The sequence below is a fragment of the Ruegeria sp. BHSA118 genome (assembly GCF_059613405.1).
The window spans coordinates 1-82,722 of sequence record NZ_JBXWSM010000012.1; the positions used below are offsets into that span (position 1 = coordinate 1).

At 58.2% G+C, this 82,722-nt stretch carries 71 protein-coding genes and 1 pseudogene; 45 read left to right on the top strand and 27 right to left on the bottom strand.

Features of this window, described 5'->3' with window-relative positions:
• The 8 genes from AC2FNN_RS05445 to pyrH all read right to left on the bottom strand — a co-directional run.
• The coding region (locus AC2FNN_RS05445; protein WP_496757134.1) for a DUF3772 domain-containing protein at positions 1-997 on the bottom strand (997 nt) is incomplete at its 3' end.
• Positions 997-2,031, bottom strand: a complete 1,035-nt coding sequence (locus AC2FNN_RS05450; protein WP_480619234.1) for a cysteine synthase A — start codon at positions 2,029-2,031, stop codon at positions 997-999. The genes AC2FNN_RS05450 and AC2FNN_RS05445, both read right to left, overlap by 1 nt.
• A 68-nt stretch (positions 2,032-2,099) precedes the next feature.
• On the bottom strand, positions 2,100-3,215 hold the full coding sequence (locus tag AC2FNN_RS05455; RefSeq protein WP_496757136.1) for an NUDIX domain-containing protein: 1,116 nt from the start codon (positions 3,213-3,215) through the stop codon (positions 2,100-2,102).
• A gap of 27 nt (positions 3,216-3,242) precedes the next feature.
• Positions 3,243-3,683, bottom strand: coding sequence for a TrgA family protein (locus AC2FNN_RS05460; RefSeq protein ID WP_496757137.1), 441 nt, complete (start codon positions 3,681-3,683; stop codon positions 3,243-3,245).
• A 15-nt stretch (positions 3,684-3,698) separates the two neighbouring features.
• Positions 3,699-4,907, bottom strand: a complete 1,209-nt coding sequence (locus AC2FNN_RS05465) for a class I SAM-dependent methyltransferase (RefSeq protein WP_496757138.1) — start codon at positions 4,905-4,907, stop codon at positions 3,699-3,701.
• Between the two features lie 69 nt (positions 4,908-4,976).
• Positions 4,977-6,401 carry a cryptochrome/photolyase family protein gene (locus AC2FNN_RS05470; protein WP_496757140.1) on the bottom strand — a complete coding sequence of 475 codons (1,425 nt, stop codon included), beginning with the start codon at positions 6,399-6,401 and terminating at the stop codon, positions 4,977-4,979.
• A 49-nt stretch (positions 6,402-6,450) separates the two neighbouring features.
• Positions 6,451-7,677 carry an aminotransferase class V-fold PLP-dependent enzyme gene (locus AC2FNN_RS05475; RefSeq protein WP_496757141.1) on the bottom strand — a complete coding sequence of 409 codons (1,227 nt, stop codon included), beginning with the start codon at positions 7,675-7,677 and terminating at the stop codon, positions 6,451-6,453.
• A 264-nt stretch (positions 7,678-7,941) separates the two neighbouring features.
• Positions 7,942-8,694, bottom strand: a complete 753-nt coding sequence (gene pyrH, locus AC2FNN_RS05480) for a UMP kinase (RefSeq protein ID WP_496757142.1) — start codon at positions 8,692-8,694, stop codon at positions 7,942-7,944.
• Positions 8,695-8,791: 97 nt separating this feature from the next.
• On the opposite strand from pyrH, the gene miaA reads away from it, so the two are divergent.
• The 5 genes from miaA to AC2FNN_RS05505 all read left to right on the top strand — a co-directional run bounded on the left by miaA (position 8,792) and on the right by AC2FNN_RS05505 (position 16,546).
• Complete coding sequence (miaA, locus tag AC2FNN_RS05485) at positions 8,792-9,685, top strand: tRNA (adenosine(37)-N6)-dimethylallyltransferase MiaA (protein WP_496757144.1); 894 nt, start codon at positions 8,792-8,794, stop codon at positions 9,683-9,685.
• A gap of 355 nt (positions 9,686-10,040) precedes the next feature.
• Entirely contained in the window at positions 10,041-11,705 is a 1,665-nt protein-coding gene (locus AC2FNN_RS05490) for an ABC transporter substrate-binding protein (protein WP_496757145.1), read from the top strand.
• A gap of 136 nt (positions 11,706-11,841) precedes the next feature.
• A complete protein-coding gene (locus AC2FNN_RS05495) occupies positions 11,842-12,888 on the top strand; it encodes an ABC transporter permease (RefSeq protein ID WP_171632927.1) in 1,047 nt (348 codons plus the stop codon).
• Positions 12,889-12,901: 13 nt separating this feature from the next.
• Entirely contained in the window at positions 12,902-14,365 is a 1,464-nt protein-coding gene (locus tag AC2FNN_RS05500) for an ABC transporter permease (RefSeq protein WP_496757148.1), read from the top strand.
• A 93-nt stretch (positions 14,366-14,458) separates the two neighbouring features.
• Positions 14,459-16,546 carry a dipeptide ABC transporter ATP-binding protein gene (locus AC2FNN_RS05505; protein ID WP_496757149.1) on the top strand — a complete coding sequence of 696 codons (2,088 nt, stop codon included), beginning with the start codon at positions 14,459-14,461 and terminating at the stop codon, positions 16,544-16,546.
• A 117-nt stretch (positions 16,547-16,663) separates the two neighbouring features.
• On the opposite strand, the gene AC2FNN_RS05510 is transcribed toward AC2FNN_RS05505, so the two are convergent.
• From AC2FNN_RS05510 to AC2FNN_RS05520, 3 genes are all read right to left on the bottom strand, one after another.
• On the bottom strand, positions 16,664-17,650 hold the full coding sequence (locus AC2FNN_RS05510; protein ID WP_496757150.1) for an MBL fold metallo-hydrolase: 987 nt from the start codon (positions 17,648-17,650) through the stop codon (positions 16,664-16,666).
• Between the two features lie 130 nt (positions 17,651-17,780).
• Positions 17,781-18,743 (bottom strand): LuxR C-terminal-related transcriptional regulator, encoded by a 963-nt coding sequence (locus AC2FNN_RS05515; protein ID WP_496757152.1) that lies wholly within the window; start codon positions 18,741-18,743, stop codon positions 17,781-17,783.
• 97 nt (positions 18,744-18,840) lie between these two features.
• Complete coding sequence (locus AC2FNN_RS05520) at positions 18,841-19,419, bottom strand: lytic transglycosylase domain-containing protein (protein WP_496757154.1); 579 nt, start codon at positions 19,417-19,419, stop codon at positions 18,841-18,843.
• Positions 19,420-19,622: 203 nt separating this feature from the next.
• On the opposite strand from AC2FNN_RS05520, the gene ssb reads away from it, so the two are divergent.
• Entirely contained in the window at positions 19,623-20,111 is a 489-nt protein-coding gene (ssb, locus tag AC2FNN_RS05525) for a single-stranded DNA-binding protein (RefSeq protein WP_496757155.1), read from the top strand.
• A gap of 18 nt (positions 20,112-20,129) precedes the next feature.
• The gene (locus AC2FNN_RS05530; RefSeq protein WP_496757156.1) at positions 20,130-21,200 is read left to right on the top strand and encodes a site-2 protease family protein; all 1,071 of its coding nucleotides are present in this window, start codon (positions 20,130-20,132) and stop codon (positions 21,198-21,200) included.
• Between the two features lie 9 nt (positions 21,201-21,209).
• Here AC2FNN_RS05530 and aroB read toward each other — a convergent pair whose 3' ends face one another.
• Positions 21,210-22,322 (bottom strand): 3-dehydroquinate synthase, encoded by a 1,113-nt coding sequence (aroB, locus tag AC2FNN_RS05535; RefSeq protein ID WP_496757158.1) that lies wholly within the window; start codon positions 22,320-22,322, stop codon positions 21,210-21,212.
• Positions 22,323-22,910 (bottom strand): shikimate kinase, encoded by a 588-nt coding sequence (locus AC2FNN_RS05540; protein ID WP_171116289.1) that lies wholly within the window; start codon positions 22,908-22,910, stop codon positions 22,323-22,325.
• A gap of 218 nt (positions 22,911-23,128) precedes the next feature.
• Between AC2FNN_RS05540 and AC2FNN_RS05545 the strand changes: the two genes are divergently transcribed.
• The 8 genes from AC2FNN_RS05545 (at position 23,129) to AC2FNN_RS05580 (ending at position 34,853) form a co-directional block, all read left to right on the top strand.
• Complete coding sequence (locus tag AC2FNN_RS05545) at positions 23,129-24,649, top strand: hypothetical protein (RefSeq protein WP_496757159.1); 1,521 nt, start codon at positions 23,129-23,131, stop codon at positions 24,647-24,649.
• A 2-nt stretch (positions 24,650-24,651) separates the two neighbouring features.
• Positions 24,652-25,608 carry a site-specific tyrosine recombinase XerD gene (locus AC2FNN_RS05550; RefSeq protein WP_496757160.1) on the top strand — a complete coding sequence of 319 codons (957 nt, stop codon included), beginning with the start codon at positions 24,652-24,654 and terminating at the stop codon, positions 25,606-25,608.
• Positions 25,609-25,671: 63 nt separating this feature from the next.
• On the top strand, positions 25,672-26,979 hold the full coding sequence (locus AC2FNN_RS05555) for an HlyC/CorC family transporter (RefSeq protein ID WP_496757162.1): 1,308 nt from the start codon (positions 25,672-25,674) through the stop codon (positions 26,977-26,979).
• A gap of 414 nt (positions 26,980-27,393) precedes the next feature.
• Positions 27,394-29,811 (top strand): GcvT family protein, encoded by a 2,418-nt coding sequence (locus tag AC2FNN_RS05560; protein ID WP_496757163.1) that lies wholly within the window; start codon positions 27,394-27,396, stop codon positions 29,809-29,811.
• Positions 29,812-29,842: 31 nt separating this feature from the next.
• Positions 29,843-30,442, top strand: coding sequence for a nucleotidyltransferase family protein (locus tag AC2FNN_RS05565; protein ID WP_496757165.1), 600 nt, complete (start codon positions 29,843-29,845; stop codon positions 30,440-30,442).
• Between the two features lie 750 nt (positions 30,443-31,192).
• Positions 31,193-32,629, top strand: a complete 1,437-nt coding sequence (locus tag AC2FNN_RS05570) for a DegQ family serine endoprotease (protein WP_496757167.1) — start codon at positions 31,193-31,195, stop codon at positions 32,627-32,629.
• A 180-nt stretch (positions 32,630-32,809) separates the two neighbouring features.
• Positions 32,810-33,490: a response regulator transcription factor gene (locus AC2FNN_RS05575; protein ID WP_152457754.1), complete on the top strand. Its 681-nt coding sequence runs from the start codon at positions 32,810-32,812 to the stop codon at positions 33,488-33,490.
• The gene (locus AC2FNN_RS05580; protein ID WP_496757168.1) at positions 33,483-34,853 is read left to right on the top strand and encodes an ATP-binding protein; all 1,371 of its coding nucleotides are present in this window, start codon (positions 33,483-33,485) and stop codon (positions 34,851-34,853) included. Before AC2FNN_RS05575 ends, AC2FNN_RS05580 begins: the two co-directional genes overlap by 8 nt.
• Here the strand turns inward: AC2FNN_RS05580 and AC2FNN_RS05585 are convergent.
• The 3 genes from AC2FNN_RS05585 to AC2FNN_RS05595 are packed head-to-tail and all read right to left on the bottom strand — an operon-like array spanning position 34,850 to position 37,593.
• Entirely contained in the window at positions 34,850-35,317 is a 468-nt protein-coding gene (locus tag AC2FNN_RS05585) for a CYTH domain-containing protein (RefSeq protein ID WP_496757169.1), read from the bottom strand. The two genes, AC2FNN_RS05580 and AC2FNN_RS05585, sit on opposite strands and share 4 nt — an antisense overlap.
• Positions 35,314-36,069 carry a ParA family protein gene (locus AC2FNN_RS05590; protein WP_496757170.1) on the bottom strand — a complete coding sequence of 252 codons (756 nt, stop codon included), beginning with the start codon at positions 36,067-36,069 and terminating at the stop codon, positions 35,314-35,316. The genes AC2FNN_RS05585 and AC2FNN_RS05590 overlap by 4 nt, the downstream gene beginning before the upstream one ends.
• A gap of 3 nt (positions 36,070-36,072) precedes the next feature.
• Positions 36,073-37,593, bottom strand: coding sequence for a CHAD domain-containing protein (locus tag AC2FNN_RS05595; protein WP_496757172.1), 1,521 nt, complete (start codon positions 37,591-37,593; stop codon positions 36,073-36,075).
• 305 nt (positions 37,594-37,898) lie between these two features.
• On the opposite strand from AC2FNN_RS05595, the gene AC2FNN_RS05600 reads away from it, so the two are divergent.
• The gene (locus AC2FNN_RS05600) at positions 37,899-38,246 is read left to right on the top strand and encodes a TfoX/Sxy family protein (RefSeq protein WP_496757173.1); all 348 of its coding nucleotides are present in this window, start codon (positions 37,899-37,901) and stop codon (positions 38,244-38,246) included.
• Positions 38,247-38,299: 53 nt separating this feature from the next.
• Here AC2FNN_RS05600 and ndk read toward each other — a convergent pair whose 3' ends face one another.
• A complete protein-coding gene (ndk, locus tag AC2FNN_RS05605) occupies positions 38,300-38,722 on the bottom strand; it encodes a nucleoside-diphosphate kinase (RefSeq protein WP_068334875.1) in 423 nt (140 codons plus the stop codon).
• A gap of 114 nt (positions 38,723-38,836) precedes the next feature.
• On the bottom strand, positions 38,837-40,039 hold the full coding sequence (locus AC2FNN_RS05610; RefSeq protein ID WP_496757227.1) for a multidrug effflux MFS transporter: 1,203 nt from the start codon (positions 40,037-40,039) through the stop codon (positions 38,837-38,839).
• Between the two features lie 106 nt (positions 40,040-40,145).
• Between AC2FNN_RS05610 and AC2FNN_RS05615 the strand changes: the two genes are divergently transcribed.
• From AC2FNN_RS05615 to AC2FNN_RS05665, 11 genes are all read left to right on the top strand, one after another.
• Positions 40,146-41,996 (top strand): ABC-F family ATP-binding cassette domain-containing protein, encoded by a 1,851-nt coding sequence (locus AC2FNN_RS05615; RefSeq protein ID WP_496757174.1) that lies wholly within the window; start codon positions 40,146-40,148, stop codon positions 41,994-41,996.
• Positions 41,993-42,382 (top strand): ACT domain-containing protein, encoded by a 390-nt coding sequence (locus AC2FNN_RS05620; protein ID WP_496757176.1) that lies wholly within the window; start codon positions 41,993-41,995, stop codon positions 42,380-42,382. Before AC2FNN_RS05615 ends, AC2FNN_RS05620 begins: the two co-directional genes overlap by 4 nt.
• Positions 42,383-42,384: 2 nt before the next feature.
• Positions 42,385-43,002, top strand: coding sequence for a MarC family protein (locus tag AC2FNN_RS05625; RefSeq protein WP_496757178.1), 618 nt, complete (start codon positions 42,385-42,387; stop codon positions 43,000-43,002).
• Between the two features lie 41 nt (positions 43,003-43,043).
• Positions 43,044-43,625 (top strand): retropepsin-like aspartic protease family protein, encoded by a 582-nt coding sequence (locus AC2FNN_RS05630; RefSeq protein ID WP_496757179.1) that lies wholly within the window; start codon positions 43,044-43,046, stop codon positions 43,623-43,625.
• A 48-nt stretch (positions 43,626-43,673) separates the two neighbouring features.
• Positions 43,674-44,294 (top strand): ImuA family protein, encoded by a 621-nt coding sequence (locus tag AC2FNN_RS05635; protein WP_496757181.1) that lies wholly within the window; start codon positions 43,674-43,676, stop codon positions 44,292-44,294.
• 62 nt (positions 44,295-44,356) lie between these two features.
• Positions 44,357-45,571 carry an MFS transporter gene (locus AC2FNN_RS05640; protein ID WP_496757182.1) on the top strand — a complete coding sequence of 405 codons (1,215 nt, stop codon included), beginning with the start codon at positions 44,357-44,359 and terminating at the stop codon, positions 45,569-45,571.
• A complete protein-coding gene (locus tag AC2FNN_RS05645; protein WP_496757184.1) occupies positions 45,568-46,164 on the top strand; it encodes a YceI family protein in 597 nt (198 codons plus the stop codon). Before AC2FNN_RS05640 ends, AC2FNN_RS05645 begins: the two co-directional genes overlap by 4 nt.
• Before the next feature lie 80 nt (positions 46,165-46,244).
• Positions 46,245-47,465 carry an MFS transporter gene (locus tag AC2FNN_RS05650; RefSeq protein ID WP_224855425.1) on the top strand — a complete coding sequence of 407 codons (1,221 nt, stop codon included), beginning with the start codon at positions 46,245-46,247 and terminating at the stop codon, positions 47,463-47,465.
• 288 nt (positions 47,466-47,753) lie between these two features.
• Positions 47,754-49,586: a methionine--tRNA ligase gene (locus AC2FNN_RS05655; protein ID WP_496757186.1), complete on the top strand. Its 1,833-nt coding sequence runs from the start codon at positions 47,754-47,756 to the stop codon at positions 49,584-49,586.
• Positions 49,587-49,888: 302 nt separating this feature from the next.
• Positions 49,889-50,989, top strand: a complete 1,101-nt coding sequence (locus AC2FNN_RS05660) for an efflux RND transporter periplasmic adaptor subunit (RefSeq protein ID WP_496757228.1) — start codon at positions 49,889-49,891, stop codon at positions 50,987-50,989.
• Positions 50,990-50,992: 3 nt separating this feature from the next.
• Positions 50,993-54,130, top strand: coding sequence for an efflux RND transporter permease subunit (locus tag AC2FNN_RS05665; protein ID WP_496757188.1), 3,138 nt, complete (start codon positions 50,993-50,995; stop codon positions 54,128-54,130).
• Between the two features lie 71 nt (positions 54,131-54,201).
• Here AC2FNN_RS05665 and glpD read toward each other — a convergent pair whose 3' ends face one another.
• Positions 54,202-55,791, bottom strand: coding sequence for a glycerol-3-phosphate dehydrogenase (glpD, locus tag AC2FNN_RS05670; RefSeq protein ID WP_496757190.1), 1,590 nt, complete (start codon positions 55,789-55,791; stop codon positions 54,202-54,204).
• 174 nt (positions 55,792-55,965) lie between these two features.
• Between glpD and AC2FNN_RS05675 the strand changes: the two genes are divergently transcribed.
• The 6 genes from AC2FNN_RS05675 to AC2FNN_RS05700 all read left to right on the top strand — a co-directional run bounded on the left by AC2FNN_RS05675 (position 55,966) and on the right by AC2FNN_RS05700 (position 60,699).
• The gene (locus AC2FNN_RS05675) at positions 55,966-56,727 is read left to right on the top strand and encodes a DeoR/GlpR family DNA-binding transcription regulator (protein ID WP_496757192.1); all 762 of its coding nucleotides are present in this window, start codon (positions 55,966-55,968) and stop codon (positions 56,725-56,727) included.
• Between the two features lie 109 nt (positions 56,728-56,836).
• A complete protein-coding gene (locus AC2FNN_RS05680; RefSeq protein ID WP_496757194.1) occupies positions 56,837-56,992 on the top strand; it encodes a DUF5993 family protein in 156 nt (51 codons plus the stop codon).
• Between the two features lie 10 nt (positions 56,993-57,002).
• Positions 57,003-57,572 (top strand): disulfide bond formation protein B, encoded by a 570-nt coding sequence (locus AC2FNN_RS05685; RefSeq protein ID WP_496757196.1) that lies wholly within the window; start codon positions 57,003-57,005, stop codon positions 57,570-57,572.
• Between the two features lie 35 nt (positions 57,573-57,607).
• Positions 57,608-57,970, top strand: coding sequence for a DUF3302 domain-containing protein (locus AC2FNN_RS05690; RefSeq protein ID WP_496757198.1), 363 nt, complete (start codon positions 57,608-57,610; stop codon positions 57,968-57,970).
• 21 nt (positions 57,971-57,991) lie between these two features.
• A complete protein-coding gene (locus AC2FNN_RS05695; protein ID WP_496757200.1) occupies positions 57,992-59,137 on the top strand; it encodes an HlyD family secretion protein in 1,146 nt (381 codons plus the stop codon).
• A gap of 11 nt (positions 59,138-59,148) precedes the next feature.
• A complete protein-coding gene (locus tag AC2FNN_RS05700) occupies positions 59,149-60,699 on the top strand; it encodes an efflux transporter outer membrane subunit (protein WP_496757202.1) in 1,551 nt (516 codons plus the stop codon).
• Between the two features lie 3 nt (positions 60,700-60,702).
• Here the strand turns inward: AC2FNN_RS05700 and mprF are convergent, their stop codons facing one another.
• Both mprF and AC2FNN_RS05710 read right to left on the bottom strand, forming a co-directional pair.
• On the bottom strand, positions 60,703-63,312 hold the full coding sequence (mprF, locus tag AC2FNN_RS05705) for a bifunctional lysylphosphatidylglycerol flippase/synthetase MprF (RefSeq protein ID WP_496757204.1): 2,610 nt from the start codon (positions 63,310-63,312) through the stop codon (positions 60,703-60,705).
• Between the two features lie 117 nt (positions 63,313-63,429).
• On the bottom strand, positions 63,430-63,858 hold the full coding sequence (locus tag AC2FNN_RS05710) for an Lrp/AsnC family transcriptional regulator (protein ID WP_170344639.1): 429 nt from the start codon (positions 63,856-63,858) through the stop codon (positions 63,430-63,432).
• Positions 63,859-63,944: 86 nt separating this feature from the next.
• On the opposite strand from AC2FNN_RS05710, the gene rocF reads away from it, so the two are divergent.
• Genes rocF through ocd form a run of 3 tightly spaced genes read left to right on the top strand, consistent with a single transcriptional unit; the run spans position 63,945 to position 66,835 of the window.
• Positions 63,945-64,865, top strand: coding sequence for an arginase (gene rocF, locus AC2FNN_RS05715; RefSeq protein WP_496757206.1), 921 nt, complete (start codon positions 63,945-63,947; stop codon positions 64,863-64,865).
• Entirely contained in the window at positions 64,865-65,785 is a 921-nt protein-coding gene (gene ctlX, locus AC2FNN_RS05720; protein WP_496757208.1) for a citrulline utilization hydrolase CtlX, read from the top strand. Before rocF ends, ctlX begins: the two co-directional genes overlap by 1 nt.
• 9 nt (positions 65,786-65,794) lie before the next feature.
• Entirely contained in the window at positions 65,795-66,835 is a 1,041-nt protein-coding gene (gene ocd, locus AC2FNN_RS05725; RefSeq protein WP_496757210.1) for an ornithine cyclodeaminase, read from the top strand.
• A 137-nt stretch (positions 66,836-66,972) separates the two neighbouring features.
• On the opposite strand, the gene AC2FNN_RS05730 is transcribed toward ocd, so the two are convergent.
• The 3 genes from AC2FNN_RS05730 to AC2FNN_RS05740 are packed head-to-tail and all read right to left on the bottom strand — an operon-like array spanning position 66,973 to position 70,083.
• Entirely contained in the window at positions 66,973-68,376 is a 1,404-nt protein-coding gene (locus AC2FNN_RS05730; RefSeq protein WP_171723428.1) for a TRAP transporter large permease, read from the bottom strand.
• Between the two features lie 3 nt (positions 68,377-68,379).
• Positions 68,380-69,009, bottom strand: a complete 630-nt coding sequence (locus AC2FNN_RS05735) for a TRAP transporter small permease (RefSeq protein ID WP_496757212.1) — start codon at positions 69,007-69,009, stop codon at positions 68,380-68,382.
• Positions 69,010-69,066: 57 nt separating this feature from the next.
• Positions 69,067-70,083, bottom strand: coding sequence for a C4-dicarboxylate TRAP transporter substrate-binding protein (locus AC2FNN_RS05740; protein WP_171168515.1), 1,017 nt, complete (start codon positions 70,081-70,083; stop codon positions 69,067-69,069).
• A 429-nt stretch (positions 70,084-70,512) separates the two neighbouring features.
• Between AC2FNN_RS05740 and acs the strand changes: the two genes are divergently transcribed.
• The 8 genes from acs to AC2FNN_RS05780 all read left to right on the top strand — a co-directional run bounded on the left by acs (position 70,513) and on the right by AC2FNN_RS05780 (position 79,903).
• A complete protein-coding gene (gene acs / locus AC2FNN_RS05745; protein ID WP_496757213.1) occupies positions 70,513-72,477 on the top strand; it encodes an acetate--CoA ligase in 1,965 nt (654 codons plus the stop codon).
• 7 nt (positions 72,478-72,484) lie between these two features.
• A complete protein-coding gene (locus AC2FNN_RS05750; protein WP_496757215.1) occupies positions 72,485-73,168 on the top strand; it encodes an adenylate kinase in 684 nt (227 codons plus the stop codon).
• Positions 73,169-73,349: 181 nt separating this feature from the next.
• Positions 73,350-73,631 carry a DUF4212 domain-containing protein gene (locus AC2FNN_RS05755; protein ID WP_496757216.1) on the top strand — a complete coding sequence of 94 codons (282 nt, stop codon included), beginning with the start codon at positions 73,350-73,352 and terminating at the stop codon, positions 73,629-73,631.
• 5 nt (positions 73,632-73,636) lie between these two features.
• Complete coding sequence (locus AC2FNN_RS05760; RefSeq protein WP_496757218.1) at positions 73,637-75,421, top strand: sodium:solute symporter family protein; 1,785 nt, start codon at positions 73,637-73,639, stop codon at positions 75,419-75,421.
• A gap of 108 nt (positions 75,422-75,529) precedes the next feature.
• Complete coding sequence (locus AC2FNN_RS05765; RefSeq protein ID WP_496757219.1) at positions 75,530-77,353, top strand: DUF294 nucleotidyltransferase-like domain-containing protein; 1,824 nt, start codon at positions 75,530-75,532, stop codon at positions 77,351-77,353.
• 27 nt (positions 77,354-77,380) lie between these two features.
• A complete protein-coding gene (locus AC2FNN_RS05770; RefSeq protein WP_496757221.1) occupies positions 77,381-77,899 on the top strand; it encodes a hypothetical protein in 519 nt (172 codons plus the stop codon).
• A 2-nt stretch (positions 77,900-77,901) separates the two neighbouring features.
• Entirely contained in the window at positions 77,902-79,314 is a 1,413-nt protein-coding gene (locus AC2FNN_RS05775; RefSeq protein WP_496757222.1) for a 3'-5' exonuclease, read from the top strand.
• Positions 79,315-79,402: 88 nt separating this feature from the next.
• Positions 79,403-79,903, top strand: a complete 501-nt coding sequence (locus tag AC2FNN_RS05780; RefSeq protein ID WP_496757223.1) for a flavin reductase family protein — start codon at positions 79,403-79,405, stop codon at positions 79,901-79,903.
• Here the strand turns inward: AC2FNN_RS05780 and AC2FNN_RS05785 are convergent.
• From AC2FNN_RS05785 to AC2FNN_RS05795, 3 genes are read right to left on the bottom strand one after another with little or no spacing between them, the layout of a single operon-like run.
• A complete protein-coding gene (locus tag AC2FNN_RS05785; protein ID WP_171231798.1) occupies positions 79,900-80,379 on the bottom strand; it encodes a DUF6505 family protein in 480 nt (159 codons plus the stop codon). The genes AC2FNN_RS05780 and AC2FNN_RS05785 overlap by 4 nt on opposite strands.
• Positions 80,376-81,074 (bottom strand): biotin/lipoate--protein ligase family protein, encoded by a 699-nt coding sequence (locus tag AC2FNN_RS05790; RefSeq protein ID WP_496757225.1) that lies wholly within the window; start codon positions 81,072-81,074, stop codon positions 80,376-80,378. Before AC2FNN_RS05790 ends, AC2FNN_RS05785 begins: the two co-directional genes overlap by 4 nt.
• Positions 81,071-82,132 carry an Mrp/NBP35 family ATP-binding protein gene (locus AC2FNN_RS05795; RefSeq protein WP_152457717.1) on the bottom strand — a complete coding sequence of 354 codons (1,062 nt, stop codon included), beginning with the start codon at positions 82,130-82,132 and terminating at the stop codon, positions 81,071-81,073. Before AC2FNN_RS05795 ends, AC2FNN_RS05790 begins: the two co-directional genes overlap by 4 nt.
• A 122-nt stretch (positions 82,133-82,254) precedes the next feature.
• Between AC2FNN_RS05795 and AC2FNN_RS05800 the strand changes: the two are divergent.
• Positions 82,255-82,722 (top strand): annotated as a pseudogene (locus AC2FNN_RS05800) (hypothetical protein); the annotation flags it as partial.

Genomic DNA, 82,722 nt, shown 5'->3' on the forward strand with positions numbered 1-82,722 from the left:
GCAGAACCAGCACCAGGGCGAGCAGGTCAATATACACGCGCAGTTCAGTGATGCGCGCAGCGGACAGACGTTTGAACCCTTGCGACGCGCCGATCACGTACACCTGGCGACCAATCCAGTCATAGAAAAACACGATCGCTGCCCAATACGGAACATTCTGAAGCAAAAGGCTGCCCCGCAGACCCGGAACGCCGGTGAGGCTGATCGCCGTGACCACGGCCACCACACCGATCCATGGCAACAGAATTCGCAGCAGTGAGATTACGAACGACCAGACCCCCGTCCCGGCCCCGCCGAGCAACCTCAGGTAGTCGCCTCCAAGTTCGGACCACCGTTTTCCAAAAATCAGCAGCACGGCTGAAATGATCAGAAGTATGAAGATTGCGAGACCACGAGCGCGAATTTGTTCGCGCACGACATCTGAACGCAAGTTCGTGATCGTTTCATTTGCCAGGCTTTGAACGGCCTCTTTGACATCCACCCATGCCGGTCCCCAATGCGCCGGGTTGATCGGCGACGGGCCCTGTTCGAAGAACTCTTTTTTCTGCCGCGCGCGAATGATCTGATCAATTTCGCTGATCAACCCGTTCGCACGGCTATACGCCTCTTCGGATATGATGCGCGGCACACGCAGACTGTTGAGCTGATCCTCAAGATGCGTGCGAAGTTTGGCTATGTCTTCAGGCTCGGTCGTGTCCCCTTCGGGTTTGGGACCCAACGCTTTTAACTGGCTTTCCAGCGTCGTAATGCGGTCGGTATTTGCCCCACGAGCCCGATTGAAGTCTTCCCTGTAACCACTTATTTCCGAGCGCAAATTCTCTAGCGCAGCGTCAGAGGCGCGGTTCGCCTCGATAACGGCTTCGGCCCGGTTAGCGGTTTTGACCCAACCTTGGTAATATTCACTTTGCCGATCCGTCAGCTGCGCGACAGCGCTATTCGAAAAGCCGACAAAGCACAGGAATAGCAGGGTCAGAAACAGGCGGACCCGTCCAAGCATCACACGTCCTCGAAAACGCCGGGAATGCTACGCGGTGCCTCGGTCATCCAATCCGGAACCGGAAGCTCTTTTTCACGCAGGAACTCGGGGTTGAACAGCTTGGATTGATACCGTGTGCCATAATCGCACAGGATGGTCACAATGGTATGACCCGGCCCCATTTCCTTGGCCAGGCGCACCGCCCCTGCCATGTTGATTGCGGTCGAGCCGCCCATGACCAGGCCTTCTTCACGCAGAAGATCAAAGATGTAGGGCAGCGCTTCGTTATCGGTGATCTGATAAGAAAAATCCGGCGTGAACCCTTCCAGGTTTTTGGTGATACGCACCTGCCCGATACCTTCGGCGATCGACCCACCTTCCATCGCGATCTCGCCTGTCGTGTAATACGAATACAGGCCAGCCCCCATGGGATCGGCAAGACCGATCTTGACGCCCTTGGGCTGCAAAACCTGGGCCACGCCTGCCAATGTCCCACCCGAACCGACCGCGCTGACGAACCCGTCAACCTTGCCGTCTGTCTGCTCCCAGATCTCGGGCCCCGTGGTTTCCACATGTGCCTGACGATTCGCCACATTGTCGAACTGGTTGGCCCAGATTGCACCATTGGGTTCTGTCTGCGCCAGTTCCTCGGCCAGACGGCGGGAATAGTGCACGAAATTATTGGGGTTGCGATACGGGGCTGCGGGCACCTGAACCAGCTGTGCGCCCGCCAGACGCAGCATATCCTTCTTTTCTTCCGACTGGGTCTCGGGGATAACGATAACCGTTTTGAACCCCATCGACGCACCGACCAGAGCCAGACCAATACCGGTGTTGCCGGCGGTGCCTTCCACGATGGTTCCGCCCGGCTTCAGATCCCCGCGCGCGATGGCATCTTTGATGATAAAAAGAGCAGCACGATCCTTTACCGACTGCCCCGGGTTCATGAACTCGGCTTTGCCAAGAATCTCGCATCCGGTCTCTTCGCTGATGCGGCGCAGCCGGATCAACGGTGTTTTTCCTACTGCGTCAGCAAGATCTCGTGCAATGCGCATGGTCGCCCCTTGTCATTTGGTATCTTCGAAGATTTACAGGCGCACTGCCGGGACCACAAGCGCGATAGTCATGCGCGCAAACGATCCCGATGGCGGGCCAGCCAGTAAGCCAGAGACACCAGCTGCAAATCCTTGAAAAGATGACGGTCTGTCATATCAATGAATTCGTCGAATGGCAGAATCCGACTGCGGATATCTTCACCTTCTATATCAAGGCCACCGGTGATGGTTGTCTGGGTCAAGTTGCCAAGCCCCACATAGAGATAGCTGAAACCCGTGGACGACCCGCTGGAGGAATAGGCCCCGCCGGCGTATTCCAACCTGTCAAATTGAACTCCGGCTTCCTCCATGGCTTCGCGATGTGCCGTCTGTTCCGGCGTTTCGCCGGGGTCGATCATCCCGGCAACCGCTTCCCAAAGCCAGGGCTCTGGATCGTCGATCAAAAACACCGGCGGTCTGAACTGCTCAATCAAAAGCACGGTGTCGCGGATCGGGTCATAGGGCAGAACGGACACGGCGCTGCCCTGCATCAAACCGCCCCGGTGCAGCACGGGGCCCATGCTGCCATCATGTTGCCGGTGCTGAAGGTCTATTTCCTCCATCCCGAAATAGTCGACGTAAACGCGTTCGTGTTGGTGGACAATTACGTCTTCGGCTATGTTCCGCGGATCGCCGGTTCGCCGCTGCCTGGCCATGATCTTTGCCCAGGCACGGGTTTGAATGGCACGGACGCTGCGCGCCATGGTGTTGGGATCGACTTTGCCAAAATAGGCCATTTCTTCTTCGGCAGCGAGCGCCGTAACCTCGCCCAATTTGTCAGCCCAGACCTGCAACGACCACAATTCACCGGGTTGCCACGCGCCCGGGGTCGGGAAAAAGACCTGCGCCTGTGCTTCGCCCCCGTCCTCCAGAACAACCTTCAACGATTTCAGGTCATAGTCGAAGGATCCTTCGTAATAGGCCAGTCTGGCCAGATCATCGGATGACAGGCCCTGCACCAGCAGGCCTTCGGCAGCGGCACCCTTGGCGGGCAGGATCATCGGGAAATCCTGCCGCTGGACCGCGTGAACCGCGTGATCGCACAGCTTGGCAGCGTGAAACGTTATTTCACTCAGCGGACGGCCCAGGACACGCTGCAACAGCGGCAGATACCGCAGCGTTCCATAGAAGAACAAATCAGACAAATTCAATCTCTCTTGTGACGAAACGGTTCAGCGCCATTTGCGGCTGGCCTGTTCGGTGGCCAGACCGGCGACAACGGCGCCAATAGCAAGCGTAACCAGAATTTCGGGATAGATCAGCTGCTTGCCGTAATCGATACCGATCGAAAAAATGGCCATCACAGCTTCAAACGGGCCGCCATATCGATTGCGCATCGCAAGGTCGAACATGCGGTAGCACCCCTGCACGAACAGTGCCCAGAAAATCAGCGAGGCAACGCCGGTCAGGCCATTGTTTATGCCCGCGGTCCAACCACGCCCAGCGCGCTTGCCCATGATTTTCCAGCCGCAGATCGCACCAAGAGCCATGTTCACATAGGTGAAGTAACCATAGTCCTTACCCTCTTCGCCGTTTTCGATAACCATGCCTGAAACAAGAAAGGCCAGCACGACGAGACAAACAGCGGCGATGAGACGCGAGGCAGTGGGCATGTGACGGTCCGTGAGTTAACTTGGTTTTGCTATTGTGATCTGTGTCACATCGCAATTGCCCGTGTCAAAGGCCGCACCGCATGCAGTCAAATAATAATTCCACATGCGGCGGAAACGCTCATCAAACCCCATGTCCGAGATCTGATCCCATTTGTCGTTGAACGTTTCATACCAGCGGCGCAGAGTCAGATCATAGCTTTTCCCGAATTCCTTCGAATGCACGACTTTCAACCCGGCCTGATCGATCTGCTGACGCAGGATGGTCGGCGACGGAAGCATCCCGCCCGGAAAGATATACTTCTGGATGAAATCAACGCCGTTCCTGTAAAAATCCCAGCGGTGATCACCCACCGTGATGATTTGCAAGGTTGCCTGAGCACCGGGCTTCAACCGCTCACGAACGGTTTCGAAATAGACCGGCCAGTATTTCTGACCCACGGCCTCGAACATTTCGATGGAAGCTATGCCGTCATAGACCCCGCGTTCATCCCGATAGTCTTGAAGCTTGAATTCAACCCGATCTGATAAACCTGCTTTTTCAATACGTTCCTTGGCGTACTTGAATTGCTCCTCACTGATGGTCAGGCCGGTGACACGCAAACCTCGTTCCTTTGCGGCATATTCCGCGAAGCCGCCCCAGCCACATCCGATCTCCAGCACATGGTCACCCGGTTTGGCGCCCATCTCATCCACAAGACTTGCGTATTTGGCGATCTGGGCCTTCTCGAGGCTTTCCTGCCCGGTCTCAAAAATCGCGCTGGAATAGGTCATCGTGTCATCCAGCCACGAACTGTAAAATTCGTTACCCAGATCGTAGTGATACGAGATATTCTTCTTGGCTTGCGCCCTGTTGTTTCTGTGCAGCCAGAACCGCAGCCGTTCGTAGGCCTGAACAAGAAACTGGCCTGTGAACCCGTCGTAAACAGTCTCGGTTCCAAGATGCACAAGATCCATGAAAGATCGCAGATCGGGCGTACTCCAATGTCCGTCCAGATACGCATCGGAGAAACCCAGCTCACCTTCGCGGATCAGGCGCGCAAAGACATCGTCGTCGTGAATATCGACCTGCGCCACCGGCCCGGCCTTTGCGCCTTCTGCGCGAAACGTGCGACCGTCGGGTAGTCTGATATCAAGACGCCCGGTTTCCATCCGGTTCAACATTTTAAAGACCTGGGTGAAATATCTGGGCAGGTCTTTTTGCCCTTCGGTCGTCGTCAGGATCATCCGCTCTCCCCTCTGCGGTACGCCTACAAAGCTAGGCGGCGAAATTGTTTCTGGCAAGTTTTCAGTTCCTTAGTGGGGTTTTCGGCTTTCATATGCGCGCAAGGCGCGGGTCCGCCCTTCGGGCAATCCGACTATGGGTTTGGGGTAATCCGCATCCGGACGCAGCCCCCATGAACGCGGGACGGCATCAAAATACGACAAAGCGGTTTGACTGGGTTCGGAGTAACCTTCCGCGATCCAGCGGCGCGTATAATTTCCGTCAGGATCGAATTTCTCGGCTTGCGTCTGGGGATTGAAAATCCGGAAAAACGGGGATGCATCGGGCCCAGATCCAGCAACCCACTGCCAGCCCATGGCATTGCAGGCCGGATCCCAGTCGATCAGACAATCCTCGAACCACTTCATCCCTATTTTCCAATGAGCCATCAGATGCTTGGTCAAATAGCTTGCGACAATCATCCGCGCCCGGTTGTGCATTCGACCTGTCACATACATTTGCCGCAGCCCGGCATCGACAACAGGTATCCCAGTTCTGGCCCGCCGCCACGCAGTGACTTCGGGATGGTCCGGATCGGTATTCCAGGGAAAACTGTCCCATTCCGGCCTCCAGTTGGAAGCCACCAGTTGGGGCGTGTGATACATCAGGTGATACGCAAACTCGCGCCAGACGAGTTGACGTAGAAAGGCATCGGCACCGGGTGTTCCAGTCAACGCGGCCCTTTGGACCATATGCCAGACTGTACGTGGCCCGATTTCACCCAAAGACAGGTATTCCGACAGGTTGGACGTCCCGTCCTGATCCAACCTGTCCCGGTGGCTGGAATAGTGGGAAAGTCGCCCAAGAAACGCCTCGAGGTGATCCAGAGCGGCCTGTTCGCCGGGTTTCACATAAGGGCACAGGACGGCCGCGCCCTTGTACATAGCACGCCCCATCTGCCAAGCGCTCAATTCCTCGGATGCGGGCCAGGAAACAGGGGCCTGCAAGGCGGTAACTGATGTGCAGGGATCAGGCACGTCCCGTCCCTGAACTGCGCGCCACATGGGTGTGAAAACCCTGAACGGATGCCCCGACTTGGTGGCGACAGTCCAGGGTTCGAAAAGAAGATGCCCGGCAAATGACTTTGCGGTCACTCCTTCTTTTGCAAGTTCAGACTTGATTTTCCTGTCACGTTCGATTGAGGCCGGATCGTAAGCGTGGGACCAGAAGACGGAGGTTGCGCCGGTCTCGGCCATGACCTGCTGCACCTGTTCAAGCGCATCGCCGCGTCGGAAAATCAATCGGCTGCCCATATTGACCAGTGACGCTTTGAAAGCCTCCAACCCCAAGCCCAACCGCCACTTCGGCGCGGCCCCCATCTGTTCGACCAGATGGTCATGAATGAATAAAGGTATGACCGGACGGCCGCTTTCGGCCGCCGCAGTCAACGCGGGGTGGTCCGACAGACGTAAATCCCGTCGAAACCACAAAATGATCGGAGCCTGCTGTTGCTTCACAATACGCCCTTGAGGTTTTCAGCTTATACGCACCCTCAAAGGTAGCGGATCACAAAACGCGCTCAAGAGCCTCTAAAAGCTGATCAATTTCCTGCTGCGTGGTGTAATGGGTGAAGCTGACCCTCAATACACCCTGCGCCGGGTCGACGCCCATCGCCCGCAAAGGGCGCACCGCATAGAAATCTCCGCCACCCGCCATGATGCCATATTGCGCCAGTTCCGCCGCAACCGGTTCAGCCGGACGGTTTAACGAAAGCGCGACGGTGGGCGCGCGCCGGTTGGCGTCGGAAGGACCGATCAGGCGCACCGCGTTTCGATCCTTTACCGCATCCAGAACCGGTTGCAGCAACGACACTTCGTGTGATCGCATCAGATCGTGGACAAATACGCCCTGCTCCGCCGCGCCCGTCTCAGGCCCGCCATGGTGGGCGCAAAGCAGCTCAACATAATCCGCCATACCTGCACTGGCCGCAATCTGCGCGTGATCGGGGCCAGCCGGGGTGAATCGCTTGTAAAGGACGTCACAGTTGAAATAATGCGCCTGGTTGGGCAACAGCTCACCCAATGTGCGGCGGATGACCATGCACCCCTGATGCGGGCCATAGGTCTTGTAGGCAGAAAACAAATAGATATCCGGCCCCAGATCGCCAACATTCGGAAATCCGTGCGGGGCATATGATACGCCATCAACGCAGACAAACGCACCCGCTGCATGCGCAATAGCAGTGATCTCGGTGACCGGATTGATCTCGCCCACGACATTAGAACAATGCGGGAAACAGACCAGACGCACTTTTTCGTCCAACATGTTTTCCAGATCCTGAGGGTTCAGCAATCCGGTTTCGGGGTCGATCTGCCATTCCCTCACTTCTATCCCGGCCTCGACCAGACGACGCCATGGGCCAGAATTGGCTTCGTGATCCTGATTGGTCACGACGATTGCCTCGCCGGGCTTCATCCATTGCCGGAACGCCTGCGCCAGAACATAGGTGTTCTGGGTGGTTGAAGGGCCAAAACTCAGCTCATCCGTGTCAACGCCCAGAATGGCAGCCATACGCGCACGCGCCTCGTCCATTTCGGCGCCCGCAAGGTGGCTGGCCTCATATGGGGCGTAAGGCTGAACCTTGCGCTGCGTATAGAACCGCGTCAGCCGGTCGATCACTGGTTTGCAGGTGTAAGACCCACCCGCATTTTCGAAGAACGCCTGCCCTTGCAGGCTGGGTTCTGAAAAGGCCGGGAATTGCGCCCGAACGAAATCGATATCCAGAGAGCTCATGCCTCATTGCTCCTTAGTTGTGCAGTCAGATCAATGAGATGCCCGCGCATGTTTCCGGACATCTCAGAAATCATGGCAGGTCTTCCAGCCCAGCCTGTGCTTGGGCCTTGGGCCAACGAAACACGGGGCAGCCCTTCGCCTTGAAAGGACACCGATACTTAGACAGGGCCGCCCACAACCGTCAAGCGAAAGCAAAACACAAAAGCCCCGGCTCGATGCCGGGGCTTGGAAAGCTTGCGGAATTGTCAGGCGACTCCTCTGGCCTCAACCCTGAACCTTGGTATAGGTCCCCTCGCCCGCGAGAATTCCGCGGAAGCCGCCGGGCTCATCAAGCCCGAATACGATCAGGGGCAGATTGTTGTCGCGTGCCAGTGCGATGGCCGAAGCATCCATGACCCGCAACCGTTTGGCCAGCACGTCATCATAAGTCACGGTATCATAGCGTACGGCATCAGCATGTTCCGCTGGATCTTTGTCATACACGCCATCCACTCCGTTCTTGCCCATGAAGATCGCCTCGCACGCCATTTCGTTGGCGCGCAAGGTGGCTGCGGTGTCTGTCGTGAAATACGGGTTGCCAGTACCGGCGGCGAAGATACAGACCCGCTTTTTCTCGAGGTGCCGAACAGCCCGGCGGCGGATATAGGGTTCGCACACCTCGTCCATGCGAATGGCCGAGATCACACGGGTGAACACTCCGATCTCTTCCAGTGCAGATTGCATCCCCAGCGCGTTCATCACCGTGGCCAACATGCCCATGTAATCCGCCGTGGTCCGTTCCATGCCCTGGGCTGAACCGCTCAGGCCGCGAAAAATGTTTCCGCCGCCGATGACCATGCAAATCTCAACGCCCAGATCGTGAACCGATTTCACTTCTTGCGCGATGCGTTGAACGGTTGGCGGGTGCAAACCGAATCCCTGATCCCCCATCAACGCCTCGCCTGAGATTTTCAACATGACCCGATTGTACTTTGTTTTCGGGGTCTCGGCTGTTTCAGTAGAAGGGGAAAGGCTCATGTTGCGCTCCGGGCTGGCACGGGGTTAATTTCCGGCGCAAAATGAAGCAAAAGCTCCGCAGGTTCAATGCGGTTGGTGAGGATAGAGGCAACCGCACATGACCCGGCGATCAACAGACCTGCTTTTTCGGCAACTGCCGCCTGTTCCCGACGACAGGCCGGTTCTGATTGCGGGGCCTACGGCATCCGGGAAATCAGCGCTGGCGCTGGAGATCGCCGAACGGCATGGCGGAGTTATCGTCAATGCGGATGCAAGCCAGGTTTATGACTGCTGGCGCGTCATCTCGGCCCGGCCAACCGCCCAGGAAGAAGCCCGCGCGCCGCATCTGTTGTACGGGCACGTTGCCTATGATCAGGATTATTCCACCGGCCATTGGCTGCGCGAGGTCCTGCCCCTTCTGAAAGGGCACCAGCGCCCGATCATTGTCGGTGGGACGGGATTGTATTTCTCGGCCCTGACCGAAGGCATGGCCCAAATTCCTGCGACGCCACCCGAAGTTCGGGCCGAGGCGGATCAGATGCCCATGGCAGACCTTCTGGACGGGGTCGATGCAGACACGCTTGCAAAGCTGGACATACACAACCGTGCCCGCGTGCAACGCGCATGGGAGGTGCAGCGCGCCACAGGTCGCAGCCTGTTGTCCTGGCAGGCCGAAACGCCCCCACCGGCACTTCGGCTGAACGAGACCCTGCCGATCGTTTTTGACGTTGATAAAGCGTGGCTGCTGAACAGGATAGAACGCCGTTTTGACCAGATGCTGGAACAGGGTGCAATCGAGGAAGTGCGCGCCATGCAGGGCCGGTTCGACCCCACCCTTCCGGCCTGCAAGGCCATAGGCGTGCCGGAACTCAGGGCATATCTTGACGGCGCGATGACTTTGGATCAGGCGCGCGCGCGCGCAACCATTGCGACGCGGCAATTCGCCAAGCGTCAGCGCACCTGGTTTCGCGCCCGAATGAAGGCCTGGAATCACGTCGATCCCGCTGGGTGACACCCGGCACGTCTGACATTGCACAAGCAAGGTGCCCCACCAGGTCTCGAAGCTTACGAGAACTTAATGATTTACTGCGGTTTCCCTTAACAAACCGGGAAAACAATGGGGAAGTCGGCATCGTTTTGGGCTGCTGGAAGAAATGCGTCTCAACGACTTCAACGGATCGCGAATGTCGTTTTTGTACTTCTTATGACGATTTCGAACATTGACCTTGTCGGAAATCTGGTGCCGAATAACGACATGGGGATGAACAGAGTTCAAAAAACAAAATCCTTCACTCTGGCGACCGCAAGAAACCGGTTCGCGTAGAGCTATAATCAATCAACAAAATCAGTGTCACAGGGAGACATCCATGACGAATACCGTATCCACCGAAGACAAGGTGCACTGGGCGGCAGCGATGCACGCTCAGGAATACCGTGACGGCAAGCTGAGTCGAAGGGAATTCATGACGCGCGCAACCAGTCTTGGGGTTACTGCCGCGGCGGCCTACGGCATGATCGGATTGCCGGCGCCTGCTATGGCCGAAACCGCAAAACAAGATGGCGGCACGCTGCGTGTGCAGATGGAAGTCCGCGCCCTCAAAGACCCACGTACCTATGACTGGTCGCAGATCGCGAACGTGACGCGCGGCACGCTGGAATATCTGGTCGAGTACAACTCGGACGGCTCGTTCCGCGGCATGCTTCTTGAAGGTTGGGAAGTCAACGATGACGCAACCGAATACACTCTGAATGTCCGCCCCGGCGTCAAGTGGAACAACGGTGACGATTTCACGGCTGACGACGTTGCCCGCAACATCGCGCGCTGGTGCGACAAGAGCTCGGAAACCAACTCGATGGCCGGCCGCTTTGCAACCCTGATCGACGCGGATACCGGTCAGGCCGGTGAGGGTGTCATCGAAGTTGTCGACGCAACCACGGTCAAACTGAACCTGCCCAAGCCGGATATCACCCTTATTCCGGGCATGGCCGACTATCCCGGCGCGATTGTACACAGCTCGTTCAGCGAGACTGACCTGCTGAACAATGTGGGAACCGGCCCCTATCTGATGGACGAACTTGAGGTTGGCGTAAAAGCCGTTCTGGTTCGCAACCCGGATCACACCTGGTGGGGTGAAGAAGTGTACGGCCGCCCTGCCCTGGACCGTATCGAGTACATCGACTACGGAACCGACCCATCTGCCTGGCTGGCAGCACTGGAATCCGACGAAGTCGACATGCTGTATGAATCGGTGGGTGAATTCATCGACGTGATGGACGGGCTTGGCTATGTGAAGTCAGAAGTGGTGACTGCCGCGACCATCGTTATTCGCCCCAACCAGCTGGCCGAGATCGACGGACAGAAGCCATATGCGGACAAACGTGTCCGGCAGGCCCTTCAGATGGCCGTAGACAATTCCGTTTGTCTGGAACTGGGCTATGGCGGTCGCGGAGCGCCGGCGGAAAACCATCACGTGGCGCCGCTGCATCCGGAATATGCCGAGCTTCCGCCGCAAAAGGTTGATCCAGCGGCAGCCAAGGCGCTGATGGACGAAGCCGGTTTTGGAGATTTCGAGCACGAGATCATCTCGATCGACGATGACTGGCGTCGCAACACCACAGATGCCGTTGCCGCGCAGTTGCGCGATGCCGGAATCAATGTCAAACGGACCGTTCTGCCGGGCAATACCTTCTGGAACGACTGGGCCAAGTACCCGTTCAGCTCGACCAACTGGAACCCGCGGCCGTTGGGTGTTCAGATTTGGGCGCTTGCTTATCGTACGGGCGAAGCCTGGAACGAGTTCGGCTATGCCAGCCCCGAGTTTGACGCCATTCTGGAAGAGGCGCTGGCCATTGCCGACGCGGACAAGCGTCGGGAAGTCATGGCGCGTGGCGAAGCCCTGTTGCAGGAAGACGGGGTTACCATTCAGCCCTATTGGCGCTCGCTTTATCGCCACATGAAAGAGGGTCTTGTTGGAACCGACATGCATGTGACCTTCGAACACCATCACTACAAGTGGGGCTGGGCTGCCTAAGCACTGCAATCCACACACAAGGGGCGCCTGACACGGGCGCCCCTTTCCAGCCGCAGACTTGCCGACACGGGGTCGGACGTCCGAGGCCAGAAAATGGTCCAATGATCTGCGGAATACCTGAACAACAGGGGCCACCATGGGACTATTCATCCTACGACGGTTCGGAGTGATGCTGCTTACGGCATTATGTCTGACATTCGTCGTCTTTTTCCTGACCAACCTATACCCGAACCTTGAAAAGCTGGCGAAAACGCAGGGCAACCAGCGTATGTCGGATGAGCAGGTCGAAGCCTGGTTGGAAAACCGCGGCTACTTGCAGCCGACGCTCGTGAAATACGGCCAATGGCTGGGCGTGATGCCCGGGTTCCAGAATACCCTGGAAGACGGCCAGTTCGTGGGAACCTGCACAAGGCCCGGTTCGACGGCAGAGGACACGGCAAGATATTGCGGTGTTCTTCAGGGCGATTGGGGATACTCGACCGTTTTCAAGGAAGAGGTCGGAACCATCGTTGGCAAGCGTTTGGGCAATACAGGATACCTGATGTTCTGGGTTCTGGTCCTGATGGTGCCTTCCGCCCTGATCGTTGGTGTTCTGGCCGGGATGCGAGAGGGATCGGCCCTGGATCGATCATTGTCGACCTTCTCGATCGTCACGACAGCGACACCGGAATACGTATCGGGCGTTATCTTCATCGCGATCTTTACCTCGTCCACCGTGGGGCTGAAATGGTTCAAAGGAACCGCGACTCAAGCGATGGAGAACCCGACATTCGAGAACTTCTTTCTGCCGGTTCTCACCATTGCGCTGTACGGTATGGGTTACATCGCCCGGATGACTCGCGCTTCGATGACCGAGGTGATGACGGCGCAATACATCCGAACCGCACGACTGAAGGGTGTTTCATTCCCGAACATCGTCATGAAACACGCCTTGCGCAACGCGTTGATCGCGCCGTTCACGGTTATCATGTTGCAGTTCCCATGGCTGCTGAACGGCGTGGTGATTGTTGAAACCCTGTTCAACTACAAGGGTTTCGGCTGGGCGCTGGTTCAGGCCGCTGGCAACAACGACATCCAGCTTCTGCTGGCGATTTCCGTCGTGTCGGTCTTCGTGGTTCTGATAACGCAGCTGATCTCGGATATCGGCTACGTTTACCTCAACCCGCGCATTCGCATTTCATAAGGAGGGTGAGATTGTGGAACCACTAACCTGGACCGGCTCTATCGCCTTCCTGAACCCGCTGCTGATGATTGCAATGGCGGCACTTTTCCTGTCGATCCTGGTCTGGATCATCGCCAGTATCTTTTTGCCTGAACAGCAGATTGTCGTGAATTCGGATGGATCCGTCAGTTCCGGCGGAGGTGTCCGTGGATTGATCCAGCTTGCGCTGCATTACAGTTTCCTTGCCAGCGTGGGATTGGCCGTGGCTTATCTGGTGCTGGGCATCCTGATGGGCACTGGTGCAGGGATCATCGGCGCCATTTCCCAGCAATTCCTGCCCGTATGGGTCGCGCTGATCATCATGTTCGCCATGTCCATCGCCTTCAAACGACGGTTGGGGTTGTACGGCAAACTGTATGACAGCCCCATCGGAATGATCGGCTTTGGCCTTGTGATGTTCTGGGTCTTTACCGGCATCTTCGGCGCGCTTGATCTGATCGTGACCCATGACCCGCTGACACAGATCTCTGGCATGAAGAACAAAGTGCCGGGAACGCCTCTGCCGAATCTGGAGGACGGCGAGTATGCCTGGTATCTTCTGGGCGGTGACAATCTGGCGCGTGACGTATTCAGCCGGATGGTCAAGGGGGCCTGGGTCGTGGTGCAGATTGCACCGCTGGCAACGATGTTCGCCTTCATGGTCGGCATTACGCTGGGGCTTCCCGCCGGCTACTATGGGGGACGTTTTGATACGTTCCTGTCCTTCCTCGCCAACCTGATCCTCGCCTTCCCGGTGATCCTGCTGTTCTACCTGCTGGTGACGCCAGAGATTGTGGCGACCGGGGTGCCGAACTACATGGCGGCCGTGCTGTTCGTGTTCCCGATCCTGTTCATCGGCGTATTGCTGAATTCACGCTATTACACGCGCCCGAATTTCCGTACACCGTTGCTGATCGGTGTTCTGGGTGTTGCGATCTGGCTGTATCTGTCGCTGATTTCGACCGGTGGCTACATCATCAATACCGACGCCTACCGGATCTGGGGCCTGCCGACCTATCTGGACCTGTTCGATATCCCCGGCGGTATCCTGGTGGTGTTCGTCTCGGTGGTCTTCGTCAACTCGCCCACGGTCTTCCGTATCGTGCGCGGCCTGGCGCTGGACATCAAAACCCGCGATTACGTGGCTGCGGCCCAGACACGCGGCGAAGGGCCGTGGTACATCATGCTTTGGGAAATCCTGCCCAACGCCCGTGGCCCCCTGATCGTCGATTTCTGTCTGCGCATCGGGTACACCACCATTCTTCTGGGGACTTTGGGCTTTTTCGGACTGGGCCTTCCGCCGGAAAGCCCGGACTGGGGATCCACGATCAACGAGGGGCGCAAGCTGCTGTCGATCTACCTGCACCCTGCCCTTCCTCCTGCCTTTGCCCTGCTGTCGCTGGTTCTTGGTCTGAACCTGCTGGCGGACGGTCTTCGCGAGGAAAGCCTGAAGGACTGATGTGATCGAGGCCGGGGGGCCAGCCCCCCGGACCCCCCGGGATTTTTTTGGCCAGATGAAGGGGACCCCCGCATTTGGTGAGGAGTAAGAAAAATGAGCAAAATGGCGGATTGTGACGGCCCGATCCTGGAGATCGACAAGCTGTCCATCTCATTCTTTACCCGCCTGCGGGAAATCCCAGCCGTGATGGATTTCTCGGTCAGCGTAGAGCCCGGCGAAGCCGTGGGGCTGGTTGGTGAATCCGGTTGTGGTAAATCGACCGTGGCGCTGGGCGTGATGCAGGATCTTGGCAAGAATGGTCGCATCGTCGGAGGCACGATCAAGTTCAAGGGCCGCGATCTGGCAGAGATGTCGACCGAAGAGTTGCGCGACATTCGCGGCAATGAAATCGCGATGATCTATCAGGAGCCGATGGCATCGCTGAATCCGGCGATGAAGATCGGCAAACAATTGATGGAAGTGCCGATGATCCACGAGGGTGTAAGTCAGGAAGAGGCTTATTCCCGCGCGCTGGAAGTGGTGACGGACGTTCGCCTGCCAGACCCCGAGCGGATGTTGAATTCGTTTCCGCACCAGCTGTCGGGTGGTCAGCAGCAGCGGATCGTGATTGCGATGGCGCTGATGTCCAAACCGGCGCTGTTGATCCTGGACGAGCCGACAACGGCTTTGGACGTGACCGTCGAGGCCGCTGTGGTCGAACTGGTCAAGGATCTGGGCAAGAAATACGGCACCTCGATGTTGTTCATCTCGCATAATCTCGGGCTGGTTCTGGAAACCTGTGACCGTCTGTGCGTGATGTACTCGGGTGAAGCGGTCGAGCGTGGCTCGATCAAGGATGTGTTCGACGAGATGCAGCACCCTTATACACAGGCGCTGTTCCGTTCGATCCCGCTGCCGGGGGCTGACAAGAACACGCGTCCGCTGGTGGCTATTCCGGGGAACTTCCCATTGCCCCACGAGCGGCCTCCGGGTTGCAACTTCGGACCGCGCTGCGACTATTTCGAAGAGGGTCGCTGTGACGCAAAAGAAATCCTGATGGAGGCCGTTCCGGGAAATGACCGGCACCACACCCGCTGCCTTAAATTCCAGGAAATCGACTGGAACGCCCCACTTGCGCTGGCCGATCAGAAAGAAAAAGGCGAGATCGGCCGAACGGTTCTGAAAATGGACAACCTCAAGAAATATTACGAGGTTGCGGCAAATGCCTTGTTTGGCGGCGGTGAGAAGAAGGTTGTGAAGGCCAACGAAACACTCAGCTTCGAGGCGCACGAATCCGAGACACTGGCCATCGTGGGGGAATCCGGCTGCGGCAAGTCCACCTTCGCCAAGGTCCTTATGGGGTTGGAGACGGCCACAGACGGGCAGATCCTGCTGGACAACCGCAACATCGAACAGGTGCCCATCGAAGAACGCGATGCCAAGACGATCGGCGAAGTACAGATGGTTTTCCAGAACCCGTTCGACACGCTGAATCCGTCGATGACCGTTGGCCGCCAGATCATCCGGGCGCTTGAAATCTTCGGTGTCGGAAACTCTGAGGCCGAACGCAAGAAGCGGATGCTGGAACTGCTTGATCTGGTGAAGCTGCCGCGCGCCTTTGCAGACAGGATGCCGCGACAGCTGTCCGGTGGGCAGAAACAGCGCGTGGGTATCGCGCGCGCCTTTGCCGGCGATGCGCGTATCGTTGTGGCGGACGAACCCGTCTCGGCGCTGGATGTGTCGGTTCAGGCTGCCGTGACGGATCTGTTGATGGAGATACAGCGACAGCACAAGACCACGCTGCTGTTCATCAGCCACGATCTGTCCATTGTGCGTTACCTCAGCGACCGGGTCATGGTGATGTATCTGGGCCATGTCGTGGAATTGGGCACCACGGATCAGGTCTTTGCCCCGCCCTATCACCCCTATACCGAGGCGCTGCTGAGCGCGGTTCCGATCGCGGATACCTCGATCGAAAAGCAGCATATCGTTCTGGAAGGCGATATTCCCTCGGCCATGAACCCGCCACCAGGCTGCCCGTTCCAGACGCGTTGCCGATGGAAATCCGAAGTGCCTGACGGTCGGTGTGAATCCCACGTGCCGCCGGTGCAGACGCTGGCGGATGGGCACCAGATCAAATGCCACCTGGCCGAAGATATACTGGCCCGGATGGAGCCGGTGATCAAAGTCGCTGCGGAGTAAACCCGTTTCTGAACCATGGAAAGGGCCGGTCAGGACCGGCCCTTTCTGTTGGCGCCGCGGTTCGTGGGGAGACAGGCGGCGCTTGGGAGTGGCGTGAGTGGCGACCCCGGTAATTTGTCAGCCGGTCATGACGTTGTTGCCAAAATGCATGAATTCCTGGTTCATTCCGGCAATGCCACCGGCTTCAAGCTGAAGGCTGGCACTGTCGAGCATCGTGTAACTCTGCTGCCCCTTCACCCAGTCGTCGGCAGATTGCAGAGTGGTCAGCGTGTAGGAAGTGACCTCATTCAGGTAATGTGTGGGGATGATCACCTTGGGCTGGAGCTTGGACACGATATCGTTGCCCTGATCGAAGCTGAGGATATGTTCCGAGCCATCAACCGGCAGTGTCAGAACATCCACCTGTCCGATTGCGTCCCAGAACTCCTGTGGCGGGTTGTGGCGGTTGTCGCCCCAGATCAGCGTTCGAATGCCGCCGGTCTCGACCAGATAGACGACCATATCCATGTGGCCCACGTTGTTCGGCGGGCAGGCTTCCACGCCGAACTCAGCCAGCGCATTGGTCCAGTCATACCATCCCGGCGCGACACAGGCGTGTTTGTCAGCAAAGCCGGTGATCTTGATGTCAGCAAACTCGAAATTGCCCACCATGCGATCCAGCACCATGGTCGAACTTGGGCGTTCAATCGCATCGTGATCAAAATGGGCATGGGTCGACAGGGTGATATCCACCGGGATTTGCGGGAATTCGTTGCGGAACCAAAGCCCCCACGCGCCCGACGGGTCATCGCGCCAGGGATCAAACAGCACTGTTGCCCCATTGGGCGAGGTGATCTTGATCGCACAATGACCATAATAGTCGATGCCAACCGTCCCGGTGCTGGCCTGACCCGTTGTGCCTTGCAGATCAATCACATGGTTGTTGTTGCCCGGCTGTAGCCACGCCTGAGATTGCGCCTGGGCCGGTTTTGCGCCCAGTACGGAAGCTGTCGCGCCGACACCGGCAGCCCCCGCCGCCATAAAGAACGACCGGCGAGACAACCCCGGCGCCAGATGATCCTTGTCCCCGTTCAGGATGGTTGGTTTCAGATCTTTGCGATCCATTTTCGTGTACCTCTCTGTTGGACATGTGCAGGTTTTCCGCACGTCCCAGCCAAAGGTAACAAGCCAAGGCATATTGGCTCAGACCGAAAAAATGGGGGCGGAATGTGGGGGGAAACCCCATATTCCGCGTTCACGAAATCGAGAGCAAATGACTGCGCAGGTTCTGGCTGCGCCCTTCAAGGCCCAGCTTGCGACGGATGTTGTTGCGGTGAAAGTCGATTGTCGATGTTTCTCGCGACAGGGCCTTGGCGATGTCCTTGGTTGTTTTTCCAAACATGACCATCTGCGCAATCTCGATCTCGGTCGGGGTCATCATTGCAAACGCATCCGTCAGTTTGTCCGACAATGAAGACGTGATCTCGTTCAGGTTCTTCTCGGCCAATTCAAGATAGACATACTGCGCTTCGTCCCCGGAAAGCTGGGTTCGAACTTTTTCCAGATAGGGCAGAACCCGGCCGCGCACCTGTTCGACAATTTCGTGATCGCGGCCTTTGCGTTCGTCATCCAGACTGGACAGCAGGACGCGCAGTGCCGTGTTGGTTTCCTGCAACTCACGGGTGCGATCCGCGACACGTGTTTCAAGCTGCGCCAGTGTTTCGTTGAGTTTCTCTTCCAGCGCGCGGCGCAGGTAAACCTCTTGCAACAAAGCCAAATCCGACTCGACCATGCGTGCGAACTGCGCCAACCCTTCGCGGAACAACAAGGCACGCCGGTTCTGCTTGCGATCCAGAACACAAATCGTTCCGAACACCGATCCATCGGGCCATTTCAGCGGCAGGCCGATGTAAAATGTCATCCCATGTTCCAGATCGTCATTGTCCGCCCAATCTGGGTCGCAGGCTGCATCCTCAACCACCAGTTCTCCGTCCCGCTGCAAGACGCCCTGACAATAAAGTTTGGGATTCAACTGGAAACTCAAACCAACCGGATACGGGTTTTCGGGATGATCCGAGGTAATCAGCACCGCGTGATCCGGTGCGTCGGTTTTCATGATCAGGCTTGCGGGCACATCCGCCAATTCCGCGACCAGATCAACCAACTGCTGCCAGTTGGCCAGCGTTTCTTGCGGGATCTCAGGGTGGTCAACAGGCATGAGGCGGCCTCACCAGTTACTGGACGATACCTTTTCAGGTTAGTTGGACTGGTTGCGCCTGATCAAGAACCGGACGTTCTGCGCCGCGGCATCGGGTTTATCCCCCCCAGATGACCTTCACGTAGTTCTGGGTTTCCTTGTATGGCGGTATGCCGCCATGCTTTTCCACCGCTTTTGGGCCGGCATTGTAGGCGGCCAAAGCCAGTGGCCAGGATTTAAACTTGCGATACTGCCAGGACAGGTATCTGGCCCCGCCTTCAAGGTTCTGTTTGGGATCATGCGGGTTAACCCCCAACAGTTCGGCTGTTTGAGGCATCAGTTGCGCCAAACCCAGCGCGCCTTTGTGAGATTTCGCCTGCGGGTTCCAGCCGCTTTCCTGCTGCACAAGACGCAAAAACAAATCTTCGGGAATGTTGTGAAGGCGGGCAGCCTGTTTCGCCAGATCCAGATACTGGCCGCGATACTTCCCGGTATAGCGTTTGCCGGTGTGCGCACGGGATGTCTTGGGTTTCAACCGCGCGGAGTCGCGATACTGCGTCGCCGCACGGGAATCCAGTATCTTGGACTGCTTGAGGAAGATATCCTTGCGGCTTTTGGTAGACAGAGTTTGCGCCTGCACAGGCAAAACGGCCAGCACAAGGCAGACAACAGAAAACCCAGCAACCCAAGAACGCATCAATGCCTATCCTGCTCGATAAGAAACCAGACGGATTATAGGTATTCCCACAAAAAATGAAAGCTTGGTAAAGACCAAAGTAAGACTCTTGCCCAACACTGTTGTATCTACTGTTTTCATCCATGATGCAGGCCGTATAGGGTCTCACGAAACAAGTCGCGCCAGATTCGGCGCACATACGCGAAAACAGAACGAGGAATTACATGGCGGGTTCAGTCAACAAGGTCATTCTGGTCGGAAATCTGGGTCGTGATCCCGAAGTACGGACATTCCAGAACGGCGGAAAGGTATGCAATCTGCGCATTGCCACGTCAGAGAACTGGAAAGACCGAAACACGGGCGAGCGCCGCGAACGCACGGAATGGCACTCGGTCGCCATATTCAACGAAGGTCTGGTCCGTGTGGCCGAGCAATACCTGCGCAAGGGCTCAAAAGTCTATATCGAAGGGCAGCTTCAGACCCGCAAGTGGCAGGACCAGTCTGGCCAGGACCGGTATTCTACCGAGGTTGTCCTTCAGGGCTTTGGCTCAACCCTCGTGATGCTGGATGCGCGCGGCGAAGGCGGAGGCAGCGGCGGTGGTTACGGCGGCGGCCAGGCCGGTGGCAGCGGGTACGGCGACCCTTACGGTGGCCCGTCCAGTTCACCAGCGCCTGCATCGGGTGGAATCGACGACGACGAGATTCCGTTCTAAACGAAACGGAGATACAACATGACATGGTCCTTCTCTCTCGGCCGATTGCTCGGGTCCGAACTGAGGGTCCATGTCACGTTTTTCCTGCTTCTGGCCTGGGTGGGCTTTGCGGCCTATTCTGCTGGTGGCCTGCCGGCCGCCATAGACAACCTTTTGTTTGTTCTGGCCTTGTTTGCCTGTGTGGTCGCGCATGAATTCGGTCATGCCCTCATGGCGCGGCGCTTTGGAATCAAGACCCCAGACATAACATTGTTGCCGATCGGTGGGTTGGCCCGGCTTGAAAGGATGCCGGAAAAACCGATGCAAGAAGTGCTTGTGGCACTTGCAGGTCCGGCGGTGAACATCGTGATCTGGGTCATACTGGTCGCCTTCGGAGCGGGAGTGCCAATCGAGACGCTTTCCCAGATCGATTCACCGGGTATCGGGTTTCTGAACAGGCTGGCCTACATCAACCTGCTGCTGGCCGTATTCAACATGATCCCGGCCTTCCCCATGGACGGAGGGCGCGTGTTCCGCGCCCTTCTGTGCCTGCGTATGGATCGCGTCAAAGCAACACGCGTGGCTGCGGTCGGAGGTCAGATCGTTGCGGTGGGTCTGGGTTTTTTGGGGCTGAGTTCAGGCAACCCGTTTCTGGTGCTCATCGCTGTGTTCGTGTTCATCGCCGCCAACGCGGAAAGCCAGGACGTCGCCCTGCGATCCGCAGCACGCCGGGTTCTGGCCCGGGACGCGATGATCACGGAATTTCACGCGCTTTCCCCCAACGATACGCTGAGCACGGCGGCGCAAGCCGTGATCCACACCACTCAGCACGAGTTCCCTGTATTGGACTCAAGCAAGGCCCTGCTGGGATTCGTCACGCGTGAGCGGCTGTTTGCGGCGCTGGCAAGTGACCAACCCAGATCAGCGCCCGCCACGTCGATCATGGACGCGGCTGTCCCCTCGGTTTCACTCACCACCGGGCTCGAGACCGTTCTGGAGCACTTGCACAACGGCGCTCCGGCCATCGCTGTGGTCACTCGGGGTGGTCGCATGATGGGTTACATCACACGTGAGAACATCGGTGAACTGATGGTCATTCAGGGGCGCTAGGCCTTCAGGTCAAGCCGTGGCAAGCGCATCTGACAGGACCGAAAGAACCGCATCTTTCGGCACATCTGAGGTCACGAACGCCTCTCCGATCTCACGCGCCAGAATAAACCGAAGCTGGCCATCCACGACTTTCTTGTCCTGTCCCATAAGATCCACCAGCGCCTCGGCGCTTGGCAATTCGCCGGGAATATCGGCCAGATCCGTCTTCATCCCCATCGCACGCAAATGCGCGCGCACCCGACTTGGGTCCTCTTGCGAACACAGACCCAGCCGAGACGACAATTCAAACGCCAGCGCGCAGCCAATTGCCACACCTTCGCCATGCAGAAGGCGGTCGGAATAGCCTGTTGCAGCTTCCAGCGCGTGGCAGAACGTATGCCCCAGATTGAGAAGAGCCCGGTCACCTTGTTCGGTTTCATCCCGCGCGACGATGTCGGCCTTCATTTGCACCGAGCGCGTCACCGCGTGTACGCGGGCCGCCATGTCACCCGAGGAAACGCTTGGCCCGTGCGCCTCAAGCCAATCAAAGAATTTCGCATCGCCAAGCAATCCGTATTTCACGACCTCGCCATAGCCCGACAAGAAGTCCCTTTGGGTCATGGTCCCCAGGACAGAGGTGTCAGCCAGAACCAGCGAGGGTTGATGAAACGCGCCGATCAGATTTTTGCCCTGTGGTGCGTTGATCCCGGTCTTTCCACCGACCGAGCTGTCCACTTGCGCCAGCAATGACGTTGGAATCTGTACAAAGCGAACACCGCGCCGCAAAACCGCCGCTGCAAAGCCTGCCAGATCTCCGATGACCCCTCCCCCCAAGGCCACGACGACATCCCGGCGTTCGACTTTTTCTGCAAGCAGCCACTCGACGGCGCGCTCGAAATGCGGCCAACTTTTGGTTGCCTCTCCGGCGGGCAGTGCCAGCGCGGTCATCTCGATCCCTGCTGCATTCAGCCCGGCGCGCAACGCCTCAAGATGCAGAGCGGCCACGTTTTCATCGGTCAGAACCGCGACTTTTGGCCGGGCCAGAAGTGGTGATATCCAGCCCCCTGCCCGCGCCAAAAGATCCGGACCGATTTCAACGTCATAGGATCGGTCGCCCAGGTCCACATGTACTGTTTGGTGCATTTATTTGAGTTCCAAAACATCAGGGCGCGCCAACAGAGCGTCGACAACGCGGCCTACCATATTTTCGATCGAGGTCTCGCCATCCGAATCCACCGTCAGATCGGCCTGAGCATAAACCGGCACGCGGGCCTCGTAGAGGGATTTCAACGTCGCATAGGGATCGGCGGTGCGCAGCAGAGGACGGGTGTCTTTGTGGCGCACACGGTTCCACAGAACATTCAGGTCCGCACGCAGCCAAACAGCAGCGCCCTTTTCGGCGATGATGCGACGGTTTTCCGGCTGGAGAAACGCCCCCCCACCCGTTGAAAGAATGCCTTTTTGTTCATCAAGCAAGCGCCCGATGACCTGCGATTCCTTGGTGCGAAAGAAAGGTTCGCCGTCACGCTCAAAGATTTCAGGAATGGTCATGTTGGCGGCTGATTCGATCTCGGCATCGCTGTCCAGAAACGGAACACCCAGACGTGCGGCCAACGCGCGGCCCACCGCAGTCTTGCCAGCCCCCATCATACCCACCAGAACCACGGTTTTATGCAGATCAAAACCACCCTGTGTGTCTGTCGAATGTGTGTTATGCTTAATTTCGCTCATTTAAACGTGAATGACGTGATCTTGGGAAAAATGCCAGTTATAACTTGGCCAAAATCTAAAATTGAGGCAGCGTGGGGCCATGGGCCGACTGATCAAATTCCTGATATATGTTCTTTGCCTGGTATTCATTGGGCTGGTCGCCTACGCCTATGTTGGCCCATACTTTGGCGCGGATTTTTCTGCGCCTCAAAGTGAAATCCGCGAACCGGTCGTATTGGATGTCAACTAAACAGGCGCTGTTGGCGGTCTTTCTGGCGGGATCGGCACATGCGCAGACCCCGTTATCCGCGATCGAGTGGCTTGCGGATCCGCCGGAAAACCTGCCCGGAACCGTATTGCTTGAACCGCCTGTGGCACAGAATGGTGGATTGCCCGAAATTGAGGTCACGCCGCTTGAAGCGTTGTCGCAACCATTGGGCCTGGTCGCGTCATCCGTCACCGGGTTGCCCGTGGATTTGTGGCAAGGCAGCGATGCGAACCGATTGGCGGAGCTGATTGCAAAGACGCCCGTTCGCGACAACCCGGCCATGCAACGCCTGTTGTTTACATTGCTTCTGTCGGAAACCCGGGCACCGGCGGGCCCTGATGCGCAAGAGATTATGCTGCTGGCGCGGCTGGACCGTCTGATGCAACTGGGCGCGGCTGACCCCGTGCAATCGCTGATTCAACTGGCCGGGCCGACCGATACACAGGATCGGTTTCAGCGCTGGTTTGACGCAACGCTGCTGACCGGTGATGAGGATCGCAGTTGCACCGCCCTTATCGCCGATCCGCACCTGTCAAAGAACTACGCCGCGCAAGTGTTCTGCAAAGCCCGACGCGGAGATTGGGCATCGGCCGCGTTGACGCTTGAGGCCGCGCATGCCCTGAACATCCTGCCGCCGGCAGAGCTGGCGGTTCTGGATCGTTTTCTAAGCCCTGAACTCTATGAAGGCGCGGCTTACCTGCCCCAACCTGAAAACCCTGATCCGCTGAGTTTCCGACTGTTCGAAGCGATCGGAGAACGGCTTCCTTCCGCCTCGTTGCCACGAGCTTTCGCCAATGCGGATCTTCGGGATGTGGCCGGATGGAAAGCACAGATCGAAGCCGCCGAACGGCTTACACGCATTGGCGCTTTGACGCCTAATCAATTGCTTGGACTTTATACCGAGAGGTCTCCGGCTGCGTCTGGCGCAGTTTGGGACAGGGTCGCAGCCATCCAACGATTTGAAAGCGCTTTGGATACGCGAAACGCTGAAGCCATTGGAAAAACATTGCCGCCGGTCTGGCAGCAGATGCGCAGCGTCGGGCTTGAAGTGCCCTTTGCCGAATTGTTCGCCGAGCGTCTGTCGAAGGTTTCGCTGTCGGTGCCGGCGACTGAAAACCTGCGCTGGCGCATTCTGATGCTGTCTGGCCTGTACGAACAGGCTGCACAATCAGCACCGGACAACGCGATCGATACCCTGTTTCTTGCGGCGCTGGCACAGGGTGATCCGGGGCGGGCGGTTTCTCCTTCTCCGTTGGCGGACGCGGTTTCTCAGGGGTTTGCATGGGCGGCGCCCGTACCCAACGACATTGACGCCTTGCTGGACAACGGTCAGCTTGGTGAAGCCATACTGGAAGCCATGCAGCTTTTTGCGCATGGTGCACGGGGCAATCTTGTGGATCTGACCGCAGCAATCGCAACCTTCCGACGCGTGGGCCTGGAAGACACTGCGCGGCGCGCGGCGCTGAGCCTTTTGATCCTGCAAGAGCGTTAAAGATGGCTATCCCGGCGACAAATGAGCTATGGATTTCGACCTTTCTACAGGCCCAAGCAGCGGAACTTGGGGCGGCGACAAACACCTTGCTGGCCTATGGGCGCGATCTGAAAGACTTTGCATCCTGGTTGCAGCACAGGGGATCCGGATTCGATCAGGCAGATCGTGATCAGATCGAGGCCTATCTGATCGACTGCCAGGCACAGGGCTTGTCACGTTCCACCCGCGCGCGGCGACTGTCAGCGATAAAACAGCTGTACCGCTTTGCGTTCGAGGAAGGCTGGAGCGAGACGAACCCCGCCATCCAGATCAAAGGTCCGGGGCGGCAGAAGCGACTGCCCAAAACGCTGGACGTGCCCGAAGTCGACCGTCTTCTTGAAGCCGCCCGACAAACCGGTCGCAGCAAGGCCGACCGCATACGCAATACCTGTTTGATGGAAGTTCTCTACGCCACCGGGATGCGCGTGACCGAACTTGTGTCCCTGCCCGTTTCCTCGGCCCGTGGCGATCCGCGTATGTTGCTGGTGATGGGTAAAGGCGGCAAGGAACGCATGGTGCCCCTGTCCCCACCGGCGCGGGATGCGTTGGCTGCCTGGTTGATCGTGCGGGACGAAGCCGAAGACCAGACCGTTGAGAAAGGCGGTCAAAGGTCCCGTTTTCTGTTTCCGTCGCGCGGCAAATCCGGCCACCTGACGCGGCACAGGTTCTTTCTGCTGGTCAAGGAACTGGCCGTTCAGGGTGGCGTTTCGCCCGAGAAAGTCACTCCGCATACCCTGCGCCACGCCTTTGCCACACATCTGCTGGCCAACGGCGCTGATCTGCGTTCGATCCAGACCTTGCTGGGTCACGCCGACGTTGCAACGACCGAGATTTATACTCATGTTCTGGATGAACGGCTGTCGGAACTGGTGTTGCAACACCACCCGCTGAGCAAAGACCCTGACGAAGACCGGGGCTAAGCCCTTGATCCAGCAGCGCGGCATCCCCATAACGGATGCGTCACCCTAACCCACCAAGGACCAATGGAACCCTCATCTTCTCTGATCGACAGCGCATTCTGGTTTACGTCAGGCGCAATCCTCCTGTTGCTCGTTTTGTCCGCGTTTTTCTCAGGTTCGGAAACAGCGCTTACAGCCTCTTCTCGCGGAAAGCTGAGGGCACAGGCCGACAAAGGATCACGCGGGGCAAAAAAGGCGCTGGAAATCACCGATGACAATGAACGTCTGATCGGTTCGGTTCTTCTGGGCAACAACCTTGTCAACATTCTGGCGGCCTCGCTGGCGACGGCCTTGTTCACCCGTTTGTTCGGCGAAAGCGGCGTGGCGTTGGCGACCCTGGTCATGACTTTGCTGGTGCTGATCTTTGCCGAAGTGCTGCCCAAGACTTATGCCATCACCAATTCCGAAAAGGCCGCGGCGGCTGTCGCGCCGATCATCAGCGTTGTCGTGACGGTGTTTTCACCCATTGTGGCCGCGGTGCGGCTGCTGGTGCGCAGTGTGTTGCGCCTGTTCGGCGTGCAGATCGATCCCGACAGCAACATTCTGGCTGTACGCGAAGAGATTGCCGGCGCCTTGCAACTTGGTCATTCCGAAGGCGTGGTCGAAAAGGAAGACCGCGACCGCATCTTGGGTGCGCTGGATCTGGGCGACCGAACGGTGGAAGAGATCATGCTGCACCGATCGAATATTGAGATGATCGACGCCAATGCCGCCCCCGAGGCAATCCTGAAACAATGTCTGCAAAGCCCCCACACCCGCCTGCCTGTGTTCCGGGACGAGCCGGAAAACATCGTGGGCGTTGTCCACGCCAAGGACCTCTTTCGCGCCATGTATGCGCAGGCAGGCAGCAGCGACGGCGGGACCGACCGTTTGGCAAGCTTTGACATCGGAAAGGTGGCAAACGACCCTTACTTTGTGCCCGAAACCACGACGCTGGACGACCAGATGCGGGAATTCCTGCGGATGCACAGCCATTTTGCATTGGTTGTGGATGAATATGGGTCACTGCGGGGCCTGATCACGCTTGAAGATATTCTTGAAGAAATCGTGGGCGAGATTGCCGATGAGTTCGACATAAACGAAGAGGTGCCGGTAACACGCACCGAAGATGGCCAGTATCTGGTCGAAGGTTCCATGACGATCCGGGATGCCAACAGGGCACTGGACTGGTCTCTGCCGGATGACGAGGCGAACACGCTTGCCGGCCTGGTGATTCACGAAGCCCGGATGATCCCTGACGTCGGTCAGGTGTTTTCGTTCCACGGCTTCCGGTTCGAGGTCACGGCGCGTGAAGGCAACCGCATCACCGGACTGAAAGTGCGCCCTCTGTAACGCCTGCGATTTTTCTGAAATGTTCCGAGCGCTGCCAGAGTGCCTGCCGTCAACTGAACGACCCAACTGCGCTGAACCGGGCGCGGATATTCCGATCATCGCACAGTTTGACCCAAGCGCCGAGATGGGCGTGACGGGCCAGTTTGATCACCCCGACTTAGTTTTAACCATAGAGTAAAGTGGAAAAGCGGCCTTCAAGGCCGAAAAACCACTGGGCAATGTCGCACTGTACAAGGCGCATGCCGCCGAATTGTTTCCCCTCGGGTACAAGTTTCGACGCTCTTTGGCTGCGCGAGAAGGCTCTGCAAATCCAAAGCTGGTGCAATAGGTGCCATGCGACACCTGTTGTCGTTAACAGACGAGTAATATCCATATCGGCTCGACAGTTTTTCCAAAACTATTGGGAGGAACACTGTGAAAACCACCTGTCAGGTTGCCGTCATCGGGGGCGGCGTCGTCGGATGCTCGGTTCTATATCACCTGACCAAGCTGGGTTGGTCCGACGTGATGCTGCTGGAGCGGTCCGAACTGACCAGCGGATCGACCTGGCATGCGGCGGGCGGGTTTCATACGCTCAACGGCGACACCAACATGGCCGCACTGCAAGGCTATACCATCCGGCTGTACAAAGAGCTGGAAGAGATCACCGGTATGTCCTGCGGGTTGCACCATGTGGGCGGCATCACGCTGGCCGACAATCAGGACCGGTTTGACATGATGCTGGCCGAACGTGCCAAGCACCGCTTCATGGGGCTGGAAACCGAGATCGTCGGCCCCGACGAGATCAAGAAGATCGCGCCCATCACCAACACAGACGGCATCATCGGCGCGCTTTATGACCCTCTGGACGGGCACCTCGACCCCTCGGGCACGACACACGCCTATGCCAAGGCCGCGCGCATGGGCGGGGCCACGATCGAGACCCACTGCATGGTGCGCGAGACCAACCAGCGCCCGGACGGCACATGGGACGTGGTCACCGACAAGGGCACCATCCATGCCGAGCATATCGTCAACGCCGGCGGCCTCTGGGCGCGCGAAGTGGGCGCGATGGCGGGCATCTACTTCCCGCTGCACCCGATGGAGCATCAATACCTCGTCACCGACACCATCCCTCAGATCGAGGCGATCATCGACGCAGGCGGCGAACATCCGCATGTCATGGACCCGGCCGGCGAAAGCTACTTGCGGCAAGAGGGGCGCGGCCTGTGCATCGGCTTCTACGAACAGCCCTGCAAGCCTTGGGCGGTGGACGGCACGCCGTGGGAGTTCGGACATGAGCTGCTGCCCGATGATTTCGACAAGATCACCGACAGTATCGAATTCGCCTATCGTCGCTTCCCGGTTCTGGCCGAGGCCGGAGTAAAATCGGTGATCCACGGCCCCTTCACCTTTGCCCCCGACGGCAACCCGCTGGTCGGGCCGGTGCCGGGCGTGCGCAACTACTGGTCGGCCTGCGGCGTGATGGCCGGATTCAGCCAGGGCGGCGGCGTCGGCCTGACGCTGGCGCAATGGATGATCGAAGGCGAGCCCGAGCGCGACGTCTTTGCCATGGACGTGGCCCGCTTCGGCGACTGGATCACTCCCGGCTATACCCGCCCCAAGGTGATTGAGAACTATCAGAAACGCTTCTCCGTCGCCTACCCGAACGAGGAACTGCCCGCCGCCCGCCCCAACCGCACCACGCCGATGTATGACATCTTCAGCGATCTGGGCGCGGTCTGGGGCCAGCAATACGGGCTCGAGGTGCCGAACTATTTCGCGCAAGAGGACGAGCCGACCTATGAAACCCCCTCGTTCCGCCGCTCGGACGCCTTCGCGGCAACGGGCCGCGAGGTTCGCGCGGTGCGCGGTGGCGTCGGCATCAACGAGGTGCACAATTTCGGAAAATACCTTATCACCGGCCCCCGCGCCCGCGACTGGCTGGACCGGATCATGGCGGGTCGCATCCCCGCCCCGGGCCGCCTGTCGCTGACCCCGATGCTGTCGCCCAAGGGCAAGCTGATCGGGGATTTCACCGTGTCGTGCCTGGGCGAAGAGGAATTCCAGCTCACCGCCTCATACGGGGCGCAGAACTTTCACATGCGCTGGTTCCGGCAACATCAGCAAGACGGCGTAACCGTCAAGAATATCAGCGACAATCGCAACGGATTTCAGATTGCAGGCCCCAAGGCCCGCGAGGTTCTGGCCACCTGCACCCGCGCCGATATCAGCGGCATGCGTTTCATGGACGTGCGCCGGATGGTCGTCGGCATGACCGACTGCATCGTGCAGCGTGTCAGCTATACCGGCGATCTGGGGTTCGAGATCTACTGCGATCCGATGGCGCAACGCCAACTGTGGTGGACGCTTTGGCAGGCCGGAAAACCGCACGGCATGGTGCCTTTCGGCATGCGCGCGATGATGAGCCTGCGGCTGGACAAGTTCTTCGGCTCGTGGATGCGCGAGTTCTCACCCGATTATACCCCCGCCGAAACCGGGCTGGACCGCTTCATCGCCTTTGGCAAGGACGCCGATTTCATCGGCCGGGCCGCCGCCGAGGCGGAACGTGCGACAGGCCCCGCGCGCAGGCTGGTGGCCTTCGAGGTCGATGCAGACGACGCTGACGTGAACGCCTATGAACCGATCTGGCTGGACGGCAAGGTTGTGGGCTTTTGCACCTCAGGCGGTTATTCGCATTATGCGCGCAAGTCCGTCGCCATCGGTTTTCTGCCATCCGAACGCGCAGCAGATGGGCTTGAAACAAAGATCGAAATACTGGGTCAGATGCGCAAGGCAATGGTCATCTCGACACCCTTGTTTGACGCAGATGGCGCCCGAATGAGGGGATGACTCAGGCTCGGGCTGACGTCATTGTGCTGAAATGACTGAAATACCCATCATCCTTCTGGCGGCTGGCCAATCCAGCCGCATGGGCGGCATCGACAAGTTGATGCAGCCGATCAACGGCATCCCGTTGGTCGCCCGCTCTGCAAGCGTGGCCTGCGCCGTGGGTCCTGTGATCGTCGCCCTGCCCCCTGAACCAAATCCAAGATATGGCGCGCTTGATGGCATGGATGTACAGATCGTTCCGGTCCAGGATGCGGCAGAAGGCATGAACGCCAGTTTGCGCGCCGCGATCCAAAAGCTGCCACCTGATGCACCCGCCGCGATGGTTTTGCTGGCCGATCTGCCCGATCTGACAGAAGCTGACCTGGCAGCAATCCTGAAAGCGCGAGAAACCCATCCCGACAACCTGATCTGGCGTGGTACGACCGAGGATGGAAAGCCCGGTCATCCGGTGGTGTTTGACAGATCCCTTTTTGATCAACTGTCACAGTTGCAGGGGGACGACGGTGCCCAGAAGATCGCGCGAAAGCATCAAGACAGTGTTCATCTGCATCCCCTGCCCGGCCGAAACGCACTGTTGGATCTGGATACCCCGGATGACTGGAAGGACTGGCACAGAAAACACGCCCCCTGAACAAACACGGCCCGGTCTTATCGACCGGGCCGGTGCCCAAAACAGGACTACCACTTTGCTCAATCTCCAAAGCGCGGCCAGTGTGCTTTCAGAAACACCCCGGCTCTCAAACAGCCAAACCTAAACAAGACCCCCTCGTTAACACGCCGTTATCACTTTTGGTGATCGAGTTAGCCGCCAGCGCCCCCTAGCGCTTTTGGCTCCCCTCACTTGGGCACCTTCATCCTCACTTATCCGATCGTTCGAAACAACGTAAAATTGGAAGGAAGGGTTAATTTGGGTCTTGTTCAAATGGCTTTTGCGCAACATCGCGCCAAACCAAAATCAACTTAAAGGCGATTGGCTGTTTTCACAAGCGGTAGCGATTCGTGATTAAGCGCAAACTTATTGGCCAATACTCGCAATCAAAAACAATTTAATTGTGTCAAGCCACGTCTCGACCAGACCCACCCACAACCATTGGAAGAGCAGCTCTTTTCCCCATCATTTGGAAGGATGATTGTCAACAAAACAAAACAAATTCAATGTTTTTGAAAGTTTGACGCCATTTTTAGCAACAATCCTCCGATTCGCTCCGGTCCTGGTCGGTGAAATTCCGCGAATCCCGATCGACGTCGACCGCAAGCCAACACCGACTTTGTGGCAAAATTAAGATTTATTAATTGATCAGTCAGGAAACGCCAATTCTGAGCAGGCAACTGTTGTCTCAACGCGCAGCCGCAACTGCGTGATGATAATCAGGAGACACAAATGAGCATCCGCAAATCCTCGCTTCTACTTCCCCGCACGTCCAACTGGGTGGGTGTCAGTGCGCTCGGCGCAGCCCTACTGGCAACGACGGCCATGCCGTCCATGGCGGACGAGGCATTGGCTGACCTGGTTGAGACCGTTTCACCGTCGGTCGTGACCATCATCGCCGAACACGACGCAGCGCCGACCTCGACCCAGGGGCAGAACTTTGACTTCGAAGGACACCCGTTTGGTGAATTCTTTAAACGCTTTGGCGGCCCCGAAGGGTTCAACATGCCGCAACGTGGCCCGTCCCAGGGTCTGGGTTCGGGATTTGTTCTGGACGAAGCGGGATACATTGTCACCAATCACCATGTCGTCGACAATGCCTCGACCGTGACCGTAAGGCTCAGCGATGATCGTACCTTCGACGCCGAAGTGGTTGGAACGGACCCGCTGACGGATATCGCTGTTCTGAAAATCGACGCGGGAACTGACCTGCAAGCCGTAGAGCTTGGCGACAGTGACGAGATCCGCGTGGGCGAAGACGTGGTCGCCATCGGCAACCCCTTCGGCCTCAGCTCGACCGTGACCACAGGCATCGTTTCGGCAAAAGGCCGCAACATCTCGGAAGGTCCCTATGCCGAGTTCATCCAGACGGATGCGGCGATCAACAAGGGCAACTCGGGCGGTCCCCTGTTCAACATGGATGGCGAAGTGGTCGGTGTGAACTCGGCCATCTATTCGCCCAGCGGTGGTTCTGTGGGGCTTGGATTTGCCGTCACGTCGAACATCGTTGAACACATCGCGGCCGATCTGCGGGATGACGGACAGGTGAGCCGGGGTTGGCTGGGCGTGTCGATCCAGAACGTAAGCCCACAACTTGCGGCGGCGATGGGAATCGAGGCTTCCTCGGGTGCGCTAGTGTCTGACGTGGTTGCCGGCAGCCCCGCAGATGGTGCCCTGAAGCAGGGAGACGTTATCCTGTCATTCAACGACGATGCCGTGGAATCCAGCGGTGACCTGCCCATCCTTGTGGGCACGACCAAGGTCGGCACCGACAGTACTCTGACCGTTTTGCGTGATGGCAAGATGGAAACGGTGACCTTGACGGTTGGCCAGCATCAGGCCGCATCGGCCCAGGCCGACAAGCCGGTCGAGGCGGAAGTTGCGGGCACAACACTGGGTGTGACCGTGGCCCCCCTGACCGAAGCGGTTCGGGCAGAAACCGGTGTTGCTGAAACCGTCGAGGGCGTCGTCGTCACCGACCTGAAGCCCGACAGCCCCGCGGCAAAGGCCGGCCTGCAACGCGGCGACGTGATCGTCAAGCTCGGCAATCAGGACACAGTTACTCCGGACGCGCTGAAATCTGCGCTGGACAGTGAGAAAACCGATCCTGCCCTGGTGCTGATCAATCGTGGCGGCAACCAGATATTCGTTGCGGTCGAACTGGCCTGACCATGAACATGCGTGCGCCGCTTGATGGGGATTTTCGGCGTACGCCTCAGCCGGCGGATCAGAGTTGTCCACTATCCGCCGGGCTTGCCGGGTGCCGGCCCAGCACCCGGCAAGAACTTCTTCTAACCATATGCTTTAGCTAAAATTTGTGTTTAAATATCAAAAGAAAGGAGCCCGAGCATGAGCCGCCGTCTGTTGATCGTCGAAGATGATGCTGACACCAGGGACTTCATCGCCAAAGGTTTTGGCGAAGAGGGGTATGTGGTCGAAACCGCGGCTGACGGTCGTGAGGGGTTGTACCATGCCACTGACGGCGGGTTTGACGCCATTGTTCTTGACAGGATGCTGCCCGGTCTGGACGGGCTGTCGCTGATCAAGTCCATGCGGGCCGCTGGCTTGAAAACCCCGGTTTTGATGCTGACGGCGATGAGCGCCGTGGACGAAAGGGTCAAGGGGCTGCGCTCGGGCGCTGACGATTATTTGGTCAAGCCTTTCTCGTTTCAAGAGTTGCACGCCAGAATCGAAGCCCTGTTGCGTCGCCCTCAGGAATCCGAAGAGACGCCGACATTGACTTGCAAAGACCTTCAGATGGATTTGTTGACCCGCAAGGTCACACGCGACGGGCACGAGATCACCCTGACACCGCGTGAGTTTCAGATTCTCGAATTTTTCCTGCGCCGCAAAAACCGCGTGGTGTCGCGCACCATGTTGCTTGAAGGGGTTTGGGATTATCATTTTGACCCGAACACCAACGTCGTGGACGTGCATATCTCGAAGTTGCGACGCCAGTTGGACGAAGGCGGTGACGCGCCGTTGATTGAAACCGTCCGCGGAGCGGGTTACATGATGTCCGATGGATAACCTTCGGCTTTCCCTGAACAATTCCCGAACAAGGCTGGTCGCGACCAGCATGTTTCTGAGCACGATTCTGACAGCGTCGGTACTTGCCGTCGTCTATGTGACCGCCAATCGAAGCATCGAGGCCGAAACCCGCTCGGTCGTATCAGCCGAGTTGACGGGGCTTGCAGATGAATACGAAAGACGTGGGCTGATAGGTTTGATCACCGCAATTGAGCGCCGTTTGCCAAGTGCCGCCGAGCGGGACGCGCTTTACCTTTTGACAGATCGGTTGGGCCTCAAACTTGTCGGCAATCTCAAGACCTGGCCGGTGAACATTGCTGCCGGAAGCGGTTGGGTAGACTTGGAACTGCGCCGGGCCGACAACGATCAGCTCGTGCCGGTTTCAGCCGCATCCATCCGCCTGCCGGGCGGCGAGCGCCTGCTGGTCGGGCGGGATGCGGCGTCGCGCCAGCAATTCGACAGGGTTCTGTTTCGCTCGGTTGCGCTGGCGCTTGGGATTGCTTTGGTTCTGAGCGTCATCACCGGCTGGTTGTTCACGCGTTTGGTGTTTTCGCGCCTTTCGGATATTGCCAGTACGGCCGAGAATATCGTTTCCGGTGACCTGACAAAACGAATGCCGCTGCGCGGAACCGGGGATGAATTCGATCAGGTTTCAGGTACATTGAACAACATGCTTGACCGGATCGAGGAGTTGATCAGCAACCTTCGAACCACCTCGAATTCGATTGCACATGATCTTCGCTCACCTTTGTCTCGTCTGCGGCAGAGGGTCGAGGCCCTCTCTGAACCCGGCAAAAGCGAGTTGGATCGCGAGATCGACATTGCGCGGGCGACGGGTGAAATTGATCACGTTCTGCGGGTGCTGGGGCAGCTCACCGAAATCTCACGGGCCGAGGCCGGCCTGGGGCGTGAGCAATTTGAAACCATCGATTTGCAGCAACTGGTTGGTGATGTTGTCGAGCTTTATGACCCGGTGGCCGCCGATCAAGGCGTGCAGCTTGAAGTCAAGGGTTCCGCCCCTGCCATTCAGGGGCACCGGCCCCTTCTGTCGCAAGCTCTTTCCAATCTGTTGGAAAACGCAATGCGTTACGCGCCGGAAGATACTGCGATCACGATCTCGATCGGTTCTCGCGACGGTTTTACCCAACTGAGCGTCAGGGATCGTGGCCCCGGAGTACCGCCCGAAGAACTGGATCGCCTTCAGCTTCCCTTCGTGACACTTGACCCCGCGCGGACGGAACGGAATGCGGGTTTGGGCCTGGCTCTGGTTGCGGCAATTTCACATATGCACGGCGGGAAATTCGCCGCCCGGAACTGCGACCCCGGGCTGGAAACCACGATCAATCTGGCGCAACAGCGTTAGTCCGGAACACCGTAGATCGCCATGGTCTTGTTCTTGTATCGTGTGTCAGCGGTGACATCCGCGCCAAACCAATCCGGCGGCACGTATCCTTTGGCCTGCTCCTCCGAGGTGAACTCTACCTCGACCAGGCGCAACGGCGCCAGATCGCCTGAAAAGACGTCCAGCTCGAACACCAACCCATCCGACAAATGTCCGGTGTAGCGTTCTTTTTCAACCCTGCGCCCTTCTGTTTCCGGCCAGAAGGTTTCAAACTGATCAGCAGTGATTTCTGCCTCTCGCTCTACCCGGACCAGGCCACCGCCCCCTTTCAAGGTCAGGAAAAACGCATCGTTTTTTTGTCTCAGCCGCAGCTCGGTGGAATCGTCGGGGGCCGTCAGATAACCCTGCCTTACAACGGCTTTTTTCGCTTTGCTCAGATCCGGCAGGCTTGAAACCAGAAACTTGCGCTCGATTTCCTTGTTCATTGGTTCGAAACCACTCCGTTTTCCAACTCTTCAAGCAGCGCCCCATAAGACGCACAAGCCGCACTGCGCCCGGCATAGGTACTGACCGGGGCACGATACTGACCCATCTTTTCAATATCCGCAGCGAAAGGAACCACCGTCTGCAAAAAGCGTTTTGGATACAGCTTGCGCATCGTCTTCATGGTTTCCTGATGCAAAACCTTCCGATGTTGCACCATCGAAAAGAAGGCCCGCAGCTTTTTCTTGCGCAGCTTGTGTTGTTCAAAAAAGCTCACCAGCTGATCGAAACTCCGCTCGGACAAGGTAGTCGGAATGACCGGCACGACGATTTCATCGGCAGCTTTGAAGACGTTCTCGGACAAGGTCGAAAAGTTGGGCGGGCAATCCAGAATGATCACGTCATAGTCGCTGCCCGCGGCCATCAAAGCTTTTTTCAACCGCGAGCGTTTGTTTCGCATCCGCGACAGGAACACGTCGAAGTCGCGGAAGGTCAGGTTCGCCGGCAGAACGTCGAGCCCTTCGAAATCGCTGGCCCGGATGGCCTTGATAAACCGTTCCAGATCCTCGAAAAACCGCGCATCCTTCAGTCTTTTTGATGGCTTCACCCGAAAGTAGAACCCTGATGCGCCCTGGGGGTCGAGATCACACAACAGCACCTGTTGCCCCGCCTGCGCATAGGAATAAGCCAGGTTCACCGAAGTTGCGGTTTTGCCGACACCGCCCTTGTTGCTGTAACAGGCAATGATCTTCATTCCTCACTCCTCTTTTCGGTGAAACAAGATCCGAAACAGGCGCCGGGTATCCGGCCCGTCAAACTTCCGAAAGCTGGCAGTCACGCGGCTCCGCTCGGCCTTTTGGCGCTGATCCAGAACCGCAATTAATCCCCCCACGGCCAGGCCCATCCGCGCATCCACATGACCCCGCGTGTCGCTGTGCTGCGCGACAAAAGCCAACAAGGACTTTTGCTGAACAGCGCAGTCGTTGAACAAGCCCAGATTGTCCTGTAGCTTTTTCAATGGCTTGATGATGTTCTTGAAGCTCTTTTCATCGAACAGAGGCCCAAATATCTCCATCAGATAGCGCAGTTTCTTGCAATCAATACGAAGGTCATGCACGGTTTCGTCCGGAGTTTCGTCGGTGATACCACGTGCGATTTTGCAGACCTTGCGATACCGTTTCCAGATCAATGCGCACGCATATTCATGTGCTGCCCGTTTCGCGTTTGATCCGGGCGTAAGGTGATCCGTTCCGTTAAACTTCGCCGTCAGATCGGACATACGGGCGTTGTATTCGTCACTGCGCAACCGGCGGGACAAGCGTGACAGCTCTTTGGCGCGCTCCTTCTCGAAAAGGTCGAACATCTCTTGCAAGCCCGTGTGAAGACCGGGCGGTATCAGCCTGAAGTATTTATCTTTTTCCAGAAGATAGACATCCAGATCACGCATACGCCCGGTGGCGGCCATGAGATCGGAAAAGACACGCTTCAATTGCGCGGTCTGCGCGTCTGAAAAAACGCCTTTGAACAGGCTGATCACGGATCGGACCTTTCGCAACGACACCCGGTAATCATGCAGAAACTCTGTGTCGATATCGGCCATCACCCCATTTTCGTTTTGCCGGGCAACTTGCAGATATGTTTGAATGATGTCTGCCGCGACCTGAATAGATGGCTCAGATTTTCCCAACTTGATCTCTGGCTTGGCGCGATAGGCGGCCATGCCCGGGAAAAGTCCGGCGCAAAGCGCTTCGACACCCGGCCTGCCCCCGGACAAGGCGGAAATCGCGGTGTTCACCTTTTGAAATTCTGTCTCATACCCCCGCAGCCGCTGAAGCTGAACGATTGCTGCCTGACCCGTCTGCGAAAACAGGCACCAAGCCGTTCCCCTGACCAGCGTTTTCTCAAGCTCATCCAATACGGAGAGAGGTTTCGTCTGAATCCCTCCGGTTCCGATCTGCATCAGCGCACGCAGTTTGGGGAAACCCTTCAAAGCCGCTTTCACGGGGCCCTCGGGCAGGTCTTGAACAAACCGTCCCTGCCCCTTGCCGCATTGAGACAGTGGCGCACGGCCATTCTGGAAAAGCCACAATGTTTCTTGAACCTCAACCAGAACACGACCTGAAGTCCGCAACGATTGATCGTGGCAATCCAAAAGCATGAAAGATCTCGATTCCGTTGGTGGGTCGATCCTGATCGTGAACCCGGGAATGAGCTTTTCAACATGCGCTTGGCCAATGGATTGGGACAGAATGCACTGAACATCTGAAGGTTCGGTCATGATCCACCAATCCGGCGCGTTTTCAGGTATTGATTGACGCTGGTCTCAACGATCTTCGGCACGCGGGTTCCTTCTTCGACGGTTCTGATCCTTCGTCACGTTCAGTGTAGTCGGCTTCAACCTTGGTCAGCAGTTTGTCTGGCCCTGGACCGACCCGCTTTTGGTATCTGTTGGCTTTTGAAACCCGCACCGCCGAGGCAGCATGACCTCATGAGAGCGGAAACACCAGAAGACAGCAAGACATTATGTTTCGCCAACGCGCAAACATGGGTGACAGACCCTGGAGGTGCAATTAAGACAGGCACATGAGTGATCCAGTTTCTTCGATCCGCAACCTTGGCCCGGCTTTTGAACAGGCCTGCGCGCGCGCCGGCATCCACTCGGCTGAAGAACTGCGAGAGCTGGGACCGGATGAAGCCTATGCCCGGCTTTTGCGGGCTGGTACCAAAGCACATTTCATCGGCTACTATGTTTTGGTGATGGGGCTTCAGGGACGCCCCTGGAATGATTGCAAGGGTGAAGAGAAAAAGAAACTGCGACAGCGTTTCGACGCGATCAAGGCCGGCAACAGCGCCGCGCCGGAAAACCGGATGGTTGCCGATCTGGATGCCATCGGCGTCCGCGTTGCCCCCAAAGATCTTAAGCAGGTCTGAATAAAAAAGGCCGCCCCTGGCGGAGCGGCCCGATCTTTCGGCAAAAAACCGGCTTAGCCGACCAGTTCGATGCCCGAGAAGAAATATGCGATCTCAACAGCCGCGGTTTCCGGAGCATCCGAACCATGGACCGAGTTTTCGCCAACCGATTCAGCAAATTCCGCGCGGATGGTGCCCGGTGCTGCGTCTGCCGGGTTGGTTGCACCCATGACTTCACGGTTCTTCGCAATGGCACCTTCGCCTTCCAGAACCTGAACAACGACCGGAGCCGAAGACATGAACTCGCACAGTTCGTCATAGAACGGGCGCTCGGCGTGCACTTCATAGAACTTGCCGGCTTGCTCTTTGGTCATGTGGATGCGCTTCTGCGCAACGATACGCAGCCCGGCTTCTTCGAACTTGGCGTTGATCTTGCCAGTCAGATTGCGGCGGGTTGCGTCGGGTTTGATGATCGAGAATGTACGTTCCAGTGCCATGTCGGCCTCTCCTTACAATGTGGCGCGGGTCCGCGCCGAAATCCATCGCGCGCCGCGTATCACGGTCTTTCGCTCATGAAAAGTGTTATGATGGTTTGCCTGCCGCTTTGGCGCTCAGAATGTATCCGGCAAAGGGTCTGTCCGGTCCAGACGCCGAACGTAGAGCACTGCAAGTAGACCTGCAAAGCTGCTGGCCCACATCATGCCCAGAACCAGAAACGGCCCGTTTTCAGGGCTGACAAACGCACCCGTCATCGAGGTCAGGATCGCGCCAAGCCCGACCACCATCGCCCCGGACAACCCTGCCGCGCTGCCTGCCAGCTTGGGGCGCACGGACATGACCCCTGCCGAAGCGTTTGCATTGGTCAGGCCATTGCCGAACCCGACGCAGATGGCCGAACCGAAGAATACCCAGACTGACCCCAGCCCAGCGATGAACAGAAGCAATCCGCAGAATGGCCCGGTCGAAGCCACAACGCGGCCGATCAGGATCATTGTGGTCAGACGCGTCCGCGCCGCGATCCGGCCAGTGACGAAGTTACCAACCATGAACCCGCCTGTTATGATTCCAATCCCAAGGCCCAACATCGCAGGGCTCAGATCAAACCATGCGGCAGCGACCAATGGCGCGCCGGTGATGAAGCTGTAGAACCCACCAATCGAAAACGATGCGCATAAGGCATAACCCCAGAATCGGCGGGCGCGAAACAGATCGGGATACTCGCGCATTTGGGCTGTAAAGGTTGAAGAACGGTTTGTATTGGTCTCGCCCATGTCGAACCAAAGCAAAACCAGCAGCCCCGCCCCCAGCACAGTGTAAAGAACAAACCCCGAGCGCCAGCCAAAGAGCATGTCGAGTGTCCCACCCAGCATCGGGCCAAGCATTGGCGCCAATGCCATGGCCATCGCCACATAACCCAGTTTGCTTGCGGCCTCGTTCGGCGGATACCGGTCTCTGATCGATGCGCTGGAAAGAACCGACCCAGCCACCACTGCGGCCTGCAATAGACGGAAGCCCAGAAAGGTCCAGATGGTCTCGGCCAGAGAGCATCCGATTGAGGCGAGGACGAAGATGGTGATGCACATCAAAAGTATCGGTCTGCGCCCGAAACGATCAGAAAGCGGACCCATGATCAGTTGCAACACGGCTGAGACCGCCAGATACCCGGCAACCGAGAGGTTAACCAAGCCATAATCCACACCGAAATCCGTACTCATGTGGGCCAGAGACGGCAGGAACATGTTCAGTGACAAAACCGACAGTGCCGTGGCAAAGATCAGAGTGACCAAGTGCGGAGGTGTCCGTGCCGCGCGCATGTGAAAACCGTTCTGAATAGCAAACGACACAGCGCTATCACATTGCTGAAAGCTTGAACATGCCGAGCCGCTGGCGGTAGCAACACAGCTCTGCTAAGAGCGCCCCATGTTACGGATCGAAGACATCACCTATGCCGTTGAAGGCCGCCCGTTGTTTGACGGCGCAACCGCGACGATTCCCGATGGTCACAAGGTTGGCCTTGTCGGTCGGAACGGAACCGGAAAGACCACGCTATTCCGCCTGATCCGTGGCGAGTTGGCTTTGGAATCGGGGAATATCTCGGTCCCGAAACGCGCCCGCATCGGCGGGGTGGCGCAAGAGGTACCCTCCTCTGACGTTTCGCTGATCAACACGGTTCTGGCCGCCGATACCGAACGCAGCGCATTGATGGCCGAGGCCGACAGCGCCGAAGACCCGATACGCATCGCCGAGATTCAGACACGTTTGGCCGATATCGACGCCTGGTCCGCCGAGGCCCGCGCGGCTTCGATCCTCAAGGGGTTGGGCTTTGACGACGAAGACCAGCAGCGCCCCTGTTCGGATTTCTCGGGCGGGTGGCGGATGCGTGTGGCGCTGGCGGCGGTGCTGTTTTCTCAGCCCGATCTGCTGCTGCTGGACGAACCGACCAACTATCTGGACCTCGAAGGCGCGCTGTGGCTGGAAAGCTATCTGGCGAAATATCCGCACACGGTCATTATCATCAGCCACGACCGAGGATTGCTGAACCGCGCCGTGGGGTCGATCCTGCATCTGGAGGATCGCAAGCTCACCTATTACGCGGTGCCTTACGACAAGTTCGCGGAACGCCGTGCGGAACGTCTGGCACAGGCGGAATCGGAAAACGCCAAGGCCAAGGCCCGCATCGCACACCTGCAAAGCTTTGTGGATCGCTTCCGCTACAAGGCATCGAAGGCCGTTCAGGCCCAGTCGCGCCTGAAGATGATCGAACGCATCCAACTGGTCTCGACCCCACAAGAGGCGGCCCTGCGCGCCTTCAGCTTTCCGGAACCCGAGGAACTGTCGCCGCCGATCATCCAGATCGAAGGCGGCGTCACCGGCTATGGCGAAACCGAAGTGCTGCGCCGCCTGAATCTGCGTATCGATCAGGATGACCGTATCGCGCTGTTGGGCAAGAACGGACAGGGCAAGTCGACCCTGTCCAAGCTTCTCTCGGACCGGCTGCCCCTCATGGCGGGCAAGATGACCCGCAGCAACAAGCTGCGGATCGGTTACTTTGCACAGCATCAGGTGGATGAGCTTTACGTGGACGAAACGCCGCTGGACCACCTGCGCCGTCTGCGCCCTGACGAAGCGCCGGGCAAGTGGCGTTCTCGACTGGCGGGGTTCGGGTTGAATGCGGATCAGGCCGAAACCGAGGTCGGGCGTCTTTCGGGCGGACAGAAAGCGCGGCTTTCACTGCTGCTCGCCACGATCGACGCGCCCCATATGCTGATCCTTGATGAGCCGACCAACCACCTTGATATCGAAAGCCGCGAGGCGCTGGTCGAGGCACTGACGGCCTATTCAGGCGCGGTGGTTCTGGTCAGTCACGACATGCATCTTCTGAGCCTTGTCGCGGATCGTCTCTGGCTGGTTTCGGACGGTACGGTCAAACCTTTCGACGGCGACCTTGAAGCCTATCGGTCCCTGCTGCTGGCGCGCGACAGACCCGTCAAGGAAAAACCGCGGGCGGTCAAATCGAAACGCCCCCCGCGCGAGACGATACTGGCCTTGCGTGCGGATCTGCGCAAATGCGAGGACCGGATCGAGAAGCTGACGGAAATGCACGACAAGCTTTCGACCAAACTGGCCGATCCGGCGCTGTACGAGGACGAAAAGATCAACGACCTGGAAACCTGGAACCGCAAGTTCACCGAAGTCACCGAGGCCATGCAAAAAGCCGAGGCATTGTGGGTCGCGGCTGCCGAACGGCTTGAACAGGCAGAAACCGCATGAGCACGCCCATCAAGGACACCAACGCCATGATCGCGGGTATGCATCCCGACTTGCAGCCCGGCGAATTTGCCTTTGTCGTATGGCCTGACCACAAACCCTGGCCAGAGGGCACGCGGGCCAGCTGCGCCGAGGCCGAAGGGATGTCTCTTATTGTCCCGATCGCTGCGGGACCGCAAGATGCCGTCGCGATGCGTTGCATCACGTTGCAGGTTCATTCCTCGCTTGAAGGTGTTGGTTTGACCGCGGCCGTTTCCAGCGCGCTGGCGCGAGCCGGCATTCCCGCGAACATGGTCGCGGGGTATCACCATGATCACGTCTATGTCCCATCGGGTTGTTCGCAAGATGCCGTGCGTATCCTGCAAGACCTGCAACGGAGCAGCAGATAACAATGGACAGTGCATTTCTGATTACCGCGTTCACAACGCTTTTCGTGGTCCTCGACCCGCCCGCGCAAACGCCGATCTTCGTGGCGCTGACACAGGGTATGGACTGGCACACGCGCCGGTCCATTGCCATTCGGGCCTGCCTGACGGCGGGTTTCATCCTGGCCTTGTTTGCCGCCTTTGGCGAAGCCCTGCTGGGATTTGTTGGTATCTCGATGGAGGCGTTCCGCGTTGCAGGAGGCGTCCTGCTGTTTCTGACCGCGCTGGATATGCTGTTTGAACGCCGCACCAAGCGACGCGAAAACAGCGCCGAGGAAGAGGAACACCCAGACCCGTCCGTCTTTCCCCTGGGTATCCCGCTGATTGCAGGCCCCGGATCGATTGCAACGATGATTCTGCTTGCGGGTCAGCAGCCCGGTATACAGGGGCTGGCCATCGTCATCGGTGTGATGCTGGTCGTACTGGCGATGGTGTTCGTGATGTATCTGACCTCTGGCGCGGTCGCGCGGGTTTTGGGCAAAACCGGGTTGAACGTCTTGACCCGGCTGCTGGGGATGCTGCTTGCGGCCTTGTCGGTTCAGTTCATCCTGGATGGCCTAAAGGCCTTTGGTTTTGCGTCCTGAATCCCCATATATCACTCAGGTAATATTGTTGGGATAACGGTATGGATGGCGACAGCATTGCACGTTTGGCGTATCTGAGCTTGCTCGGCGCAGCGGTGGTGGCCTGGTTCATCTCTCAGAACCGGCAATCGCTGAACAAGACCCTGCAACAGATGATGGCCTGGGTGTTCATCTTTATTGGCGTCATCGCCGTCATCGGCCTGTGGGAAGACATACGGTCTTCGGTTGGCCCTGCCCCGCAGATGACCGTCACCGGCAACGCGATCGAGGTGCCTCGTGCCTATGATGGTCACTATTACCTTCCGGTTTTGGTGAATGGTGAACCGATCAACTTTCTTGTCGACACCGGCGCCAGCCAGATCGTGCTCAGTGCTCGGGACGCGAAACGTGCAGGCATCGATCCCGATCAACTGAACTATTTCGGTCGCGCCCTGACCGCCAACGGCGAGGTGCGCACAGCGCCGGTGCGGCTTGAGACCCTGACCGTAGGGCCCATTACCGATCAGAACGTATCGGCCTGGGTCAATGAGGGCGAGCTGGACAAGTCGCTTTTGGGGATGGAATATCTGCATCGTTTCTCGAGCGTCCAATTTGCAAATGGCAAGTTGATCTTGTCTCGTTGACGACCCGGATCGCTTGAGAACAAAAATAGAACATGCTAGTGTTCCGGCATGTCCACTCAGCTTCTTGGCCACAAAACTGCGCGTCAGGCACCGGGGGTAAAGCTCCATCCGCAGATCACCCTGGAACTGGGCCGCGTGCACGAGGCATGCGGCCCCGCCCGGCGCAGCTTTGCCATGTGGCTGACCGGTCAGACGCAGGGGCCGGTCTTGTGGATTTCCCCCGCCTGGGAACCCGGCCAGTTGAACCCCGATGGGATGATGGCCTTTGCCGATCCGGCCCGGTTCATCTTTGTTCACCCCACCCGCGCCGAAGATCTGCTGTGGTGCCTGGAGGAGTCGCTGCGCAGCGGGGCCATTCCGCTGATCGTCGGCGACCTGCCCGGCGCGCCGGGGCTGACACCTGTACGCCGGATGCATCTGGCTGCCGAACAGGGGGGTGCGATGGGGCGGGCTCCGCTTGGTTTGCTGCTGACACCCGGGAATGGCGGCGCGCAAGGGGTTGAAACGCGCTGGCACATGGCATCCACCCATCGGGACGAGGCTCGGATCTGGACCCTTACACGCCGCCGCGCCCGTGCCCTGCCCCCGGTCACATGGCAGGCCACCATGACCGCCGCCCGTGCCGGGTTGCATCTGGAACGGATCGAAACCGAAGACGCACCGGCATAAAGCCACATGGATCACGCAAGAAGTGACTGGTCAAAACCCGGGCCGCGCCCTAGCGTCACCACATGAGCCACCCGATCCATGACAGCCGCTATTCCTGGCTTCGCCTTCTGATCACGCTCGCCATCGCAACAGTGGCGAATGTCGGCATGTGGGCGGTGATCGTGGTCATGCCCGCAGTTGAAGCCGAATTCGGGGCCGGTCGTGCCGAAGCCTCGATGCCGTATACTCTGGCAATGATCGGTTTTGCCCTGGGCAACATGTGGCTGGGGCAGGTGGTGGACCGGCTGGGCGTCACCAGCGCCCTGATCGGAGCAGCCGTCTTGAGTGCGCTGAGCTATGTGCTGGCAACGCTGGCGCCAAGCATAATGTTGCTATCCGCGGCGCATCTCCTGCTGGGGCTGGGCACGTCGATCGGGTTCGGCCCGCTGATCGCCGATATCTCACATTGGTTCATGAAACGGCGCGGCATTGCCGTGGCATTGGTCGCCAGCGGGAATTACCTGTCCGGCGCCATCTGGCCCACCATGCTGTCCGGAATACTGGCGCGGGATGGATGGCAACAGGTCTATCTGACGCTCGCCGTGCTGACGCTTGTCGTCGTCATTCCCCTGTCGCTGCTGCTACGCCGCAGGGTTCCGTTCGAGGCACACGGCACCGCCGCAGCATCCGCCCAAATCAAGGCACGTAGCGTCGGCGTATCACCGCGCGCGCTGCAATATATTCTGGGCCTTGCCGGGATCAGCTGTTGCGTCGCCATGTCGATGCCGCAGGTTCATATCGTCTCCTATTGCGTCGGGCTGGGATATGGGCCCGCAGTCGGGGCCGAGATGCTGTCGCTGATGCTATTGGGTGGTGTTGTCAGCCGAATCATCTCGGGCCTGTTGGCTGACTGGCTGGGCGGGGTCATGACGCTTTTGATCGGTTCGCTTCTGCAATGTATCGCATTGTTCCTGTTCCTGCCCTACGATGGAATGGTGTCGCTTTACGCCATCAGCCTGCTCTTTGGTCTGGCACAGGGCGGCATCGTGCCCAGCTATGCGTTGATTGTCCGCGAATACATGCCGCCGCAAGAAGCCGGGGCGCGGGTCGGGTTCGTCATGATGATGACCATTCTTGGCATGGCGCTCGGTGGCTGGATGTCAGGGTGGATCTACGACCTCACCGGAAGCTACCAACTGGCGTTCGTGAATGGCATTCTTTGGAATGGTCTGAACATAGCAATCGTTCTGATGCTGCTCAGAAGATCCCGCCCGACACGAGAAGGGGTCATGGCATGACCCTTCTGACCCGTCGCAGCCTGCTTGCCGGGTTGGCAACCCTGCCCCTGAACCAGGCGGCACAAGCCGCATTGCGGCCATACATCCTGTCGGATGAAAGCACCCGGGTCGGGTTCACGTTTGATCTTGCGGGGGTGACACAGTCAGGGACAATGCCGATCCGGACCGCCGATGTTCAGATTGACACAGGTCGGCTACAGAACAGTCAGGTCACGGTGACACTGGACGTCAGCAAAGCCAGAACCCGGCTGCCCTTTGCCCGTATGCCCATGCTCAGTCCCAGCGTATTGGACGCGAAACAGCACCCAACGATCCGGTTTGTGTCAACAGAGATACAACTGGGCCCGGAAGGGCGAATATCAGATGGCGCTCGGATTACGGGTGATCTGAAGGTCCGCGGCGTGACCCGCCCGATCACGTTGGAGGCCAATCTGTACCGGCAGGCGGGAAGTGCGGCAAACGATCTGAGCCGTCTGACCATTGGTCTGAAGGGCGCCCTGAACCGGCATGACTTCGGCGCTTCGGGCTATCCTGACCTGGTTGACGACAATGTCGGCCTGGACATCCACGCAGAGATCATCCGCGCGACTTGATCGCCGAACGGCAAAAAACGACTCGCTAAAGTCGAATTGATGCGCGCATTGTGCGGCGACACTGCCAATCTGAGACCACCATGCGCACGATCATTTCATTTGCCGCCCTGTTTCTTTCGGTCATTCTGCTTCAGCTTTCGACAGGAGGCGTCGGGCCACTCGATGCCATATCCGGCATCACGCTGGATTTCACGACCGAACAGATCGGTCTTTTGGGGTCTTCGCACTTTCTGGGGTTTTTCATCGGCTGCTGGTGGGCGCCACGTCTGATGGGCAATGTTGGTCATTCGCGTGCATTCGCAGTTTGCACCGCGTTGGGTGCGATGGGCCTCATCGGACACACGCTGACCGAAAACCCATATATCTGGGCCGCTTTGCGTGTGGCCTCGGGCACCTGCGTGGCAGGCGCGTACACGGTGATCGAGGCCTGGCTGAACGCGAAGGTCACCAATGAAACCCGAGGACGTGCAATGGGAACGTACCGGATCGCGGACATGGGCGCGTCCCTGTGCGCCCAGTTGATTATCGCTGTTCTGCCCCCGGCCTCTTACGTCTCGTATAACCTGCTGGCGATCCTGTGCTGTGCGTCACTGCTGCCGCTGACGCTGACCAAAGCAAGCCAACCCAAAACACCTGACGCGCCCCGCCTGAAACCCGGGCTGGCTTGGCACAGCTCACCCTTGGCCGTGGCAGGCGTGATCGTGGCCGCGCTCAGCTCGGCCTCTTTCCGAATGGTGGGTCCGGTTTACGGGCAAGAGGTCGGACTTGGCGTCGATCAGATCGCATTCTTCCTGGCCTCTTTCGTATTGGGTGGTGCGCTTGCTCAGTACCCCGTCGGCTGGCTGGCTGACAAATATGACCGGCGCTGGGTGCTGATCTGGCTGTCGGCTGCCGCGGTACTCAGCTGCGGCGTCACCATGGCAGCCAGCGGCACCGGAACGATCGGCGTCATGTCGGCGGCCGTATTCTTCGGCCTGACAACCTTCCCGATCTTCTCGGTCTCATCCGCCCACGCAAACGACTTTGCCACGACCGAGGAACGGGTGGAGCTCTCGGCTGCCCTGATGTTCTGGTTTGCCTTGGGGGCAATTGCATCGCCCTACATAACCTCGACCCTGATCCAGCAGTTTGGCCCGGGTGCCCTGTTTGCCTTCGTGGCGTTCGGGCATGTCTTCCTGATCGTGTTTGGTCTGGCGCGGATGCGGTCACGCCCCACCCCCGAGGCGCGCACGAACTATGTTTACGCCCCGCGCACCTCATTCACGATTGGTCGCCTTCTGAAACGGTCGCGGGAAGACTGAACAACCCGACGCCCCCGTTTTCTGAATGTCTTTGGTGATCGCCCTGGCCATTTCGGTCGGTTCGGCATGGAACAAGGACGGGGCACTGCGACTCGGTTTCAAGGCGCTGGAGTCCCTCTGCGTGCTTCAAGAGCTTTGGGCATGTCCCCGGAACGCGATCCAGATCGTTGCGGCAGCACGATTTTCCATCCCTTCGTGGTCTAAATCGACAAGCAGGTCAATGCCGGGCTTTTGCTGGGCGATCACATCATGTAGACGGGCGCGCAGACAGTTACGCGGAAACGGATCATGGCTCGGATTCTCATCACCTCGGCGATCCCCTATATCAACGGGATCAAACACCTCGGCAATCTGATCGGCTCGCAATTACCGGCTGATTTGTACGCACGTTACCAGCGTGGCCGGGGGAACGAGGTCATGTTCCTGTGCGCCACGGATGAACACGGCACGCCCGCCGAGCTGGCCGCCGCCAAGGCTGGCAAGCCGGTGGCGGAGTATTGCGCCGACATGTATGCGATTCAGGCCGATATCGCCAACCGGTTTGGCCTCAGCTTCGATCACTTTGGCCGCTCGTCCAGCGACCAGAACAAGCGCCTGACCCAGCATTTTGCGGGCAAGCTGGATGACGCGGGCCTGATCCGCGAAGTCAGCGAGAAACAGGTATATTCCAACGCCGATGGCCGCTTTCTGCCTGACCGCTATATCGAAGGCACCTGCCCCAATTGCGGCTATGAGCGCGCGCGCGGCGACCAGTGCGAGAACTGTACCAAGCAGCTGGACCCGACGGACCTGATCGAGCCGCGTTCGGCCATTTCCGGTTCGACCGATCTGGAGGTGCGCGAAACCAAGCACCTGTATCTGCGCCAGTCGGCGATGAAGGATCAGCTGGATGCGTGGATTAACAAAAAGATTCCTCCAAAATTGGACAGAGTTATTTTCGATGGCGACAGCAGTGGATTAGTTGAAACTGAAGACCTGTCAGGCTTCAAAGACAACCCATATTGGCCAACATTAACTACCTCGATTGCCAAGAAATGGCTGCATGACGGCGACGGTTTGCAAGACCGCGGCATCACCCGCGATCTGGACTGGGGCGTGCCCGTCAAAAAAGGCGATCAGGATTGGCCGGGAATGGAAGGCAAGGTCTTTTACGTCTGGTTCGACGCCCCCATTGAATACATCGCCTGCGCCAAGGAATGGGCCGACGCCAACGGCAAATCCGATGCCGATTGGGAGCGCTGGTGGCGCACCGACAAGGGCGCGGACGATGTGCGCTATGTCCAGTTCATGGGCAAGGACAACGTGCCGTTCCATACGCTGTCCTTCCCGGCCACCATCCTGGGCACCAACGCGCATAATGAAGAGACCGGATCGCCCGAACGCTGGAAGCTGGTGGATTACATCAAGTCGTTCAACTACCTGAACTATGACGGCGGCCAATTCTCGACCAGCCAGGGCCGTGGTGTGTTCATGGATCAGGCGCTGGATATACTGCCCTCTGACTATTGGCGCTGGTGGCTGCTGAGCCATGCGCCCGAAAGCAGCGACAGCGAGTTCACCTGGGAGAACTTCCAGCAATCGGTGAACAAGGACCTTGCAGACGTTCTGGGCAACTTTGTCAGCCGGATCACCAAATTCTGCCGCTCGAAATTTGATGAGACCGTGCCCGAAGGTGGACAGTTCGGACCCCGCGAGCAGGCCTTGATCGAAGAGCTCACCAAACGCGTCCGCGCCTATGAAGGCCATATGGAAGCGATGGAGGTTCGCAAATCCGCGCAGGAGCTGCGGGCAATCTGGGTTGCAGGAAATGAATATCTACAGGCCGCAGCTCCGTGGTCCACATTCAAGGAAGACCCCGAGCAGGCCGCCGCGCAGGTACGTCTTGGCCTGAACCTGATCCGGCTTTACGCCGTTCTCAGCGCACCGTTCATCCCCGACACCTCGGCCCGCATGCTGAGCGCGATGAACACGCTGGATACCAGCTGGCCCGATGATGTTGCCAGCGCGTTGAACGCTTTGCCGTCCGGCCACGATTTTACCGTGCCAGACGTTCTGTTCGCCAAGATAACGGATGAACAGCGCGAAGAATGGCAGGACAGGTTCGCGGGAACCCGCGACTGATCGGTCCGGCACAATGGATACGGGGGGCCCATTTCGGGCCCCTCTTGCTTGGGCCCCGCGGCCGCGTCAGGGCCTAAGCCAGCATAAGTGCTTGAACTTTTGACCTCCGCCCTGACCGGCGCGGGACTCATCGCGCTTGAGATATTGGCGCAAAAAAGTCATCCTGAGACCAGTTTCCTCCGACTCGCGCCGCCGTGGCGACTGGGTCGGTATCTTTTGTTTCTGCATCGAACGAGGCTTTCGCCATGTCCCCAGCATTCCTTTCACCCAACAAGATCAGCAGGCATTTGGCCGCCGCATTCATGCTGATGTCCTTGGGTTTGGCGCATCCCGCGACCGCGCAGGAAGAAGGGGCACCGCCAAAGGTTTCCATAGCGGCGGCCTATTCCGAGGAAATCACCGACGAAGCCACGTTCATCGGACGCGCCGAGGCAATCAACAAGGTCGATATCGTGGCGCGCGTGAACGGGTTTCTCAACAGCCGCGAGGTCGAGGATGGGGCGACCGTCAAGGAAGGCGATCTGCTGTTCACCATCGAACCCGACCTGTATGAGGCCACGCTTGAGGCCCGAAAGGCCGATCTGAACCGGGCCGAAGCAAATCTTGAACTGGCAAAGGTCGATCTGGCGCGTAAAGAAGAACTTTACAAACGCGACGCGACGCCAGAGTCAGAACGCGACATTGCCCGCGCCAACGAGTTGGTCGCCGAGGCAGAGGTGAAGGCGGCCAATGCTGCGATCCAGCAGGCCGAGCTTGACCTGAGCTACACGCAGATACATGCGCCATTCGACGGCCGTATCGGCAGGATCACGACCAGCGTCGGAGATGTGGTCGGCCCGAACAACCCTCCTCTGGTCAATATCGTCAGCGAGACGCCGATATATGTGAATTTCTCTTTGAACGAAAAGCTCTTCACCTCAGTCTTGCAGACTTATGGTGAAAACTCGGCATCGCTGGCGGAAAGCCCGCAAAGCCCGAACGTGCACGTCATCCTGCCCAACGGCACCGAGATGGATGAAGTCGGCAGAATTGTATTCGTTGACAACCGTATCGACCCATTGACCGGCGCAATTACCATTCGCGCCCAGTTCGACAACGCGGACCGGCTGATTCTGGACGGCGCCTTTGTGAATGTGCAGATCGAAGCGCTGGAACCGACCTTGCAGGTTCTGGTGCCTCAAGCCGCCTTGCAGCGCGATCAGCGGGGTGAGTTTGTCCTGGTGGTCAACGACAAGCAGATGGTTGAACAGCGTTACATCACCACCGGTGACACGGTTGGAACCGCGATTATTGTGCTGGACGGGCTGCGCGAAGGCGAAAGCGTCATTGTCGAGGGCCTGCAACGGGTTCGCCCCGGCGTCGCTGTTGACGCAGTCGTCGCCTCTGAGCAACCGGGAGAGTAACAGATGTTCTCAGCCCTGTTTATCAGCCGGCCCAAGCTGGCGCTCGTCATTTCGCTGGTGCTGACCATCATGGGCGGTATCGGATACCTGGTGCTGCCGGTCGCGCAGTTTCCCGATATCACCCCGCCCGTGGTCAATGTCTCGACCACCTATACCGGCGCAAACGCCGAGACCGTTGAAAACACCGTTGCCGCGCCGATTGAGGCGCAGGTCAACGGTGTGGACGACATGATCTACATGACGTCCAGATCATCGGACAACGGGTCCTATTCGCTGGATGTGACCTTTGAGGTCGGCACCGATCCCGACATCGCATCGGTCAACGTTCAAAACCGGGTGGCGCAGGCCATGTCGTCGCTGCCAGCCGAAGTGACTTCGTCCGGCGTGGTGACTCAGAAATCTTCGACCAACATGCTGATGCTGGTCACTCTGACCTCACCCAATGGGACCTATGACAGTGTGTTCCTGTCGAACTATGCCTCGATCAATCTGCGCGATGCGCTGGCGCGCGTGCAGGGCGTCGGCAAGGCCGATGTTCTGACCAACCTTGAATACGCCATGCGGATCTGGATGGACCCGGACAAGATGGCGGCGCTGTCCATCACACCGGGGGATGTCATCAATGCAATCCGGGAACAGAATATCGAAGTGTCCGCCGGTTCGATCGGTGCGCCACCCGTTCCCGAAGGGCAGACGTTTCAATACACGATTAAATCCAAAGGCCGCCTGACATCAGCAGAGGAATTCGGTGACATCGTGATCCGAACAGGTGACGCCGGTGCCATCGTCCGCGTCAAAGACATCGCCCGGGTAGAGCTTGGCGCGGAATATTATGCGGCTTCGGGCTATTTTCAGGCGGTTCCAGCCACGGTTATCGGCATCTATCAGGCCCCCGGTGCAAACGCTTTGGCGGTTTCGGAACGTGTCCAGACTGAGTTGGAGCGGCTGTCCCGCGCCTTTCCGACGGATGTCGAATATGATGTACCCTTCAACACGACCGACTTTGTCGAGGCTTCTTTGAACGACGTGGTCTCGACCCTGATCCTGACCTTCATTCTGGTTATTTCGGTTGTGTTCGTGTTCCTTGGAAGTTGGCGCGCTACGATCATTCCGGCAGTGGCAATCCCGGTATCCCTGATCGGTACTTTTGCATTCCTGCTGGCGTTCGGGATGTCGCTGAACACCATCTCGCTGTTCGCCTTGGTGCTGGCCATCGGTATCGTGGTAGATGACGCCATCGTCGTCGTCGAGAACGTGGAGCGCATCATTGCGGATGAAGGGTTACCCCCTGCTGAAGCGACCCGCAAAGCCATGGGCCAGATCACTGGGCCGGTCATCGCGACCACGCTGGTTCTTCTGGCGGTGTTCGTGCCGGTCACGTTCATGCCCGGTATCTCAGGGCGGCTGTATTCCCAATTTGCCATTACGATCTCGACCGCTGTTGTAATCTCGTCCATCAACGCGCTGACCCTTTCGCCGGCCCTGTGCGGCTTGGTTCTTCGCCCCCGGTCCGGCCCTCCCAAAGGGGTGCTTGCGATGTTCGAAAGCTTCATCGGCACCGTGCGCAACGGCTATGTCGCCATTGTACGAAAGCTGCTGGTTTTTCCGGCCATTGCACTGGCAATCGTGGTTGGGCTTGGCATGGGAACCGGGACAATCATGTCCAACACCTCAGCCGGATTCATTCCGCTTGAAGACAACGGGTATCTGTTCGTTGATGTTCAGTTGCCCGATGCCGCAACGTTGGAACGGACCGAGGCGGTGACCGCTCGTCTTGACGAACAGATAAGAGAAATCCCGGGCGTCGCCAGCACGGTTCTGGTCAACGGCTTTTCGATGCTGAACGGCACGATCACCAACGGCGCCGCGATTTTCGTCAACCTCGAAAACTGGAGCGAACGGCAGGAAGAGGATCTGAGCGCGGACGCCATTCTGGCCAAAGTGCTGGCGATCGCGAACGGTGAATCAGCAGCTTCGGTCCTTGCTTTCAACCCACCGCCCATCCAGGGCCTTGGCATGTCCGCCGGTGTCGAGATGGAAGTTCAGCAAACCGGCGGTGGCACTCCGCAGGATCTGGCCTCGGCTGTGGGTTCGTTCGTGTATTCGGCCAATCAGAGGCCCGAGATCGGGCAGGCTTATACGACCTTCCGCGCCAACGTCCCGCAGCTGTTCGTTGATCTGGACCGCGAAAAAGCCAAAACGCTGAATGTCTCGGTCGCCGAGATATTTCAGACCATGCAGGCGCAGTTGGGATCTTACTATGTCAATGACTTCAACCTGTTCGGTCGCGTCTATCGCGTGATGATTCAGGCCGAAGGAACCTATCGGGACAATGTCGAAGATATCGCGAACCTCTATGTCCGTTCCCAAAACGGAGACATGGTGCCGCTGGGGACATTGATCGACGTTGAAAACGTGCTGGGTCCGGTCCTGCTGAAGCGCCACAACCTGTTCCGGTCGGCCACGGTGACGGCGGTCCCAGCACCCGGCTTGTCCAGCGGCGACGCAATCAGCGTGATGACCGAAGAATCCGCGACCGCCCTGCCCCCGGGCTATGCGTTCGAATGGACAGGGACAGCGCAGCAACAGCTGGCCTCGGGCAGCCTGGTGATCATCATCCTCGGGCTTGCCATCCTGTTCGGTTACTTGTTCCTGGTGGGTCAGTATGAGAGTTGGACGCTACCTGTTTCAATCCTGCTTTCCGTTGTCGTAGCCCTGTTTGGGGCCGTGGCGGCGGTGGCCATCGTGGGCAGTGACATCAACCTCTATACGCAGATCGGTATGATCATGCTTGTCGGGCTGGCCTCGAAGAACGGTATTCTGATCGTCGAGTTCGCCATGGAGCAACGCGCCAAGGGTCTTTCCATCAAAGAGGCCGCCGCAGAGGCTGCGTATCAGCGTTTTCGCGCTGTGATGATGACTGCACTGTCCTTCCTGCTTGGCGTTGTCCCCCTGCTGGCCGCGAACGGAGCCGGTGCCGCCAGCCAGAAGGCGATTGGTGTCGCGGTATTTGGCGGGATGCTGGCCGCAACGCTGGTTGGTGTGATCGTGGTGCCCGTGCTCTATGCCTTGATGCAAGGCATGCGGGAATGGTTGAAGGGCAGCAAGAGCGACCCCGACCCTACGGAAAAAGCCGCCTGAACACCGAAAGCCCCATCTGAACTGATGGGGCTTTTTTGCAATTCCGCTACTGGGATTCAGGCTTTTTCAAGCTACCCCTTATCCTCGGACCGTTCGGACATCCATTGATCGATCCGCGCAATCTGCTCGTCATTCAGCCGCAAGCCCAGCTTGTTGCGGCGCCAAACCACATCTTCGGCGGAACGGGCATATTCCTTGTCCATCAGCCACGCGACCTCTTTCGATGTCAGGGTTGCGCCAAACTCCTCTCCTAGATCGGATACCTGTTTTGCATCACCCAAAACATCCCTTGCTTCGGTCCCGTAAGCTCTGATCAGGCGGGCAGCCCAGCTTTCGGTCAAAAAGGGATAGGCCGCCATAAGATCGCTTTTCAGGGTTTCGACAGCATCCACCGGAAAATCACCCCCCGGCAGTGCGACACCTGCGGTCCAGGGGCCGGGCAGGTTCGGAAAAAACTCACCGACCTTCTCAAGCGCGCTTTCTGCAAGCCTGCGATAGGTCGTGATCTTGCCGCCGAACACATTCAAAACAGGCGCCCCGCCCTGCGCATCGACTTTCAACGTGTAATCCCGCGTTGCCGCAGTGGCACTGCTTGCGCCGTCATCATAAAGAGGCCGCACGCCGGAATAGGTCCACACGACATCATCGCGCGTTATGCTTTTTTTGAAGTATTTCGATGCGAAGGCGCACAGGTAATCTTGCTCGGCCTCGGTGCACACCGGTTTGGTCGACGGGTCCGGATGATCCTGATCCGTTGTCCCAATCAAGGTAAAATCCTGCTCGTACGGTATGGCGAAAATGATGCGGCCATCTTCGCCCTGAAAAAAGTAGCATTTGTCGTGATCGTAAAGCCTGGGCGTCACGATATGACTGCCCCGCACAAGCCGCACGCCTTCGCGAGAGTTCACGCGAATCTTGGATTGAATGATGTCGCCCACCCAGGGCCCACCCGCATTGATCAGCATCTTGGCGCGCACCAAACGGGTCTCACCACTGTTCCGATCCCGAACGGACACGTCCCAATGATCGCCGACCCGCTCGGCCGAGGTCACCTCGGTCCGCACCATGATCTGCGCGCCGCGTGCCTCGGCGTCACGCGCATTCAAAACCACCAATCGCGAGTCTTCGATCCAGCAGTCGGAATACTCATAAGCGGTTTCGAACTTGTCCTGCAACGGGGCCCCCTCGGGCGCTGACCGCAGGTTCAATGACGTCGTGCCCGGCAGGATTTTGCGCCCGCCCAGATTGTCATACATGAACAGGCCCAACCGGATCAGCCAGGCCGGACGCCGCCCGCGCATCCACGGCATGACCGTGCTGAGCAACCGCGAGGTCGGCGTTTCGGAATCAAACCGCATATCCTTGTGGTAGGGCAGCACAAAACGCATGGGCCAGCTGATATGCGGCATCGCGCGCAACAGGGTTTCACGCTCGATCAGGGCCTCACGCACCAGGCGAATTTCAAAATACTCAAGATACCGCAATCCGCCGTGAAACAACTTGGTCGAGGCAGAGGACGTGGCAGAAGCGAGATCGTTCATCTCGGCCAGCGTCACCGAAAGACCCCGCCCGGCGGCGTCCCGAGCTATTCCACAGCCATTGATCCCGCCACCGATGATGAAAAGGTCTGTGATCTGGTTGTCCGTTGACTGCATATCCATTGATTCCCTGCCTGACACGGTTGCGGGCATTAGCCAGAATGCCTTTCGCTTCGTCAATGTTTATGTTCGTTTTCTTTCCTTTTGCAACGCTGGTATGATTTTCAAGCAAGTTGGCTTGCCAAAATCAACAAAAAGAACAAAAACGAAAATCAATCCTCTGAACCGGAACCGCCCATGTCCTTGTCTTTTCGCCAATCCGACATTCTGGAAATCGCCAGCACCGAAGGGCGCGTTACCGTCGAGGGGCTGGCTGAACGCTTTGGTGTCACCGTTCAGACGATCCGGCGCGACCTGACCGAGCTTGCAGATGCGGGCAAGCTGGACCGGGTTCACGGGGGCGCGGTTCTCCGCTCGGGTGTTTCAAATATCGGATACGAGGACCGCCGCGCGCTGAACGCGGACGCCAAGACCCGCATCGCTCAAACCTGCTCGGCTGATATCCCGGATGGCGCATCAATTTTCATGAACATCGGAACCTCGACCGAGGCCGTGGCAAGGCAGTTGCTGAACCACAAGAACCTGCTGGTGGTGACCAACAACATGAACGTTGCAAACATTCTTGTCGAAAACCCGGACTGCGAAATCATCATGGCCGGCGGCGTTTTGCGTCGGACAGACGGTGGGCTGATCGGCAACCTGACCGTATCAGCCATCCGACAGTTCAAATTCGACATCGCCGTCATAGGATGTTCGGCGCTGGACACGGATGGCGATCTTTTGGACTTCGACTTTCAGGAGGTTCAGGTCAGCCAGGCCATCATCGAGAAGGCGCGCCGCACTTTTCTGGTTGCCGATCATTCGAAGTTTCAACGCTCGGCCCCGGCGCGAATAGGCTCAATTGCCGAACTTGACACGGTCTATACCGACTTAACCTTGCCCGGAAAGCTGCCAGAGCACTGTCGCGAGTGGCAGACAGACGTCATCATCTGCGACTAGAGACGGACAAATAACAACGTTCGGGAAAGTTGCGCGGCTTGCCAGATCGAACCTGGCCTGACACTATCCTTCATACAAGAATTCATGCACGGGAGGGGAGGACCGGGCCATGATGGCGCTTTTATTTTCTTTGTTTATCGCCACAATGGGGCTGAATTATTTCAAGTTGACCAAAGCTGGCAACGCCTTGTTTTTCGTCACATTGGCCATGTGTATCTACTGGCTGAAATTCCACGCCACCACCCAGCTTACAATTCAACTCTGAGGGGCTTGCCATGACACCTGAACTGTCCCGCACCCTCAACGCGATCGGTATGCTTGCCGTCTGCCTTGTACTGGCCCTGGCATTTTTCTATCAGCTTGTCCTCTATGAACTGCCCTGCCCGCTTTGCCTGCTGCAACGTGTTGGGTTCGTTGCCGTCGGCGTGGGGCTTGGTTTGAACCTGCTCTACGGTCCTCGACCGCAACACTATGCCATCGTGCTGATTGCGGCCTTGTATGGCGGCACTGTATCGATCCGCCAAATTCTTCTGCATATCGTACCCGGCACCGGGCATTACGGCTCTCCGGTTTTGGGTCTGCACTACTATACCTGGGCCGGGATCGCCTTTTTCCTTGTGTTGCTGGGCACATCGATCATGCTGTTGTTTGATCGCCAATACGCCGACCCCTCTGGTCAGGAACCAAGGTTCGGCGGAAATGCTCTGGCCAAGATCGCGTTTTTCGTCATGCTGGTTTTGGCGGTGCTGAACGCGGGTTCAACCTTGCTGGAATGCGGACCGGGTATCTGCGCTGACCCGCCGACAAGCTACAAGTTGATTGACGAATTGGACGCCGGCAACTGAAGATACCGTAACCTTCCCGAAAAGGAGGAGCGAGCATGGGACTACTGGGACAGCCGCTTGGCTATTATGACTATCTGACTTTCGTGGCATTGATCCTGCTTCTGGTGGCAGTGATGGCATTGTTTCTCTTTCTCATGGGTCTTCCGGGTCGGATCGCCATCAAACGCAACCATCCCCATGCCGAAGCCGTAAAGATCATGGGCTGGATGGGGTTTCTGGCCGTGGTGCCCTGGGTCCATGCCTTTATGTGGGCGTTCCATGATGGCGTTACGGTCGACATTCGCCGTGGCCCTGACGAGGAAAAAGACGCCATTCGCGATGAAATCAAACGTCTGGGTGGTGATGTCCGGCCTGAGTATCAAGGTCGTCTGGACACAGACGATCCGCAGCAAAGCTAAGGCCGAAGGAAGTCACAAAACATGTTCGTCGCCCTTGGCATCACGTTATTTTACATCATTTTCGTCTGGCTTATTTTCTTCAAGCTGGAACTGCTGAAATTCAACATCGCCTGGGGCATCGTATCCTTTTGGGTTGGTGCGCACCTGTTGCTGATTTTTCTGGTCGCATTGCGGTTCTTTCAGCCCTTCTCGGTCGACAGCCACGTGTTGCGTTCGACCATACAGATCATTCCCAAGCTGACACAGCCGACAATCCTGACCGAAGTTCTTGTGGAACCGAACACACCGGTCACCAAGGGTGATCCGCTCTATCGCTTTGATGACACGGTGTTTTCACTGGCGGTGGACAATGCGAAGGCGCAATTGGTCGCCGCTGAACAGAATGCCAAGATTCTGGAACAGGATGTGATCGCGTCGACCGAAGCTGTTGAACGCGCAAACGCGCAACTGGCCTATGCGCAGACTCAGCAAGCCCGGTATGAAACCCTTGTGCCCGCCGGTGGAGCGCGGCAAGACGAGCTGGACCGCTGGAACGAGCAGGTGACCGAAGACCTTGCTGCCGTCAAACAGGCCGAAGCAAATCTGGAAAAGGCGCAACTGGCTGTGGAGTCCCAGATAGACGGCGAGAACACGGGTATTCTCCAGGCAAGGGCGCAATTGGCCGAGGCTGAGTATTTTCTTGAAAACACAACGATCTACGCGCCTGAAAACGGCATGATCGTATCGCAGCAAGCCCGCCCCGGGCTGGTCGTCGGCGATGTTCGACTGGGCGCGATTGCCAGTTTCGTGACCGAGGACAGCCCCTATATTCTTGCGACCTTTCGCCAGCAGAACCTGAAATTCGTGGAACCGGGTCAAGAGGTCGAGGTGGCGCTGGATCTTTATCCGGGCGAAATCCTGACGGGCAAGGTCGAGGCGATCTGGTGGGCCACGCGCCAAGGCCAACTGATCCCTTCAGGCCGCCTGCCCGGCTTCGAATTGCCGAAACTGCCGGGTCGAATTGCCGTGCAGATCACCGTCGATGTCCCTGAAGGGCACACTTTTCCGGCTGGCGGCCACGCCGCAGTGGCGATCTATACCGGACAGGGCAAAAGCTTTGAGTTCCTGAGACGCATCAACATCCGTCTCTATTCCTTCGCCAACTTCATCCGACCGCTGGATATTTGAGGATGCGCGCCATGACACTTAGCCGGTTGATGGGAACCGCACTTTGCGCCGCCACTTTCGCGGCCTGCACGCCCGTGGGGCCCGATTTCGTGCGCCCGAACTCTCCGGTCGTGAAGCAATGGATCGAGGTAAACAGCCCCAGCGTCGGCCAAAGCGGCCTGACATCGCGCAGCGCACCCGTGGTCAAATGGTGGGAAACATTCAATGACCCGACCCTCAACCGGCTGATTGCCGAAGCTTATGCCCAGAACCTGACGCTTCAGGTCGCGGGCGCGCGGGTGCTGCAAGCGCGGGCACAGTTGGGGATTGCTTTCGGCGAATTGTACCCGCAATCCCAGGCCATAGGTGCGTCATTGCAACGGCGGCAAATCAGCGACAACCTTGGGCCTGTTGCCGATATCAACCGGATCATCCCCCTGGATACCGAATTCTCGACGTCTCAGGTTGGGTTCGACGCCCAGTGGGAGCTGGACGTCTGGGGCGCACAACGGCGCGGTGTGCAGGCGGCGCGGTCGAATCTGGCTTTGCAGGTCGCAAACTATGATGACGCATTGGTCACACTGACCGGCGACGTGGCAGCGCTCTATGTCAATATCCGTGCGTTGCAGGAATCGCTGGCGGTCGCCCGGGAAAACATCAAATTGCAGCAGGAATCGGCGGACCTGACTCAGCTGCGGTTCAACAACGGGGTCACGACCGAACTGGACGTTCAGGAATCCACTGCCCTGCTCAACAACACCAAGGCCTTGGTGCCCGAGTTGGAAAGCGACCTGCAACAGACCAAGAATGCGCTGGCCGTGCTGCTGGGGGCCACGCCGTCCCGGATGACCAACCTGCTGGGGAATTCCGGCCGTATCCCGTCAGCGCGAACAAATGTGGCCGTTGGGGTGCCGGCAGAACTGCTGCGCCGCCGCCCGGATGTCCGCGCGGCGGAACTGGCCGCTGCGACCCAATCGGCGCAGGTGGGCATCGCAATGGCTGACCTGTATCCTCAGTTCGTGCTGTCGGGCGCGATCGGTTTGCAGGCATCGGGCGGGCGCGATCTGTTCAGCGGCAACAGCACCACCGGCCTGGCCAGTGCCGGCGTGGTCTGGAACGTGCTCAACTATGGCCGCATCAATAACAATGTCCGTGCGCAGGATGCAGCATATCAAGCGCTGATTGCCAATTATCAGAATACCGTTCTAACCGCGTATTCCGAAGTGGAAAGCGCGATGGTCGCCTATGCACAAGCGCGAAAACAGGTAGGGTTCTATCAGAAAAGCGTCGAAGCCTCGCGCAAGGCCGCAGATATCGCCGTAAGCCAGTACAGGGATGGAATCGCCAGCTATTCACGCGTTCTGAACACGCAGACCGCACTTTTGCGGTCGCAGGCAAACCTGATCGAAGCGCGGCAGCAGGTGTCCAGCAATCTGGTTGCGGTTTACAAAGGCCTGGGCGGCGGATGGCAGATCCGTCAAAATCAGGAATTCCTGCCTGAAACCGTGCTGGCGGAAATGGCCTATCGCACCGATTGGGGCGATCTACTTGAAAAAACCCCGACCCGGGCCAGCCTGAACTAGGCGCTACTTGGTCAATCCGCGCAGGCCACCCGAAATCAAAATATTGACCTCATAAAGGATGCGGGGCGCGGCCAGCCCGCCAGGGCTGGCCAGATAGTTGGGGCTCCATTCCGGGTCGAATTTCTGTTTGAAGGCGCGCAAACCCTCAAAATGATAGAACTGCTCACCATGCTCATAGACAAAGCCGCCGATGCGGTTCCAAAGCGATGCAAGCTGACGGTTTTCGATGCCCGAAAACGGCGCCGCGCCCAATGAGAACCAGTGGAACCCCTGCTGCGATCCCCAGTTCATCATCTCGGCAAAAAGCGCATCCATGACAAAGCTCGGGCTGTCAGGCTCATATCGCATCAGATCCAGCGACAGCTCGGATTTGTTGCCGCCCTGAAACAGGTTGGCGAAGGCCATGATCTTGCCTGTTTTACCGTCACGCAGAACCGCGTGATCGAAATATGACAGGTACTGATCGTCAAAGCCCCCCAACGCAAAGCCCTTTTCGGCACCCGCCTTTTGCGCCAGCCAATGATCTGAAATCGCGCGCAATTCCGGCAACACCGGGGCCAGATCTTCTTTCGGAATGATCTCGAATACATATCCCTCCCGCTCGGCCCGGTTCCTGGCCTGCCTGAACCGCTTGCGCGACTTTCCGTCCAGCGAAAAATCTCTGAGCGGCACCCGCGCGACCTCGCCAATCTTCAGGATCGACAGGCCCAGATCCAGAAATGTCGGCAGGTATTTGGTTGAAACACTGTAAAAGGCACACAGTTTTCCCTCTCGGTCAGCCATTTCCCTGAGCTGCCAGATCAATTGCCGCCCCGCTTCTTCATCTCCGACCGGCTCGCCTTTCGAGATCAGAGCATTACCCGTGTCTGCATACGCAATGAATGCGGTCTCATCCGGTGAGATCAGGAACTGTTTGTCACCGGTAAGCGAGATTTGGGATTCGGTGTCCTCGCACTCCATCACAAGCTGTTCAACGACCTCGGGGATTTCCGTGCGCACAGGTGTCGGAACCTCTCGCCCGAACAGAGAGTTCACGGCCACGACACCAACGATCACCGCCACGATGAGGCTGGAGCGCAAAAAGCGCGAAGCGTCTCCGTTCCAGGCAAATTCCCACCACAGGGCGTTCTGGTATTCGACATGGGAATAGGCGAACAGTCCGATCCAGAATATCACCGCCAGCAGCGCCACGACACTGATCAACCAAGGGATATTCAGCCTGAAGATCGACGCGCCACTGACCCGGTAAAACGCCCCGCGGAACATCGCCAGAAGGCCAATCGTTCCCAGCATCGACAACGCTTCGTGAGTGTCCAGCCCCTTTGCCAGCGAGGCAAAGAACCCGGCCACCATCAACAACATTGCCACAACCCATGCGCGGTAAAGCTTTCGAAACAAACCGCGGGACACCAGCAAAAGCAGTACGCCGACAGCACTGCCGGCAAGGTGTGATGCCTCGACAAATGACAGCGGCAAAACCTCTCTCAGAACGCCAAGGTTCTGCGTGCCCGCTGGCAATGCGCCGGACACCAGCAGGACCACTCCTGCCACGGCCGCAACCCCGGCTGCCACCATGGGAACGATGGGGCGGATGACCCGATAGACCCATGTTGCGGCGCCGCCGATCCTGTGCCTTTGCGTCAGTGCGGACGCGACCGCAATGGACACGCTGGCGATACCGAACGGCAAGAAGGTGTAAACGACGCGATACAGCAACAAGGCTGCGATCACATCCGAACGTCCCGACGCCCCAAGCCCCGCGATCAGCGTGGCTTCGAACACCCCGAGCCCGCCCGGTGCGTGGCTGAGGATTCCAACGGCGATGGCCGCGATGTAGATCGTGAAGAAATAGGGATAGCCAACGCCCAGATCGTCCGGCATCAGGACATAGAGCGCCATGGACGCGCCAACCAGATCTCCGATGGCGGCCAGTGTCAGAAGGCTGGCCAGTTTGCCACCCGGCAAGTCAAACCCGATACCTGCGACGGCCAACCGCCTGCCGCCGCTGGACAACCATATGAACATCGCAACCAATGCCCCCAAAAGGCACAGCCCGATGACGGTTTCCACCGTTTCGCTGACAGGCATCACTTTTGAAATTCCGTCCGGATGCACGGTCAGCAGCACACCCAGAACCAGAACAAGCCCCATCCAGAACGCGACCCAGGACGTTGCGATAACCCCGGCCACCCGCCCCAGATCCAAACCCAGCGACGCATATATCCGATACCGGATCGCCGTTCCGGTAATGTAAGAAAACCCCAGACAGTTCGACACGGCATAGCCGCTGGCCCCCGCCATTCCGGCAACAGGCAACGGCACTTTGCCGCCCGCCACGCTTTGTACGGCAAACACATCATAGAGCGACAGCGACAGGAAACTGAACGCGGTCCAGCACAATGCGAAAAACATCAGTTTCCACGACGTCGTTGCGATATCTGTCTGGACATCTGACCATTTCACATGCGCCGACAAATCATGCAGAACCGTCAGCGCGATCCCGGTCACGAGAACCGGTATCGCAATCCGCAGCCAGGGTTTTTCCAACATGGCCGTAAGCTTTTCGGCCCAGTGCACGGCCATAGATTCACCGTCACTTTCCGCATTGGTCATGCTGCACGTCCCCGTCAGTTTCTGATCGCAGATACCACGCGCGACTCATCCGCCCGTCGACGATTCAGACTTCATCTGCCAACGGACTCTGGCACATTTTGTTTTTATCTCAAAGCGCTAGAGCCGCCCCTTGCGTGTTGACAGCAAAAGGTTCGTTTCCGAACGCGTCACGCCGTCGATCTTTCGGATCTGAAACAGAACCTCGTCCAGTTCGGCCAGGGTTTCCGTACTGATCTCGGCGATCAGGTCCCAGCTGCCATTTGTCGAATGAACTGCCGTCACCTGACGCATGGCACCGATCCGGGCCATGACGCGTTCCGTCCCGCGCCCTTCTATCTCGAGCATCATCAACCCGCGCACCGGGCTTTGCGCCAGATCGCGACGCGTCAGGACGGTAAAGCCGACGATTTCACCGGACTGTTTCAGCCGCTGCAACCTGCTGCGGACCGTGGTGCGCGTCACGCCCAGTGTTTCCGAAAGTTCTGACAGGCTTGCCCGTGCATCCCGTTGCAACGCATTGAGCAGCCGATTGTCCAATTCGTCCATGGCATCTTCTCATAAAGGATTTTCCGAGACCATTTTGAGCATTTTGCCGACTTCACGCAAGACAGTCCGACGGCCTAAATGAACACATGGAAATCAAGGATATCATACTGGTCGGCGCCCCAATGGACGCCGGAAAACGCCGTCAGGGATGCCGGATGGGACCTGATGCGTATCGCGTGGCAGGGTTGGATGAGGCGCTGTCTGATCTTGGTCACACCGTTCACGATTGGGGCGACGTGCAGGCCGAAAACGTCGACATTCCGCAACACCCGCACCTGTTCGCCCTGCCCGAATGTGTGGGGTGGACGCGCGCGCTCAGCAAAGCTGCGCATAACGCGGCTGGTCAGGGCATTCCGATTTTCATGGGGGGTGATCACGCCCTGTCCATGGGAACGGTGACCGGGATGGCCGCCCACGCAGCTCAGATCGACCGGCCCCTTTTTGTGCTATGGCTTGACGCCCACAGCGACTTTCACACTCCGGACAGTACCGGCAGCGGCAACCTGCACGGAACGCCGGTGGCGTATTTCACCGGCAGACCCGGATTCGAGGATTTCCCCCCTTTGCCCGCCGTCATACCGACGGATCGCGTCGGCATGATCGGATTGCGTTCTGTCGACCCGGCGGAACGGGCGGCGCTGGAGCAAGACCGCGCCATGCTGGCGGATATGCGCAGCATTGATGAAAACGGTATCAAAGCCCCCCTTTTGTCCTTTCTTGATCGCGTGAAGGCAGAAAACGCTCTGCTACATGTATCTTTGGATGTCGATTTCCTCGACCCGGCAGTGGCCCCCGCAGTCGGCACGACCGTGCCCGGCGGTGCGACCGAGCGCGAAGCCCACCTGGTGATGGAGCTGCTGCACGAAAGCGGGCTTGTCTGCTCGCTGGACCTGGTCGAACTGAACCCGTTTCTGGATGAGAGGGGCCGAACCGCAAAACTGATGGTCGATCTGGCCGCCTCGTTGATGGGCCGCCGTATCTTTGACCGTCCCACCCGGAGTTTCTGATGCTGTCTCTTCAAGCGCCATCTGCCGCCGTCATGATCCGGCCGCACGCATTTGCGTCCAACCCGGAAACACGCGATGACAATGCCTTTCAAACGCTCAGCACCGCATCCGCCGAGGCCACGTCGGAAGCGGCCAGGGATGAACATGATCGGGCGGTACAGCACTTGCGCGACGCCGGTGTCACTGTTCATGTGTTTGACGATTTCGGCGACCTCAACACGCCTGACAGCGTTTTTCCGAACAACTGGTTCTCGACGCATCCCGGCGGCCATGTGGCGATCTACCCGATGTTCGTGCCATCGCGCAGACGCGAACGCCGGACCGATGTAATCGAACTGCTCAAACAGGAATACCGTGTGCAGGATGTCATCGACTATTCCGGGCTGGAACAAGACAACCTGGCTCTGGAAGGGACCGGCGCGATGGTGTTGGATCATGTGGCCCGCATCGCTTACACGGTGACGTCCAATCGCGCCGATCCGGTCCTGTTGGAACGGTTCTGCACACATTTCAACTATGAACCAATCGCCTTCGAAGCCCGCGATGCCAGGGGCCGGGACGTTTATCACACCAACGTATTGATGGGTATCGGCACACATTACGCCCTGATTTGCCTCGACATGATTTCGGACCCGGCCCGCCACATGACCGTTCGCAATCGGCTGGAAGAATCCGGTCGAACGGTCATTGACCTGACGCACGACCAAATTGCCGAGTTCGCAGGTAACGCCATTGAGCTGACCGGACGGGATGGGTTGGTTCTGGCCCTGTCCAGCAGGGCACTTGCCGCCCTCACACCAGACCAAATCGCAACAATCCAGGACAGCGCAACACCGTTGCCGCTGTCCGTTCCAACAATTGAAACCGCCGGTGGGTCCGTGCGCTGCATGATTGCAGGCGTTCACCTTGCCCGCCGATAGGAGAACACCATGCAACCTTCAGACAAGGCCCTGGTACCATTCGTTTCCGTCGACAACATGATGCGACTGGTACACCACATTGGCGTCGAACAGATGATCACGCAGATTGCCGCTCAGATCGAGGCCGATTTCAAACGATGGGAAAGCTTCGACAAGACACCTCGCATTCCGGCGCATTCCCCTCATGGTGTAATTGAGTTGATGCCAACTTCGGATGGTGAGGCATACGGGTTCAAATACGTAAACGGCCATCCCAAAAACACCTCTGAAGGGTTGCAAACCGTAACCGCATTCGGTCTGCTGGCGGATGTCTACACCGGATATCCGACGCTGTTGACTGAAATGACAATGCTGACCGCGCTGCGCACTGCTGCGACTTCGGCATTGGTCGGGCGCTATCTGGCTCCGAAAAATGCCAGGACAATGGCCATGATCGGCAATGGCGCACAGTCCGAATTCCAATGCCTCGCCTTTAAGGCAATGTGCGGAATCGACACCGTTCGGCTTTATGACATCGATCCGAATGCCACGTCGAAATGCGCTGCGAACTTGCAGGGCAAGGGCCTGACCGTCATCCCCTGCACCACGCCGGAAGACGCCATTGAAGGCGCCCAGATCATCACCACCTGCACGGCAGACAAGAAATATGCAACGATCCTGACCGACAACATGGTCGGGCCCGGCGTGCACATCAACGCCATCGGAGGCGATTGCCCCGGCAAGACCGAGTTGCATCGCGACATCCTGTTACGTTCGGACATCTTCGTCGAATACCCTGAACAAACCCGGATCGAAGGCGAAATTCAGGCGCTGGACGCGGACCACCCTGTGACCGAGATGTGGCAGGTCATCACCGGCGCCGCCAAGGGGCGCACCGATGAGCGGCAGATCACTTTGTTCGACAGTGTAGGCTTTGCCATCGAGGATTTCTCGGCGCTGCGCTATGTGAAACAGGCGATTGAAGGTACAACCTTCTTTGAACCTCTGGACATGTTGGCCGACCCGGACGATCCGCGCGATCTGTTCGGAATGTTGATGCGGGCCGGATAGCACGCAATCGTGGGGGCTCTGCCCCCGCCGCGCTACGCGCGCCTCCCCCGGGATATTTTCAGCCAGATGAAGCAAGGGATCCATTCTTCATCTGGCCACAAATATCCCGGAGCGCGAGGCAGAGCCTCGCTTCCGAGCTATCCCGCAAGCGATGGCAGGTAGAGGACAATACCCGGGAATGCCACAAGCATTGCGATGGTCAGGGCGTCCGCGATGAAAAAGGGCGTGACGCCTTTGAACACATCTTGAACGCTCAGGTCCGGGCGCACACCGGCAACGACAAAGCAGTTCAGCCCGATGGGCGGCGTTATCAGGCAAAACTCGGCCATTTTGACCACCAGAATGCCAAACCAGATCGCACACATCGGGCCGGACATTCCAAACGCGCTGTCAGCGGCACTGACGGTTTCACCACCATTCAAGGCCATCACCGCCGGATAGACGACGGGCAAGGTCAAAAGCAGCATTCCGATCGCATCCATGAACATGCCCAACACCGCATATGCCAGGAGAATGCAGATCAGGATCATCATGGGCGACATCTCGAGCCCCGTGATCCAATCCGAGAAGGCGCCCGGAAGGTCTGCGAAACCAAGAAAGCGCACATAGATCAGAACGCCCCAGATGATCGAAAAGATCATCGCCGTCAGTTTGGCAGTTTCCAAAAGCGCGGATTTGAGCTCGGCCCAGCGCATTCCGTGGAACAAGGCGAAACAGAACACGATGAATGCACCAATGGCACCGCCTTCCGTCGGAGTGCCCCATGCTTTTTCACCAAACGGATTGTAGACAAAGCAAATGATGATCAGGATGACGGCGACAATCGGAATGGCACCGGGAAGAGCGGCAAAGCGCTGTTTCCAGGAAAACCCCGTGACCGGCGGGCCAACGGATTTGAAGATCACTGCAATCCCGACGATCAGAAGGCCGTACACGATTGCGGAAAACGCACCCGGAATGAACCCCGCCAACAGCAGCTTCCCGACATCCTGTTCGACGATGATCGCGTAGATCACCAGAATGGCCGAGGGCGGGATCAGGGATGCCAGCGTTCCGCCCGCGGCAACCACGCCTGCTGCGAAGCGTTTGTTATAGCCCACCTTCAGCATTTCCGGAATCGCGATACGGGCGAAGACGGCGGATGTCGCAACCGAAGCACCGGACACCGCAGCGAAGCCGGCCGTGGCGAAAACGGTCGAAACCGCCAACCCTCCGGGCACCCATGCGACCCAACGTTTTGCGGCCTCGAACAAAGCACGGGTAAGCCCCGCATAATATGCCAGATACCCGATCAGGATAAAGGTCGGAATCAGGCTGAGAGTGTGGGACGCGACCTTGGAATGTGGCACCTGCCCCGCGGTCTTGACCGCCACTGTCAGCGCCTTGCCAAACCGTTCAGGATCGTAACCGAACTTGGCCCAGAAAATCCAAACCAACCCGACAAGCCCTGCCAGACCCGCTGCAAAGGCAACCCGCATGCCCGCCACGACAAGGACCAGAAGGCCGCCAGTGACCCAAAGGCCAATCTCAATCGTGTCCATGTATCAGTCCTGCCCTTCGAACTGTTCGGCCTCGGCCGCCGCCTGCGCCGCTGCATCCTGTATCAACGGAACGGCCGCCGGAGCGTCCAGCCCCAGCCAGAACGCCCGGCCAAACCCCCAGACTTGCAGCGCAAGGCGCAGGCAGAGAACGGAAAATGCAACAGGTGCCAGCAGCTTGGCCGGCCACAAGGGTATGCCGATGTCGATCGAACTGTCCCGGCTCCACATTGGAGCGCCAAAATCAAAGGACCGGTCGAAATGAGACCAACTGCCCCAAACCAGAGCCAGCATCAGGATCAGGATCAGAACCACCGAGAGCAGTTCAAACAGCCACAAAGCCCGACCGTGCAAGCGGGAAATAACGATATCCATCCGGATATGCCCCCCATCACGCTGAACATATGAAATGCCCAGAAAAGCGATGAGAGGCATCGCCTGTTCGATCCAGTCCACATAGCCCGGCAAAGGAGCATTCAGCGCATTTCGACCACTGACCGACACAACGGCCAATACCATCAGTGAAAAAACCGCCAATCCGCTGATCAGTGCCAGAAACCGTTCGAGCACGAGCAAACGCTGATCCAACTGGCTCAGACGGCTGCCGTCTACCAGAACCGTGGCTTGTCCTGCCATTCCGGTGTTTCCTTGTTGTTTGTTGCCGGGCGCCTTGAAAGCACCCGGCCTTGTGGATCAGTTGCCGCCGCGCTGTTGCTTCAGCGTCGTCTGGACAAGATCGTAAAGGTCCTGTGCCGGCAGGCCCTGTGCGGTCATGTCCGCAATCCATTTTTCACGGATCGGATCAGCGGCCTTCGTGCGGAACTCTTCAATTACCGCGTCGTCGATCATGACCTTCTGGACACCCTTTTCCTCCAGGACGCTGTCCCATTGTTCGAGCAAGCCGCCGTAATTCGCCAGGTAGTGGTCGATCGCCTCGTCAATCGAGCTGTCCAGGGCCTCACGATGTTCGGCTGGCAGGGCCTCGTAGGCATCGATGTTGACGACAACCGGGCAGTTCACCGTTCCCGGATTCAGGTTCGCAGTCCACCAGTCCGCTTCGTTTATCGTCCCGAATGACAGGTGCGCGTGCTGGGCAAAGGCCACGGTGTCGACGACACCCGACTCCATCGCATTGAAGGCTTCGGTCGCCGGTACCGATGTCGGCACCCCTCCGACCGCCTCGAAGGCCTGACCAAGGCCACCGGTCGCCCGGACCCGCATTCCGTCAAATTCAGCCAGTTCATCCCGCGGCTCGCCCGTGCCGACAAGGTTATACTGCGGCATTGGCGAGGTCATGATGATGCGGGCGTTCCATTGCGCCATCTCTTCCTTGACCGCTGGATGGTCGTATACCGCATGGCTGACCGCAACTTCTTCCTGAAGGTTGTTCACACCCAGGAACGGCAGTTCCAAAACGGTGATCGCCCGGTTCTTGTCGCGGTGATAGCCTGCACAGAACTGAGCCATCTCGAAGGCGCCGATTTCAATGCCGTCCAGATTTTCACGCGGCTTGGACAACCCGCCATAGCTGACATTGATGGTGAATTCGCCACCGGTTTTCTCGCTGACCAGTTCGGCCAGTTTTTCAACATGTTCCGTAAAGGCGCGGCGCTTGCCCCAGACGGACGCGTTCCATTCTGTTGCGGCGGCTTCGGTCACGAAAGCAACGCCAAGGGCGGCGACTGCGGCACCGCTCAACATCTTTTTCATAGTTTCGTCTCCCATAGGTGCGCCCCCTACCGAGGCGCTTGTCGATCAAGCTAGCGCCAACATTCGATTGTGCCAACCCTAACCGGGATTTGCGTAATTTTTTGGAAGAAGCCCCGAAAATGGTCCAAGACGACAGACGCGCTGAACTCACCCGTCGTTGCAAACACAATTGACACGCATCACGCGCAATATTCGTTACATTCAAATTGCTGTTTTTGTTTCTTTTTCGAGAAGTTTTGGTCTTACTTTTTACAAATAGCGCTACGCAACTAAAATTTCTTTACAAAGAAATCCAAGGATTACACCAATTTATTTATTTATTTTCAGAACGCGGTAATATTCAAACTTGGAGAGGAACAGGATCGACATTGCCTGAATGACAGGCAAAACATCCACATGCAATCCAGTCCAGAGGGAGGAGCCTCAAAGATGACCACCGCTGCCCAGGCAGATGCCAAGACTTATCCGCCATCCGCAGAAACCGTCGCTCGTGCGCATGTCGATGCCGCAAAATATGCCGACATGTACGCAGCCTCAATCAGCGCCCCCGACGCGTTCTGGGGCGAGCAAGGCAAGCGCATCGACTGGATCAAGCCCTTCACTCAGGTCAAGGACGTCAGTTACGAGTTTGGCTCGGTCAAGATCAACTGGTATGCCGACGGCACGTTGAATGTGTCGGCCAACTGCCTGGATCGTCATCTGAAAACCCGCGGCGACCAAACCGCAATCATCTGGGAGCCGGATGATCCGAATGACCCGGCCCAGCATATCTCTTACGCAGAATTGCACCGCCGCACCTGCCGGATGGCCAACATTCTGGAATCCCTGGGCGTGCGCAAAGGCGATCGCGTGGTCATCTATCTGCCGATGATCCCCGAAGCCGCTTATGCCATGCTGGCCTGCGCGCGGATCGGCGCAATTCATTCCATCGTTTTCGCGGGCTTCTCGCCCGACGCTCTGGCCGCGCGGATCAATGGGTGCGACGCCAAGGTCGTGATTACGGCAGATGAGGCCCCGCGCGGTGGCCGCAAAACGCCGCTGAAGTCCAACGCAGACGCCGCCCTGCTGCACTGCAAGGACACGGTAAAATGCCTTGTGGTCAAGCGTACTGGCGGTCAGACCACCTGGATCGACGGTCGCGACTTTGACTACAACGAAATGGCGCTTGAGGCGGACGACTACTGCGCCCCTGCCGAAATGAACGCCGAAGATCCGTTGTTCATTCTTTACACGTCAGGTTCGACCGGTCAGCCAAAGGGCGTTGTTCACACAACCGGCGGCTATCTGGTTTACGCCGCAATGACGCACGAGATCACCTTCGATTATCACGAAGGCGACGTGTACTGGTGTACTGCGGATGTGGGCTGGGTCACCGGACACAGCTATATCGTCTATGGCCCGCTGGCCAATGGCGCGACCACGCTAATGTTCGAAGGCGTGCCGACCTATCCAGATGCCTCGCGTTTCTGGCAGGTCTGCGAAAAGCACAAGGTCAACCAGTTCTACACCGCGCCGACCGCGATCCGCGCGCTGATGGGTCAGGGCAACGAGTTTGTCGAAAAATGCGACCTCAGCGATCTGCGCATTCTGGGCACCGTGGGTGAACCGATCAACCCCGAAGCCTGGACCTGGTACAACGACGTTGTCGGCAAAGGCAAATGCCCCATCGTCGATACCTGGTGGCAAACCGAAACCGGCGGTCACCTGATGACCCCCCTGCCCGGCGCGCATGCGATGAAGCCCGGATCGGCCATGAAACCGTTCTTTGGCATCGAACCGGTGGTTCTGGACCCGCAATCCGGTGTTGAAATCGATGGCAACGGTGTCGAGGGCGTGCTGTGCATCAAAGACAGCTGGCCCGGCCAGATGCGCACCGTCTGGGGCGATCATGAGCGGTTCGAGAAAACCTATTTCTCGGACTACAAAGGCTACTACTTCACCGGTGACGGCTGCCGCCGCGACGAGGATGGCGATTACTGGATCACGGGCCGCGTGGATGACGTGATCAACGTGTCCGGTCACCGTATGGGCACGGCCGAAGTGGAAAGCGCGCTGGTCGCGCATGCCGCTGTGGCTGAGGCTGCCGTGGTTGGATACCCTCATGAAATCAAAGGGCAAGGCATCTATTGCTACGTCACTTTGATGAATGATCGCGAGCCCTCGGACGAGCTGATGAAAGAACTGCGCACATGGGTCCGTACCGAGATCGGCCCGATTGCATCCCCGGATGTGATCCAGTGGGCCCCCGGCCTGCCGAAAACGCGCTCGGGCAAGATCATGCGCCGTATCCTGCGAAAGATCGCCGAGAACGATTTCGGATCTTTGGGCGACACTTCGACACTGGCCGATCCGTCGGTGGTCGAAGACCTGATCGAAAACCGTGCGAATAAGTGAGGGTGTGATGGACGCTGCCACGATCACCACGCCCGCCGTTCTCATCCTTCTCGGCCCTCCGGGTGCCGGGAAGGGCACGCAAGCCCGGATGCTGGAAGAGAAATTCGGACTTGTACAACTCAGCACCGGTGACCTGCTGCGCGAAGCCGTCGCGGCCGGAACCGAAGCCGGCAAAGCGGCAAAAGCTGTTATGGAAGCCGGCGATCTGGTCAGCGACGAGATCGTCATCGCCATCCTGCGCGACCGCATGGCACAGCCGGATTGCGCCAAGGGCGTCATTCTGGACGGTTTCCCGCGCACGACGGTTCAGGCCGAAGCGCTGGACAGTCTGCTGGCGTCGAACAACCAGAAGATCAACGCCGCGATCAGCCTCGAAGTGGAAGACGCAGAAATGGTGACCCGTATTTCGGGCCGCTACACCTGCGCCGGCTGTGGCGAAGGGTACCACGACCAGTTCAAGAAACCTGCCGAAGAAGGCAAATGCGACAAATGCGGTCATACCGAATTCAAGCGCCGCGCGGATGACAATGCCGAAACGGTGGCCTCGCGCCTTGCGGCGTACCACGCGCAGACGGCACCACTGATCGCCTACTATGACGGACAGGGCGTGCTGAAGCGTACTAACGCCATGGGCAGGATCGAAGACATTGCCAATGACCTTGAAGGGATCGTTGGCGAAGTAATGAATTAGGGGGTGGATTAAGAGCCGCAAGGCTCTGATCCCAAACAGAATACTTCAAAAGACCGCCTTGGCGGACTGGTGAAGTTTTGCCTGACGTCACGTGGCGTCTGGCACAAGTGGGAAGCGGCCCGACGCACTGGAGGATGTGGGCATCGGGCCGTCCAACGAGGAAGCGAAGGAGGAACCCGCGATGGCGGATCATTCAACAAACTCCGCGCAGGTTGCCGAGTCCGACAAGGGCTATTGGCAGGCTAACCTGCGCCTCATCTACATCAGCCTCGCGATCTGGGCGCTGGTGTCGTTTGGATTCGGCATTCTGCTGCGTCCGATGTTGTCGGGGATCGCCGTCGGCGGAACCGATCTGGGCTTTTGGTTCGCACAACAGGGATCGATCCTGGTCTTTTTGGTGCTGATCTTCAACTACGCCTGGCGCATGAACAAGCTAGACGCCGAATACGGTGTTGAGGAGTAAACCCCATGGATCAGTTTACCATCAACCTGCTGTTTGTTGGCGCGTCCTTCGCGCTATACATCGGCATCGCGATCTGGGCCCGGGCTGGGTCCACATCGGAATTCTACGCCGCTGGTCGCGGCATCCATCCGGTCACCAACGGTATGGCAACGGCGGCGGACTGGATGTCTGCGGCTTCGTTCATCTCGATGGCGGGTCTGATTGCCTTCACCGGCTACGACAACAGCTCGTTCCTGATGGGTTGGACTGGCGGCTATGTGCTGCTGGCACTGCTGCTTGCGCCTTACCTGCGCAAGTTTGGTAAATACACCGTGTCGGAATTCATCGGCGACCGCTTCTACAGCCAGACTGCGCGTATCGTTGCCGTGATCTGCCTGATCGTGGCCTCGGTGACCTACGTGATCGGTCAGATGACCGGCGTCGGCGTGGCCTTTGGCCGCTTCCTCGAAGTGTCCAACACCTCGGGCCTGTTGATCGGTGCAGCGGTTGTGTTTGCCTATGCGGTGTTTGGTGGGATGAAGGGCGTGACCTATACTCAGGTCGCTCAGTACTGCGTGCTGATCACCGCCTACACCATCCCGGCGATCTTCATCTCGTTGCAGTTGACAGGCACGCCGGTACCGGCGCTGGGTCTGTTTGGTGACACCGCCAGCGGTGAACCCCTGCTGACCAAGCTGGACGCCATCGTGACCGAGCTGGGCTTCAATGAATACACGGCCCACCACTCGAACACGCTGAACATGGTGCTGTTCACCCTGTCGCTGATGATCGGTACTGCGGGTCTGCCGCACGTCATCATGCGCTTCTTCACCGTTCCCAAAGTGGCTGACGCACGTTGGTCGGCTGGCTGGGCGCTGGTCTTCATCGCTCTGCTGTATCTGACCGCCCCTGCGGTTGGTGCCATGGCGCGTCTGAACATCAGTGACATGATGTGGCCCAATGGCGGCATCGAAGGCGGAGCTGTGACTGTTGAACAAATCGACAATGACGCACGCTATGACTGGATGGCCACGTGGCAAAAAACAGGTCTGCTGGACTGGGAAGACAAGAACGGCGACGGCAAGATCCAGTACTACAACGACAAGAATGCCGACATGCAGGCACTTGCCGAAGAAAAAGGCTGGGTTGGAAACGAGCTGACCAAGTTCAACCGTGACATCCTGGTTCTGGCCAACCCCGAGATTGCCAACCTGCCGGGTTGGGTAATCGGTCTGGTCGCCGCTGGTGGTCTTGCGGCTGCTCTGTCCACCGCTGCGGGCCTGCTGCTTGCAATCTCGTCGGCTGTGTCCCACGACCTGATCAAGGGCGCAATCAACCCGCAAATCTCGGAAAAGGGCGAGCTTCTGTCAGCGCGTATCGCAATGGCCGTGGCGATTGTGGTTGCGACCTATCTGGGTCTGAACCCACCGGGCTTTGCGGCACAAACCGTGGCGCTTGCGTTCGGTCTGGCGGCAGCTTCGATCTTCCCGGCGCTGATGATGGGGATCTTCTCGACCCGCATCAACAACACCGGCGCGGTCGCAGGCATGCTGGCTGGTCTGGTCGTCACCCTGGTCTACATCTTCCTGCACAAGGGCTGGCTGTTCATTCCGGGCACCAACTCGTTCACTGATGCAGATCCGCTGCTGGGTCCGATCAAGTCGACCTCGTTCGGTGCGATCGGTGCCATGGTCAACTTCGCTGTCGCCTATGTTGTGGCTGGCATGACTAAGGAGACCCCGCAGGAGATCAAGGATCTGGTCGAAAGCGTACGCATTCCCCGTGGTGCGGGCGCAGCTCAGGATCACTGAGTATGATGCGGCTGTCGGCACTTGCCTTCGGCCGCGTCTTTCGATCCATTGTTCCCGCCCGGCACACCACCGGGCGGGATTTTTTCACCAGAACACCGGAGACATCAGATGCCCCTATCCCACGATGAAATTACCCGGTTTCTGAAATCCGTTCATCCCTATGACGCGCTGCCGTCAGACACCCTCGATCAGATCGTAAAGCAGATCGAGGTCTGGGAGGTTGAAGAAGACGCCTCGGTCTATGAGCTCGGCCATTCCCTGCCCGGGGTCTTTGTGATCTATGAAGGACAGGTTGAGATCACCGACGAGAACGGCGCAGTCGTTTCTCATCTGGGGTTGCGCAATTCCTTCGGTGAACGCGGCCTGTTGAAGGACGGCAAGGCTGCGACCAAGGCCCGCGCTCATACACCATCTGTCCTGATGGTTCTGCCTCCGGATTTGGTGCGGAATTTGATCGACAACCACGACGTCGTCGCCAAATTTTTCAATCGAACCCGCGGTGAACGCAGCGGCCCCCAAAGCCTTGCGACCAGTTCGATTGACGTTCTGATGGCGCGCGATCCCGCCACCTGCCCTGCGGACACGACAGTTCAGGAAGCGGCACGGATCATGCGCGACAAACATATCTCGTCGCTTTGCGTGACAGATGGAGAGAAATTGCAGGGTATCGCCACCCTGCGGGACATTTCGGGCAAATTTGTTGCCGACGGGTTGCCCGCAACCACACCGATTTCGGAAATCATGACCGAAAACCCCGTGACCCTGTCGCCCAGCGATATCGGCTCGGATGTTCTGCATATCATGATGGAGCGCGGTATTGGCCACATCCCGATTTCCGAAGCCGGTCGCCTGGTCGGGATCGTGACGCAGACAGATCTGACCCATTATCAGGCCGTCAACTCGGCCGAGCTGGTTGGTCGGATCGCAAAGGCAGACAGCGCAGAGGATATGGCGAGGGTGACGGCGGAAATTCCGCAGTTGCTGGTTCAATTGGTTGCCGGCGGGAACCGGCACGAGATTGTCACGCGGCTGATCACCGATATTGCCGACACGGTTACCCGTCGTCTGCTGAAATTGGCTGAAACTGAACTGGGCCCGCCGCCTGTACCCTATTTGTGGCTGGCCTGCGGCTCACAGGGACGGCAAGAACAAACCGGCGTATCGGATCAGGACAATTGCCTGATGCTGGATGACAGCGCCACCGACGCCGATATGTCCTATTTCACTAAACTGGCCAAATTCGTCTCTGACGGGCTGGACGTCTGCGGGTACTTTTACTGCCCCGGCGAAATGATGGCGACAAATCCGCGCTGGTGTCAGCCGGTTCGTGTCTGGCGCGACTATTTCAAGGGCTGGATTGCCAAGCCAAACCCCGAGGCGCAAATGCTGGCCTCGGTCATGTTCGACCTGCGCCCCATCGGCGGCGCGTTTGAATTGTTTGCTGACCTGCAAGCCCACACTCTGGCAGCGGCCAGGGCAAACTCGATCTTCGTCGCACACATGATTTCGAACTCGCTGAAGCATACGCCCCCCCTGGGCCTGCTGCGCGGTTTCGCGACGATCCGCTCGGGTGAGCATCGCAATACGCTGGATCTGAAACACAACGGAGTTGTGCCCGTCGTCGATCTGGCGCGCATCTACGCGCTGCAAGGCGAACTGACCGAGGCCAACACCCGCGCCCGCCTGAAAGCAGCCGAGGCCAGCGGTGTTCTCAGCCCCTCTGGTGCGCGTGACCTGCTGGACGCCTATGACCTGATCGCGGAAACCCGGCTGGAGCATCAGGTTCGGCTGGTTAAGTCCGGAGCGATGCCCGACAACTATCTGCCACCGTCTGAATTGTCGGACTTTGAGCGAAGTCATCTGCGTGATGCTTTTGTGGTGGTAAAAACGATGCAATCGGCAGTTGGCCACGGCAAGGGAATGCTGGGCTGACATGCGACTGACCAACGGAGAGACCACATGTTTCTGGAACTGATCGGCACGGTTTTCGCGGGGATCGCATTTGCCGGCATCGTTCTTTTGCTGAACAAGCTGACCGGAGGGCGCCTGCCGAAATGGACAACGCCGGTTGCGGCCGGTCTTGGAATGATCGCGATGACCATCACCAGCGAATATTCCTGGTACGATCGCACGCGCGACCAACTGCCGGAAGAAATGACCATCGTGCAAGAGGTCGAAAGCCGCGCGTTTTATCGTCCCTGGACCTACGCGGTGCCGTTCGTTGATCGGTTTGCAGCAATCGACACCGTATCGGTGCGCACTAATGAAAACGTCCCGGAACAACGGCTTGTCGATCTTTACTTCTTTGGCCGCTGGGCTCCGGTTTCGAAACTGCCGGTGGCCGTGAATTGTGCAGAAGGCCGCCGCGCCAACCTGGCGGATGGTGCCGAGTTTGCCGAGGACGGGCGTCTGGTGAACGCTGACTGGATTGCAGCCGGAGCCAATGACCCCGTCATCGCCGCCACTTGCGGGGTGTGATCATGCTGACCGGATTGAGTTTGAGGCTCAGGATTTTTCTGTTTTTCTGCCTCCTCGCTTTGGGCGGAGTTGCCATCAGCGCCACCGCTCTCTGGATCACCTATTCCCGCGCGGGAAATCCCGATTTGCTGAATGATTTCGTCTTTGCCGAGATCCTGATCGGATTTGGATTTCTGGCACTGGTCGCAGGTGTTTGGCTGCTGTTCGATGACAACGTCGCCAAACCGATCGAACGGCTTTCCGCCCAGTTGCGTGCCCGTGCACATGCCGGTGTAAGCACCGACCTGGATATGCAGGCCGCGCGGTATCTGGGCGATCTTGCCCCGGCTGCGGCGGGATTGGCGGAACAACTGGCCTCGAACGCCATGCGCACAGCCGAGGCCGTGGCCGCCGAAACCGCGCATCTGGCCGCAGAAAAACAGCGCCTGACCGCGCTGCTGACGGAAATTCCGGTGGCCATGCTGCTGGCCAGTCCGAAACATCAGATCGTTCTGTACGACGGGCAGGCCGCCGAGGTTCTTGCCCAGATCGCGCATCCCCGTCTGAACGCATCTCTTTTCGAATACCTCGAAGCCACCGGCCTGACAGACGCATATGCCAAGATGTGCAAAACCGGAAAGGACGTCTATTGCACCCTGTCCAGCGTGGACGGGCGGCAGACATATTCCGCCCGGATGAAACCCTTGGGGGATGCACCCGGATATATGCTTGTCTTCGAAGACAGCGCGGCACACATGTCTCCGGACGATGCCCGCCCGCTGGTCTATGATTTCGAACTTCTCAATACTCCGGGGGATGATGCGTTCGAGAACCGCCCCCTGACGGATCTGTGTTTCGTGGTTTTCGACACGGAGACAACCGGTTTGCTGCCTCACAAGGATGAGATTGTGCAGATCGGCGCAGTACGCGTTCTGAATGGTAAAATCGTTCAGGGTGAGCATCTGGACATGCTGGTTGATCCCGGCATTCCAATTCCTCCGGCCTCGACCAAGGTACACAAGATCAGTGATCGTATGGTTCAGGGCGCGCCCGATATTGTCGAAGCCGGGCGCGTATTCCATCAGTTTTCACGCGACGCCGTGATCGTGGCGCATAATGCCCCGTTCGACATGGCGTTTCTGCGCCGCCATGCCAAACGGATGGGTGTCGAGTGGGATCATCCGATACTCGACACGGTCTTGCTGTCTGCGGTGCTGTTCGGGGCAAGCGACACGCACACACTGGACGCCTTGTGTGAACGGTTGGAGATCGCGATCCCCGAAGCGTTGCGCCATACCGCACTTGGGGATGCGATTGCCACGGCCGAGGCATTGATCAAGGTGCTGCCGATTCTGCAAGCACGCGGCCTGACGACTTTTGGCGAGGTGATTATGGAAACCCGCAAACACGGTCGTTTGCTGGAAGACCTGAACTGACGGTATAAATTGCACCCGGCAGTCAGCTTTTCATGGACAATCCGGGCCACGCATGGCACCTGATGCGCGGCCAAGGATTAAGCGCGCAATGACCGAAAAGACCTTTAGACCGACCCCGGATCAAAGCCCCGCCTTTCGGGAAGCGCTGGGATGCTTTGGCACCGGTGTCACAGTGATTACCGCGCAATCCGACAATGGCCCGCGTGCCATTACGGTGAATTCATTTGCCTCAGTCTCATTGAACCCGCCACTGGTCCTGTGGTGTCTGGCCAAGGAATCATTCCGGTTCGATACGTTCAGTACCTGTGATCTCTACTCGATCCACGTCATGGCGCAGGATCAGCAGGATCAGGCATTGCGGTTTGCACGCGATGGGGCGGATTTCTCACATGCAGACTGGACCGAGGATGAGGCCGGTCGTCCGCATCTGGCCCAGTGTCTGGCCCGGTTCGATTGCCGCCTTCATGCCCGTCATGACTCCGGGGATCATCTGATCATTGTGGGCCAGGTAGAGCAGGTCATGTATCGCACCGGCAAAGGGTTGATCTTCAAACGCGGGCAGTTCGGCGGGTTTGTCGACCTGATCTAATCGTCCAGCGACCCGTGAACCGCCAACGCCTCCAGCTCCGCGTCCTGCGGAGTGATCACGCGAAAGGCTTCGTGCACGCCTGTCTCTGTCAATTCCCTGGCAACGGTCAACAGCGTGTTGGCAGGATGGTCTTCGCACAACTCTGACATGTGGTCGATTTCAGCTTGCGCAACGCCCAATGCGGCCTCGACCGAGGGTGCGCCATAGAATTGCACAAAATGTTCGGCCAGGTTATGCGCAATCTGATCTTTCTCTGCGGCTTCGATCTGCGTCACGGCGACAAAAGTCACCCGGCCAAAGGTTTCCAACCCCAGCCAGCCATTCGCAAATGCCTGTCGCGCCTTGCCTTCAAGATCGCCCTGCCCCCAGTTGGAAAACTCGAACCCGCCCGAAACGCACCACTCTCCGGTGCGCGCCGGGGAATGAAACACGTTCATGTCGCTTTCGTCGAAATGGATCGCTCGGGCCAGTTTCATTCTCGGTTCTCCAACAAGTCGGTCAGGGGGCGCAGATGCGTATCGATCCCGTCGCGGATCAGCATCCCGAAACGTTCATCCGTTCCAAGGAATACGCCACCATCGATCAGCGGTTCGCCCACGCCACGCAGCAGGCCCATCCATTCGGCGTGCAAGGACGCGTTGCCATCCTCCTGCCAACGGTTGAGCCAGGTCAACATGTGTCGTGACCAGCTTTCCACCAGTTGCGTTGCAGAAACCTCGGCACAGCCTTCATCGTACAGCGCGGTGATATCAGGCGTTTCACCCGGCGCATCACTGGTTTGCAACAGCGTCAGTTCCCAACCGACGACCAGCCAGTCCGGCTCTTCCTCGGGCATTGATGTTGACGCAGCCGCGCGGAACCGGCCGCACCGCGCGCCGTTCACGCAAATCAGACCATCCCAACCCAGATGCACCGCAACCTCTGGTGGGGCCAGAGCGCCCAGCGCGTTCTGGAATCCCACAGCACAAAGCGGCAGCATCGCCACCGCATCCTGCAATGACACCTCGGGGGCAAAAACAATTGCCACGCGCAGGAAATCCGCCTGAATATTGTAGACAACCGTCCCCGCATCACAGCCCAGCGCAGCCATGGCCTGCGCGCGCTCGAACGGGTCTTCCCCACCCTGAACCGGGTGGCCTGTCAGCAAGGGTGGGAAAACCGGCTGGCTCATGCGTTGCCTTTGGCGATCATGTCGCGGGCGATCTTGCGGAATGCCTCGGCCTGCGGGCTGTCAGGTTTGCTGACCACGATGGGCGCGCCCCCGTCAGCGGCGACCCGGATGTCCAGATGCAAAGGGATTTCTCCCAACAGCGGCACGCCCAGCGCCTCTGCCTCGGACTTGACACCACCATGACCGAAAACATGTTCTTCGTGCCCACAGTTCGAACAGATATGCGTGGACATGTTTTCGATCATCCCAACAATAGGTGTCTTGAGCTGGTTGAACATGTCGATCCCCTTGCGGGCATCAATCAAAGCCACGTCCTGCGGCGTTGAGACGACAATGGCACCATCCACCTGGAACTTCTGGCTCAGCGTCAGTTGCACGTCACCGGTGCCGGGCGGCAGATCAACGATAAGAACATCCAAAGCGCCCCATTGCACCTGGCTCATCATCTGTTGCAGCGCCCCCATCAACATCGGCCCACGCCAGACAACCGCCTGACCTTCATTGGTCATCAAACCCATCGACATCATGGTGACGCCGTGGTTGCGCAGCGGCAGGATCGTCTTGCCGTCAGGGCTGGCCGGACGGCCCGAGACACCCAACATCCGGGGTTGCGACGGCCCGTAAACATCTGCATCCAGCAGACCCACACGCCGGCCTTCCGCGGCCAATGCGCAGGCTAGGTTGGCCGAAACGGTGGATTTGCCAACCCCACCCTTGCCGGACGCAACGGCGATGATCCGATCCACACCCGGCACTGCCTGCGGCCCGGTTTGCGATGGCTTGGGTTTCGGTTTCAGATCCGGCGGTGCCTTATCGGAATGCGCGGTCATCAAGGCCGAAACATTTGCAACGCCTTCCACCATCTGAGCGGCCTTTTCAGCCGTGGCCCGGACGGGTTCCATCTTTTCCGCATACTTCGGGTCGACCTCAAGCACGAAGCGTACCGTGTCGCCTTCCACATTCAAGGCGCGCACGATGCCCGCGCTTACGATGTCCTGCCCGGATACCGGGTCGGTGATCTTTTTCAGGTTCGCCAGAACCGCGTCACGAACACTCATGCTTGTTCCCCTTGATCCGCCCTGCTGACAGGGGCGTGCGTATCGACTCGCCGCTCATTGCACGTGTCTCCGTCTTTGTCTGTTCATTTGACGCATCCCACCCCGCGAAGTTACGTTGAGCCATGCGCTTTGTCCTCTTGTGCCTGAGCCTGACGCTCTCTGCCACCCCCTCTTGGTCGCAAGAGGCGATTGGCCTTGCGGCCCCGGCAGAGGTTACAGACTCTGGCCTGTTGCAACATATCCTTCCTCGCTTCTCTCTCAAGACCGGGATCCGCGTTGTTGCAGACGACGCCGGGATCATGGTGCTGGAAACCGCACCGCCCGGTGATCCGGTCTTTGCCCGCGATGACGTGATCTATCACCTGCGTATCGAAGACAGCGACCGCCAGGCCCGTTTTCTTGAATGGCTAAAGTCGGATATCGGCAAGCGCACAGTGGAAAGCTTTGCTCCGGCAGACGGAGGGCCCTACTCTGCCAAATTTGATATTGCCGTGGTTGAATCCGGTGACATCGTCGAGGGCGACACCCAACTTGGCGAAGAACTTTCGATGACCCATTGCGGGCGCTGTCATGTCATCGGGCCAAGGAAC

What these genes read in the sequence shown, in the direction of transcription:
- glpD (WP_496757190.1), bottom strand. Translation starts at nt 55,791, where the DNA reads ATGGATATGCAGTCAACGGACAACCAGATCACAGACCTTTTCATCATC.
- AC2FNN_RS05635 (WP_496757181.1), top strand. Translation starts at nt 43,674, where the DNA reads ATGTCCACTCAGCTTCTTGGCCACAAAACTGCGCGTCAGGCACCGGGG.
- AC2FNN_RS05570 (WP_496757167.1), top strand. Translation starts at nt 31,193, where the DNA reads ATGAGCATCCGCAAATCCTCGCTTCTACTTCCCCGCACGTCCAACTGG.
- AC2FNN_RS05640 (WP_496757182.1), top strand. Translation starts at nt 44,357, where the DNA reads ATGAGCCACCCGATCCATGACAGCCGCTATTCCTGGCTTCGCCTTCTG.
- AC2FNN_RS05585 (WP_496757169.1), bottom strand. Translation starts at nt 35,317, where the DNA reads ATGAACAAGGAAATCGAGCGCAAGTTTCTGGTTTCAAGCCTGCCGGAT.
- AC2FNN_RS05735 (WP_496757212.1), bottom strand. Translation starts at nt 69,009, where the DNA reads ATGGCAGGACAAGCCACGGTTCTGGTAGACGGCAGCCGTCTGAGCCAG.
- AC2FNN_RS05505 (WP_496757149.1), top strand. Translation starts at nt 14,459, where the DNA reads ATGAGCAAAATGGCGGATTGTGACGGCCCGATCCTGGAGATCGACAAG.
- rocF (WP_496757206.1), top strand. Translation starts at nt 63,945, where the DNA reads ATGGAAATCAAGGATATCATACTGGTCGGCGCCCCAATGGACGCCGGA.
- AC2FNN_RS05740 (WP_171168515.1), bottom strand. Translation starts at nt 70,083, where the DNA reads ATGAAAAAGATGTTGAGCGGTGCCGCAGTCGCCGCCCTTGGCGTTGCT.
- AC2FNN_RS05780 (WP_496757223.1), top strand. Translation starts at nt 79,403, where the DNA reads ATGACCGAAAAGACCTTTAGACCGACCCCGGATCAAAGCCCCGCCTTT.
- AC2FNN_RS05630 (WP_496757179.1), top strand. Translation starts at nt 43,044, where the DNA reads ATGGATGGCGACAGCATTGCACGTTTGGCGTATCTGAGCTTGCTCGGC.
- AC2FNN_RS05755 (WP_496757216.1), top strand. Translation starts at nt 73,350, where the DNA reads ATGGCGGATCATTCAACAAACTCCGCGCAGGTTGCCGAGTCCGACAAG.
- AC2FNN_RS05520 (WP_496757154.1), bottom strand. Translation starts at nt 19,419, where the DNA reads ATGCGTTCTTGGGTTGCTGGGTTTTCTGTTGTCTGCCTTGTGCTGGCC.
- aroB (WP_496757158.1), bottom strand. Translation starts at nt 22,322, where the DNA reads ATGCACCAAACAGTACATGTGGACCTGGGCGACCGATCCTATGACGTT.
- AC2FNN_RS05460 (WP_496757137.1), bottom strand. Translation starts at nt 3,683, where the DNA reads ATGCCCACTGCCTCGCGTCTCATCGCCGCTGTTTGTCTCGTCGTGCTG.
- AC2FNN_RS05645 (WP_496757184.1), top strand. Translation starts at nt 45,568, where the DNA reads ATGACCCTTCTGACCCGTCGCAGCCTGCTTGCCGGGTTGGCAACCCTG.
- AC2FNN_RS05680 (WP_496757194.1), top strand. Translation starts at nt 56,837, where the DNA reads ATGATGGCGCTTTTATTTTCTTTGTTTATCGCCACAATGGGGCTGAAT.
- acs (WP_496757213.1), top strand. Translation starts at nt 70,513, where the DNA reads ATGACCACCGCTGCCCAGGCAGATGCCAAGACTTATCCGCCATCCGCA.
- AC2FNN_RS05675 (WP_496757192.1), top strand. Translation starts at nt 55,966, where the DNA reads ATGTCCTTGTCTTTTCGCCAATCCGACATTCTGGAAATCGCCAGCACC.
- AC2FNN_RS05620 (WP_496757176.1), top strand. Translation starts at nt 41,993, where the DNA reads ATGAGCACGCCCATCAAGGACACCAACGCCATGATCGCGGGTATGCAT.
- AC2FNN_RS05540 (WP_171116289.1), bottom strand. Translation starts at nt 22,910, where the DNA reads ATGAGCGAAATTAAGCATAACACACATTCGACAGACACACAGGGTGGT.
- AC2FNN_RS05770 (WP_496757221.1), top strand. Translation starts at nt 77,381, where the DNA reads ATGTTTCTGGAACTGATCGGCACGGTTTTCGCGGGGATCGCATTTGCC.
- AC2FNN_RS05490 (WP_496757145.1), top strand. Translation starts at nt 10,041, where the DNA reads ATGACGAATACCGTATCCACCGAAGACAAGGTGCACTGGGCGGCAGCG.
- AC2FNN_RS05695 (WP_496757200.1), top strand. Translation starts at nt 57,992, where the DNA reads ATGTTCGTCGCCCTTGGCATCACGTTATTTTACATCATTTTCGTCTGG.
- AC2FNN_RS05665 (WP_496757188.1), top strand. Translation starts at nt 50,993, where the DNA reads ATGTTCTCAGCCCTGTTTATCAGCCGGCCCAAGCTGGCGCTCGTCATT.
- AC2FNN_RS05595 (WP_496757172.1), bottom strand. Translation starts at nt 37,593, where the DNA reads ATGACCGAACCTTCAGATGTTCAGTGCATTCTGTCCCAATCCATTGGC.
- AC2FNN_RS05600 (WP_496757173.1), top strand. Translation starts at nt 37,899, where the DNA reads ATGAGTGATCCAGTTTCTTCGATCCGCAACCTTGGCCCGGCTTTTGAA.
- AC2FNN_RS05765 (WP_496757219.1), top strand. Translation starts at nt 75,530, where the DNA reads ATGCCCCTATCCCACGATGAAATTACCCGGTTTCTGAAATCCGTTCAT.
- AC2FNN_RS05615 (WP_496757174.1), top strand. Translation starts at nt 40,146, where the DNA reads ATGTTACGGATCGAAGACATCACCTATGCCGTTGAAGGCCGCCCGTTG.
- ssb (WP_496757155.1), top strand. Translation starts at nt 19,623, where the DNA reads ATGGCGGGTTCAGTCAACAAGGTCATTCTGGTCGGAAATCTGGGTCGT.
- AC2FNN_RS05655 (WP_496757186.1), top strand. Translation starts at nt 47,754, where the DNA reads ATGGCTCGGATTCTCATCACCTCGGCGATCCCCTATATCAACGGGATC.
- AC2FNN_RS05575 (WP_152457754.1), top strand. Translation starts at nt 32,810, where the DNA reads ATGAGCCGCCGTCTGTTGATCGTCGAAGATGATGCTGACACCAGGGAC.
- AC2FNN_RS05495 (WP_171632927.1), top strand. Translation starts at nt 11,842, where the DNA reads ATGGGACTATTCATCCTACGACGGTTCGGAGTGATGCTGCTTACGGCA.
- AC2FNN_RS05580 (WP_496757168.1), top strand. Translation starts at nt 33,483, where the DNA reads ATGGATAACCTTCGGCTTTCCCTGAACAATTCCCGAACAAGGCTGGTC.
- AC2FNN_RS05730 (WP_171723428.1), bottom strand. Translation starts at nt 68,376, where the DNA reads ATGGACACGATTGAGATTGGCCTTTGGGTCACTGGCGGCCTTCTGGTC.
- AC2FNN_RS05710 (WP_170344639.1), bottom strand. Translation starts at nt 63,858, where the DNA reads ATGGACGAATTGGACAATCGGCTGCTCAATGCGTTGCAACGGGATGCA.
- AC2FNN_RS05785 (WP_171231798.1), bottom strand. Translation starts at nt 80,379, where the DNA reads ATGAAACTGGCCCGAGCGATCCATTTCGACGAAAGCGACATGAACGTG.
- AC2FNN_RS05510 (WP_496757150.1), bottom strand. Translation starts at nt 17,650, where the DNA reads ATGGATCGCAAAGATCTGAAACCAACCATCCTGAACGGGGACAAGGAT.
- mprF (WP_496757204.1), bottom strand. Translation starts at nt 63,312, where the DNA reads ATGACCAATGCGGAAAGTGACGGTGAATCTATGGCCGTGCACTGGGCC.
- AC2FNN_RS05650 (WP_224855425.1), top strand. Translation starts at nt 46,245, where the DNA reads ATGCGCACGATCATTTCATTTGCCGCCCTGTTTCTTTCGGTCATTCTG.
- ctlX (WP_496757208.1), top strand. Translation starts at nt 64,865, where the DNA reads ATGCTGTCTCTTCAAGCGCCATCTGCCGCCGTCATGATCCGGCCGCAC.
- AC2FNN_RS05450 (WP_480619234.1), bottom strand. Translation starts at nt 2,031, where the DNA reads ATGCGCATTGCACGAGATCTTGCTGACGCAGTAGGAAAAACACCGTTG.
- AC2FNN_RS05690 (WP_496757198.1), top strand. Translation starts at nt 57,608, where the DNA reads ATGGGACTACTGGGACAGCCGCTTGGCTATTATGACTATCTGACTTTC.
- AC2FNN_RS05660 (WP_496757228.1), top strand. Translation starts at nt 49,889, where the DNA reads ATGCTGATGTCCTTGGGTTTGGCGCATCCCGCGACCGCGCAGGAAGAA.
- AC2FNN_RS05750 (WP_496757215.1), top strand. Translation starts at nt 72,485, where the DNA reads ATGGACGCTGCCACGATCACCACGCCCGCCGTTCTCATCCTTCTCGGC.
- AC2FNN_RS05565 (WP_496757165.1), top strand. Translation starts at nt 29,843, where the DNA reads ATGACTGAAATACCCATCATCCTTCTGGCGGCTGGCCAATCCAGCCGC.
- AC2FNN_RS05760 (WP_496757218.1), top strand. Translation starts at nt 73,637, where the DNA reads ATGGATCAGTTTACCATCAACCTGCTGTTTGTTGGCGCGTCCTTCGCG.
- pyrH (WP_496757142.1), bottom strand. Translation starts at nt 8,694, where the DNA reads ATGAGCCTTTCCCCTTCTACTGAAACAGCCGAGACCCCGAAAACAAAG.
- AC2FNN_RS05795 (WP_152457717.1), bottom strand. Translation starts at nt 82,132, where the DNA reads ATGAGTGTTCGTGACGCGGTTCTGGCGAACCTGAAAAAGATCACCGAC.
- AC2FNN_RS05700 (WP_496757202.1), top strand. Translation starts at nt 59,149, where the DNA reads ATGACACTTAGCCGGTTGATGGGAACCGCACTTTGCGCCGCCACTTTC.
- AC2FNN_RS05790 (WP_496757225.1), bottom strand. Translation starts at nt 81,074, where the DNA reads ATGAGCCAGCCGGTTTTCCCACCCTTGCTGACAGGCCACCCGGTTCAG.
- AC2FNN_RS05590 (WP_496757170.1), bottom strand. Translation starts at nt 36,069, where the DNA reads ATGAAGATCATTGCCTGTTACAGCAACAAGGGCGGTGTCGGCAAAACC.
- miaA (WP_496757144.1), top strand. Translation starts at nt 8,792, where the DNA reads ATGACCCGGCGATCAACAGACCTGCTTTTTCGGCAACTGCCGCCTGTT.
- AC2FNN_RS05610 (WP_496757227.1), bottom strand. Translation starts at nt 40,039, where the DNA reads ATGCGCGCGGCACGGACACCTCCGCACTTGGTCACTCTGATCTTTGCC.
- AC2FNN_RS05530 (WP_496757156.1), top strand. Translation starts at nt 20,130, where the DNA reads ATGACATGGTCCTTCTCTCTCGGCCGATTGCTCGGGTCCGAACTGAGG.
- AC2FNN_RS05775 (WP_496757222.1), top strand. Translation starts at nt 77,902, where the DNA reads ATGCTGACCGGATTGAGTTTGAGGCTCAGGATTTTTCTGTTTTTCTGC.
- ndk (WP_068334875.1), bottom strand. Translation starts at nt 38,722, where the DNA reads ATGGCACTGGAACGTACATTCTCGATCATCAAACCCGACGCAACCCGC.
- AC2FNN_RS05545 (WP_496757159.1), top strand. Translation starts at nt 23,129, where the DNA reads ATGTCAACTAAACAGGCGCTGTTGGCGGTCTTTCTGGCGGGATCGGCA.
- AC2FNN_RS05475 (WP_496757141.1), bottom strand. Translation starts at nt 7,677, where the DNA reads ATGAGCTCTCTGGATATCGATTTCGTTCGGGCGCAATTCCCGGCCTTT.
- AC2FNN_RS05625 (WP_496757178.1), top strand. Translation starts at nt 42,385, where the DNA reads ATGGACAGTGCATTTCTGATTACCGCGTTCACAACGCTTTTCGTGGTC.
- AC2FNN_RS05465 (WP_496757138.1), bottom strand. Translation starts at nt 4,907, where the DNA reads ATGATCCTGACGACGACCGAAGGGCAAAAAGACCTGCCCAGATATTTC.
- AC2FNN_RS05685 (WP_496757196.1), top strand. Translation starts at nt 57,003, where the DNA reads ATGACACCTGAACTGTCCCGCACCCTCAACGCGATCGGTATGCTTGCC.
- AC2FNN_RS05515 (WP_496757152.1), bottom strand. Translation starts at nt 18,743, where the DNA reads ATGCCTGTTGACCACCCTGAGATCCCGCAAGAAACGCTGGCCAACTGG.
- AC2FNN_RS05555 (WP_496757162.1), top strand. Translation starts at nt 25,672, where the DNA reads ATGGAACCCTCATCTTCTCTGATCGACAGCGCATTCTGGTTTACGTCA.
- AC2FNN_RS05550 (WP_496757160.1), top strand. Translation starts at nt 24,652, where the DNA reads ATGGCTATCCCGGCGACAAATGAGCTATGGATTTCGACCTTTCTACAG.
- ocd (WP_496757210.1), top strand. Translation starts at nt 65,795, where the DNA reads ATGCAACCTTCAGACAAGGCCCTGGTACCATTCGTTTCCGTCGACAAC.